Origin of the sequence: Bacteroides sp. 43_46 (assembly GCF_001915455.1) — a bacterium.
GTDB classification, from domain to species: domain Bacteria; phylum Bacteroidota; class Bacteroidia; order Bacteroidales; family Bacteroidaceae; genus Bacteroides; species Bacteroides caccae.
The window spans coordinates 57,672-170,395 of record NZ_MNQN01000141.1; the positions used below are offsets into that span (position 1 = coordinate 57,672).

Below are 112,724 nucleotides of genomic sequence, written 5' to 3' on the forward strand. Positions count from 1 at the left end.
CCGTGATTCTCCTGTTTGCGGTACCGTATCTTCACGATTATATCAGAACAACCGAGTACACGGTTTTCGTTTATCAAGTTCCAATTATCCAGCCACATTTCTGTTTTCTCTAGAGATTGAAGAGGGGCAAGTACTATCTCATTCTTTTCCGGAAATATATCTTTCACAAAAACAGGACGATTCAGATGTATCCCTAGCCCGCGTCTCTGTCCGATGGTATAAAAAGGATATCCTTCATGCCAAGCAATAAAATGCCCCGTTTCATCGACAAACCGCCCGCGTCTGACTATTTCTGACCATTTCTGACCATGTGCGGTAAAAAGCTGATCATGTTTATCCAACCAGTTTTTTAAAAAACTCCGATAATCCATTGGACAGAAACAAACCCCTAAGCTGTCCTTTTTAGTAGCAACTTTCCGGAAGCCACGTTCAGCAGCCAATGCACGGGCTTCCACTTTCGTGATATCCCCCATTGGCAATAACATTCTACGGAGAATATCTTGTTTCAATCCCCATAAAAAGAACGTCTGATCCTTGTCCGAATCAGTCGCAGATGTGATATAATAGGTACCTTCCAACTTAACTTTCCGAACGTAATGCCCTGTGGCAATATAGAATATGCCCATTTCATCGGCAAGTTCCGCTAACAACGGCCATTTCAAATAATTATTGCATAAGGTACAGGGAACCGGCGTACGCCCCGCCATATATTCCTGCACGAAATACTCAATGATCTGCTTATTGAATACTTCACGGGCATCGTACGTTATATGACGGATTCCCAAATGCTCCGCCAAACTACGGGCATCTTCCAGATATTCGGTCGAGCCATTTAATTCATAAAAACGAAAAGTCACCCCGATCACCTCATATCCGGCCTCCAGCAGTCTCATAGCGGCAACGGAACTATCCGTACCGCCACTCATTCCTAACAATACTCGTTTGTTTTCTTCTATCATGCTGCAAAATTAAGGATTTTCCCGTATCTTTGTCAGTTAAAGCCCAAAGAGAATGAGAGAGAAAACAACTAACGGACAAGTCATCATCGTTTATACAGAGCATCCTGTGTTTGGTATACTACTGATCCCTTACATAGCAGAGCGACTGGAAGATGGCACGTTGCAGTTGATTGAACAGGCTTTTCACGCTTCTCCCGAAGCTATTGAACAAATGAATGAAGCAGAAAGACAAGCCATCGACATCGCTTCTCACTATACAGAGAAATATTTAATGGGAGCCTATTCCCGCGAAAAGACAGTATCACGCTTCCTGCATAAGTTATCTCAAGATCCTGAGAAAGTAAAGAATAACATTCGGCCATTTATTGAAGGCAAACTACTCGAGATGCTTACTCTCATACGGGAAAACGGGTTATCTTTTTATCAGAAACAGCCCGGAAGCAAAGTGTTGTACGCCCACCATGCTTATCACGTACATCCACATGACGCCGAAGTCCGCTTTACATTTCATGTCGACAGCACTACTTTCCGCTATCAACTGCAATGTTATTATGAGAAGCAACCATTTTCATTGGACGACCAAAAACCCGTTATCGCATTAACTGCCTCACCGGCTACTCTATTGTTAGGGATGAATTTATACTTCTTTCCACACATAGATAGTGTCCGGCTCTTACCCTTCACCAAGAAAAAGGCAATTAGTGCAAGTGCCGCTCAACTCGAAAAGTATATCGACAATATTGTCATTCCGATTGCACGCTATCACGAAATCATAACCGAAGGGTGGGATATCCCTGAAGAAAGATGTGCCTGCGAAGCATTACTGTCACTTGAAGACATCACTCATAGCGAACAGTTGTTGCAGCTTGGTTTTCGTTATAGAGACCAGCTATTTACATCAGACAACGGAGCAGCAATGAAGAAAATCATTTATCGGAAAGACTCCGGTGAGGTATCCTTCTTCCGGCGGGATATTGTCGCCGAAAAAAAAGCGATTCAGCTTTTAGAAAGCTCCGGTCTGCAACGTATCGGTGATATCCATTTCAAGTTATCAGCCGGTTCTTCTGAGAAAACACTTGTTGAGTGGATCAATAAGCATCGGGAGATGTTACAATCGGACTTTCAACTGACCGGCCATATGGGAAACACTCCTTACTGCCTGGACGAAATACATATCGAGCAGAGCTGTGACGATGAAGTAGTAGACTGGTTTGAGTTACATATCACCGTTGTTGTCGGCAACCTGCGCATTCCTTTCTCACGCTTCCGCAAGCATATCCTCGAAGAAAAGAGAGAATATCTGCTGCCGGACGGACGCATGATCCTTTTACCCGAGGAATGGTTCAGTAAGTATGCGAACTTGTTGGAAATGGGAGTTCAGACAGAGCAGGGAATACGATTGAAGCATACATTTATAGGCGCCGCGCAAGCTGCCTTGGGAGGAACAGGACTTAAAAAGTTCTCTGGCAAAAATCAGATTAAGAATGTTTCCGTCCCTAAAGCACTAAAAGCAACATTACGTCCTTACCAGCAGAAAGGATTCTCATGGATGATGCATCTGCATAAACTAGGATTCGGCGGATGTCTGGCAGACGATATGGGACTGGGGAAAACTCTCCAGACACTTACGTTGTTACAACATATATATAAATCGCCCGCCTCAAGGAAAGCAGCCACTCTCATCGTCGTTCCTACGTCGCTGTTGCACAACTGGCGACGGGAAGCGAAACGCTTTACAACGCTTTCAATGATTGAATATAACAGTAGCATCGTCGTGCCCCCCAATCATCCCGGGAAGTTCTTCGGACGTTTCCAGTTGATATTCACAACGTATGGCATGATGCGCAACAACATCGACCTGCTTTCTTCTTACAAATTCGAATATATCGTACTCGATGAGAGCCAAAATATTAAGAACAGCGAATCGCTCACCTTCCGTTCTGCACTCCAACTGGAAAGCAAGTATCGGCTTGTACTTACGGGCACACCTATCGAAAATTCACTGAAAGATCTGTGGGCACAATTCCGTTTCATCCAACCGGACTTACTGGGAACTGAGAGCGCTTTTCAAAAACAATTCATGATTCCGATCCGCCAAGGCAATACCCGTGTAGAAGCACAGTTACAACAACTGATATCCCCATTTATTCTTCGCAGAAGCAAAAGTGAAGTGGCTCCGGAACTTCCCCCGCTTACCGAAGAAACGATCTATTGTGACATGCCCGAAGAACAAAATACTCTTTACGAACAAGAAAAAAATAGTTTGCGGAATATCCTGCTCCAACATCCTCAAAGTATGGATAAACTTCATTCTTTCAGTATCTTGAACGGCATCCTGCGGCTACGCCAACTTGCCTGTCATCCGCAACTCATCTATCCGGACTTTAACGGTGCATCCGGCAAAGCGATACAAATAATAGAAATATTCGACACACTACGGAGTGAAGGACATAAAGTACTGATTTTCTCATCCTTCGTCAAACATCTGGAAGTCCTCGCCGAAGCGTTTCGCGAACGGGGCTGGAAATATGCACTACTGACAGGAGCAACCAACAACCGGCCGTCCGAAATTGCCCATTTCACCGAGCAGAAAGACGTACAAGCCTTCCTTATCTCTCTGAAAGCCGGAGGCGTAGGACTTAATCTGACGCAAGCCGACTATGTGTTTATTATCGATCCGTGGTGGAATCCCGCCGCCGAATCGCAGGCTATTGCCCGTGCCCACCGCATCGGACAGGACAAGCAGGTTATCGCCTATCGCTTCATTACCCAGAACAGTATTGAAGAAAAGATTCTCTATCTGCAAGATGAAAAACGAAAGTTAGCAGAAACATTTGTTACCGACAGCGAAACATTGCCTGCATTGAGCAATGAACAGTGGGTGGATTTGCTAAAATAAAAACTGCATCTTTATATGGACTGTCTTGCAAGAATACTTTTTTACTTTATCTTTGCACGCAAAATGACACTGCATGAAATACAAGCTTATCGTGCTCGACCTTGACGGCACACTCACCAACTCTAAAAAAGTAATTACTCCCCGCAACCGGGAAATATTGATACGTGTACAAGAACAGGGCGTCCGTCTGGTTCTTGCTTCCGGTCGTCCGACTTATGGCATTGTGCCGTTGGCAAATGAATTGCGCATGAATGAGTTCGGCGGATTTATCTTATCCTACAACGGAGGGGAAATCATCAATTGGGAAACACAGGAAATGATCTATGAGAATGTATTGCCGAACGATGTCGTCCCCGTACTCTATGAGTGCGCCCGCAGCCACCAGTTAAGCATACTGACTTACGACGGAGCAGAAATCGTAACCGAAAACTCTCAGGACCCGTATGTTCAAAAAGAGGCTTTCCTGAATAAAATGGCAGTTCGGGAAACAAACGACTTCCTGACAGACATCACGCTTCCGGTAGCTAAATGCTTGATTGTGGGAGATGCCGACAAGCTTATCCCCTTAGAAGCCGAACTTTGTCTTCGGTTGCAAGGACGTATCAACGTATTCCGTTCAGAGCCTTACTTTCTCGAACTAGTCCCGCAAGGAATCGACAAAGCCCTGTCTCTTGCCGTATTATTAAAAGAAATAGGAGTAGAACGCAAAGAAATGATAGCAATAGGCGACGGCTACAATGACTTGTCCATGATAAAGTTTGCAGGACTAGGCATTGCCATGGGCAACGCACAGGAACCGGTGAAGAAAGCGGCGGACTATATCACTCTGAGCAATGAAGAAGACGGAGTGGCGGAAGCACTGGAACACTTTTACTATAAATTTACGTAGCATCATATGCTCACAATTCCTTTTTCAACCGTACCTTCATAACCTTTGACTGTATGTCTTATACTCTGTTTCAGCAGTATGCAGAGTAGCTATCGTATATCAATCTTACCATTATATAGCTCGTTGCACTAAAGTGAACAGTTCTTTCTACTAAAGTGATGAGATCTTTCCACTCCAGTACACAGGCCTCATCACTCTTGTGGAAAGAAGCGGATGTTTATTACATAACGCAGTGATGTCAGCAAGAGGATCTGCGAATATCGACTACTTAAGTTATCAGAACAGGGCCAGCAACATATAACCAAAGGTCATCCTACTTTACGTTTATCAATATGGTTCATATAAATAAGCAAATGGTTTCATTTCCAACTATCATGAGAACAATGATGAGAAATACCCCCCAAAAAGATGCATTATAGCCATTTTTGAGTTAACGAACGTAAAAGACGAATGAGAAATACCAATTTTGAAAGGCATTTCTCATTCGTCACATATCTGATTATAAAGGAATTGCCCAAAAATATGAGAACAATGAGAACAATATTAAAAAAATCCGTTCTAGGATGGGGATGCAAATTATAGATGTATGCTGTCCATATACTCATGATACGTACAGCAAGAAAAGCTGTACCAATAAGCGAACACACTCTTTACAACTATATAAGAAAGCTGCGTGAAGTATTGTCCAAAGACAAAGAGATCTCAATCACAACACAGAACAATGGCTATGAGTTACATATTTCAACTTGAATTATCGTAATATATCAAAGATTTATTCTAATTTTGTGGTTTTAAATCGAATAAATAGCAAACGTTATGGAACATCAACTGACCATTTACAACACGTTAGATAGAAAAAAAGAGTTATTCGTACCGCTCCACGCACCTCATGTAGGTATGTATGTGTGCGGACCGACTGTTTACGGTGATGCGCATCTGGGACATGCACGCCCGGCCATTACTTTCGACGTACTCTTCCGTTATCTCACTCATCTAGGATATAAAGTACGTTATGTACGCAATATCACTGACGTAGGTCATTTGGAACATGATGCCGATGAAGGAGAAGACAAAATTGCCAAGAAAGCCCGTCTGGAAGAACTGGAACCAATGGAAGTCGTTCAATACTATCTGAACCGCTACCATAAAGCAATGGAAGCCCTCAACGTGCTCTCTCCAAGTATCGAGCCTCATGCTTCGGGCCATATCATCGAACAAATCCAACTGGTACAGAAGATTCTGGACGCCGGATATGCTTACGAAAGTGAAGGCTCCGTCTATTTCGATGTAGCCAAATATAACAAGGATTATCACTACGGAAAACTTTCCGGACGCAATCTGGATGATGTACTGAACACCACCCGCGACCTTGACGGACAAAGTGAAAAGCGTAATCCCGCCGATTTCGCCCTCTGGAAAAAGGCACAGCCGGAACATATCATGCGCTGGCCATCTCCTTGGAGCGACGGTTTCCCCGGCTGGCATGCCGAATGTACCGCTATGGGACGCAAATATCTGGGTGAGCACTTCGACATTCACGGCGGAGGAATGGACCTGATTTTCCCGCATCATGAGTGTGAAATAGCACAATCAGTAGCCTCACAAGGCGACGATATGGTTCACTACTGGATGCATAACAACATGATTACCATTAACGGAACGAAAATGGGTAAATCGCTCGGCAACTTCATCACATTGGATGAGTTCTTCAATGGCACACATAAGTTGCTGACCCAAGCCTATACTCCAATGACAATCCGCTTCTTCATCCTGCAAGCCCACTACCGCAGTACGGTCGATTTCAGCAATGAAGCACTGATTGCTTCCGAAAAGGGATTGCAACGTCTGATAGAAGCTATCGATGGATTGGGAAAGGTTACCCCTGCATCCGCAACTTCAGAAGGTATCAATGTAAAAGAGCTGCGTGCCAAATGCTACGAAGCCATGAATGACGACCTGAATACTCCAATTGTCATCGCACAGCTTTTCGAAGGTGCCCGCATCATTAATAACGTCATTGCCGGCAATGCAACGATCTCCGCTGAAGACTTGAAAGAGCTGAAAGAAACTTTCCACTTGTTCTGCTTTGACATTATGGGATTGAAAGAAGAAAAAGGTTCTTCCGACAGTCGTGAAAATGCCTATGGTAAAGTGGTGGATATGTTGCTGGAACAGCGTATGAAAGCAAAAGCCAACAAAGACTGGGCTACTTCCGACGAAATCCGTAACACATTAACAGCCCTCGGATTCGAAATCAAAGATACAAAAGACGGTTTTGAGTGGAGATTGAATAAATAAATATTAAACATCAGGGAGATAAATCCCTTCTACAGATAAAAAAGACCGGCTCATTACGAACCGGTCTTTCTGTTTCATAGAAACATAGTAACTAATACCCCTCTTAAACTACAAATCTTATCATCTAATCACTTGTTTTCCATTAATACCTCAACAGGTTGTCCGTGCTGGCAGGTTACCGTCAATTGTGTATCATTTCCTTGTCGCTCCAACCGAACATTTTCCATTGAATTCTTTAGCGTCCAACGACCTTTGAGTAGTATTTTCTTATAAATAGGACGGCTAGGTTCTTTCGTCGTATACGCCTTTTCTTTTATATTCAAGTTTGGGTCACAAACACTCAAACGAACTCCTTTACTGGTTTCTTTCGCATACATCACCATTGTTTCAGCAGGAATAGAAGCAATCACCTTATCAGTTACCGGCTGATAAGCCTCAAAAACCGCATACGCCGTAATACCTGTTTTCTTATCATAAACGACATGAGCCGTTTGATCACGTTGCAGGACTTCATACGCAGGAGTTTTCCGAAGGTCGTCCAAGTCCGCTGCAGAAGGCTGTATCAATACCATGTATTCATAAGTTCCGTTCTTCGGAGCTTTACCATGCTCTATCCATGCAGAGGAGAATTTTCCTTTAGTGACCGCACGGGTTTTCTCATGACGTGATTCTTGTTCCGCGATCTGCGAACGAACTGTTCCGTCTACTACATGATAGTAATTGTCATAACCGTCATGTAACCAATAGCCGTCATTACCCACTTTCTGTTCTCCGCCGTTGTATTTCGTCTGGAAAAGAGTCGTTTCCGTAGGATAATCGGCATTACTATTCGTTATGCCGGTTCCCAGACAAATCATCCGGTTGTCGAAGCAGAATACAGATTTACGGGCAACAAAATCAGGAGTGAAGTTTTCCAAATTACGCTCCATTAACTTCATAGCAAACATGCCATTCTTGCCTTCCAAGGAACTGCTACCGGAGAAGTTTTCCTTGGAATGAGCCATGGTAGTACCCTTTAACGGACTATCCAGCAACTCGAAGGGCAAATGAATAGTAGTCGTACCCGGCAGGCGGTTCCAATCCCAACCCTCCTGTACAAAGCCGCTTCCGGTACGGGAAACGGGGTTTCCTTTTCCCATGATCTGCACCGAACCATAACTCTGATAACGTCCGTAACGATTATCTTTTGTATAGATTTCAGCCCCCCAAACATCAGTAGTATATCCTTTTAGCGTCACCATCCAATCTGCACGGCGGAAAATACCTGCCGAACCGTAATTATAAACAAAAAATCCTTGTGGAGCTTGTGCTGGCTTGATGCCTTCTTTCTTAAAGAAACGCGCATTCGGAGTATCCCTATCACGTACTAACCGTAGATAATCTGCTGCCAGACCATGATCGAACGTATTCCCCCGACCGGACAAATCACCGGCTAAAGCTATATTGGCAAATGCTTCCACATCATCATTCCCCATTTTTCCACCGAAAGGATGACGTCCGCTGATACCAATTCCCCATTCATAAAGATTACAATAATTGCGCATGGCAATAAATGCGGATTTTATATGCTGGCGGGCTTCTTCCGTCAGTTCAAAATCCGTATTGTTAGTAAAAGCAATGAATTGCCCTATTACGGCCAGCACTCCAGTCGTATATGCCGGATAGAAACCACCATGGTGAAAAGTTGTGCCATCTATCTTAATACCACCAATTGTTCCCGGTGAATAGTGTAAAGAAGAAGAAACCCAACGGGAGAGGCCCTCCAAAGCCTGCGCCTGCTCTCTTGCATCCGTGAACATCATAGCAGAGATAAATCTCGCCATTAAAAGCGTATGCCAAGTATCCAGCATTTCATCCCGTTCCAAAGGACACGGTTGACGAGTCTCCTGCAAAGCAGACCAGAAACGTAATGTCGACAAATAAGCATCCCTGTGGGGATGTTTATAGATCTCATCTCGCATCAACCATGCCGTCGTATATATCTTACGTATCTGATAACCATAATGATGATTGGTTCCCATACCGCTACCAAAGGCAAATCCCTGGTCAATAGCATAATCAAACACCGTGAAGTAGTTTTTCTTTGATGTCTCGTTTCGATTGCAATAAACGTCATACGCAAAACCGGAAAGCATTGTTTCAATATCATTCCACGACATCTCTCCTATCTTCTTATTCTGTTCGTCCGGAGCTACAATAGGTGTTCCCGTAAATCCCGTACCTGCTGCCGACGGGCGAATATCCGCTCTTTTAAATGTCTCGTAAGCGGCATCAACTTGCTTTTTAGGGGCTTTTTTCACTTCCAGAAAATCTGTCAGACGTTGCTCGATTGTTTTCAGGTCTTTCGCCTGTCGAGCAGTCAACTTGGATGCCAATGGAGTATCATACGACAGTTGCTCCCACTTCCATACCAGGCACCAATGCCAGAGGTCACGGTTAGCCAAGCCATTATTAGTCGGCAACTGCTGATCCGGAGTGGTACGAAGATTCATCTTCTTTTCCGGGAATATCAGACGGTCAAGAAAAATACGTCCTTTGCGTTGGGGGGCAACTAACCTGTAAGCTACAATATCTTTGTCCTTCTTATCGCCTTGCATATATTCGAAAGAAATCCAGCAAGCCCGCCACCCTGCTGCTTGCAGATGATAAGCAAACCAATAAGACACCTCTCCCGCCTTATTCAGGAATTCAAAACGAATAGAATCCTGCTGTGGCTTTTCATTATATATCCACAAGGTAATGCCATACTGTCTCTCCGTTTTTCCTTTTAATGATAAAGGAGGTATCTGTACATTCAAAGTTGAACCGGATTGGAAATCCCACTCCAAGCTACTTTTACCCTCTTTATAGAAAAGAGAAGAAATTTTCGCCTCTCCCTTTCCGGAAGTCTTAAATGCTTCGGGTACCTCACTACTCTCAAATCCTATGAGTTGTGCGAAAGCCGAAGAAGCTGTTACAAACAGAAACAGTAGTATAAAACAAATATCTTTCTTCATTGTGTCATTATTAAATGGTCAAACAGTAACCAACTACTGCTTAATAAGGTATTTTGTCCGATAAAATCTTCTCCGTATACCAAGGATCGTTGATTTCTTTCAACATAGCACCCATTTCACGATAAAGTTGTGCCACTATTTCCTTGTTTTCTTCCAAAGGTAGATTGTTCAACTGATACGGGTCTTTCGCGTCATTGAATAAAAGACTTTTCTTTAACTGTTTTGTCTTACGGTCGATGTACAGAGCCAATGTATAGTCCGCAGTCTTAATACCTCGTGATGAAGGAAAGTAAGTTTTTACCAAGCCGTTTTCGTCCTTTTCACCATCTATATTCTGAATGTACAAAGCACCGGTAGGACGAACAATTTCAGCCTTTTCATCGAAGAAAAGAGGGGCAAAGTTACGTCCCTGCACTTCTGCCGGAATTGAATCACCCAATCCGCACAGTCCGAGCACAGTAGGCATTATGTCAGGAGCGGAAAGCAGCAAGTCATCTACCCGCGGCTGAATCTTATCCGGGAAACGAACCAGAAACGGGATATTCATTGACTCTGAGTAAGGCGAATTCTTCGGATCATCCGTACGTTGGCTACACATCGTTTCACCATGATCGGAGGCAAAAATAACGACTGTATTCTTATCCAGCCCCATCTCTTTCAGTGTTTCCAGAATCTGTCCGAAAGCACGGTCTACCCCGGTCACGGAAGCGAAATAATAACGGGCTGATTCGGCTTTCTTCATTTTCAGGTCAACATTAGGACGAATCAACAGACTGTCTAAAGGTTGGTTTTTATAAAGATCAAAGTCCTGCTCTTCGCAATCATCCAATGAACGATACGGACTATGAGGAGGATTCATCCCTACCATGATAAAAAAAGGCTTCTTTGTATCACGCACATTACCTTCGTTTTTCAAATAAGATACAACTTTTCCAGATTCATGCAGAGGTGACCATTCTTTCGGATCGTGCCTTTTACCGTCCGTATCCCAGTAATGCGGATTCTTATGTTCATCAAACGTGCCATAAGAATACCAGTAGTTGAAACCATGACGACGCTCTTTCGGTGTATAGGCATCCCACACAGGACGTTTGGATTCTACATATTGTCCCGGATGTTCGGGATCATTCGGAGTGGGAAAATCTGCATGAAGTTTACCGAAATAAGCACAATCATAACCAGCTTTGCTAAATACATCACCGATGCACTCCGCATCCTCACGCAAAGAACTGATCGGACGTGTAGAGTTGCAATTTAAAGGCACTCCGCTACGGTTCGGATACATACCGGTCAGCAACATTCCCCGATGAGGGCTACTCAACGGACAGTTGCTTTGCGCGGAGGTCAGAACCATAGACTCCCGTGCAAATGCATCCAGATTGGGGGTATGTACGGGATCTCCCTCAAAATTTACTTTATCCCGGAATCCATCCTGACTCCAGAAGCCCATTGCCTGATTACGGTACTGGTCCGGAAATACATAAATAATATTGGGATGTTCCGATTGTTCGACTACTTGCTTCGGAGCCTTGCAACCCTGTGCCGTAAACAGTGTCAGGCCTCCCACCAAAAGATTTATAGGTTTCATATATATTTAAGTTATAAGATGATAAATAATAAACGATAACCTTATTATTTCTTTTCCAAGTCTCTTTTGCGCATCAGTCCTTCCAAGAAGTAATAGTCGGCATAATTCAAAGGAACATCAATCTCCTGTCCGTGAGGGATACTGCCTACCGAGTGCATCAGGATAAAGTTTCCATTTGTTCCAACTTTAGCACGATAAGCGGGTGAGCCCAAGCTTTCCATGATCTTATCAGCAGTTTCCTTGTAATGATTGCCCGGCAGATAACCGTCCAGTTCGTAAAGGGCGGAAGCCGTACAAGCAGCGGCAGAAGCATCACGCGGTTCATTCGGGATGTTCGGAGCATCATAATCCCAGTAAGGAACGAGATCTTCCGGCAGGTTCTTATTCGTAAAGATGAAGTTATATACTTTTTGCGCCTGGTCGAGATACTTCTTATCTTTAGTGTAGCGGTAACAAGTAGTATATCCGTACAAAGCCCAGGCCTGTCCGCGAGCCCAGGCGGATTCGTCCGCATATCCCTGCGCTGTTTGTCTCTTACGCACTTCGCCTGTTTCGGGATCATAATCCACAACATGATAACAACTGTTGTCCGGACGGAAGTGATGAGCCATGGTCGTATCCGCATGTTTCACTGCAATATTATAGAAAGTAGAGTCACCGGAAAAAGCGGTTGCCTCGAACAGTAATTCGAGATTCATCATATTGTCGATAATCACCGGACATTTCCAACCGCGCGTTCCTTGCCAACCTCTATCGGCATCCCATGACTGAATAACACCTGCATTCGGGCGGAAACGGGTAGAAAGAGATTTTGCCGTTTCAATGATTACATCTTTATATTCTTTCTTGTCTGCCATACGGTATCCGTTCAGATAGCTGCAGCCAATCATGAAGCCTACATCATGGTGCCATTTCAGATGCTTCACAGAATCAAGGGCCTCTGTATACTTTTCAGCCAACGGTAACCATTTCTGATCTCCGGTCAAGTTATAAGTCAGCCACATACTGCCGGGGAAGAAACCGGAACACCAGTCGTCAATAGGTATATAAGATATACTACCGTCTTTATTGATAGTTCTCGGATTTAGGATTTTACCTGATTTCTCGATAATATCCGTTTGAATCGTGTTTTGTGCCACTGCGTTGTCGATGTTGTCCTGGATAAAGTCTACTTCAACTTTTTTCTGTCCACCGCAACTCGTAAAGATCAGAAGGGATAGTCCTAATGCGCTAAGAATTGTTTTCATAATACACGGATTATTTTGTTAAGTGATTAATTATCTGATTGCAAAAATAATGCATTCAACAAGAATAGACCGACCTAAATAATCCAAATGAGGGACAAATTTGGTACATTTGCAAGGAAATATCAAAATTATAAAGACCATGACTCCACAAGAATTCTTCAAAAATGATCTTTTCGCCGAAAACGCAGGTGTAGTGCTGCTGGAAGTACGTGAAGGGTATAGTAAAGCCAAATTAGAAATAAAGCCGGAGCATCTTAATGCAGGCGCACGGACTCAGGGAGGAGCTATCTTTACGCTAGCAGACCTTGCGCTTGCCGCAGCAGCCAACTCACACGGTACACTAGCCTTCTCTCTCTCCTCCAACATCACTTTTCTACGGGCAAGCGGACCGGGCGATACACTTTATGCCGAAGCGCACGAACGCTATATCGGACGAAGTACAGGCTGTTACCAAGTCGACGTGACAAACCAGAACGGGGACTTAATTGCTACTTTTGAATCAAGCGTATTCAGAAAAGAACAGAAAGTACCTTTCGAAATTCAAAAATAAAAAATCGGAGAGCCGGAAGAACCTTTACAGGCAACTTCCGGCTCTCCGACTTTTCTCTTGATTTATTTAACAATAGAGGTCAACGGGTGACGATTGCCGGTTACACTATTCAAGAATGCTTTTGCCGAACCAAAATTCAGGAATAAATCCAAGCGGACAGGAAGGTGATTTAAATCATCAGTCACAAAGAAAGTAATCACCTCTTTTTCTTTTCCTTTCTTGTCATACTCGACTAACGAAAAGATCAGGCAACGATAAGTAACCCCGTTCTCAGCTTTCACATTTTCTTTTCCACGATAGATAAGCGTTTGCTCCTCCACTTTACGTCCGGTAGCCATAGGAAATTTAATTTTATCCCCTACTTTATAATCACTAGGATCATAAGAACGTGCCTGTGCCAAGATGCTCAACATATCGTAGATACAACGGCTGTCACTTTCTTCCGACTCGGTGACGGATCCGTCCCGGTATGTACGCTTCTGATTGGCAAAACAAAGACCATCCTTATAAGAAAACCAAGCCTCATCAACCGTATAACGTTTTCCTTCCTCGGCACCTTTGCGGAAATAATGCGGTTCGAGTTTTTCACCTATTACACAAGTCAGCGTGTCCCGCATTTTAAAGAAGAAATCCGCCCGCTTACTGCCCAAAGCCAGCAGATTGATACGATAGGCAGGCTCCGAGTGGTAAGTAGTTGCGTTCGTTGTCAAACTGGCCAATCCGGCTTTCACCCATACAAACTTCCAGTTAAAGTACAAGTCGTACATCACGTGCTCACCGGATTTGAATGCATCGTTCTTAGCTTCGCACTGGGCACTGGCAGGAAGAACAAAGATTCCCATTAGCAATGTCGCTAATCCAATTATAATTTTTCGTCGAAAATTAGCGACGTCGCTGACTATTCCTATCTCTATCTTTCTTTTTCTTGTCTTCATCCGGTTTTTGTTTTTTAAGTTCGTCCAGTTTCTGCTTATCTAGCGGAATTGCGTGAATATCCCATGATTGCTTATCTAAGTCCCAGTTTGCCTTCGGCTCCAAGATCATATTGTAATAATACACTTCCTCAGGTTGTTCTCCTTTTTCAAAGTTACCAGTATCCCAGATTCCATTTCCATTCCGGTCGTTCACCAGTCGGGCACAATATTTACCAGGATTCAAAAAATAAAAGTCTGCATACCCTCCGTCCGTTAACCTTCTCCGGCGCACCACTTTATCTTGAGCATCCAACAATTCTACAAAAGCAGTAGAGTCTGCTCCTGTCACCAGAAAGGTGATACTGGCATATTCTTCCAGTTTACGTACTTTGAAGCCCTGCTTTATTTTATCGGTGAACAAGCCATATATACCATGGAATGCAGTCGAGTCTACCGAGAACTCATATTCATTACCCGGTTCCCAGTCATAATACAAGTTGAATCTTTTCAGATTCAAAGAATCTTGTTCAAACTCAAATGGTATATCTTTCCAAAGCGTATCCACCTTTTCTTTCAGATGAATCGCCGCACTATCAAAACGGGCAATCGGTTCATCAAAAGTCAGAGATATAGAACCGTACACATCCATTGATGAAGGTGCACCGACATTCACCGGCAAGAATTTGGTTGGTTCCGGCTCATCTTCTTCATCTTTCTTTTTCTTTTTTTTCTTTTTCTCCGGTTCTTCCTTCTTATATTTTTGCTTCGAAACCAGATTCAACGTATCCGTACGTGATACCAATTGATTTAATGTATCCGTATAAAGATAAGTTAGGCTGATAGCAAGTGTATCCTGCTTAAAAAGCAAAGAGTCTTTCACCCAATAATGGATCGTATCGTTCCGCGGATTCTTTTCGATAACAAAAGCATCCCTTTCATCGAAATTCAACCCCTTCAATGTAGGTAAAGTATCTGCCTGACCGGCAAAATAGAACGTAAATTTCTGTGGAACAAGCCGTTCTGATTTAATCAAATATTGTGAGTAGTTGAATTCCTTAAAGGCACGGAGTATAAGATCATCCGGCAGATAATGCATATATTTCCTCTCAACAATCGTATCGTAAGTCAGCGAGTCCACCCAAGCCGTGTCCATACGGATTCTTTCCTCCATACGAGGAATGATCAGTGAATCGTTAAAAGCAATGACTTCACTTTTTTGGTTGAAAGTAAATGTCTGGTCTGCATCCATTAACCCATAAATACGATATTTGCCAGGAGCTACGCCACGGATAGAGAAGCGTCCTCGGCTATCGGTACGTGCCACACGGTCAAATGGCAATTTTGTAAAAGCCGAATCGTTCAGGTTGGAATGTAATCCTACCAGGATTCCTTTTATCGGCTCCAGATTGGAAGCGTCAAGCACCGTTCCGGATACCTCCATTGTATCTATTTGCGTACCGGTAGAAAAGGTGAAAGTAAAGTTACCCAACGGGTTACCTTCGTTATTATCGACTATCGCATCCGAAAAGTCAATTGTATAAGTGGTATTCGCTTTCAATGAATCAAGCAGGTTTACCTGTATCCGCTTTCCTGAAGCTTTAATTTCGGGCTGTTGTACCTGCGGTGGAGAAACAACAACTTTTTCTGTTGCTTTTTCCAACTTTATAAATTCGTCGAACAAGAGAGAAACTTTTGTCCTCTGATTATTTAAAGCGCCGGCAGCAGGTGTACTACCGATGAAACGAGGTGGCGTTTCATCATAAGGGCCACCGTCCGGACGTCCGATACTGGCGCAAGAATATAGCATGACAACCAGCGTTACTACCGGAAATGCCTTGCGAACGATTTGCTTTATCTTTTGATTCTCAAATTGTAACATGCTGCAAAAATAAGTGTTCTTATCCAATAAACACCACACTTTCTAGCTAATTTATTAAAAAACGAAAGGGTAGCTTAAGGTAATAAACAATTCCAACGCGTTTTTTATTTCTTTTTATCGCTGATATAATTAGTTTTCTTACCTAAAGCGACTAGCTTTGTTAGCTAGTCTTTTTCTCTGATTTTTACGAGATGATATCAAGAAGAAGGAGTAAAGAGCAGGTAAACCGGTAGTTGATATGCAGAAAACAGAAGTTGGATAATAAACTGAATAATTTAACGTGAGATACTGTTTGCTGGAAAAGCAGAAACAGTATCTCACGTATTTTATTTACCAGCCTGTATTTTGGCCTAAATTAGGATTCTTATAATATTCTGTCTGTGGTATAGGATACAGATACATCTTATCATCCCAGTTACGTGTTTCAAGCAACTCTTTCTTATAAACAGGTGAACCATTTTCCAGAGTAATCTTGATGCAATAAATGGCTTTGGTTTTATCACCTATCTTCCAACGACGGATGTCCCAGAACCGATGGTCTTCAAACGCCAGTTCCACGCGTCTTTCGCGACGGATACTTTCAGTAAATGCATCGCCATCCGTTGTAACAGCAGGCATATCAGCTGCACTACGTACTTGATTCAGTGCTGCACGTGCAGACAATGGATGATCATTATCCGTATAATCGGCACCCTTCCAGGCATCCATCGCTTCTGCATAGTTCAGAAGAATCTCTGCATAACGGAATATAATGAAATGATGAGGTTTCTTTTTCTCGTTAGAAGGAGTAAGAGAAACGGTCTCGTTCATATACTTCTTCAAATAATAGCCAGTGGTAGTCGCTCCGGCTGTTCCGGCACCATCTTTACCGCCTTCATAAGACTGAATAGTTGAATTCATCCATGTATCTCCGTTGCAAAGTACTGTTTTGTAAAACCGTGGGTCTCTGCCCTCATACGGGTTCTGCCCCGGCGCAAGCTGTTCCCAGTCAAAGTCTTTTCCATTAGTCAGCTGAAAAGCATCCACCAGATTTTGGGTAGGTACATTGCCGGTTTCTCCCTTTTCATAACTGATAGGCAGATTGTTTGCTTCAAAGTCAAAACTTTCTCCATTTCTACGCTCAAAGATTAATTGCGGAGATTTCAAAACATCGTTTCCACCGTTCTTATCATACAGAGGATCGGCATTCGTTTTCGGCAGACTGTACCAATTCTCTTTTATGATAGCATAAGCCGCATCGGCAGCAGCTTTCCACTTATCAGCATCCTGACTGGGATTATGTAACATACTCGCCGCATAAAGAAGGGCACGAGATTTCAATGCCAACGCAGTACCTTTAGTCACACGTCCCGTCTCCGCCCAAAAATCTTGATGACTGACGGGAAGTGTTTTAGCTGCATCATTACATTCATCGCATATATATTTTATCACTTCGCTGAAAGAACTCTTTTCCACGCTATTGATCTCATCCAACGCATACGTACGTGTCAATAATGGAATATCTCCGTATCGTTTGGCCAGTTCGAACAAGTAGAAAGCCCGTAACACCCGCAATTCTTCACGATACATAGTAGCTTTGGCAATATCTTCTTCATACGTATCATTCCAACGGAAACGCTCCAGCCTCTCTTGGGAATAGTTTTCGAGAAATGAATTAACGGAACGGATAGCTCCATAACACTTCGACCACATATTGTCGACTGCATTATTGGGACTCCAGGCATTATTATAAAAGTCGTGAACACTGTTATCACTCCAAATATAAACAGAATTATCCGTTGCAGACTCTCTCAAAGCCCCGTCGAGCACTCCGAGATCTCCGGGCAACTGGCTATAAACATAAGTAGCCAAGCCCTTGACATTGCTAAAGTAGGAATAAGCCTCTTCTCTGTTCAAACCAGTCGATTCGTCCAGTTCGAGCAAGCTACACCCAGAAACGGATAGTAGCAAACCTGTATATAATATGATATATTTTCTCATGGTTATCTCACATTTTAGAAGTTAATATTCAATCCGAAATAAACGGAAGTCATATCCGGATAATTGATTTTCAGATCCTCACAGTTCATATATTTCACATGATCCAGCGAGAAAAGATTATTAGCTCTCGCATATACCTGAATCTTCTCCATCTTCACCTTCTTCGCCCAAGAAGAAGGAAAATTATAATAAACATTCAGGTTACGAAGTTTAAAGTAACTTCCGTTCTCCAACCATTGTGTACTATTTCTGAAATTATTGGCATTATCCAGCGTGGTCAAACGAGGAACATTTGCAATATCTTTCGTATCTTCCGTCCAACGGATTTTGTCGTTCAGATACCAGTTTGAAATATTGGTATTGTTTCTCAACGGCCAGTACACGCTTGCAGTATTCAACATCACGCTATAATGCCCTACCCCTTGGAAGAGAGCGTCTACCCCAAAACCTTTATACTCAAATCCTAGGTTGATACCATAGTAAATCTCCGGTATGGCAGTAGAATATCCTATCGCCTTCTGATCATTACTGTCAATTACTTTATCACCATTTAAATCCCTATATTTGACATCCCCCGGACGTACTTCCGAGAATTTCTGTACAGGGCTGTTCTTAATGTCCTCCTCATCTCTAAAATAACCGATCGCTTCCCAACCGAAACATTGTCCGATAGGATAACCTTTCTTAGACAGATAGCCATACGGTTGATACCCCTCACCATTCTCTATGACTTTACTTTTAGCATAAGAGAAATTAGCACCGATGTAGTAGCTGAAGTTTTTATACTCTTTTTTCCACATAGTAGAGAGTTCTGTTCCTTTTGTTTCCACTTTTCCCGCATTCATCTGGGGAATGGTAACTCCGATTGCAGAAGATATCAACCCGCTTCCGTCAATTAAAATATTAGAGCGCTTGTCATAGAAACCATCAATAGAAAAAGTCAACCCTTTGAGCAAACTCATATCCAAACCGATATTATATTTATCTGCCACTTCCAAGTCGAGTTGCTCCATTGCCAGCACTCCCTCCTTCAAACTGCTTCCGGCAGAGGTATTCCCAGCCTGAAAATAATAGGAACCGCTTCCTATCCAATATTGCTTATCCATGTCATAATCATAGATATCATATCCGGAACGCCCGTAAGAAGCGCGGAGTTTCAAATAATCAAAAGCGGAGATTCCTTTCATGAAATTCTCGTTCGAGAGTATCCAGGCTGCGGATATAGCAGGATATGCACGATACTTATCGTTCTTTCCCAATACGCTACTGCCGAAACAGTTAGCAACAACATCCACCATATAACGATTATCAAAATTATAACCTACGGTTCCGATGATGTACTGACGGTAACGGCTATTATTAGCTCCCGTCAGAGTCATTGATTCCTGGCGGAACATGGCACTGGCAGTAAAATCATGTTTATCCCATGTCCGGTGATAATTGACTTTCGCTTCAAAGTTGGCATGTATATATTGATTAGCCAATCCTTTGTTGCTGATTTCCAATTCATCGTTAGGATTTCCGTAATTCGTATAAACCGGTTCTCCGTCGGTACCTTTCTCAATGGTCTGATACATAAAGCTTTTCTTGGCTGTTTCCTGATAAGTTGCATTATTATCATAGGCAATAGCAAGTTCAGCGCTCAGTCCGCGAGTCAATACAGACAGATCTTGTATCAATCGCAGATCTGCTTGCAGCATTCGCTGATTCAGCTTATAATAGCCTACGTCCGCCAGATTGGCTATCGGGTTTGTTTTCAGCACATTATTACTACCCCAGAGTCCATTCTGAGTCTGTACAGGGAATGCGGCAGATGGAGTATTGAATATCTGTTCAAACAAAGTAGCCTCCGATGTGGTAGGGCGTTTCGTTTCACGCAGCATACCAAGCATATTCAGTTTCAATTTCGTTGCATCTGTGATATCTACATCCAAATTCATGCGAAGATTGAGAAAATACTTTTTCATCTGGGAATTATAACGATCAGTGTAGTCAGTGTACTTGGAATTCAACAGTCCCATATCATTCTTATAGTTCAAGACACTGAAATAGCGCAGCCTCTTACCTCCCCCGCGGAAAGTAATATCCAGTTGATGACTGGTCGTATGATTACGCAACGCTTCCTTCTGCCAATCAACATTCGGATAAAGATCGCTATTACCTCCGGCCAAAAAAGAAGCTTCATCCATATCCGGTTGCAGGCCATCATATCTCAATGCTTCATTCCGGGCTTTTGCATATGTATAAGCATCGGCAAATTCCGGTTGGTTTACGGGCAGACCTAAACCAAACTTATAGTCTACCTTGATCTCTTTTTTACTGTACATACCGCGTTTGGTAGTTATCAGCACCACGCCGTTGGCGCCTCTACCTCCCCAAAGAGCAGTAGCAGCACCGTCTTTCAATACGGATATTGATTCTATTTCCGAAAGATTGATATATTCGATCGGGCGGGCAAAACCGTCTACCACAAATAATGGCGTATCTCCATTCAAGGAGCCACGACCACGTACATTTAAACGTGATTTGTCGGTTCCCCAACTCGTATTTTGCATCACAGTCAGTCCCGGCAACAGGCCATATATTGCATTGTAAGGACTCGTAGTTGCATTTTTATCCAATTCGTCCGAATAAATGGTAGATACCGCCTGTGTCTTCCGTAACTCGGTTGTCGTCTGAGTTCCCAGATCGACTGTCTTATCTTGTCCTTCATTATTTTGAGCTATCCCTGTAGTGGCAAACGCCAACGAGAAAGCTACGATATAAAGTGATTTATTCATAATCATTCTTCTTATTATTCAACGATTTGATTATTACCAACCCGGATTCTGAATCAATCCATATTTCTTGTTTATCTCGTCTACCGGTAGAGGTAACAGGAAATATTTGTCATTCCACTTCTCAGGTTTCGCATACTGGCGTGTTTCCGCCATTGCATGAGATACTTTATAAGAAAAGCCGCTCGGCTCACCGGCCGCTTTTTTAATAATCAGACGTGATAGTTGTCCGGTAAATATATCTGCGCGTTTCCAACGTATCAAATCGAAATAACGTACTTCTTCATAACCGAATTCAATGGCTCTTTCACGTAATATCGCTTCGCGCAACGGTTTTCCGGCCGGAACATCTGCCGCCGAAATCGCAGGCATACCTGCACGTTCCCTGGTTTTGTTCAGATAATCATAGGCCGTATTGCCAAACTCGTCACGAACTTCCGCCTTATTCAACTCATTCATCGCTTCAGCCATATTCAAATAAACTTCGGGAAGACGAATTAACGGACAAGAATAGAATTTACCATTCACTTCGTCATTAAAGTTTCGTATGAATTTTCTCATCGCAAAACCATTGTAGCTCATTCGCCCATCTTTATAAGGTGACTGGGTGGTTCCTTCAAAAATCTGTACTTTCTGGGCACCCTTAAACTTATCTCCATTCACAGCAACCGTTTCATACAAGCGGATATCCCTTCTAGGATTTCCCTCCTTATCAAAGAAAGGGAATTTATTATGATCGGGATTATTCCAGTCGAATTCCGTCCCGTCCTTCATCTGAAACATATCGACATAAGTTAATGTAGGAGAAGCAACTCCGTAGCGTACTTGGGCAAACGGAAGTTTCCCCGTAGCATAAGTGGTAAATCTTCTGGAAGAAATCAGAACCTCTCCATTATGACGATTGAAATATCCTGCCGCAAAATCATCGCGAGGGTTACCTGTATTCACCAGTTGATAAACATTCGAATTCTTTTTATTAGCCCGCATAAATTCCAACCCTGCATCCAGTGCTTTCTGCCACCTGTCTGATGAATAATTACCATACCAGGTAAGGAATTGAGAGGAAGCATCACCTTCCAAATAGGGTTTGTCAGCATTAAACAAAGGACTCGCCACAAACTGAAGCACTCTGGACTTTAATGCTAAAGCAGAGGCCGCCGTCATTCGTCCGTCATTATCCGCATCTACCTGCCAAGGTAATACAGAGGCGGCGGCATCCAGCAACCCGATGATTTTCTGTACGGTTTCTTCTACCGTCATGCGAGGAAATTTCATCGCATCTTCTGCCGTATAAGCATGGTCTATCCACGGCATACCCCCATAATAACGGAGCATTTGAGAATAATGATAGGCAATAATTACTTGTGCTTCCGCTTTTCCTATCGCCTTTTCATCCGCAGTCATATCTGTCACTCTATCCACATTTTCAATATAGATATAAGCTCTCCGGATGCCATAAATCGGACCGACACCAATGGTTCTATTATCAACATCCAACCGATATGGAAGATGTTCCAGATAGGCATTTGTTCCGTCTACCGTTCCTGTATAGAACTTAGGTGCTCCTTTTTTTGTCCAGTCACCCAAATCGGTAAGCATTTCCAGCACTCCATATCCCAGACGTCCTTGCATAGGCAGATAATCCGGCAGTGAATGGTAAGTCTCCGCCAATGCCTGCTCAGCATATACTTTCTTGTTAAAGACAGAATCTATATTCTGCTCATTACTTATCGGCTTATCCAAAAACTTCTCTCCGAACTTAAGGTCTTCGCACCCTATCAATGTCAATGCAAAGAGAGAAAGACAGCCCATATACTTTTTATAGTTTTTCATTGTCAGCACTATTAGAAGGTTAGATTAATACCTAAATTATATATCTTAATGATAGGGTAAGAATCCGCATTATTCGGATTACATTCAGGGTCCATGATGTCAAACTTATCAAAGGTCAGCAGATTATAGCCTGTCAGTTTTATACCTAACTGCTGGATACCCAGTTTTTTCAACATCTTCTTATCTGTAAAGTTATATCCTATTGTCACATTCTTCAGTTTCAAATAGGAACCGTCTCGTACCCAAAGAGAAGAAGAACGCATATTGTAAACTGCGTTTGTCTCGGTAAACCGCGGTGTGGTAGCCGTACCGGCTGTTTCCGGTGTCCAACGTGTATCTGCGTGGAACTGCATCAAGCCACGAATTTTACCATTTCCAAAAGGTTCTCTAAAAGCTCCATCCAACAACAAGGAACGCTGTGCGGCACCAGTCCAGTTCATTGTCAGGAAAAAGCCCTTATAATTAATGCCATAATTCAATCCGAATGTATAGGCCGGACGAGTCGGGTTTCCAATAATAGTCTGGTCGTCCGAAGTAATTTCTTCGTCACCGTTCAAATCCCGGTATTTCACATCACCCGGCTTCACGGATACCCCAGGATCGGGCAAGCCAGCCACAAGTTTGCCGTTCTCTCCGAAATCCTCCTCCGTATAAAAACCGTCCGCCACATATCCGAAAAGAGCTCCTACCGGATTTCCCGTCCGCCACATATAAGGTTCATTAGGTTCTACCTCGTCCTGGAAAATAATCTTATTCTTTGAGTAGGAAACATTTGCCTGAATATTATACTGAACCTGACCGATCCTGTCATTCCACTTCACTTCTACTTCATATCCGTGATTTTTCACTTTACCCATATTTACGGCAGGCAGAATCGAGGAAGTCAGTCCCGTCAATAAAGGTATTGTCTTACGATTGATAAGAATGTCCTTACGTTCCTCGAGGAAATAATCCAAAGAGATCTTCAGACGGCTCTTCAAGAAATGAACGTCCAATCCATAGTTCTGTTTCAGCGCAGTTTCCCAAGTCACGTTAGGATTACCCAGACGTTTTTCCAACGCACCCTGGATTAACGCTTTGCTGTTATAACCAAAATTGAAGCCGTATTTATTGTTATTCCACGCGTCTACTCCGCTCAAATTCACATCATAAGAATCCGGCAGGAACAAGAAACGGTTATTTCCAAGGTTATCATTTCCGACCAGACCAACTGAAGCACGGAATTTCAGATAATCAACAACTTTCTGTTGTTTCATAAATGCTTCCTCCGACAGGATGTAACCGATAGAACCGGCAGGAAATGCGCCGAACCTCTTACCCGGAGCAAAATTCTCGGAACCATTATAACCGAAGTTGACTTCTGCCATATAACGGGATTTATAATCATACGTCAGACGTCCTACAAAACCGATGTAAGCGGACGGTACTCCCACCCATTGAGCAGGATAGTATTTTTTACTCTGATTATATAAGAACAATCCTCCGACATTATGAGAACCAAACTTACGGTTATATCTCAGACTTGCTTCCAGATACCAGTCTCTTGCTCTCGAGGAAGTTTCGTCATATTGCAAGCTCTTATTTTCTCCTTTGATCTTATAAACAATATTCTTGTTGAAATCCGGCGAATCATAACCAAGCGACGGGTCCTCCAAAGAAGACTGATAGAAAGGCATAAATTGCTCCACCTGTCCTTTACGTTTCTTAGTAAAACCATAACTCGTATTATAGGCGCCTTTTATCTCTGCTGACAGTCCTTTAGTAATAAAGTCCAATTTCTGGTTCAACAGAAGATCCAAATTCATTGTATTATTAATAGCTGTTGAATAGCCTGTCCCGTAACATTTAGGCAAAGCACTGTTACCCAAATTAATTTTATTATCAAAACGTTCTTCGGGGGTAACTATCAGCTTCCCGTCAATTACTCCCGGGCTGCTGAACGGAGTCGTCTGATTAATCAATGTCCAGATTGAATTAGTCGCATCATTAATCATCGGTTCATTCCGGTTACCTACAATACCACCGATACCAATCTTTAACGTGGTAGTCTTAGTAGCATCAAAATCCAGATTGGCCCGATAATTATACCTTTTGTATTTATAATTATTATCATATCCCACTCCTTCGAACTGTTTCAACAGGCCATTCTGATATAAGAAACCTAAAGATATAAAGTAACGTATATCCTTTGTTCCTCCGGAAATATTCAGGTTGTGTTGTGTCTGCACAGATGTCTTATTCAGCAGATATCTTCTCCAGTCGATACTGGGATACATGATGGGATCATCATTCAGTCTGAATCGTTCAACTGCATAATTATCAAATACCAAATCATTCTCGGTAGCATTTGGCTTGTCATTTGTTATAATCTCATTTCTCAAAGTTGCATACGTATAACTGTCTGCCATTTCGAGCATACGAGTAGGCATCTGAATACCAACCGAAGAATTCACCGAGATTTTCGCTTTGCCCTCCTTACCACGGCGTGTAGTTACCAAAATTACGCCATTTGCACCTCGAACACCGAATACAGCAGTGGCAGAAGCGTCTTTCAGTACTGTCACACTTTCTATTTCATTCGGATCCATTTGATAAAACGAACGTTCCACACCGTCCACCAGGATCAGAGGAGAAGAAGCACTTTCTGTCAAAGACCCTACACCGCGAATAAACACTTTGGGATCTTCCTGCCCCGGTTGGCCGCTGGTTTGTACAGATGAGAGTCCCGTGATCTGGCCTGCCAACGTGTTAGCTACACTAGCATTAGGCGAACGCACCAACGCATCATTACTTACGGCAGAGATAGCCCCTGTCAAAGTCTCTTTCTTCTGTGTACCATAGGCCACAACCGTAACTTCCTGAAGTTCATTTGCTGTTTCTTTTAGAATAATTTTTAGTTGTTTACGCCCGTTCAACGGGACCTCTTGAGGTTCATATCCCATGAACGAGATTTGCAGAACAGCTTTTTGAAGATTGCTCACTTTTAAATGAAAAACACCATTCATGTCGGTGATGGCACCGTTAGCAGTGCCTTTTTCTTTCACATTCGCACCAATTACTTCCAAATTAGATTCATCCAATACAGTTCCCGTTACTGTATTCTGCGCCCATACTAAGAGCGAACAACACATAAGCATTAACGTACTGATGCACCTTTTGCATCTTTTCAGCCTCGTCAGTTTATTCATAATAATAAATTTAAGAATTAGAAATAGAAATAGAAATAGGTTTATTAAAAACACTCGCTGCAAATTAAGTAAATGATACAGTTTTTAAGATACTGATATCATACCAAAAAGGTACAAAATAGTACATAACAAGAAATAATAAGTATTAAAATTAATTGTATTATCCATAGTATCAAGCTATCCCATCAACAAAAAACATCCAATTCATCGTTTCTTATTGACTTTACATACACGAAAAATAAAACTTCAAAGATCAACTCACCAAGTTCTTCCTTCATCGCAAATCTATGCATAAACAATGCATCTTTATTATACTTCATTTTACAGTTCATAAATAAATTAAAATTGAACCATAGATATACTTATTAGATTCATTATTCTCCTTTACTAATCAAATTATTCCCTATCTTTGACTCCCGAAATTCAAACCTAATACAAAAACCCATGAAGAAACAACTGCTATTTTGCTGCTTGGCCACGTTAGGACTAAACGCCATGCAAGCACAAAACTTCAATGAGTGGAAAGATCCGGAAGTGAATTCCGTAAACCGCTCGACAATGCATACTAATTATTTCGCCTATGCATCGGCTGATGAAGCCAAAGCCGGAATCAAAGAAAACTCAAAGAATTTTATGACCCTGAACGGGCTTTGGAAATTCAATTGGGTGAGAAACGCGGATGCACGTCCGACTGATTTCTTCCAGACTAATTTCAATGACAAGGGCTGGGACAACATTAAGGTGCCCGGAGTATGGGAGTTAAACGGATACGGAGACCCGATCTATGTAAACGTAGGATATGCATGGAGAAGCCAGTTCAAGAACAATCCCCCCTTTGTTCCCGTTGAAAACAATCATGTAGGTTCTTACCGGAAAGAAATCACTCTGCCCGCCGACTGGAAAGGGAAAGAGATTTTTGCCCATTTCGGTTCAGTAACTTCTAATATGTACCTTTGGGTAAACGGACGCTATGTGGGATACAGCGAAGACAGCAAATTGGAAGCTGAATTCAACCTGACAAACTATCTGAAACCAGGAAAAAACATCATCGCTTTCCAAGTATTCCGTTGGTGCGACGGCACTTATCTGGAAGATCAGGATTTCTTTCGCTACTCCGGTGTGGGACGCGACTGTTATCTTTATGCCCGCGATAAGAAATATATCCAGGATATTCGTGTAACTCCCGACCTCGACAGCCAATATAAGGACGGGACATTGAATATCTCTGTAGACTTGAAAGGTAGCGGCACAGTGGCCTTAAACCTGACAGATGCACAAGGGAACAGTGTAGCTACTGCCGATCTGAAAGGTTCCGGCAAGCTGAACACTACTTTGAATATTTCCAATCCTGCCAAATGGACTGCCGAAACACCTAATCTTTACACACTGACTGCCACTCTGAAAAACGGCAATAATACCGTAGAAGTGCTTCCTATCAAAGTAGGTTTCCGCAAGATTGAACTAAAGGGCGGACAAATACTTGTAAACGGCCAGCCGGTACTCTTCAAAGGAGCCGACCGCCACGAAATGGACCCTGACGGTGGTTATGTGGTTTCAGTGGAACGTATGCTCCAAGATATCAAAGTAATGAAAGAACTTAATATCAATGCTGTACGTACCTGCCACTATCCGGACGACAACCGTTGGTATGACCTCTGCGACCAATACGGTCTGTACGTAGTAGCCGAGGCAAATGTGGAATCCCACGGTATGGGTTACGGTGACAAGACACTCGCCAAAAACCCAAGTTACGCCAAAGCTCATTTGGAACGCAACGAACGCAATGTTCAACGCGGTTACAATCACCCTTCTATCATCTTCTGGTCACTCGGTAACGAAGCCGGTATGGGACCGAACTTTGAAAAATGTTATACTTGGATTAAAAACGAAGACAAATCACGTGCCGTACAGTATGAACAGGCGAGGACCAGCGAATTTACAGACATTTTCTGTCCGATGTACTACGGCTACGATGCGTGCGTCAAGTATTCCGAAGGCAATATTCAGAAACCGTTGATTCAATGCGAATACGCTCATGCTATGGGTAATTCTCAAGGCGGATTCAAAGAATACTGGGATATCATCCGCAAATATCCGAAATATCAGGGTGGATTTATATGGGACTTCGTAGACCAGTCCTGCCATTGGAAAAATAAAGACGGAGTGGATATCTACGGCTACGGAGGCGACTTCAACAAATATGACGGCTCGGATAATAACTTCTGCGACAACGGTCTGATTAGTCCCGACCGTGTGCCCAATCCGCACGCTTATGAAGTAGGCTATTTCTATCAGAACATTTGGACAACTGTTGCCGATCTTGCTAAAGGCGAAATTAATATTTTCAACGAGAATTTCTTCCGTGACCTTTCCGCATATTATATGGAATGGAAATTACTGGCAAACGGAGAAGTGGTACAGACAGGCATTGTTTCAGACCTGAAAGTAGCGCCTCAGCAGACGGTTAAAGTCCAATTACCTTTTGACACAAAGAATATCTGCCCTTGCAAGGAGCTGCTGCTCAACGTCAGTTACAAGCTTAAAGCTGCCGAAACTCTCCTGCCTGCCGGAACCACCATTGCTTATGACCAACTAAGCATCCGCGATTACAAAGCACCGGAACTGAAACTGGAAAACCAACAGACTTCCAATGTTGCAGTTATCGTTCCTACTATTCAGGATAACGACAGAAATTATCTGATTGTTAACGGTGAGGACTTCACTCTCGAATTTAACAAGCATAACGGTTATCTCTGCCGCTATGACGTAAACGGAATGCAGCTAATGGAAGACGGCAGTCTCCTGACTCCTAACTTCTGGCGTGCACCAACCGACAATGATTACGGAGCAGGATTACAGAACAGATATGCAGCCTGGAAGAACCCGGTACTGAAACTAACTTCTCTGAAACATGCGATTGAAGACGAACAGGCCGTAGTTCGTGCCGAATATGATATGCAGTCAATAGGTGGAAAATTGTTCTTGACTTATACTATCAATAACTTGGGTGCAGTGAAGGTGAACCAGAAAATGGTAGCTGACAAGAGCAAGAAAGTTTCTGAAATGTTCCGTTTCGGTATGCAGTTCCGTATGCCTCTTGCATTTAACGAAATTGAGTATTACGGACGTGGCCCGGTAGAAAATTATTCGGACCGTAATCACGCCGCTATGCTCGGCAAATACCGCCAGACGGTAAAAGAACAATTCTATCCGTACATCCGTCCGCAGGAAACCGGCACAAAAACAGATATCCGCTGGTGGAGACTGTTAAATATCGGTGGTAACGGATTGCAATTCGTCTCAGACGCTCCGTTCTCTGCTTCCGCACTGAATTACACGATCGAATCTCTGGACGACGGCGCCGGCAAAGACCAGCGTCACTCACCGGAAGTAGAAAAAGCCAATTTCACTAATTTCTGTATTGATAAAGCACAAACAGGACTTGCATGTGTCAACAGTTGGGGAGCTATTCCATTGGAGAAATACAGACTTCCTTACCAAGATTATGAGTTAAGTTTTATTATGACTCCCGTCTATCATAAACTAAAGTAAAAAACATAGTTAAAAAACACGGTATCAGAGAACAAGAATACCGAATTTAAAGTACTTTTGCAGCCGGAAACTGATTCTATCAAATCAGTTTCCGGCCTTTTTTCCTTAAACCATCCCTCTATACAAGAGAATAACACACGTGCAACAAAACGCATCAATTTAAAAACAGATAAATAAGAAGTATGAAAAGTAGAATTGTTTTATTTGCATTTTGCTTAGCCCTTCTGTCCAGTTGCGGCAATAAGGGCAATGACACGGGAAAAGTCCCAGAATATGCAGTACAGGAATTACAAAAATCAACTGCAAATCTAACGACAGCTTATCCGGCTACTATTAAAGGTAAACAAGACGTAGAAATTCGTCCGCAGGTTTCCGGTTTCATCACTAAATTATGTGTTGATGAAGGAGCTACCGTGCGCAAAGGACAAGTACTGTTCATTGTCGATCCTACTCAGTACGAAGCAGCCGTACGCACTGCCAAAGCAGCAGTTGCCACAGCCGAAGCGGCAGTGAGCACTCAACAAATGACGTATGACAACAAAAAAGAGCTGAACAAGAAACAAATCATCAGCGACTATGATCTGGCAATGGCAGAAAACTCTCTGGCACAAACCAAGGCACAACTGGCCCAAGCTAAGGCACAACTGACCACTGCTCAGCAGAATTTATCATTTACACAAGTCAAGAGTCCGTCAGACGGTGTAATCAACAATATTCCTTATCGTGTAGGAGCGCTTGTCAGCCCTTCTATCGCTACGCCCATGACTACCGTATCCGAGATCGATGAAGTGTATGTATACTTCTCCATGACAGAAAAAGAATTACTGGCTATGACTAAATCCGGAAGTACCATCAAAGAAGAAATCAGCAAAATACCAACTATCAAGCTGCAGCTGATTGATGGCTCCACATACGCCATGGAAGGTAAGGTAGACGCTATCACAGGCGTTATCGACCAGTCTACCGGTTCGGTAAGTATCCGTGCTATTTTCCCCAACAAGGAACATGTGTTGCGCAGTGGAGGTACTGCCAATGTTCTGATTCCTTACAACATGGAAAACGTTATCAGCATCCCGCAATCGGCAACAGTGGAAATCCAGGACAAGAAATTCGTTTATGTGTTACAACCGGACAACACGTTAAAATATACGGAAATCGGCATTTTCAACTTGGATAACGGAAAAGAATATCTGGTCACTTCCGGATTGAATGCAGGAGATAAAATCGTAATCGAAGGTGTACAAAACCTGAAAGACGGTCAGAAGATTCAACCGATCACCCCCGCACAAAAAGAAGCGAACTACCAACAACATTTGAAAGACCAACATGACGGTAACCTAGCCACAGCTTTCAATTAATAATCAGATAATCGTATGAAATTAGATAGATTTATTAACCGTCCGGTACTATCAACCGTTATTTCTATCCTGATAGTCATCTTGGGAGCTATCGGATTGGCAACACTGCCTATCACGCAGTATCCGGACATCGCACCTCCTACCGTATCGGTAAGAGCCACATATACGGGTGCGAGTGCATCGACCGTATTGAACTCCGTAATCGCTCCGTTGGAAGAACAGATCAATGGTGTAGAAAACATGATGTATATGACCTCCAACGCCTCTAACACTGGTGCCGGAGATATTTCCATTTACTTCAAACAGGGAACAGATCCGGATATGGCTGCCGTCAATGTGCAGAATCGTGTTTCCATGGCACAAGGACTACTGCCTGCCGAAGTAACCAAAGTCGGCGTGACAACACAGAAACGTCAGACTTCTATGCTGGTGGTATTTTCCCTTTATGACGAAAGCGATACATACACAGAAGCATTTATCGAGAACTACGCAAAAATCAACTTGATTCCGCAAGTTCAACGCGTACCGGGTGTAGGTGACGCCTCTGTAATGGGACAGGACTACTCCATGCGTATCTGGCTACGTCCGGACGTAATGGCGCAATACAAGTTGGTTCCGGGTGATGTGTCCGCAGCGCTGGCAGAACAGAACGTGGAAGCTGCTCCGGGACAATTCGGTGAACGCAGTAACCAGACTTTCCAATATACTATCCGTTACAAAGGTCGTCTGCAACAGCCGGAAGAGTTCGAGAATATCGTCATCAAGTCTTTGCCCGACGGTGAAGTGCTTCGCTTGAACGACATCGCCGAAATCCAGTTAGACCGCTTGGGATACAACTTTACCAACCGTGTAAACGGCCATAAAGCAGTAACCTGTATTGTTTATCAGATGGCAGGGACAAACGCGACACAAACCATCAGTGACATTCAAGCATTACTGGATGAAGCCTCCCAATCACTGCCGGCCGGTTTGAAGATAAACGTTTCCATGAATGCCAACGACTTCTTGTTCGCTTCAATTCATGAGGTATTGAAAACATTGATTGAGGCATTCATCCTGGTATTTATTGTAGTATATATCTTCTTGCAGGATTTACGTTCTACATTGATTCCTACTATTGCCATTCCGGTAGCTCTTATCGGTACATTCTTCATACTGTCTTTAGTGGGATTCAGTTTGAACTTGCTAACGTTATGTGCGCTTGTGCTCGCCATTGCGATTGTGGTCGATGACGCCATTGTGGTTGTCGAGGGTGTACATGCCAAGTTGGACCAGGGATACACTTCCGCCCGTCTGGCTTCTATCGACGCGATGAACGAGTTAGGTGGCGCTATCGTATCCATTACGCTAGTCATGATGGCCGTGTTTGTTCCGGTAAGCTTCATGGGTGGAACGGCAGGAACATTTTACCGCCAGTTTGGTATGACAATGGCTATTGCCATTGGTCTGTCCGCCTTGAATGCTTTGACATTAAGCCCCGCCTTGTGTGCTGTTCTTCTGAAACCGCATAAACAGGAAGATTCCGAAGATATTCCTCCATTGAAGGAGCGTATGAAGACAGCCTATAAAACGGCTCATACAACAATGATCAACAGATACACCGAAGCTATCGGAAAGATGCTGCATCCGGGAATCACACTCACATTCACACTTGTTGCCATACTGGGTATGATCTTCGGCCTTTTCAACATCAATCCGATAATTACTGCCATCTTCATACTTCTTAGTATTTTGGCATTAATCGGAATGAGTACGAATAAATTCAAGAACAGATTCAACGATACCTACGAATCTATTTTGAAACGGTACAAGAAACGCGTATTGTTCTTCATTCAAAAGAAGTGGTTGTCTATGGGACTGGTCGTTGCTTCTATTGTCTTACTTATGTTCTTCATGAACACCACTCCGACAGGTATGGTACCCAATGAAGACACCGGTACATTGATGGGAGCTGTAACCTTGCCGCCGGGTACATCACAAGACCACTCGGAAGAAATCTTGGCACGTGTAGACAGTCTGATTGCCTCTGATCCTGCCGTAGCTTCACGCACATTGATTTCCGGTTTCAGTTTCATCGGTGGACAAGGTCCATCCTACGGTTCTTTCATCATCAAGTTGAAAGACTGGGACGACCGTTCGATGATACAGAACTCTGACGTTGTCGTAGGTTCCTTATATATGCGTGCACAAAAAATCATCAAAGAAGCACAGGTATTGTTCTTCGCTCCGCCGATGATTCCGGGTTACTCGGCATCTACGGATATTGAAGTGAACATGCAGGACAAGACGGGTGGAGACCTGAACAAGTTCTTCGATGTGGTCAACGATTATACCGCTGCGCTGGAAGCCCGTCCTGAAATCAATTCGGCGAAGACAACATTCAACCCGAATTTCCCGCAATACATGATTGATATTGACGCGGCGGCTTGTAAGAAAGCAGGCATCAGCCCGAGTGACATCCTTACTACCATGCAAGGATATTATGGTGGTCTGTATGCATCCAACTTCAACCGTTTCGGTAAGATGTATCGTGTAATGATTCAGTCAGACCCGCTATCACGTAAGAACCTGGAATCCTTGAAAAATATCAAGGTTCGCAACAGTGCCGGCGAAATGGCTCCTATTTCACAATTCATCACTGTTGATAAAGTATATGGTCCGGATATCATCAGCCGTTTCAACCTTTACACTTCCATGAAAGTGATGGTGGCTCCTGCCAGCGGTTATACATCCGGTCAGGCATTGACTGCGTTGGCAGAAGTAGCCGGTCAAAATCTTCCGGCCGGTTATACTTACGAATTGGGTGGTATGGCACGTGAAGAGGCACAGAGCAGTGGAAGTGCTACCGGATTGATTTTCATCCTCTGCTTCGTATTCGTTTACCTGTTGCTGAGTGCACAGTACGAAAGTTATATACTTCCGTTGGCCGTGTTGCTGTCCGTTCCGTTCGGTCTGTTAGGCAGCTTCCTGTTTGTCAACGGAGTGAGCGCTATCGGTAATATCTCGATGTTAAAGATGATTCTCGGTACGATGTCCAACAATATCTATATGCAGATTGCGTTAATCATGTTGATGGGTCTGTTGGCGAAAAATGCAATTCTGATTGTAGAGTTCGCCCTCGATCGTCGTAAGATGGGCATGAGTATCACGTGGGCAGCCGTATTAGGTGCCGGTGCCCGTCTCCGTCCTATCTTAATGACATCATTGGCGATGGTAGTCGGATTACTTCCGTTGATGTTCGCCTTCGGAGTAGGTGCTCACGGTAACCGTACACTAGGTACTGCCTCTATCGGTGGTATGTTAATCGGTATGATTTGCCAGATTTTCATTGTTCCTGTACTGTTCGTAATCTTCCAGTACTTACAAGAGAAGGTGAAACCGATGGAATGGGAGGATATTGACAACACGGATGCCGTAACTGAGATTGAACAATACGCTAAATAATGAAATTCGATATGAAGAAACAGATTCTATATATGGTGTGTGCAACTGCTCTCCTGAGTAGCTGCCACATCTATAAGTCGTATGACAGACCCGAAGACATTACTACTTCCGGGCTGTATCGTGACCCGATTGCGGAGAATGATACACTGGTTTCGGATACAACCAACTTCGGCAATCTGCCGTGGAGAGAAGTCTTCACCGACCCGCAGTTACAGTCTCTCATCGAAGCGGGACTGAAACAAAACACTGACCTCTTGACCGCTGCCCAAAATGTAAAAGCAGCAGAAGCATCTCTGCTGTCGGCACGCCTGGCTTATGCTCCGTCCTTGGGACTGTCTCCGCAAGGAACAATCAGCAGCTTTGACAAGAATGCAGCTACCAAAACCTATTCATTGCCCGTCACTGCCAGCTGGCAAGTCGACTTATTCGGGCAGTTGCTGAACTCCAAACGGAATGCTCAGGTCACTTTAAAGCAGACGAAAGCTTACCGTCAGGCTGTACAAACGCAAGTTATCTCCAACATTGCCAATATGTATTATACACTAATGATGTTGGACCGTCAGTTGGAAATAACCAAGTCTACAGCCGAAATCCTGAAAAAGAATGCCGAAACAATGGAAGCGATGAAAGACGCTGCCATGTACAATATCAATTCAACCGGTGTAGAACAAAGCAAGGCTGCTTATGCCCAAGTGCTTGCCAGCATTCCGGACATCGAGCAGAGTATCCGTGAAACGGAAAATGCTCTGTCTACATTTTTGGGTGAAGCTCCGCACGCTATCAAACGCGGTACACTGGAAGCGCAAGTACTTCCGACAGAGCTTTCTGCCGGTGTACCTATCCAGTTATTATCCAACCGTCCGGACGTAAAAGCTGCAGAAATGGCTTTGGCTAGTTGCTACTATAATACAAACTCCGCACGTGCCGCTTTCTATCCGCAGATTACTCTTAGCGGTTCTGCCGGGTGGACAAACAGTGCCGGAAGTGCGATTATCAATCCGGGCAAGTTACTGGCTTCTGCAGTCGGTTCTCTGACACAACCTCTATTCTATCGGGGACAAAACATCGCTCGTCTGAAAGCTGCAAAAGCACAAGAAGAATCAGCGAAACTATCCTTCCAGCAGGCACTATTGAATGCCGGAAGTGAGGTCAGCAATGCGCTAAGTTTATACCAAAAAACCAGCGAAAAGGTAGAATCTCGCCGGTTACAAGTAGAATCTGCTAAAAAAGCTTCGGAAGATACAAAAGAATTGTTTAACTTAGGGACTTCAACTTATCTGGAAGTACTGTCGGCACAGCAATCTTATCTGAGCGCGCAAATCTCACAGGTTTCCGATTGCTTCGATCAGATGCAGGCCGTAGTCAGCCTTTACCAGGCTCTAGGTGGTGGAAGAGAAGAATAACTTTAAACATATACTATTATGATTAGTCCGTTAGCTTACGTAGACCCCGAAGCAAAACTTGGCAAGAATGTAACTGTCCTGCCGTTTGCCTACATTGAAAAGAATGTGGAAATCGGAGATGACTGCGTCATCATGTCTTATGCCAGTATCCTGCAAGGTACTAAAATGGGAAAAGGAAACAAGATACATCAGAATGCTGTCCTGGGAGCGGAACCGCAAGATTTCCACTACACGGGAGAAGAAAGTAGCCTGATTATCGGTGACAACAACGATATCCGCGAAAATGTGGTAATCAGCCGTGCTACCTTTGGCGGCAATGCTACCAAGATCGGTAACGGAAATTACCTAATGGATAAAGTACACCTCTGCCATGACGTACAAATCAACAATAACTGTGTGGTAGGTATCGGTACGACTATTGCAGGAGAATGCACACTGGATGACTGCGTGATTCTAAGTGGAAATGTCACTCTGCACCAATACTGCCACATCGGTAGCTGGACACTTGTACAGAGTGGTTGCCGTATTTCTAAAGATGTACCTCCGTATGTAATTATGTCCGGAAACCCCGTTGCATACCATGGAGTGAACGCGGTGGTTCTTTCACAACATCACAATACATCCGAAAGGATCCTCCGTCACATCGCCAATGCATACAGACTGATTTATCAAGGTAATTTCAGTATTCAGGATGCTGTACAGAAGATTGTCGACCAGGTCCCGATGAGTGAAGAAATCGAGAATATCGTTAACTTCGTGAAGGCTTCGGAACGAGGAATCGTGAAATAAGCAAAGTTACTTTTCAATATTGAAAGGGTGACGCCTAATAAAAAAGCGTCACCCTTTCTGTTTATAGTAGGGCGACGCTCTGTGAGTTATTATTTCGTTTCCGTTTCGTAATTATTCAAACTCCAACGTACCGAAGAAGTCGGGACGGTGGAAGTCCGGGGTCTCTATTTTTATCGGATTCCATGAAAGGAAGTGGGGGGTCTGCAATTCGTCACCACACTTGTAAAAGTTAGCTTTTATCTCCTTCTCATCGAGTGATTCGATCTGATGCTTAAAGAATACAGCATAGGGAATAATCAAGGCAACTTCCCAATCAGTTTCTTCCACACGTTCTTCAAAAGGTGTATCACCCAAACTTGACCAGCGCTGCACAAGATCAGTCACTTCCTTCGGAGCGTGTTCTCTACCGTTGCGGGCAGGACCGACACCTATCAGGATTGTTCCGATGCAGTTGCACTCTATATTATAATACACCCCGTCACCTGCCGGAATAGAAAAGAATTCCACACAGGAATCAGTCCATACAGAACCGTTGTCCGTTCCGTATCTGGCACGCACACTCGCTTCTTTAACTTTAAAATGTAACAAGATAGAGTTCTTCGTGTGAGCAATGCGAAAGTTTACTTTGGGTTTGTAGGGATATTCAGCCCAATTAACACATTGAACCGGTTGAAAATCTATCTTTTCTTCATCAAATAATCGGGGAAGCGAACAAGCCTCCACGTTAGCCGCACTAATTTTCTTTACTTTCATATTTCTATTGTTTGGATGATACAAATATAGTTACTTTCTTCTAATAAGGTTCACTGAAATGAAATAAAAACAACATATTTTGTATAAATGCTAATTATCAACTACTTAAACAATATTAAGAAAAAGATAATGTTTAACCCTCCCCTCTAACTGGAGACAAAGATAGAAAGTTCTATTAAGCGGTATTTAAGACAGGAATTTCCGGTATTCACTCCGAAGCCGGTTTTGTATGGCGATAATCATATTTTTCTATTCTCCACTGCTTTATACAGTTTTTCATAGGTGATAAAAGAACGTTTCTGTAATGCATCATATTCCTCTGCATGATTTTGTATTTTTATATAGATAAGAAGATGTAATATAAATATATCAGATTCAATCTGAACGGTGCTTCCCTGAACAGGTTACCGGCTTTTTAAACAAATACTTGTAACTTGACAAATGTGGTTAGAGTACATGTATTCATTCCTTTAAATACCAACTGCATCATACCATCTTAATTTATACGCTATTTATAGTCGGATTACAAAGAATTTCCCTACATTTGTTACGTTAATCTATGAGATCTCTCATTAATGTCCTGTCTACTAAAGAACTGCAATATTTCAAAGAACAATTTTTATATTAATAGGACAATAATGTGGTATTATAAGATATAGCTATATTATGAAAAACCTAAAAAGAATAATTTTTATACTACTCATCATCCTTCCTCTCCGTGTTTTTGCCGACTATGAGCATTTTAAACTTTGGGATATGTCGGATGGTCTATCCAATAATACAGTGAAATCTATCACCCAAGATCATTTGGGATTCATTTGGTTGGGAACATTCGACGGATTGTGCAAATTTGACGGAGTCGATTTTACCATCTTCAGACATGACTCCCAAGATAGTTTGTCTATCATCAATAACTATGTGGAAGTCGTAGCTTCGTTGGGAGATGAACTTTGGGTAGGAACCGAACGGGGATTGAATCTTTATTCTTATAAAGAGAATAATTTTCGTTTGTGCGAATGGATTCTTCCGACAGGTGAAAGACAAAAGATAACGGAAAGCATCAAAAATATCGTAGTGAATCAAGAGAGTGTCTTTATATTGACCTTTTCGCATCAACTATTGGTGCGTAAAGAAGGATGTGTCTTTGAACCGTGTGACTATAAAAAGAATATAGAATGGCTGTCTATTTCAGGCTATAAAGAGGGTTTATTGATCGGACATGCCACCGATGGTTTGTATGTCATTGATCCCGATGAAATGAGGATTCGGGCTCATTTCCCGTTTGACTCAAAGATACTGAGCGACTGTCTGTATTACAGTACAAATAAAGATATGATTTTTCTTGGTTTTGGTATAGGCTATCCAAGTCTCGCTTTTAGGATGAACAAAGAGAATAGCCTTGAAAAGTTGGAAGTCAGGATACCGTCAAGCGTAAAGACAATTGTCGATTATAAAGATGAAACATTATTTGGAACAGATGGAAACGGGCTGATGGTTTTTAATGAATCAGGATGTTCCGACATTTCTTCGGGGGAAAGTGATATGAGTAGTGATGCCATTTATTCATTGTTTGTAGATCGGAGACAGAATCTTTGGATTGGTACATACCGGGGAGGGCTGAATGCAAGTTCGGAACATTACGACTGGTTTCAGTCTTTCTGCATACAAAATAAAAAACTCTCGTATGATATGGTAACCGCTGTCGTTTCTCAAAAGGAACGGTTGTATGTGGGACTGGACGGCGGAGGACTGAATATTTATGATGTAAAAAATGACAAGCTACTGAAATATACAACGCATAATAGCGGCATTTCGGGAGACAATCTTTTGTCGTTATCAGTGGATGATGATTTCGCCTGGTTGGGAATATATGGCAAGGGACTCAGTCGCTATTCACTATCCGGTCACACTTTTAAGAATTATGTCTTGCCACCGGTTAAAGATAAAGAGAGTGCAAATAGAATATGGCAGATAAAGGACGATGGTGAGGGTAATATTTGGATTATAGCCGAAGACGTTTATTGTTTCAATAAAAAGAGCGAGACATTCACGGTAATCGACAATCTGAGTAACCTGAATGCTTTGAATATTATATTTGAAAACGATGTCATTTGGCTTTGTACGATGGGATATGGGCTTTATAAATTTGACCGGAAGACGACAGAACCTCTTGAACATTACTTTAAAGAATCAGAAAAAACGCCCATCCCCGGTAATATGGTACGGTATATGTTCATTGATTCCCAGAATCAAGTATGGTTCTCGATAGAATATGCCGGTTTATATAAATTAGACCAAAGTTCCGGGGAAGTCACTCCGTATGGAGTTGAAAGTGGCCTGACGGATACAAATGTAGTGGGGATGTTGGAAGACAAGTCCGGTTATTTATGGGTGAGTACATATAATGGCTTGTTCCGCTATAATCCTGTCAATGGAAAGTTTATTCGTTTTGGTAAGGAAGATAACTTGACTTCTACCCAATTCAATTATAACGCGTGTTTTCAAGAGGGTGATACAATGTATTTTGGAAGTACGGGAGGATTGTTCAGTTTCAAACCGGAAGATATTAAATATGACGGTGAACAGGTCAATCATGTGTATTTTACCAATCTTGAACTGTTGAATCATGAGAATAAAGTTGTGAGTCTCTATGGCATACAACCGGAGGATATACACTTGTCATATGATCAGAACTTCTTTACGATTCATTTCTCAACGCCGGAGTTGATTTCCCCTGACAAGGTACAATTCTCTTGTTATATGGAGAATTTTGAAAACGGCTGGTCTGAAATCTCCCATGCCCGACAGATATCCTATACTAATATTCCCCCCGGAGAATATTATTTTTATGTCAAGGCTTCCGACAATGAAGGGCAATGGACCGATAAGGCATCCTGCCTGAAGATTATTATCACACCCCCTTGGTGGAAAACCACTTGGGCATTGTCGCTTTGGGGCCTGCTAATCCTGGGACTTATCATTTTTATATTCTGGCTATACCGTCATGAATTGAATATAAAACATTTGGTACATTTGAATGAGATAGAGAAGAAAGCGGCTAAGAATATTAACGAAGCAAAGCTAAGCTTTTATACGAATATTACGCATGAACTGCGTACGCCTATTTTTTTGATAACCTCTCCTTTGGAGGAACTTCTAACGAGTAGGGAGGGCAGAGGGCCTGTTTCGGTTCCTAAATCTTTCCTGGTGAGTATGTACAGGAACGCTATGAAACTGAACAAGCTGATTAGCCGAATTATAGACTTCCGTAAACTGGAGTCCGGAAAGTTGAAACTCGAGCCGCAATCACTAAATCTGGTCACTTTCTGTAAAGACTTGACGGTGGATTATGAAGCTCTCTGCCAGCAGAAGAATATTATTTTTCATTTCTTGCCGTCACGGACAATTATTCGTGTCGAGTTTGATCCCGAAAAGATGGAGATTCTTTTGTCCAATCTCATTTCCAATGCTTTTAAATATACCCCGGAAGGAGGGAAAATCGTATTATCTATCGATGAAACGGACGAAAAAGTAACGCTAGTGGTTGAAGACAATGGCATCGGCATTCAAAAAGAATTTCAGGAAGTTATATTCGATCGCTTTTTCCAGATAGAAAATACCGAAATATTCTCTACGGGGGATGGTATCGGGCTTTCCTTTGTAAAGCACTTGGTCGAACTGCATGACGGAACGATACGCGTGGACAGTGAACTGAACAAAGGGGCTAAATTTATAGTTGAGCTTCCCAAAAAAGAAAGAGTGGATGAACCTGTTTCTTCGGAAGAAGAAATCATTATTGTGCCGAAATCTGTAAAAGAGAATATGCTTGTCGTGACAGAGTCGGCCTCTTCCCCGGCAGCCCCCCACACCTTATTAATAATAGATGACGAGAGCGAGATACTCGATATGCTGGAGTGCTTCTTAAGCAGTGATTTTAAGATATTAAAGGCAAGTAATGGTATAGACGGACTTTCTTTGGTGCAAACCACATTACCCGATATCGTAATCTGCGATGTGATGATGCCTAAAATGAATGGGACGGATTTCCTGCAATTGATGAAAGGAGATAAAAAACTGGCCCATATTCCTGTCATTATGTTGACTGCCAAAACCTCGGAGGAGGACCAAATGGTGGCTTTTGATTGTGGCGCAGATGCTTATCTGACCAAACCGATTTCATTGAAATATCTCCGTAAACGGATCGATCAACTGTTGGCGCGTGTAGAATCGGCAGAGATGGTGAACTCATTGACGAAAACGGAAAAGAAATATTCCAAAGAAGAACAGAAGTTCCTGTTGAAGTGTCGGGAGATTATTGATAATAACCTGAATAATTCCAGTTTTGAGATAATGGCTTTTGCGGAACAAATGGGGATGAGTCATTCCACCTTGTACCGTAAAATAAAAGGGATGACCGGACTGACCGTTGTTGAATTTATAAATGAATACCGCCTGTTCAAAGCCGTCCAATATTTTAAGGAAGGCGAGACGAATATCGGTACTGTATGTTCCAAATGCGGATTCAATGATGTGAAACATTTCCGTGATCTTTTCAAACGTAAGATGAATATGACTCCCAAGCAATATGTGTTGAGTTTATAGCTGGATCAGATTATCTGATTCATTTATTCACCACGAATTGCCCCGAATCGCCCAATAGCCGAATTTCACCCTAAAAAAGCCGAATTACTTCCCTTTTAGGCAATGCATCCTGCTTAGTTTTGCGACAAAACGAGGGTGCAATGCCTTGAATAGTTAATTTTAAAATCAGTTTTATGGAAAAACATTTTTTCTTTATTTCGTTAAGGAAGACTTTATTCCTGACAGCGACATTTGTTTTATTAATAGGAAACACGCAACCTTCCTATGCAATGCTAGGAGTAGACGAGGAGTTGCAGGTTATGCAGAACGGCATAGTCAAGGGACGAATCGTCGACACAAACGGAGAAGCGGTGATTGGAGCCAATGTAAAGTTAAAAGGAAGCAATCAAGGAACTATTACTGATGTGGATGGAAACTTTTCTTTGGAAAATGTATCGGAAGATATCCTAATTGTATCTTATATTGGCTTTGAAGAGCAAGAAGTTGCCATTAAAGGGCGGAAGTATGTAAAAGTCATATTGAAAGAGAATTCGCAGCTTCTTGATGAAGTCGTTGTAGTGGGATATGGCGCACAGAAAAAGGTGAACCTGACTGGAGCAGTGGCGAGTCTTGATGTGAAACAACTAGAGAGTCGACCTATTACCAGTGCTTCGCAGAGCTTGGCAGGTAAGATAGCAGGTGTACATATTGCACAATCGTCCGGTATGGCAGGTGCAGACGGTGCGCAGATCACCATTCGCGGACTCGGTACGTTGAATAATACTTCTCCTCTTATCTTGATTGATGGGGTTATTTCTCCGAATATGGATGTAGTAAATCCAGCGGATATTGAAAGTATCTCTGTCTTGAAAGATGCTGCATCGGCTTCTATATACGGTTCGCAAGCTGCGAATGGTGTTGTATTGGTCAGTACAAAGAAAGGAAAAGCAGAAGGGAAGTCAACTTTTAATGTAAGTGCAGGCCTTTCTTGGTCTAAGATGACTGACCAGAGTAAGCCGGACATGGTGACGGATCCAGAAACATTTATGCTCCTGATGAATGAGGCGCGAATCAACTCCGGATTAGAGTCAGCTTTTCCGGATGAAGTAATTGAAAGATACCGTACACCTAAATTCAGGGATGCGTGTTCTACCGATTGGTTTGATCAGATTTTTCGCACGGCTACTACCCAGGAATACAATATGAGTGCAAGCGGCGGAAATAATAAGACCAAATATTACTTTTCTTTAGGCTATATGGACCAGGGATCCATAGCATCCAGTGGTAACTATAAACGGATTACTGCCCGTCTGAACCTGGATACTTATGTACTTCCCAAATTAAAGATCGGAGCATCTATTGGTTATACTTACGGCGATCAGCGCACTCCGAACGGAAGTGTAGATGAGGTCTTTGCGCTTGACCTGATGCGTGCCAATCCTCTGAATCCGGCCTATAACTCAGACGGTACGATTGCGATGCCCGATAATACGACTTTGTCCTATACGGGACAGGTGCAAGGAGAGAATCCATTGACCAAGATGCTTTACAATGAGATTCATCAGAAAAACAATAACATTTACGGTAATGCTTTCTTGAGTTGGGACATTTTTCCTGAACTGAAAGTGTATGCATACTTCAATGCAAATGTGCAATTAAGAGATTATAGTGAGTGGAAGGGCTGTCCGGAGGTTAAAAATTGGCGATATGAGGAACTGCTTGCGGAAGGCGCCGATATGGAAGATGTGATTAGTGACGGTTATTATGGAAACGGAAGTTTGAAGATGTCGTCAGCCAGAGATTACCGGATTAACCCGTATGTTCAGATGGAATATTCCAAGTCAATTGGCCGGCATCATATGAGAGCCATGGTTGCTGCCAGCTATGAAGCGACCAATTACGACTATTTTGATACATCCAGAGGAAAGTACATCTCCAATTATGTGCATATTCTCGATTCAGGAGATCCTTCCACAGTGCAAAATAGCAGCAGTATGACACAATATGCCATTCTTTCCCAATTCGGACGTGTGAACTATGATTTTGCAGACAAGTATCTTTTCGAATTTAATCTGCGTCGTGACGGTTCTTCCAGATTCGGTTCCAATTTCAAGTATGGTATATTCCCTTCTTTCTCTGTGGGATGGGTGTTGACGCAGGAAAATTTCATGAAGAAGATTCCTACGATTAACTTTCTAAAACTGCGTGCTTCCTGGGGACAGCTCGGCAACCAGTATAGCAGCGATAATTTCCCTTATATTGCCAAGATCGGTTATGACGGTAATTATGTGTGGGGGAATGAGGTGGCAACAGGCGTTGTTCCGACTTCTTATGGTAACCCGGATATTCACTGGGAGACTACCAATGTGACGAATGTAGGTTTTAATCTTCATCTGTTCAATTCGGAGCTGGTGCTGGAAGGTGATTACTTTATGCGTAAGACAAAAGACATTTTATTCGATACGCCATTGCCGTACGAGACAGGATTCAAATCGGTGTTAACCAACCTGGCAGAAGTGCAAAACAGCGGTTTTGAATTATCGGCTACTTATCAGAAAAGATTGAAAGACTTCCATTTCTCCATTGGTGGTAATATGTCACATATTCAAAATAAGGTCAATGCCATAGACCCTGGAATGACCGGAGAGACCGACCGTCATATCAGTGGTAATAAAATTACGACTCGCAATAAACCGATGAATTCCTATTATATGTTGAAATGGACTGGCAAGATTTATCAGACTCAGGAAGAAGTGGATAACTCTCCCCATGTGAAAGGAGCAGGACCGGGTGACTTGGTATTTGAAGATATCAGTGGCCCTGAAGGAAAACCGGATGGAGTGATTGATGCCAATGACCGTCAGATATTGGGAACGGAATATCCGGCATGGACATTTGGCGCAAATTTATCATTTGGGTATAAAGGTATAAATATCAGTGCCGATTTTCAGGGGATTGCAGATGCTTATACCTATGGAACATGCGAATATTATACTCCGACATTCCAAGGTTCCAATTTTGGCCAATATTGGACGAAACGTTGGACTCCGGAACATCCGAGTGAGACAGTCCCACGTTTGTGGGTTGAAAGCGGTCCTAATGTTGACTACGCCAACAGCTATTTCCTGATGGATAGAACTTATCTGCGTCTGAAGAATCTGGTTTTGAGCTATGACCTGCCGTTAAACATCATCCGTACGCTGAAGATGGAGAAAATGAGAGTATATGTTTCCGCTTCCAATTTATTCACCTGGACGAAGAAGGATTACCGGGGACTGGATCCGGAACGCTCCAACGGTGCAGGTGAACGAGGTGGTATTCCGCAAGCGATGACAGTGAAAATGGGTATTGATTTAACTTTCTAATAACTGAAACAGTATGAAAAAAATATATGTATTGCTTTTATCCGCTTTCTCGTTTATTATGTTGAGTGGGTGTAATGATTGGATTGAACTGGAGCCGAAAGATACGGTGGCTAATGAGAATTTCTTTAAGACGAAAGATGATTTTGACCAGGCTGTGACCGGTTTGTACTCCATGCTTCGCCCGTTGGACGACGAAGCCAAAGACGGAGCGTATTTTGGGAATCTGTATTGGGAAGTTTGTGCAGACGTATGCATGTATAAGAATAGTTGGACGCAGCCCTGGTTTGATATATCACGGGGTGAATTGAAATCCGTGACCGACAATGTCGCATCTTTATATCAGAAGGTGTATGCGGCTATTTCCTGGTCGAATACGATCATTGAACAGATAGAGGCCAAGCAATCGGAGTTTCCTGAGGACTTTGTGAATTATGTAAAAGGACAGGCGCATTTTGTGAGGGCTATATGTTACATCCGTCTGACAAGTCTTTGGGGGCCGGTTCCAATGATCGACCGTCTTTATCTTCCTTCCGAATCAAAGTTGCCGAGAAGCTCGGTTGATGATATAACGAACCAGCTGATTATCCCAGATCTTAAAATAGCTGTCAGCTGCCTGGAGATGACTCCTTATAATAACAAATGGGGACTTGCCACCAAACAAGCAGCTATGGGGATGAGAGTACGTGCTTATTTGTATAACAAGGATTATGAAAATACGGTGGAAGCTGCAAAGGAATTGATGGAACTTGATAAAACCTTAGAAAATTCCATGTTCTTGGACGATTATAAAAGCATATTCGCCAACTCGAATGAAAATAACCCAGAAATATTGTTCAGCCTGAAGTATGTAGCTAACGGAACCAAACAGGGAAGTACGTTCAATACTCCTTTTGGAAGCAAAATCCCCGGACTGCCGACAGGAAGCATGAATGGTTCATGGGCAACTGTATCTATCTTGCCGGAGTTTATTGATTCTTATCCATTGACTGACGGCAAGACGGTGGCTGAAGGATCTATGGTATATGATTCTCAGAATAAGTGGGCCAACCGTGGTCCCCGATTCGAAAGTACGTTTTATATTGGTGGTTATTCCGTCGTGAACGGTATGCCTTTCACCTCTGAGTATGTGTGCGGCATTGATGCACAGTGTGCGATAGATTATCCGTTAAATATCAACAAAGGATATATGAACGAAGATAAAAAGACAGAATGGTTGCAGGAAGACGAGTCCGATTTCATTATTCTGCGCTATACCGATGTGCTGTTGATGTATGCCGAAGCGAAAACGATGCTCGGGGATATAGACCAGTCTGTATTTGATATATTGGACGCAGTGAGAGACCGTGCCGGAATAGCACATGTGGCTCATACAACAGACCCGAAGGCTATGATGAAAATCATCCAGGATGAACGGAAATGGGAATTTGCTTTTGAAGGGTTGAGATACTTTGACATTCGTCGCTGGGGGATAGCTGCCGATGTGATTAATTCGATCACTTCCGACGAACTGTATAATTTCGGTTCGCACAAAGTCTTTGTTGCACCTGCCAACTATCTATGGCCTTTGCCGCAGGAAGCTACTGATGCCAATCCTAATCTGCTCCCCAATAATGAGGGATATTAATTTGAAACAAGAAGTAAACCAGTAAATAATAAGTAAATAATGAAACATATTATACATATCATAGTTTTGGCTGTTATTACAGTTGTATATATAAGCTGTGAAAAGGAAGATTATGCCCTTCAGCGTTTGAGTGCTCCTGCACAATTGACTGCTAGTCGCGGTGATACCTCAGTTTTCCTAAAATGGACGAAAGTGGAAGATGCTTCTTTTTATACATTGGTCAGAGGATTAAAAGTGATTGCAGATAGTTTGACGGTTGAATCTTATGAAGACGACTCTGCTCCTGATACATTGACTGAATATCGCATTTATGCTGTGGACAACCAAGGATGGCGTTCGGCTACTTACGCGGTGGATTCGGGTTATTTGGGAATCCCTGATGGCATTGAACCTCGTGTTCCTGCCAAGTTAGAAGCATCCGATACTAATATTGAAGGCTGTTTATTATCCTGGAGTGCAGGACGTTTTGCCACTTCGTATAAAGTGTATAAAAATGGCACGTTTTATAAAGAGGTGACAAACAAGGAGTTCCTGGATTATGCAGCTTCGGTGACGGGTGCTGAATATACTGTATATTCGGTCAACCACAATGGTATGTCGAAAGGTATTTCCGTGACCGGCAAAAAGGCTTATCAGTGTCTCGACGATTATGAAACCTACGAGATCGGAAGTGTGATTGAACCTTGGACATTTATTCAAGACCGTATCGGATATTATACAGAGGGGAATCCGCTTGTAACCAATGAAAGGCCTTTCAACGGAACTAAATCATTAAGCATTAAAAAAGGAAAAATAGAGTTGATGTTCGACTGGGGCGGAGTGTGGAATGACGGTTATTATACCATAAGTTTCATGACTTATAAGGCATCCGGCCCATTCAAACTTTATTCAGATTTTGGTATTGATGATACAGTTCAGGGTACAGGCGAATGGGTGCAATATAACTATCGGACCGGTCTGCTGAAAGCCGGAGATAAATTCAAGATGGTGATAGATTCAAGAGAGGATGACGATATTCTCTATGTGGACAATTTGTCGATAGAATACGCAAAAGAATAGTTCTATTTTGATGATACAGACATGAGAATATTATATCATTATTTCTTATTGACCGTTTTCCTTCTATTCAATGTACCGGATGTTGGTGCATCGAGACAACTCTTTGCCATACATCCGGTCATCTACCCTTATCCGGTTGAGCCGATGGAATATCCTGAATATTCCCGGCGTCCTTATCCGGCTCTTTCCTGGAGTGATTTCGATCATCGGACTCAATTCGTAGCCGGGCGGAATGTTCCGTCAAACGAAGCTGAACTGGCTGATGTTCCGGGGTTGGTATATCGTCCTGGCGCTTCATTCTTAAAGAATCAGGAGTTTACGGGAAAGTTGCAATATATAGGAAAGCATGGAATGTATCTTCACAACATAGGTGGGTATGGACCGGGAAGTCCTTTTTATGGAAGTTTTGGTGAATATATCGTGCCGGAGTGGCAAACAGAGCAAATCAGAAAGCACCTGGGACACCGGTTTACCGGATTTGATGTAGGAGAACAGGATGGCCGGTTTAACTTTACCTATAAACAGATAATGGAACCGTACATTCCGGACCGCAGAAGACAGTATCTTGCTTCCCAGCCTTATTTTGACCGTGTCGCTGCAGATTTGGGAAACTGGTGCAGTTCGTTGAGTGTACTGTGGTACTGGCATTACATTCTAAAAGAAGGATATACGATTCTTGCAGGGGCGGAAACACAGAATAAGATTACCAACGGACAGGTGCAATATATGCATCTGCGCGGAGCGGGAAAGCAGTACGGTATCTTGTGGTTCGGTGATGTATCGGTGTTTGATACATGGGGATATAAGAATTACTCCCGAGACGAGAAATACGAGCGTGTGAATAAAGGAGGAAGTTTATCGTTGTTTAAACGCTCTTATTATACACAGTATATGTATAATGCAACGATACTCAGCATGGAGTCGGGATGGTGCGAAGGTCATTTTGCCACTAACAAGGGAGAATTGACTCCTATTGGTAAAATGCATACCGATTGTGCGAACTTTGTAGAGAAGTACGGACAGCCGGGCTGTATGGTTACACAAATCGCTTTACTCAATGATTTCTATTCCGGTTGGATGCCGGCAGACCATATCGCAGGCCGATTTCAGGTTTGGAACGGGATGGATTATGAAGCAGGTGACTTTCTTACGGATGCAATGATAAGTTTATTTTTCCCGAATTATGAACGGAGTGGCTTTTTTCATGATGAAACGGGAGCAATGTGTGCGACTCCTTATGGGGAGAATGCCGATGTTTTACACAGTGATGCACGTGTGGAAGTGATGAAACAGTATCCTGTCATGGTGGCTGCCGGAAACCTTTTCAGTGGTGGAATGGAGTTGGCGGATAAAGTGAAAGAGTATGTTCACAAGGGCGGTACTTTTATAGTTACGGCAGAAAATGCCGCACGTATTTGGCCGGAATGGAAAATCGGTAAAAGTAGAACCGTTCCGGCTGGAGGAATAGTCAGGGTAGGAGAAAATGAACTTGTAGAACGGGGGAACTTTGAACTTTATCGGGCTTCTTTGCCCGATGAGGCTCATGTTCTGGCAATGATTGGCGGAGAGCCGGTAGCCGTTGACATTCCCGTTGGAAAGGGGCAAATTATACTTTCGCTTACAGCTTATGGCCTGAATGCTGCTCCCTTGGAATACAACAAGCCACCTACATGGATGCAAGGTGGTTTCAACACTTTTCTAGGCAGGCCATATAGTTTACTGAATCACTTCCGGTCGATAGTGGATGCAGTATTTAAATCTGTACAATTGTTTGAAGTGGGCGAGGGTCTTGGAGTGATAGTGAATTATCTGGAAGAAGGCAAATATCGGCTGGCGATTTATAACAATACACTGGAGAGCCTGCCTTTTTCAATACGTTCGAAGATTGGAAGGATAAAATCAATAGATGAACTTTCGACAGGAGACAAACTGTTTCAGGCTCAAGGATATTGGCCGAATGGGATACGGGGAGATATGAATGGAAAAGATAATGATTCGTATATTTTTGGAGGGGATATACGTTTGTTCGACGTATCCGTTGATGAAGAGAGAGTAGAATTGGCAGAGAAGATACAGCAGGCGAAATCTGTGAGTCGCCGGCTGTTGGTATTTGACGATATCTTGTTCACCAAAGAAACAATCAGATATATGCCTACCTTTTTCGATTATTTTAGCGGAATATCCGTTGAGGGCGATAAGTTGTTACAGGCAGACAGCTACGCTTTGAAAGAACAGAATAAGTGGTTCTGCTTGCAGAAATTACAGATTACTGCGGATTTGCGGAAAGGATTTGCTTCAGGACGCTGGACGTTCGACAGTAGTCTGCCACAGTATAAGCAAACCTTGATTGAGCTGAAGGAAATAGCAGATAAACTCTCGCTTCTTTATGGAGAAGATGTGCTGTTTATACCGTCAACGCCGATAGGTTTTTCCATTCCCTCTGAATTAGCAGATTTAAATTTTCAACTAGTGAAAAGTCCAGGACAAGGTATGCTCAAGTCAGCTGGCGATGGTTATGAATTGCTTGATACACCGAGTTTGGATTGGGAAACAGTTTATGGACTTCTGAAAAATAAGTTACCTGCCGCACAGCATATATCCGGTGGACAGCAATCGTCTCAACAGCATGTATTGCCCGATAATAGAAATCATATTCTGGCGTTGGACAGATACTCCAAAGGGATTCTTAAAGATATAGATGAAATTGATTGCTTCTATAACGCATTCGGCGGAGTCTGTGTGAGCGCGGAATACTTGGCAAATTATTCATTAGACGCACTTCGTGAAGAGAAGAAGTTACTTGATGAGCGTGGTATATCTATGGTGGTTAGTTTCATAGAAGAGATAAACCATTTCCCGGGCTTGACTTTATGTGATGCCGTTCCCGAATATTATGAGAAAAGCATGGATTATTATAAGAGGATACTGGATAAAATGGGGGAATTACAAATAGGTGTGGCATTATTTACGACGCATGGTCGGGTTGAGAGTGACAAGTATCCTGCGCAAAAGGTATATGTTGGGATGAAAAAGACCTTTCGTTATTTGTCGGAATATGGTGAGAAAAGGGGAGTTCGGTTACTGCTGACTAACACACGGTTCAGGATTGCAGATACAGTAGATAAACAGATAAAAATGATACGCGAGATAGGAGAAAGTAATATCGGGATAGCTTTGAATCTCAACCATCTTTCGGAAAGTGAGTCCGGCTTGTATGTACGGAAATTCCGTAAACAGTTGAGGGAACGATTGGGTGCAGTGATTCTGGGAGGTCCTGTTTCCTATAAACATTCGGAATACTTACCTGTCCCGAATAGTGACAAGTCGGTTCGGGTAGCGAATGATTTGGAGGGGGTATTGTTAATTGATAAGGTTTACCCTCTTGATAGAGAGCGTGTGTATAAGGACTGCCAATATATGGGTTGGATAAAGGAATGAGATAACATCTGTATTTATAATCGGATTTGGATAGAATATTATAATAAGAATTGGATATGAAACAAGAGAAATTAATTCTTCTTTTTTTGCTGTGTTTATTAAGTGATACCCTGTGTGCTAAAGTTCAGACAGACGAACTATGCCGGCAGAGTATCAATTTCAACCGGAATTGGAAGTATATGCAAGGTGATTACACAGGCGCTGAACGGACGGACTATGATGATAGTAGTTGGGAAACAATTGGAATACCTCATTCCTTCAGTATTCCTTATTTTATGTCGAAAGACTTTTATACAGGCTATGGCTGGTACAGGAAGTCTTTTGAATTAACTGCGAAAGATTTGAAACAACAGCTTTTCGTGGAGTTTGACGGAGTATTTCAGGAAGCGGAAGTCTTTGTTAACGGAAAGAAGGCAGGTACACATACCGGTGGTTATACAGGTTTCTATTTTGACATATCTTCAGCAGTCCGCATGGGAAATAATGTGATTGCCGTACGCGTAAATAATATTTGGAAAGCCAATGTAGCGCCCAGGGCGGGTGAACATGTGTTTAGCGGAGGTATATATCGTAATGTCCGGCTGGTGAGAAAGTCGCCTGTACATATTGACTGGTACGGTATATTTGCGACGACACCGGATTTGGCAGCGCATCAAGGCAAATCCTCGGTAGTCAGGGTTTGCACGGATATCTGTAACAAAACGAATAAAACGATGGAATTCAAACTCTTGACGGAAGTAAAAGATGCCGAAGGCCGAATACTTGTTTCTGTGGAGAATGAGGAGAAAGTGGAAGCTAATTCTATGAAGAAGCTTGAACAAATCACTGAAGCGGTCAATCATCCTACCTTATGGCATCCTCGCCATCCTTATCTGTATAAAGTAGTCAGTTCAGTCTATCAGGGGCAAATGTTGATAGACCGAGTAGAAACACCTTTCGGATTTCGTTGGTTTGAGTGGACTGCCGACAAAGGTTTTTTCCTGAACGGAGAACACTTGTTTTTCAAAGGAGTAAATGTACATCAGGATCAGGCAGGCTGGGGAGATGCCGTGACGGAAGCAGCCATGCGGCGAGATATCCTGTTGATGAAAGAGGCTGGCTTTGATCTCATTCGTGGTTCGCATTATCCTCATGCGCCTGCTTTTTCGCAAGCTTGCGATGAGGAAGGTATGTTATTCTGGTCGGAAGCGCCTTTTTGGGGAATCGGAGGTTTCAGACCAGATGGTTACTGGGACTCAAGTGCTTATCCGGTGGACAAGAAAGATGCACAAGCATTCGAAGCAAGCGCTTTGCAGCAGTTGGAGGAGATGATACGTATTCATCGTAATCATCCTTCTATCGTGGCGTGGAGCATGTGTAACGAAGCCTTTTTTTCTGCACCGGAGGCGATGAAAGGGGTACGTCGCCTATTAAAGAGAATGGTTGATTTGACTCATCAGCTCGATCCGTCACGTCCCGCAGCCATTGGAGGAGCGCAACGTCCGTTAGGGGATGAGAGAATAGATAAGATAGGTGATATCGGAGGATACAACGGAGATGGAGCAACGCAACCGGATTTTCAGAATCCGGGTATTCCGAATGTGGTATCCGAATATGGCAGTGTGACTGCCGAACGTCCGGGGGAATATAATCCTGGATGGGGCGATTTGCAAATGAACGATGGGTGGAAAGGAACTCCATGGCGCAGCGGGCAAGCGATATGGTGTGGCTTTGATCATGGAAGTATTGCCGGCAGTCAATTGGGAAAGATGGGAATTGTAGACTATTTCCGTATTCCCAAACGCTCCTGGTATTGGTATCGAAACGAATATACCCGGGTGGCACCACCGGAATGGGCGGGAGAAGGCGTTCCTGCGCAACTGCGATTAGAAGCATCTCGCACTGATAATATCCTTACTGACGGCACGGACGATGTGCAATTAATGGTTACGGTCCTGAATGCAGCGGGAAAACCTGTTAGTAATTCCCCTGCAGTAGAACTGAGATTAGTTTCCGGTCCGGGGGAATTTCCAACGGGAAATATGATTCGTTTTGAACCGGACAGTGATATCCGTATCATGGACGGGAAAGCGGCTATTGCTTTTCGCTCCTATTATGCGGGAACCTCTGTACTCGAAGCCACCTCTCCGGGACTGAAACCGGCACGTATAGAGATTGTTTTTCAGGGAAATGAGGCTTATAAAAAAGGGCTGACTCCTGAAGTGAAAGAGCGTTCTTATGTACGTTTTGTAAGAGAGAAGAAGGAGAAAGCGGTACAGGAGTTCGGTCGGAACAATCCTACTTTTTCCAGTAGCCATCACGAAAATCAAGTAGCGGGATTTGCTGCGGACGGTAATTTGCAAACCTATTGGCAGGCATCCAAAGATGATCCCGCTCCTTTTTGGATATTGGATACGGAGAAGGAGCTTGAATTGAAGAATATTCAGGTTCGATTTCCGAAGGAAAGCATCTATCGCTATGTCCTTGAAGTGTCGGGAGATAAAGTACATTGGACAGTCGTGTCAGACAAACAGGCTAATAGGAGAAAAGAGTCGCATATTGCTGTGGATTTTCCTGATGCCGGGGTTCGTGCACGCTTTGTACGTATCCGGTTTGTGAAGAAGTCACCGGCAGTTATTGCAGAGGTTACAGTAAGGGGAATTGTATGCGAATAAAATAAAATTGTTATAGTAATCGTTATATAGCTTATGTTATTGAGAAGAAATTTTATCAAGAGTATTTGTGTGCTTTTGCTTTTTGCCGGGCCGGTTGCGGGTGTTGAACAAAAGACAGAAACCGTTCCCATGCGACTATGGTATGACCGTCCCGCAACGAACTGGATGACCTCTGCCTTGCCTATTGGTAATGGAGAATTGGGAGCTTTGTTCTTTGGTGGTGTAGAGTCCGAGCAGATACTCTTTAACGAAAAGACTTTGTGGACAGGAAGTACTACCACCCGTGGGGCTTATCAGAAATTTGGTGATGTATGGATTCATTTTGATGGGCAGGAAGATGTCCGGGAATATCGTCGCGAACTTTCTTTGGATGAAGCTATAGGCAAAGTGAGTTATACGTCGGCTGGAACGCATTATTTACGGGAGTATTTCGCCAGTCGTCCCGATGAGGTAATTGTGCTCAGACTAAGTACACCGAAAGCCGGGAAGAAACTTAATTTTTCCGTCAGCCTTGCCGACGGACGTCCGGGCACCCGGCAAGAAATCACCAAAGATGGTATCCTGTTCCGTAGAAAACTGGATTTATTATCTTATGAAGCTCAATTAAAGGTCATTAATGAAGGTGGCACATTGGTGGCGGATAGCAATAAACTATGTGTGAATGCAGCCAATTCCGTCCTTATTCTATTGACAGCAGCGACCAATTATGATTTATCTTCTGCTACCTATGTGGGAGAAACTTCCGGACAACTGCATAAGCGCCTAACAGACCGGCTCGCACGGGCATCTGCAAAAGGTTATGATCAGCTGAAATCCACTCACCTGAATGATTATCAATCTCTTTTCAACCGCGTCCGGTTTGATTTGAGGACAGCAGCAAAGACAGGGGGAAAAATAGGAATGAAAACAGAAATCCCCTCTGTTCCCACGAATGAACTGGTACGCCTGCATAAAGAAGCTCTTTATTTGGATATGTTGTATTTTCAATATGGACGATACCTGATGATCGCTTCGTCTCGTGGAATGAATTTGCCGAATAATCTACAAGGGATATGGAATGGAGATAATGCTCCGCCCTGGGAATGTGATATTCATAGCAACATCAATATACAGATGAATTATTGGCCTGCTGAGGTCTGTAATCTTTCCGAATGTCACGAACCTTTCATCCGGTATATTGCCACTGAAGCTCTTCGCCCGGGTGGTAGCTGGCAACAATTAGCACGAAGTGAAGGACTCAGAGGATGGACTGTAAACACACAAAACAATATATTCGGCTACACGGATTGGAATATCAACCGTCCTGCGAATGCGTGGTACTGCATGCATCTGTGGAAGCATTATGCTTACACACAAGATATCAACTATCTGCGTTCTGTGGCCTATCCGGTCATGCGCAGTACCTGTGAATATTGGTTTGACAGGCTTCAATTAACGGCTGACGGCGTACTGCTTGCTCCGGCAGAGTGGTCGCCTGAACATGGACCTTGGGAAGATGGAGTGGCATATGCCCAACAACTGGTTTGGCAACTTTTCAGCGAAACCATGCAGGCTGTACGTGTCCTGCGAGGAGCAGGCATTCCGTTGGATGCAGATTTTGTAAGGAAGCTGTCGGAGAAGTTGAAACGCTTGGACAATGGTGTCACACTAGGTGCCTGGGGGCAAATACGTGAGTGGCGGGAAGATAGTCAGAAACTTGATACCTTGGGAAATCCCCATCGGCATCTCTCCCAATTGATAGCTCTTTATCCGGGTAATCAGATATCTTACTATAAAGACGCAAAATATGCAGATGCGGCAAAAAGAACGTTAGAATCACGTGGAGACTTGGGGACGGGGTGGAGCCGTGCCTGGAAAATCGCTGCCTGGGCACGCTTGCAGGATGGCGAACATGCTTACCGTTTGCTAAAATCTGCTCTTGACTTTTCTACACTTACAGTTATTAGCATGGATAACGACCAAGGCGGAGTTTATGAAAATCTTTTTGATTCGCATCCACCTTTCCAAATCGACGGTAATTTCGGAGCTACGACAGGCATTGCCGAAATGTTACTGCAGAGTCATCAGGGATTTATCCACCTGTTGCCTGCCTTACCTTCTGTTTGGGCAAATGGCAGTGTGACGGGATTACGTGCGGAAGGAGACTTTACCTTTACAATGGAATGGAATGCCGGACGGCTAACACAATGTGCCGTTACTTCCGGTCATGGTGGAGAATGTCGGATATATTGCCCTGCTGCCCGTTGGTTGAAAGTCAAAAATAGCAAGGGAGAAAAAATTACGGTTTCTTCTATTGATAAAGATGTAATCTCCTTTTCTACTGTAAAAGGGGAGACTTATAACTTTTCCATATTGAAATAATAGTCTCTGCTACCCTCTTTGTTTCACCAGGCTTTGGAACAAAGAGGGTAGCAGAGACTATTTTCGTTTGTAGTAAACTACAACATAGGTTGTAATTGCTTTCTTTGTATCCAAATTGGGCAAGTTAAAATTCAACTCAAATTTAAAAAAATTTGCTCTTGATTCACCTCCATGATTAGTTTTTATGATTAATTATCATGGTTGTTTTTTAGGGTTAAAATTACTCTTTTCTCAAATAGAATACTGATATCCAGTGTCCTTCATAAAACTTCTGACTAATTTTGCCTCTTTCGAATAAAAACAATATATTTGCCAGTAGTAATACCTTAAAAAACGAATTAGTGAGAAAAGTAATCCTTTTATTTCTGCTTTTTTTAAGCGTAGACACCGTCCGTACACAAGGACAGAACATCACTTTCAGCCATTTGACCACTGATGATGGACTTTCTCAGTTTTCTGTCAACAGCATGTATATTGATGAACAGGGAATTATATGGATCGGTACGCGCGAGGGACTAAACCGGTATAACGGTAATGATATCAAGAGTTTCAAACTTAAAAAGAACGACCCGAACAGTCTGTTCAGTAATACCGTACTACGCATCACCGGAAATAGAAATGGTAAAGTGTACCTGCTCTGTACCGATGGTGTGGCGGAATTCGATCTGGCGACTCAAAGGTTTAAAACATTGTTGCAGGGGAATGTAGACGCTATTTATTTTAATGAGAAGTTATATATCGGAAAGAGGGAGGAAGTCTTTGTATACAATGAAAGTACGGGCAACTTCGACCTTTTCTATCATCTCGCAGGCAAAAACATCACTCTATCCTGCCTGCACCTGGATAAAAACAAAAATCTGTGGATGGGGACTACCAGCAATGGTATATACTGCCTGTCGGAAGATAAAAGCCTTTCCCGGCCTGTCACAAAAGGCAATATAACCAGTATTTATGAGGATTCTTCCAACGAACTGTGGATAGGGAGTTGGGAAGAAGGACTTTACCGTGTAAAAACAGACGGCAACATTGAAAATCTTCGCCATAATCCGATGAATACGAACAGTCTATGCTCCAATTTTGTCAGAAGTTGCTGCGAAGATAACTCCGGGGATTTATGGATAGGAACATTCAACGGACTGAACCGATATGACAGAGAAACAGGTAAGTTTCACCTTTACACCGCCAATGGAAACAGTCCCGACGGGCTTACCCATTCTTCTATCTGGTGCATCGTAAAAGACGGGCAGGGAACAATCTGGCTGGGAACTTACTTCGGCGGAGTGAATTACTTCAATCCTGAATATGAAATCTATACCCGCTATAAAGTGGGAGACACGGAGAAAGCAGGTTTGAGCAGCCCGATTGTAGGCAGAATGACGGAGGACAAGGACGGTAATTTATGGATTTGTACCGAAGGCGGTGGTGTAAACGTATACGACCGGATCAATAATACATACCGTTGGTATCGCCATGAGGAAGGGAGAAACAGTATTTCGCACAATAATGTAAAAGCCATCTATTACGACCGTGCTAACGAGATCATGTGGATAGGTACCCATTTGGGAGGATTAAACAAGCTCGACCTGCGTACCAACCGTTTTACAGTCTACCGGATGAAGGCGGGAGATCCGACCTCGTTACCCTCGGATATTGTTCGCGACATTATACCGTATAAGGATAAGCTGGTAGTTGCCACACAGAAAGGTGTCTGCCTGTTCAGTCCGGCAACAGGTAGTTGTGAGCAGCTTTTTCAAGAAACAAAAGAAGGAAGAGGAATTGGCATGGTGGCCAGCCTTTGTATAGACAATGACGGTACCCTATGGGTTGCCGCCACCGGAGAGGGTGTTTACTCTTATCGGTTCGACACTGGCAAGCTGACCAATTATCCGCATAACCCTGCCAATCCGAACAGTCTCAGCAACAACAACATTAACAACATCATGCAGGATAGTAACGGCAACCTGTGGTTCTCCACTTCCGGCAGCGGGCTTGACCGTTACCGCAAGGAAAGCGATGATTTCGAGAACTTTGATATGCAGAAAGACGGTTTATCCAGTGACTGCATTTACGAGGTATTCGAATCATCGATACAAAAAGGACATCTGTTGTTGATTACTAACCAGGGATTTTCAGAATTTGACTATCCGAACCAGAAGTTCTATAATTATGGCACGGAAAACGGATTCCCGTTGACCGCCGTCAATGAGAATGCGCTGTTTGTGACACACGACGGAGAAGTGTTTTTGGGTGGTATCCAGGGAATGATTTCTTTCTGGGAGAAGAAACTGCATTTTTCTCCCAAATCTTACAACATACTTCTTTCCCGTTTGCTGGTCAACGGTAAGGAAGTAACCCCTGGAGATGAAACTGGGATTCTGGAACAGTCAATCTGCCATACACCGGAGATTAAATTGAGGGCGAACCAATCAATGTTCAGCATTGAGTACGCCACTTCCAACTTCATCCCCGCCAACAGGGACGAAATTCTTTATCGTCTGGAAGGCTTCTCCGACGAATGGAATCATACGTATCGCAAACAGACGCTTATCACTTATACGAATCTGAATCCGGGCAAGTACACACTTGTCATCAAATCACAGCGGGACGGGATCAAAGAAGCCAAACTGCTGATTATCGTCCTTCCGTCCTGGTATGAGACATGGTGGGCTTATCTGATTTATACCATCGTCACTATCAGCTTGTTGTGGTATCTTATCCAGAACTATAATTCAAGAATCAAACTCCGCGAGTCATTGAAGTACGAAAAGAAGCATATCGAAGACCTGGAAGCACTGAACCAGTCGAAACTCCGCTTTTTTACGAATATTTCGCACGAGTTCCGTACTCCGTTGACACTAATCGTCGGACAGGTGGAGACGTTGTTGCAGGTACAGACGTTCACACCCAATATATATAATAAGGTATTGGGAATCTACAAGAACAGTCTCCAGTTGCGGGAACTGATTACCGAGTTACTCGATTTCCGGAAGCAGGAACAGGGACACATGAAAATCAAAGTGAGCCGGCACAACTTGGTGAATTTCCTGTATGAGAATTATCTGCTCTTTCTCGAATACGCCAGCAGCAAGCAAATCAACTTCAAGTTCAATAAACAAAAAGACGATATTGAAGTGTGGTATGACCAAAAGCAGATGCAGAAAGTAATCAATAACCTGTTATCGAATGCATTAAAGCATACTAAAGCTGAGGATACTATCTCTATCAATGTATCGCAGGAGGAAGACTATGCCATAATCGAAATAAAAGACACCGGCTCGGGCATTGCCGCCGCGGAGATTGATAAGATATTCGACCGCTTCTACCAGACCGAACACCTCAACTCGTTGAATACCGGAGCCGGTACAGGCATCGGGCTGGCACTGACGAAAGGTATCATTGAGCTTCACCAAGGCACCATCCGCGTAGAAAGTGAACCGGGCAAAGGAAGCAGCTTCATTATCACCCTCAAACTGGACAAAAAGCACTTCACGGAGGAACAGATAGCACAAGAAAGCACAGAATCAACGATCCGGCAAACGGAAACGATTGTTCCTTCAGTGGAGATAATACCTGATTCGGAATGGAAAGAGGAAGAAAATAAACGGATTGAAGGCGCCAAGATGCTGATAGTGGAAGATAATGAATCTATCAAGCAGATGTTGGCAGGTATCTTCGAAACGTTCTATCAAGTCAGTACCGCTTCGGACGGAGAAGAAGCTTTGGAAATGATACAAAAAGAGATGCCGAGCATTATACTGAGCGATGTCGTCATGCCTCGTATGTCCGGTACGGAACTTTGTAAACGGATCAAGACGGATTTCAACACTTGCCATATCCCGGTTGTGCTGTTGACTGCACGCACGGCCATAGAGCACAATATCGAAGGACTGAAGATCGGTGCGGACGATTATATCACCAAACCATTTAATACAAACCTGCTGATTTCGCGTTGTAATAACCTCGTGAACTCCCGCAGACTGCTGCAAGAGAAATTCAGTAAGCAGCCGCAGACTTTTGCACAAATGCTGGCTACCAATCCAATGGATAAAGAGATGCTCGACCGAGCAATGGATATTATCGAACGCCACTTGGATGATACAGATTTCAATGTCAACATCTTTGCCCGTGAAATGGGTATGGCCCGCACCAATCTGTTCACCAAACTGAAAGCGGTGACGGGACAAACGCCGAATGACTTTATTCTGAACATTCGCCTGAAGAAAGGGGCTGTCATGCTACGGAATAACCCCGAACTGAATATTACGGAGATTTCCGACCGGATTGGCTTCTCTTCTTCACGCTACTTTAGTAAGTGTTTCAAGGAGATTTATCATGTCAGCCCGTTGGCTTACCGCAAGGGAGAAGAGAAAGAAGAAGGAGACGGGGAAGAAACGGACAATTTGTATAATGGTGATAATAATTAATTTATGTATTCACCTACCACCTCCCCCTACGGGTACTCCTCCTTCCCGAAGGAGGAGAATTAAAGATACTGCCGATTCGCTCTTGCAGCCATAAAACAGGGCCTTTTGTGCCACAAGTGTGCCACCCTATTGGCACGCTTGTGCCAACGCACTGGCACAGTTGTGCCAAAGGCTTGGCAGGGTCGTGCCAATACGTTGGCACAAGGTCAGCAAGATAACTTCGAAAAACAAGCAAGGTTATTAAGGAGAACAAGCGTAGAATCTTCACACTTCACATCACAGAGTAAAGCCTTTCGTGTACTATTTTGTACTTCACTTGTACATTCCTGCTCCTTCTTTTCCTTTCAATCATTTACCTTTGCTTCCAATAATTCATCCCTTAAAAATCAACTTCATGAGAAACGTATCACGTATACTTCCGCTATTGCCCGGCATCGCAATGTTGTCAGGATGTAATAATGCCGCTCAAAAGAATAACGGGCAAAACGACCAGAAGCCTAACATTATTTACATATTCGCCGACGATCTTGGTATCGGTGATTTAAGCTGCTACGGAGCAACCAAAGTGAGCACACCCAATATCGACCGTCTGGCCGGACAAGGCGTGCAATTCACGAATGCTTACGCAACTTCCGCCACCAGCACTCCTTCCCGTTTCGGGCTCCTCACGGGTATGTATCCCTGGCGTCAAAAGAACACAGGTATCGCTCCCGGCAACTCGGAACTTATCATTGATACTGCCTGTGTCACTATGGCGGATATGCTGAAAGATGCAGGATACGCCACCGGTGCCGTTGGCAAGTGGCATTTGGGACTGGGACCGAAAGGAGGGACAGATTTCAACAAACAGATCACTCCGAATGCACAAAGTATCGGCTTCGATTATGAATTTATCATTCCGGCAACCGTAGACCGTGTGCCATGCGTGTTTGTGGAGAACGGCCGCGTAGTGGGTCTCGATCCTAATGACCCAATCACCGTCAACTATGAGCATAAAGTAGGCGACTGGCCCACCGGAGAAGAAAACCCGGAACTCGTAACGTTAAAACCCAGCCAAGGGCATAACAATACCATTATCAACGGTATCCCCCGCATCGGTTGGATGACAGGCGGCAAGTCCGCTCTCTGGAAAGACGAGGATATAGCCGACATCATCACCCATAAAGCGAAGAAGTTCATCACTTCCCATAAAGAAGAACCTTTCTTCTTGTATATGGGTACGCAGGATGTACACGTGCCACGTATCCCCCACCCGCGTTTTGCAGGAAAAAGCGGACTCGGCACCCGTGGTGACGTTATCCTCCAACTGGACTGGACCATCGGTGAAATTATGAACACGTTGGATAGCCTCAACATCGCCGACAATACCATTCTGGTCTTTACCAGCGACAACGGTCCCGTCATCGACGACGGCTATCAGGACCATGCCTACGAGCTTCTCAACGGCCATACCCCAATGGGAATCTACCGGGGAGGGAAATACAGCGCTTATGAAGCGGGCACACGTATCCCGTTCATTGTCCGCTGGCCTGCCAAAGTAAAACCGAGCAAGCAACAGTCTCTTTTCTCACAGATTGATGTATACGCCTCACTCGCCTCACTGCTGAATCAGCCTTTGCGCAAAGGTGCAGCCCCCGACAGCCAGGAACACCTGAACACGTTCTTAGGCAGGAACAATACCGGTCGCGAATACATCGTCCAACAGAATCTTAATAATACGCTTGCCATTGTAAAAGGGCAGTGGAAATATATCGAGCCCAGCGATGCTCCCGCCATTGAGTTCTGGACGAAAATGGAACTTGGCAACGACCAACAGCCTCAGCTCTACGATTTATCGTCCGATCCTTCGGAGAAAACGAATGTGGCGAAACAGCATCCTGACATCGTAAAAGAATTAGCTGAATTATTGGAATCTGTAAAAGAGAAATAAATATACCGGAATAACAGAATTGTATGATTTTATACCAATCCTGAATCATTCTATCCACAGGAGAGAGCGTAAATTGCATACATTTGTAACAGAGAAACGATAAAGTCACATTACAACCAAAGTAATATACTGCACAATTCTTCTAACCTTTATCAACAGATTTATATAAAAATCAGACTTTGATCAATTTACCCCCAAAAGAGAGAGGCCCTTCGAGCCCCTCTCTTTCTTTAGTTGATATTTCTCGTATCCTCTTATTTCAATGCCTTCAACCAGGCAGGCACAAAGCCCAGGCGTTTCTCCAGCTGTGCTTCGTAAAGAGACTGCGGCTCTACCGGAGTTCCATTACTTTCGTCCAGTTTTACTTGCTCCTGCACAAAATTCAACGGTTCGCCATGAAAACCGACAATAACGGGCGGAAGGAACTTCCAACCTTTAAAGCCGATACGCCACCAGTCGAATACACCGGCAGGAGCCGAATTACCGCTTGCCGTGCGCGATCTTTCCGAATACATATTCCAAATAGTGAGGTCATCGAGGTGATTGGGAAGTTGGTTGTAATCACCTCCCTGACGATACTGCATGAATCCACCCGTACAATTATCAATCAGCGTAGCACGCGGCTGCGTGGCATGAGACTCAAAGCAGGCATCCAATCCCCAATGTACCCGCCAAATGACAGCACCCATACTCGGTTTTGAGACTCCGCAAGCATGATATTGTCCTGCCCCCTGCTGTATGACGCCTCTATTATCTATTAGAGGTCCGTTGGTACGATCGGTCACTTTGCCGATAAACACCCGCGACGACCCTTGCGACCGAATGGCGGCATGGCCACGATTACCGTCTATCTTAATATCGTAGGCGGACACGTTAGCGGAAGACGTAATCGAGTTGGCCTCACTAACACTTATAAAGTTCACCCGGCGCATCCACGAGTTTGTCAGGCGTGTCATCTTTATCGGTTTATAAGCACCGTCATGCGCCCAGTTTCTGTGATGCTGAAAATCATCGGTGGCATGTCCTACGAAAGTCACGTCTTCTATACCGACTTCCTCATAATGCGGATATTTGTGGATCGCCCAACCCCAACGAGAATCAACTTCGTGCATTATAGGTTCTTTAAAAGTGATTACATTCCCGCTTTTTGCCACAATTTGGTGGAAGTCCTGCACCTGCACACCTACATTTATAATATTCTCCATTGTCGGCTCGGGTGCATAGGGAGACAACTCGTTGCGTACCAGTTCCGGGTCATTGTTCTGTAAATACAGGCATACCCAGTCACCTTTACTCAGCGAGGCCGCATCAGATACTTCCACGCTAAAAGTACCTTTAGCTGCGTTACCCGTAACATCACAGAGTTTCGACAACCCGGAGTTATGTTTAATATCAATCATTACCGGCGACGAATACATGGTAGTAATATCATCCGGCAAGTTCGGAGTATCCATTATCAGCTTTGTTCTTCCTGCGCCATCTCCCTTAATTACAAAATGGCCTGCGAATATATAGATACTGGAACTTTTATTATTTCCTTTACTATCCAAAGAATATGCTTCATCACCTTCCTTTCCCAATACCGGCTTGCCCGGCTCTATTGTATTGTCATCGTCATTATGCAATACGTATTCTCCTTCCGGGAAATAAATGACAATCCGGGCATTTGCATTGTTGTAATTCTTACCGTCCTTACGGGTCATGTTATTCTCCTGCAATATGCTTATCAAGGCTTCACGGGCAGTCATACCACGGGTTTCCATACGTTCTTTCACATTGAAAACTTTATATCCTAATGAGAAAGCCTCCGGAGGTGTCACTTCTCCATGTTTATATCCGGCATACGAATAATCCAACAATACATTGTCATCACTATTCATCAGGAACTTTTTCCACGCTTGTGCTGTGCCGTTATTGCGGGTATCCAGTTTAAGCACACTCCCGCTTGTACGGGATTCCAAAGTGATTGTATTCGTCTGTTCATCTAAAACAGCCGAACGGTAAAGAGAGAAATCAACAGCCGTTTTTCCTTCCAATGACGGAGCCGGAGTGTCACTCAAACGTTGCCACTGATAGCCATTGTAAGAAACTTGCCAACAGCCGTCCTCCCCCAATGCAATTTGAGGAGTAAGAATGCCTTTTCCTGTCTTGTTTAAAGCAGGAGCCGGATTGCCATGCGTATCTGTCAGAATGCGTGAAGTACCTTCCAATTGATAATTCCAGTAACCTTCTTTATCAATTCCAAGAAGGGGAATATCTTTATCGTCGGCAGTTTGAATATAAACATCCGCTATCTGTCGGTTACTCAATTGAAGTTTGTAATTACCCTTCTCGTCAGAGGTGTAGTCTACAATCTCGGCTTTGCCATTCATCATGGCCTGATAAGCCGCGATATTAGTATTGTATTGCGCAGTGAGTTCTGTTAATTGTTCCGGTTGCTCGGGAATAGTTGGGTTATTTATTACTTCATCGTCCGAACAGGAAGTGAAAACTATAACAGCAACCAACATACAAGTTGTCGCTATACTATGTAAATCAAGTTTCATGTTTTTCATATTTCTAAAGTCTAATAATGTTATAAAGGCGAAGAATCCGTTAAACCCAATATTAGCATTAATAGATTCTTCGCCTTTATCAAATTTAATTGCAGCAACTATTCGATAACTGCACCTATACCTTGATATTCCGGTTTAAGAGTATATTTTCCTTCAATGTCAACCAACGTTTCAAAAGGAGTCTCTTTTTCTATGGTTATTACATTATCCTTAAAACCTACCGGCGCGGTTCTAAAATACTGCCAAGTCATCTGAGTATTTTCAAGAGAGGTAAATATTCTATTATTAGAAAAGTCTGTTTCATTGAAAGTAGCTGCACCAATCATTAAAGTAGATAACATTGGGAAAGTCCCACTAGCTGCACAATCCGTATCATACCAGAATAGATTATTTTTCATCGTCCATCCTTCTTCAGCGGTTACTTTAAAAAAGCCGGAGCTATTTCCATGATTACTTAGAATATTAATAACCGTGTTATTTTCAATACTCACATTATCAGAGAACTTTGCATTCGTTCCTTTCAGTAATGCCACAAATAGAACAGAGCGATCCTGTGTAGAGCAATAGAAAACATTATTATGAATCATTATATCTCCATAATTCCCATTATTAAAATTCAAGAAATTAATAACTTTAGTAGTTGCCGATGGAGCCGGCACTGCAATATAACAAGACTCAACCAACAATTTTGATATACCTGACGATGCATTATTAAAATAAGAGAACATCTTGTCCGCCATCATCTCAATCTTACAATGATCTAAATACAGTCTTTCTATTACATCTTTACTTGAACTAGGAAAGTTAAACCAATAATTTGCGGTTAACTCATCAGGAGATAAAGTAATCTCCTTACATAACATTCCAATTTTCGACTCCACATTTTCCAAAGAGACAATCCCTTTGGTCATTACTTTTGAAGAATAATTACTATTCTTTTTCTCTCCTATCAGAATCAGGTCACTCACTGCACCAGTCCAATAAGCCGTAGCACCTTCGGCAATAAAGTAAATACCGCTTTCGGAGATTGATTCACCTTCTTTTACCAATACTCCATTCGGGTTATCATATTTATTAAGTACTACATCACCGATCCTGATATCAAATCCAGCCTGATATTCAGCCCAGTAACTATCACTGGAAGTTTTTGCCTTTATCTGATCTGTTGCTGAATTTACTCCATGAGTCACTTCTACAATAATCGTACACTCGCTCGGAGTTGCAGGAGGTGTCACAGTCACTGTTACTTCCGTTGTTCCAGCCACATATTCCGACAGTTTTGCATTCCAATCAGCAGGTGCTTTTACTCTTACTAAATCACCTTCAGCCAAATTTACTTTCACAGTAAAGGAAGACGCACCTCCTCCGGCTACCAACCAAAGATCATCTGTTACACCTTCGGGAACATTAATTGCACATTCCAATCCTTTCACAATAGGAATCAGATACTCCTTTCCGCCAAAAGTAACTTTAAAATTATCTCCGTCAACAGTTGCGTTGCTGATAGGATTCGAACCTGTATTTATACCTTCAGCCAGACCGTTTTCCAATACTTTCCAGGTTGAACCGTTGTCATAACTCACATACCAATACTTTTTATCTCCATCGGCCGGATTGGGTGCAATCTTAAATTCGGGAGTAATGGTAGCATCTTCCCCATTCTCCGCTTGAGCACGCCAGCCTGTATCTGTACCGCCAATAAACCAATTACCATTTGCACCGATCTCAATAGAAGGATAGTTGCCTCCGGTCACTCCCGGAGTCAAAGTCAATGTTTCGCCATTGCTTAAGGTCAAGGTATAAGTATCACCATTGATAGAGTAATCGGTAATAGTCTTGTTGCCGTCCAACAGCACACGGATAATGTTCATCTCATCGTTCAACTGCTGTACCTGTGCCTCAACATTCGTCACACGATCTTTCAAGGCATCAATGTCTCTTTCCAAATCGTCTGTATTACATGACACAAAAGCCAATGCAAACAAACTGAATAATATGAATGATTTATAGTATTTCATAATGATTTCTTCGCTTAATTATTAATTCAACTTATTCAGCAACCGTCACCTCTAATGATTTAATCAGACGATATCCTTCCTTAGAGAATATCTGGAAATAAACAGTATATTTGCCGGAAGCTAGTCCTTTTGTTTTAATCGTCAGATTATCGGAAGCGTCATCAGTCAAGACTACCTGTACAGGTGTGGGATCTATAATCACTCTGGCTACATTCGTCTGTTTTGCCGTCAATACCGCTGAACCTCCCTTCGCTACATTTACAGAAGTAATATTCGATGAACCACCTTGAGAAAAAGTCATATCCAATCCTCCCAATAAAGGGATCTCGGTTTTCGAGCCGTCTGTAAATTCAAAGGTCACGATATTACCGTTCACCGTTACATCGGCAAATATACCTCCCGGAATCTCTCCAATATTGGCAATGTTGTAACGCCCGTCTATACGTTGAGGTTCTCCACCGCCAACGGCATAACACCAGTAACCGTCCGCATCAATCGAGATGGTTGGAGTTTGTCCGTCGGAACCGTCTACGGGAACAGCAGGACAAGGATTGCCTTCTTTATCTTTCAATTCAACGGTTCTACCGTCAAGGGTATATGTCCAATTTCCGGCTTCATTAATGCCAAGTGTAGGAATATCTCCCGCAGGCTGTCCGCCATAAACAACCAATTCCGTACCGTCACTCAGTGAAAGTGTATAGTTACCCTTTTCATCCATTGTATATCCGGTTACAAGAACAAGTCCTTTCACTGCATCTTGGAAAGATTTGATGCTCGTATTCAAATTTTCGAGATCATCTGTCAAAGCATCCAAACGAGCATTCAGATCGTCGATGTCTTTACGTATATCATCCTTATCATCACAGGAGGTAAAGGTGATGACAGGCAATAAGCAAACTAATAGTATCAATATCTTTTTCATAATTCTTAGTTTTAGCGTTGTGCACCATATTGAGTGTAACCTTCTTTGGGAATGAATGTCCCTGTAGATTTGTTAAAAGTAGCCGGATCAGTGGTATCATAAAGATCAACATCATTACTTGTAAAACCAACTGAAGTATCACCTATCTTATTTTGGAAAACATTCAGATTCAATCCGGTTTCAAAAAGATAAGCATAATTGTTCTCGGCTATTGTTACCTTAGATTCTGCCGCAGATGCCACTCTTATAAGGAATGCCGGATATTCACGATAAGTAAAATAATAAATGTTCTTATTGACTGTGATATCACCAATTTTCGAAGGATAAACAATAGCGGAAGTTTTCCCATTTGAATACCCTGATTCAATATCAATAAAGGTATTGGAAGTTAATGTTAGTTTATTCACACTATAACTTGGCCCTTGGAACACCTTAAAATTCTCCACGTTAGAAGTGGCTTCCGGAACTCCTGAATAATATACAATATTATTTTCAAATCGAAGTTCATTACAGTTCATATTAGTAACCAAGTACAAATTAGTTCCAGTATTTTCAACCTTTATATTAGTATCAGTCATTCCAAAATAGCCAATACTAGCCTTATCTTTCACCTCCGGCATAGCAAAACCCGATCCAAATAATAAGCCGCTTATTGTACACCGGTCGATTATAATACTAGCTTCCTTAGATTGAACACGTACAGGATAAGTTGCTGTTGCTGTATACTTTATATTTGTATTTTTACAAATCAAGGCATTACCAAGATAAATAGACTTATCTATGTTCAGGTTTATTGAAGTAACCTCATCTGAATTAGGAATAATAATTAGATTTTCCACAACTGAGGTTCCTTGGTTATATGTCAATGTCAAATCGTTTGCAGACACGAAATAAACACCACCGGCTATCGCCCCATTAGTAGTAATCTCTTGTGCTTCACCATACTTTTCTTTTGTAATCTCCAGCCCGCCTACAATAACAGCCTGTCCTTCATTATACATATCCAGATTAGAAGCAAGTCCTTTCGGATTCTTCACTTTTATCTTGTCAACTGCCCAGAACAAGCCTTCCTGTACCTGAACAGTTACATCGGCAGTATTATCCGCCGCGGCTCTCGTTAACGTTTTATTCTCAGCAGCCGGAGCAAAGATCAACAACTGATAATTATTTCCTTTTTCATCGGCAACATCCAGTTTGTTCAAAGTAGCTCTCCAACCTTGCGGATAAGTAACCTGCGGATTCTCACCTTCAATCTTAGCAGGAATCACCACTCTTTCTCCTTTATTGATAATCAGGAAGTCCTCATCATCAAATGCAAGACCTGTTCTATCAATAGCACAAACCAAAGTTGCCACGATAGGAAGTGTATGCACAGTCCCATCTTTAAGAGTCACAACAAAGTTGCTACCGTCTACTTTGGCAGATTCAAAGATCTGGTCGCCTAAAGAACTGCCACCGGCAATCCCCTCTCCACCGGGAACATTCGCCCACTCACCGTCACCGAAACGTATCTGCCAATTTCCATTCTGTACACGAAATTCGGGATAGCCCTCCCCATTCTTACCGTTCTCTCCTACGGCTACTACGCCGGTAGAAATACCGTTGATATACCATTTCCCATCATCTCCTATCGTAATCTCCGGTTCGTTGACTGTTCCTTCCTTACCGATAGTCAATGTCAGCTGGGTATTATCACTTAAAGTTATGACATATTTCGCAGCAACCCCATTCTCTTTAACAGTCTCCACTTTACTGACTGTCTTATTCTGAGGATCAAGGATGTAGCCGATCACAGCCAGATTATCATTCAACAGTTTCACCTGCTGCTCGATAAGCGTCACCCTATCTTTCAGGTCGTTTACATCGTCTTTCAGGTCGTCTATAGTACACCCCGCAACCGCAAAGCCCATGATAACGAAAAGTATATACGATTTTATGTACTTCATAATCTATTAGTATTTAAAGTTATTCTGTTACATTGATTATCAATTCACAAGTCTTGGACGCCACATGTGAATAATTTGCGTTATTTATCAGAAACGTAGCAGTATATGTACCCACCTGATTATAAGTATAAGAGTAAGACTCCAGATCCAGAGAAATGTCTTTTACCTTCACTCCCGAATCCGGTTCGGGACATTCCGCCAGATTCAGATAATCGGAAACAAGCCAATTATACTTCCAAGGATTATTGGCAGCCGTACCGTTAATAGTAAATCCGCCGCTTTTTATACTACTCAAGTTCCACATGCCAGTCACTCCCGTTGAAACAGAACCATATTCAAGATCTTTAGGCATATTTTCCGGAGCCTGTTCTTCATACTTCGTCTTATTCTTCATGTTCAATGGAGTAAAGCCGAAAGAACTTGCATAAGCAGTAGTGACACGTCCGTTCTTCCATTTGGTTTCCACACACATATTCAGAATATTGAATGTAGACTGAACAATAGTAGCCTCCGGATCTTCCGGATTATTGGCACTTATTGCTTCTTTCTGATCTCTGTTCAGCACTAAAGCCAGCGTCAGTTTCTTTCCAATATATTCTTTGACCGATTTACTGAAACTCAAAGCTCCGGCTGCACTGGTCACAGGTGCTTGCGGCAGTTGCGCACGTGTGATAAGTTCCTTCCAGGGAGTATTCTTCTCCACAAGTACAGAATCAGCCTCGAAATTATTCTTGCTCATTCCCGGGAAAAAGATCGTATTTCCCGGATTATCAGGATCTTCTTCTTCCGCCAGATACAACACATCAAACTGGTCTTTGCATGAATTGGCTACCCCGTATTGAGCCCAAATCGAAAACTTAAAGTCGCATGACACAATATCTTCTACCGAAATCTCCTTCCGGTCACGATAAATATACTGATGACCGATTTCGCCACTGAAGAAAGAAATGTAATCAGGATCACCGTGAAAGAGAAACTCGACAGGAGTCCCCTTCTTTACAGTCAGGATATTGCCTTCGTACCGTACATTCTCATTGGTAGCCACAGTTACACTGACATCAGTCAGATCCCGGTCCAACTCTTTTTCGCATGAAGCAAACAAGAGAGTTCCCAGAGTTAGTATTAAGAATTTATATGTTTTCATCGTTGTATTCTCTTCAAAAATTATTAATTGGATTAAAGCGGATTACCAACCGGGGTTATTGCCCGTAATCAGTTTGTTGACAGCTTTCTCGGCATCCGGAATCGGGAAGTACTGATAAGCGGAAGATACCCGGAAGAAAGGTGCAGCCTGCCCTCCCTGAGTCCAGTTGTTTCCACTCTGTGCCAGCACTGCCTGCTCGTTCATCTTATCTACAAAGTCTCCCCAACGAATCAGGTCGAAACGACGGAGATATTCAAAACAAAGCTCCATTGCACGCTCATCCTTTATAATAGTAAGAAAGTCCTCACCTGAAGTAATCTGACCTGTAAGATCTGAGATTCCGGCACGGTCACGTACCTCTTTCAGGCATTCTTCGGCCAAGGGCGTCGGGGCACCGTTATATTCATTCTCCGCTTCCGCAATCATCAGCAACACATCCGAGTAACGAAGTATAGGGAAATTGATAGAAGTACGGTTCTTGTCCTTCTTTGCAGCAGGCTCATATTCCCGGCGGAACTTGGCACAACACAAATCTTTCCTTTCCTTACCGGCAGCAACCGCTTTTTTGTAAACATCTCCAATCTGCTCCACCTTACTGTTATATTCTTCACCCTCATTGGCTCCCTCATAATTATACGATCTGTCTCCGTACCAACCGGCACCTTTCACCAGATCATACAACGCCTTGTTTTCAAAAGTTCTTCCTACAATTCCCAAGTCAGTACGGTCCGCAATTCTACGATATGTAAAAGGGGCAATGTTCCAGGTGAAACGTTCATTATCACCATTCGCCACATACAAATCATAAAGTTTCGGAGTTGCCCAAATAAAGCCATAAGAATATCCCGGGTCAGCCTTGCCTACAACATTAGATAAAGAAGAAAAGTCCGAACACTGAAGCCCGATCGTATTTCCGATACGGCCTTCCGAACGCACGTCTCCCGTTCCGTCTCCGGCAAACTCAACTTCCCAGATACTTTCATTGGCAGTCGTATTGTATTTGTCGGAACACATATCAATAAACGGGTCCCAGTAATTAGCGGCAAGCGTATGCCCCTGTGTCCGCACTTTCTGGCCGAAATAGCTGGCACGCTCGAAATACGACTTGTTTTCCGCATCGGCCGGTTTACCGTCGCGCTTATGTTCACCGGCCCAGAATAAATAGACACGTGCCAACATACCCCATGCCGTCGACTTGGAGATACGTCCCGGCTTATAGCTTAACTCTCTGGCAGAGAGCAGCCCTCCGGTTTCTTCATCGGCAGCCTCTTCCATTTCTTTCACGATAAACTTATAAATCACGTTCTTATCCGTACGTGCTATATCCTTATTAGTCACCGTTCCGGACGAATAGGTAGACTCCGTCTTGAACGGCACATCTCCCCAGCACTGCACCAACGTAAAGTAATAAAACGCACGTAAGAAACGAGCTTCCGATTTGTATTGCAAACGGCTCTTATCACTCATTCCGGGGACATTGTCTATCTGTTCCAGAAACATATTGGCACGCTCGATGCCGTTATACAAATTGAGCCAGAGGTTGGTAACCGCCGCATCACTGGTGGTAGTGTTATTACAAATCAATCCTGTATTGGAAATACGTCCGGTAGACCCTCCATAAAACTCCAAGTCGTCACCGCCTGCAAGAACCATGTAATCACCTCCGTAGAAAGTTGACTGTCCTAAGTTCGAATAGATACCGGTCAGGAATGATTGTGCTTCCGCCTCATTCTGGAAATAGTTTTCCGGTACTATTTTATATGGTTCCTTCTCCAAAAAGTCACATGACGCTATCGTACATGTAGCCAACAAAGAAAGGAATGCTATTTTTATCTTTTTCATATCTTCTCTATTTTTATATGATTTCAACTAAATACTAAAACCCAAGATTAATTCCGAAGTTGACAGCATAAGCCCTCGGATAAGCGGAATAGTCAAGTCCCGGTGTCAGGGCACTGTTACGGATAGACACTTCAGGATCATAGCCGGAATAGCCGGATATTGTCCAGAGATTCTGTCCTGCTACGTAAACACGGGCAGTAGAGATTCCCCATTTCCTAAGCGCTTTCTTCGGCAAAGTATAACCCAGCGTCAATGTCTTCAGACGCAGGAAAGAACCATCTTCGATCACACGTGAAGATACAACCTTGTTGGAACTTGAGTTCTTGGCTACCGGTATATTGCTTGTCGGGTTTTCCGGTGTCCAACGGTCGGCATAAGTCGCATACTGGTTCAGGTTACGTGAATTGTTGACGTTTTCAAAGAACAAGCGGTTCGCATTCAACACATCATTTCCGTAAGACCATTGGAAGAAGATACTCAAATCAAATCCTTTATATTCAAAATCATTCGTGAAACCACCTGTATGGATAGGCAAGCCACGTCCGATCATCGTGCGGTCGTTCGTGTCGATTATACCGTCGCCATTCAGGTCTTTATATTTAGGCATACCCGGCTGAGTGTTGTTCTCGCTGGAGAAGTAAGGAACTCCCGGACGCAACACATACGTATCACCGGACTTATAAAAATCTTCGTATTTGTAAGTACCTTCATACATATAGCCGTACATCATACCCATTGAATAGCCTTTCTTCGCAATGTAAGTAGGCTGTGAATTGTACGTCTGGTCGAAATAAGCGGAGGTCAACAAGGAAGTCTGATTCTCCGCCAACTCCAATACCTTATTCTTATTAAAGGCAATATTGAAATTTGTGCTCCAACGGAAACCGTTTCTATTTATATTTATTGTATTCAGGGTAAATTCCAAACCGGAGTTACGCACTTTACCTACATTCTTCATTGCGCTATAATAACCGGTAGAATAAGGCAAGCTTGCATCAAGAAGCAGATCGCGGGTCGTTTTCATGTACCAGTCTACATTAATGCCAATTCGTTCGTCAAAGAAGCCCAGGTCAAGACCGACGTTCCACTGTTCCGTCGTTTCCCACTTCAAATCTTTATTCGCTAGCGAGATAGGTACCATACCGATGCTGTTCTGATTGTTCTCGAACGGATAAACTCCCGAAGGAAGATTGTTCGATGCCGCTTTCGCCATTTTCAACAAAGCATAGGCTTCATATTCACCTACACGGTTGTTACCAGTCAACCCCCAACTGGCACGCAACTTACCATTGGAAAGAATGGACTTATATTCCTTCATGAAGTCTTCTTCGCTGAAGTTCCACGCCAGAGAAGCCGAAGGGAATAACCCATACCGATTCTTTTTGGCAAACTTGGAAGAACCGTCGACACGGAAAGAAGCCGTTGCATAGTACTTTGACATATAATTATAGTTCACACGTCCGAGATAAGACATCATAGACCATGAGGACTTTTCAGAGCTTGTCGTACTTGGGATACCTTCGCTCATGCCGGCCATGCCCAAAGATTCATTGGGGATATTGGTGGTCTTGAAAGAATAATATTCATAGTCGGAATTCTGCAAAGTAATACCAAGCAACGAATTAAAGAAATGCTTCTTGTTAATGTTAACCTGATAGGTCAATACATTTTCGTTCAACCAGGTCAGACGTTGCTGGCGGACTACCTGTGCATTCACCTTATCCGTTGAGATCGGGCTACCATAACGGGTCTTTGAGTTATTAAACGTATCATTGCTACGGGCATCGTACGTGTAACCGCCGGATACCTTCAGTTTCAATCCCTTGATAAATTCATATTCTACAAAACCGTTCAACTGAAGGTTATTCGTATAGTTCTTACGATATTCGTTCTTCAATGACATAATCGGGTTGAAACGATAGTCATTAGTCGGTTCTACTGATGAATCCAGCGCATTGTCCATTAAGGTGCTCAACGGAACATCCGGTTCGGTAACAGGGCGGTAACCCCATACACTATAAAATAAGTTATTCATACCGCTGGATGAATATAAAGAGGTAGAGCTACCGGTCTGAATGGCACGTGCATAGTTGGCAGTAACACTCATATTCAGTTTGCCACGGCGGACAACGGTATTCATACGAGTCTGGAAACGTTTGTAGTTGGAGTTGAGCACGATACCGTCCTGATCGAAATAAGAAGCCGACGCATTGTAACGTACCCCTTCCGTTCCGCCCATCAGGCTGACGTTATGGCTTTGCTGCCAAGCTGTGCGGAAAATCTCGTCCTGCCAGTCATACTGCGGAACACCCCGGTAATCTTCCACCGTCCACTGCTTGCCTTCATGCTCAATCAGGTAGTTCTTTTGGGTATCTGCCGGAAACAGTTCATTCTGCAACTTCACAAACTCATACGCATCCAGCATTGGAATTGTATTGGTGACCTGCTGAAATCCGAAACTTCCGTCATACTTGAGTTGAGGCTTTCCAACCTTTCCTTTCTTGGTCGTGATAATAACGACACCGTTAGCACCACGGGCACCATAAATGGCAGTGGCCGAAGCATCTTTCAACACTTCAACGGATTCAGCGTCGGAAGGGTTAATGGTAGCCGCAATAGCAGGATCTTCTACCGGAAACCCGTCAATAACATATAAAGGTGAATTATCCTGGGTCAGAGAGTTGTTACCACGGATAACGATATTCATCGTTCCGCCCGGCATACCCTCGCCCGAACTTACGTTTACTCCGGCAATACGTCCACCCAAAGTCTGGTCGAATGAAGAAGCAGGCGTTTTCAGCAAATCTTCCATATTTACTTTCGCCACTGCACCGGTCAGGTCTTTCTTCTTCACCTCCTGATAGCCTACGATAACGACTTCGTCCAATGTCTTCGTATCTTCCTTCAAGATGATAGACATGGGCTTGGCCGTCTCGACCGGCAATTCCTGGGTTACATAACCGATAAAAGAGACTATAAGAATAGACTTCTTATTAGGAGCATTCAACGAGAACTTACCATCAAGATCTGTTATCGTACCCTGAGTACCGCCCTTGATCTGAATACTGGCACCTGGGACCGACTCCCCGGTTTGATCAACGACTGTACCCCGTACAAGTACTTGGGCTACTGCCACAGAGAAAGAAAATAAGGTTAACAGCATCATACTGAAGCCTCTCTTCCATGAAAAATTTGTTCGGAATCCGGTTTGCATACTATTAGTTTTACATTTTTAATTAGATTTGTCAATGCGCAAAATTAAGTACTGATACCCTAATTTACAGGGCAAAATTATTCAATTATGATACAAAAACATACATATACCAAAGTATATTCGATGTATCTTTGCACAAAAATAACGTAATGCAAGACATTCTACCCATTCACTTCGCTCCATTGCAAGGCTATACGGAGGCTTTTTACCGTAATGCACACGCTGCCTGTTTCGGTGGCATAGACAGTTATTATACTCCGTTCGTACGACTGGAAAAAGACGGTTTCCGGAATAAAGATGTCCGTGAGATCGCTCCGGAAAGTAATCAGGTGCCTCATTTAGTTCCTCAACTCATAGCTCCGTCCATAGAAAAGGCGGAGACAATCTTATCCCTTTTTATAGAAAAAGGATATAAGGAGGCGGATATTAATCTGGGCTGCCCGTTTCCGCTTCTGGCTAAACGGCACAACGGTTCCGGCATTCTGCCTTATCCGGACGAAGTGAAAACATTATTGGGACTGACTCTGAAATATCCGCAAATCAGTTTTTCCGTAAAGATGAGACTGGGCTGGGAGAATCCCGACGAATGCCTGCAACTCGCTCCTATATTAAATGACCTGCCGCTACGCCACATCACGATGCATCCCCGTCTGGGAAAACAGCAATATAAAGGAAGTGTAGACCTCAATGGGTTCGACGCTTTCCTGAATGTCTGCCAACATCCGCTCATATATAATGGCGACATTAATTGCCCAGATGACGTTCACCGCATCCGGCAACAATTCCCCGCATTGGCAGGAGTGATGATCGGACGCGGACTGCTCGCAAACCCGGCATTAGCTTTGGAGTATAAGGAAAACCGTACGCTGACACCCGACGAGATGAAAGAGAAACTGCATATCATGCATACTTCCGTCTACAATCAGTACGCCGCACAACTGGAAGGAGGCGACGGGCAGCTTCTGAACAAGATGAAAACGTTTTGGGAATATCTCGCACCGAATGCGGACAGAAAACTAATGAAAGCAATCCATAAAAGCACAAGCCTCAGCAAATATAATCAGGCTATCCAAGCCTTTTTTAGTCAACGATAAACTGATTACCAGTTATTTTGTGTAATTTTGCGCCCGTTTATAAACAAGCACATTATGAAAAAATACATTTTAATCTCGCTTTGCCTGCTAACGGCCGCAGGCAGCTTCGCACAGAACAAGGATTTCAAGTTTAAATTCTATGGGCAGATCCGTACCGACTTCTATTATAATAGTCGTGCTAACGAAGAAACCGTAGACGGATTATTTTATATGTACCCCAAAGATAAGGTACGCGATGAGGACGGAAACGACTTGAACTCAACGCCGAACAGCAACTTTTATACCTTGTATTCACGCTTGGGCGTAGATGTGGCCGGTCCGAAACTGGGAACCGCCAAAACTTCCGCCAAAGTAGAATTTGATTTTCGCGGTACAGGTACCTCATACTCGGTAATCCGCCTCCGCCATGCTTATTTGAATCTGGATTGGGGCAAGTCCGCCTTATTGCTGGGACAGACATGGCATCCGCTGTTCGGAAATGTCTCCCCTCAGATTCTGAACCTTTCCGTGGGAGCGCCTTTCCAACCGTTCAGCCGTGCGCCGCAAATCCGCTATCGCTACACTGAAAAGAACTTCCAACTTACGGGAGCTGCCGTATGGCAGTCGCAATATCTGTCGCAAGGTCCTGCCGGAAAGAGCCAAGAATACATAAAGAAAGGCTGTATTCCCGAAATCTACATCGGTGCCGATTATAAGAACGGAGGTTTATTGGCTGGTGTAGGAATCGAAATGTTATCATTGAAGCCACGGACAGAAGCTACCGGAGAAAACAATAAGAAATTTCAAGTAGACGAGCGTATCACCACTCTTTCCTATGAAGCTCACGTTAAATATACCAATAAAGACTGGTTTGTTGGAGCAAAAAGTGTTCTGGGTTCCAATCTCACACAGGCTTCCGGTCTGGGCGGATTCGGAGTGAAGTCTGTCAACGAACGTACCGGAGAACAAAAGTATACCCCGATACGCTTTTCCAGTTCTTGGCTGAACGTTGTTTATGGACAGAAATGGAAACCGGGCGTTTTTGTCGGTTATGCTAAAAACTTGGGGACAAGTGACGAATTATATGCCCCTGACGGAAAAGCACAATTATATGGTACAGGTACAAATCTCGACCAACTTGTCACTGCCGGAGCAGAACTTACTTATAATGTCCCTCATTGGAAATTCGGTTTAGAATATACGCTAAGCTCTGCATGGTATGGTTCTCTTAATACATCCAGCGGTAAAATCAAAGATACTCATGCCGTATGCAACAACCGCATTGTTGCAGTTGCCATGTTTATGTTCTAATCTCTCCCACTAATTTATTTTAATCATATAGCTGCCACCTGTCACCGATTGCAGTTTAACGTTTTGGTTATAAACGGATAAGGCTGTGACGGCAACAGGTGACAGCATTGTGAAGGCAATTTTGCTGTCACCGGAGCTAAAAGACAACAGAAGTAATGAGATTAAAAGTTTCGCGCCTTGAAACTTTTGGTTTACCCATGCGAAACTATAGTTTCATCAGCTTGAAACTAAATTTTCAAAGGCTTGGAACCATTGGTTTCTTACCGATGAAACCAAAGTTTCTCTATGGGGAAACTGTAGTTTCAAGCAGGTGGAACCATCTAAAACCGTCAATACAAGAATAAAATATGCAGCGGCTTATTCGCTTCTTACCTCCTTAACTCCACTTCAAAACTAGCTCCGTCCTTACAAGTAAAGCAAAGTACAGTCTGCTTTTTATCTGCTGAAACCACTTTACAGAAAGGAGTCTCCTTAATCTTCCAATATCCTTTCACAGTTACCGTCACCGGAATCTCTTTACTTTCGTCATTAATCCACGGACGGGAATAAATGCTGCGTTCCACTCGTTTTCCGTCTTCATCAAAGGCTTCGTCACTCGGTCCGCGATATAGTGCCAAGTCCGGTTGAGCTACGGTAAGCAACAACTTGTCGGACGATTCTTTACGAATCATCACCAGACAGGAAGTATCCGCACGCTGCAACAAATCACCGGGAAGTAACGTTTGTGGGGTTTCAAAAAGTACATAAGAATATAAGTTGTCAGTTAACGACTGCACAATATGAGCATTACGGTCCTGCTTCAAAACCTTATATCCCGGTTTCTTGGCAAAGGCCTTCATGGCAGATTCAGTTGTCTGCGGCAACACAGCGTATTCATAGCTGCCGTTCTTGGGGGCTTTGCCATGATCGACTACCAATGAGACCCAGTCCCCTTTCGTTTCTTTGCCCGTATCCTGCAAACGGGAATACTGCGGGAAGTTCTTCTCAAATCTGGCGGAAACGGGTACATAATAACCGGTATTCAAATGATCGATCCATATCTTACCTTCGCCACGGTAGTCGTTCCAATAATCATGTCCCGCCTTATCCGTTACTGCCAACTGGAAAATCGTTGTTTCCGTCGGGTAAGCGGTATTGGTATTTTCAATATCGGAGCCCAGGCAAACAATCATTCCATCGATGAAATGGAAGGATTTTCGCGCCCGGTGAGAACCGTTATATTTATCATGCTCATGCAGTTTCATTCCAAAATTGCCGTTTTCTCTCTTTTGTGACAATCCGCCGGCAAATGCTTCATCGGAGTAAAGCATTTCTTCCATGCCGGAGAATGTATCTACATTCATGACTTTAGCTTTCAACTGTTCCAACGGAAGATGTATGGAAGTTACACCCGGGATACGGTTCCAATCGAAGCCTTCCTGTTGCCAGCCGCTTGTTGCGGGAGTCACCATTTGCCCCGGAGCAGCCGTCAGAATCTGTAAACTGCCATGCGCCAGATAACGGCCATAAAGGTTATGTCCCAAATAATGTTCCGCCGCCCAAAGATAGCGGGAGTGACCGCGGGCCACCGCCGACCAGTTGCCACGACGCTGAACGGATGCACAGCCATAGCCCAATGACAGATTTCCCTGTGGGTCAGGTTCGGCACGGAATCCTTTCTCCACAAGCCGTTTTGCCATCTTCCGCTCCTGTGCATTCGATACTTTCGGCATATATTCCGGTTCCTGCCCATCAGCGGAAGTGTCTGAAACAAGACGCAGGTAAGCGGACGCCATTTCCTTGTCAAACTCCGATTTTCCGTCCGGAGTTCCCGCCATAGCCATCACTGCATAATGCATCGGGACTAATTTCCCCTTTCCATCGGGATGACGGCCGGACATCGACAACGGGAAGTTCAACTTATTACAATAGAAACGCATGGCAAGTAATGCATTTTTCACTGTTTCGTGCGCCAACTCGGATACGGCAAACTCTGTATGATTAAAGAGGTAGATCATATTTGTTGCTCCGTCCAAACCGCCGACAGCATAAGCCGGGTAGTGATTGCGGTGATGAAAAACACCGCCATCGCTCTTGAACGACCCAAACAATCCGGGAGCCGGACGGCAACCGTAATCAATCCAACGGGAGAAGGATTTCAGATATTGCAGCTTCTCCGGGGTATCTTCCATCATCAGGATACTTGCAATGCGACCGGTAGTTTGCGTGTTAAAGGAATCCATATCAATTCCGTTGCCCTCAGGTTTGGGATACACCTCGTTGGTTATCGCATACCAACGCAATGTCTGTTCGGCTTCCGGCAACTTTCCGGCTTCCCGAAGTACGTCTTTCATCAGGAAATAAGCCAGGTATAACCCGCGAACACTATATCCGTAATGGTGAATATTCCCCCAACAGCTACCATAAGCCACTCCCTGATCGGTTATATGGTCATACATCGCCAGAAACTTCTGCTTCATTTCTTCCCGGATTTCCGACTTTGCAGCACTATTATTATAGGCTACGGCAATCCGCCGCATCAAATCAAAGTAAGCACGCATTTCTATGCCGAGTTTAGTCAGCATATCTTTATTCCAATTCGGAATAATCCGTTCATAGGCCTCGGCAGCACGTACCATATAAATAGGTACGCCCGATACTTGCCCGTTCTTGTAAGTAATCTGGTAGAAATCATATTTCTTGCGGATAGTCTCCACTTCCTTGCCCGAGAGCTTGCCTTTTGTATAATTCATGTCGCGGAAACGTTTCTCCAACAGTTGCATTTCTTCTTTTTGCTTGTCGCTGACAGGAGTCAATTCGATATCCGGCTTCAGAAGAGAGTGCTTATAAATAACCAGCCAGTGATTTTTTGTTTCGGGATTAACAAAAGGTACTTGCAAATCGGCTGTCTGCTGACGTGCATCAACCTTCGTTGCAGTAATCAAATGATCGATGAAAAGGCGTCCTTTTGCATTTGGGGCGACAATACGGAGTTCATTCATACCTTCTTCCGGTGTGCCTTGCATATCACGCTCATAACAAACCCATGCGGCACGCCAACCTTTAAAGTTGATTCCGAAAGGGAAGGAGGTGCATTTCTTTCCGTCTTTCAAAAATTCAAATTCAATGGTTGCCTTCTGCGGTTCTTCATTGTATATCCACACGATAAATGCCGAAAGATACAAGTCCTTGCCCGTAGGGTCTTTCTTTTCAAACTTCAGATCTTTCTTGAGTTCCAATACGGCACCGGGATTAAACGCCCATTCCATCGAATGTTTTCCGTCTTTATAATGTGTATCGGAGATAGATAATTGAGACTGGGTGGCGGAAATACATTCCGGTACTTGCAGATCTTCAAAAGAGAACATCCGCTCGTCCGTCACGACTTGCGCATAAAGAAATGCCGGACATAAGAGAGATAGCAGAGTGAATACTCCTAATTTCGTAAAAGCTTGTTTCATCATGGATTTATGGTCTTAGTTAGATTTATTTCTATTAATTCGGTTTTAAAATATCGTCACCTTGAAATCTGTAAACAACACATGATTCTGTAAAAGGCGCAAACCAAAATGCCCGTCTCCCTCACTGCCGGTAATAGAATAACGGAACAGTTCTTCACCGTTAACGGAATAAGTGGTCACTCCCTTTTGTACACGAATACTAATCTGATACCATTGATTCGGAACAAGTAAATGCGGGGTATCCGTATATTCTCGAAGTAATGGTTTCACTTTATTATCCGCTACTCCGTAGTACTTGCCGTTATACCGGCGGAAACGGGTGGTGGAATTATCATTTCCCCCGTATCCAACGTAAAAAAGATCTAATGTATTATAGTTTTTAAAGACACCATTACGCCACTCGCTACGGGCAAAAAGATTATCAGGGTTTTTAGGATCATTGGCAGCCCAAAAGCAGTTTAAATCACTCAGGCGGTCATATTCCCCGCCTTTCATCACCATACAAATGCGATAGTTTATCTCATAATCACCCGTCAGGCGTTGCTGATACCACATCGTTAGCCCACCGGGCACGATTAGTTCTACTGTATCCGCACGCTCTATCATCTGCAAGGCACGGGATTCATCTTCAATCTTCCACTGTTGCACAGAGGTGTTTTCATGTTGTGCATACAGCATGACACTATTCAAAAGAAAAAAAGTAATCAGACAGCAGCTTGTAGAGAATCGTTTCATCATCAATGGCATTAGTTTAAAGACATTCTTTTCGGATACAAAGAAACCCCTCTTTTTTCAAAAAGAGGGGTTCAAATTGTACAAAATATCTCAAATAATGTATTGACAGAGAATTTGTATTACCAGTATCTTATCGTTTTTTCAGCATCGGGTTCCAAATACCAGCCTTTGTTGAGTGTACCATTATTCTTTGCCCATTCGCTAAACTTCGGGTATGCTTCTTCGAAAGCTTTATGCTCAACAGCATGTCTTGTGCCGGCAGGAACTTTGATACCCCAGACAAAACCGTTCTTATTGCAATAGGGGATATTTTCATTGATAGCCTCATCGCCACTTACAAGCGCTGCATCTTTTGCATAACTTTCTTTATAAGCAGAAGTCGGCTGATATCCTCTCATGTGTATTTCTTTTCCCTCATGAGTATAAATGAAGAAGTTCTGTCTCTGAGTATCCAGGATAAGATCTCTGAACACTTTAAGCTGAGCAGTCCTATCCGCTCCTTCCAAATTATCCTTACCGATCAATCGAACCTCTGCACGCAACATAGGCAATCCTTCACGTACTTTTCCCGGCGTTGTCTGGAACAAATCGTCATTGTTATCTTTTAAACTACTCAGGCCGTCCAATGTGATAACCGTTCCTTCAGTCGGTTTTGTATCTACATCCAATTTAGCAAATCGGCTTACAGTTGCTACATCACTGTCCCATCTCCAACCTGAAGCACTAACTGACACACTAGGTTGTGCAGAAAGTTCTACGCCGTTCCCCAAGTCTCTCATTGTTCCCTGACCACCTTTCAACACCAGTTTTGCAGTAATCCGGTCAATATACTTGTTATCCAGGTTTTCTAATATAACGCCCAATCTGGTCGGGTATGTTCCTCCTACGGCGCGGACATCCAAAGTAAGCAGCAACTCTTCTTTACTACCTTGCTTTGCCATTTGTTCTTCGTCCTGACATTCAGTTACCTTTATGTCATATTCAAAAACAACATCGTTGAAATCCTTGTCATACCAGGTCGATTGTTTAGGCCAGCCGTCTTCAAACATAGCGACACCCGTACTGTGATAGAAAAGATAGCCTGCATCCGTCTCGTCTGTCGGTTTCACCGCATCTTCCGGAAGCGAAAGCTTAACCGCTGCTATACGGCTAGTCTCATAAGCAAATTCACCGGTCGGATAAGTTTCACTACGAGTAGCAGGAGATAAAGTAAAAGCAGTCTTTTTCACTGCGCCCGATACTGTGTTGTACTCCATATATACCTTTTCAGTATGAATAGGGACATTCAAGGTAATTGTACGCGGAGCCCCCTCTTTTACAAGTATATTGCCTGCGAGCAGGTGCTCTCCCTTTTCATCAGCATACACTTTAACCAAAGGAGAACTTGCTGCCGGTTCTGTCCCCGTCCCTTCTTTTCCATTCCCAAACTCTGTGTCGGAGCAAGAAGAAGCCACGACTAATGTCCCCACAAGGACATAAATTAACTTTTTAATCTTCATCATTATTCCAGTTTTTAAATTATTGTTTGTTTTTGTTTCCCACGAAACCATAGCTTTCGCAAGCGTAAATCAGGCCCCATTAGTTAACTTATCAAAAATATATTTAACGCTTTATAGTCTTTTTGCTCATCTCACTAACTTTTTCTTGCCTTTTCACCGAAGATTATCCGGAAGTCTCGAAATATACTCCTTAGTGCCTATTCACGGACGATGGATAATATATACAACTTATTTGTTATCTTTGCGAGTAACAGAACATTCAATACAACAAACATAACGTATTTGTTTGAAATATACAAGTTTTCAACTAAATATCTTGAGGGGAAATGGATCAAGTATTGTACGGTATAGATTATATAGAATATTATTTCTATTGGATATATTATAAGTTTATTGGCTATCCTTTAATTATAAGAATATGCTCAATCGCTGTAATGTTCTGTATCATTATGTACCTCTTCTTGTTATTTCATATCACATACGGCATATTCAAGAGAAGGAAAGAAAAGAAGAAATATAATAAGGCTTTCGATAAGTACTATGAAGAAATGAAAGCCATCTCGCTAGACCCGAATGCACTGCCGGAAGAAGAAATAGCCGACAGATTGAAATATGATACGAGAAAACGGCCCAGACCTAACGAACTGCGTATCATCACCCAACTGCTGACAGAAATCAAGAGTGTCCATGAAGATGAAATTAATGAACTCAATTACCAAACCATACAAACCGTATTCCAGATAACCCGCTTCCTGGAACGTGAACTTCAATTCGGTTCCAAAAGATCAAAGATTCAAGCATTGAAACTGATTCAGTCTATCAACGGATACGCTTCCGAGGCTGTATTGGTACGTTTCCTCTATCACCGCGAATTAGAGTTGAGGAACTCTGCACGATATACTTATATGTGGTTAAGCCAGGGAAACCCGTTCCGTTTCTTCGACGAAGATATTGCCATGAAGTTGAGACAATGGGACATGATGGAGTTGCACGCTATTCTGGAGCACCGTAAGAAAGTGGGATATAATACCCCAAGTTTCATCAAATGGGTGAACACGTCAGCTGAGGAGAATGTTAAGATATTCTTTATTAATGAAATCAGGCTATATAATGAAACCGAAAGCGCCCCTATCTTAGCCAAACAGATTAATGCACGTTCCACAGATATCCGTGGAGAAGCCATTAAAACACTGGGCAAATTAAAATACAAAGAAATTGAACCTAAACTGATAGAAATGTATCATGTACAACCAGAAGAGGTCAAACGAAATATAATCGAAGCTATCTCAGACCTAAAGACCGACAAAGCCTTGGGATTTCTTTACAATGCATACGATGAAGCTGATAACTGGGGAACGAAACGAGCTATCCTCAAAGCCCTCTATGCATATAGCGCCATGGGACGGAAAACATTCGATCAATTGGAGAGAAAAGCAGATTCGCATACAGCGATACTATTCGCTCATACCAAGCATCCATTAATCAATCAGTTAAGCTAAAGAATATGAGAGATATATTATTTACATTCTTCAATTATTTCGTATTCTTTTATACGAGTATGCTGGCAATATTCTTTGTGATGTTTGCCTTCCTCTCCTTTATTTCACTGAAACGGAGAAAGGATTATTACGTAGAAAGCTATGTCCGGAAGACCATCAAAGAATCTCCTTATACACCCGGAATCTCGGTAATTGCTCCCGCCTTCAACGAAGAGAAAACCATTATCGACAATGTAAGTTCCATGCTTGCACTGGAGTATCCGCTATTTGAAGTAATTATCGTGAATGACGGAAGTACGGACAGTACGTTGCAGAAAATGATAGAGTACTATGAATTGGTGGAAGTACCCTATGCTTATATCGAACGAATCAAAACCAAGCCTTTCAAAAGACTTTTAAAATCAACCAATCCTCAATATAGCCGCCTTATCGTTGTTGACAAAGAAAATGGAGGAACCAAAGCGGATGCTTCCAATGCAGGTATCAACGCCTCTTCCTATCCTTACTTTATCTGTACGGATGTGGACTGTATATTGGAAAAGTATGCTCTTTACCGTTGTATCTCTCCCATTATCTCCTCCGATAAACAGGTTATCGCCGTCAGCGGTACAATGCTCATGGCCAATGGATGTGAGGTAAAAGACGGCCAGATCGTTGTGGTCAGAACTCCCCATACCCCGATCCCGCTTTTCCAGAATCTGGAATATATGCGTTCTTACCTGATTGGAAAAATGGGCTGGTCGGCTATCAACGGAATGCCGAATGTTTCCGGTGGATTCGGACTTTTTGACCGTGACGTGGCCATTGCCGCCGGAGGATATGACAGTACTTCTTTTGCAGAAGACATGGATTTGATTACACGTATGGTAGGATATATGTGTGACTTCTCCCGCCCTTACAAGATTGTACAAATTCCCGACACTTGCTGCTGGACGGAAGGACCTTCTAACCTGGCTATGCTCTATCGCCAACGTACCCGCTGGGCACGCGGACTGTTCCAAACGCTCAGTATCCACCACAAGATGATCTTTAAAAAGACATATAAACAAATGGGTATGTTGACATTGCCTTATATGTTCATCTTCGAGTTTCTGGCCCCCATCATCGAGCTTACAGGTTTTATCGTATTCCTCTACCTGGCCTTCACGGGAGCCGTCAACTGGAACACGGCCTGGATGATCTATCTGACAATCTACACGTTCTGCCAGTTCTTGTCCATTGTCGTTATCACTTACGACTATTACGTCGGAATGCTTTATAAAAGAGGATATGAGTATCTATGGATTATCATCGCCTCCATATTGGAACCTATTTTCTATCATCCGATCATCACTTTCTGCTCATTGAGAGGATATCTAAGTTATCTGACCAACAGAGACTTCAAATGGAAGAAAATGGAACGGACAGGATTCAATAAGAAAAGAGAAAAGGCGGATGATACTAACAGCCCCGTTACGCCCGAACCGGCAACTGTTTAATTTAGAAAGAATAATAAAGACAAGATATATTATTAAAGCAAAATATAATGAACAGAGAGTTTCTCCATAAAATCACCCTATTAGGCTGTCTGCTTTTGCTGATTACCTCATCAGTAGGTAGCGACAAAGGATTCCAGACACCGGAGCAATATGCCCAGATTGTACAAGAGCATTTTGCGAATGAAGAATGGGATGCGGGGAAAGCATTGCTGGACGAAGGACTTCAGAAATATCCCGGTGTCTCCGATCTGGAATGGCTCATGGGTAAATACTGGTTTCACGAAAAGAACTATGACGAGTCACGCTATCATCTTGTCAAGGCAATTGAGGATAATTACAACAATGTCAATGCCAAGCATCTGCTGGTGGATGTAGAAGATATTACTGAGAACTATTCCAGCGCTATCTGTTACGTTAACGAACTTCTGGAAGTAAACCCATATTGGAGAGGCCTGTGGCGCAGGAAGATCGAACTGTACCGTAAACAAAACAATAACGTCGAAGCCGACCGCCTGCTGAAACGTATCAACCAAATTTATCCGAATGACACCATTCTGCGAAAGGATTATATTTACAGTATGGAAGTAGGTTACCAACAAATGAAAAAAGACGGCAACCGAAAGGAAGCGATCGAAAAGCTGACCGAACTGATTAAAGTATCTCCGCAAAATGAAGAATATTACCTGGACATTATTAATCTGCACCTGCAGGAAGGTAACCGGGAAGCCGCTTTAGGCTGGTCTTCCAATGGGTTGGCGGCAATCCCCGGAAGTCACGCTCTGATTACCAAAAGGGCCAGTATCCTCGCTGAATTAGCGCGTTATCCGGAAACACTAGTCTTTATACGCGAGCAAATGAGGAAATACGACAGTCCGGCTATACGGCGTATGTACAACGACTTGCTAATGGAAGCGGCGCGGGCAGAAAAGCAACGCGACCCTTATGTACTATATGGCATGGCCTACGAAGGCGGCAACAAGAACAAAGAAGCATTAGACTATCTGCTCAATACTTCCGTCACCAGAGGATATACCGATGATGCGCTTTTCTATATCAGGGAAGCCAAGAAGCAATATGGCAACACGGACAAGGGAATCATGTACAAGGAGTATATGCTTTACCGGCAAATGAACGAGGATGATCTCGCCTATTCTACTTTGAAGAAGATGTATGAGATGTATCCCGACGATTACGATATCACGCTGGCCATGAGTGCACAGCACATGAAGAAAGCCGAGAAGTTAATGGAACTGGGGTTATATTCGGAAGCATTGCCTCACGTACTGTTCGTTTCCCAAAAGCATATCGACAATGAAGTGAACGGTGCCGCATGGGAAAAGACATTGAGTTGTTACATCAACATGAAGCGTTACAACGAGGCACTCGCTACACTGGATACGATCACACTCCACTTCCCGGACTATGAGAACGGAACACTGAAAAGAGCGTTTATTCTCGATAAAATGGACAAAACCGAAGAAGCACTGCAACTATACCAGTCTGCTATCGAGCAGAGTGATGAGGATATGCGTATCTTCTATGTCATCGGTTACGAGGAACTGGCAGTGCCTTATATCAAGAAGTGCATGGAAGCGGGAGCCACACGAAAGGCTTACGAAGAAGCGGTCAAATTAGTGAACCTGAATCCTTCAAGTGACCTCGGATTACGGTATGCCATCAATTCATCCGGTTTACTTGGAAAGTTCGATGAATTCGAGAAATATACGGAGCAAGGAATCAATTATTATCCGGAAGAACCGTTCTATCAGGCCAAGAGGGCTACCGTGCTGGAACGCAGCAAGAGATATGAAGCCTCACTCGAATTCCTGAAACCGATACTCAACAAGTATCCGAGCAACAAAGAGATTATCGGCGCATTCTCACAAAGCAGCGAATACCGCGCCTTGCAATTGACGAAAGCGAAAGATCCGAAACAAGCCCTTGCTGTGCTCGATACGGCCCTGCTTTATGACAGCCAGAACAAATCTTTAAAATACACCAAAGGAGTAGTATACGAAGCGAACAGACAAGCTGACTCAGCCTATTATTATCAGAAGTTCTATGAACCTTCAATCATGGAATATCGCTCTTTTCAACGGCACTTATCGGGCCTTAGAAGCATGATGCTCAAGAATGAGATAGCCCTGACTTATCTGCGTGCCCGTTACGGGGAAGAAGATATCATCACATCCGTCGCCACAGCCGAATATACCCGCAAGACGCAAAAGAATACCTATACCGGACGCTTCAACTATGCCGGACGAAGCGGTTCGGCAAGCGACAGCATGGAAGCTGAAGAACAGACACCGGGAGGGGTTGGTATCCAAGTACAAGGCGAATGGACACATCATTTCTCACCGAAGTGGAGCACTACAGTGAATGCCGCCCTTGCTACGAAATATTTCCCGGACATCACTGCCGATGTTGCTGTACGGCATTACATGAAGAATGATTGGGAATTGGGAGCACATATAGGATACAGACGTGTGGCTGCCTACAACAAACGTTATGAATGGAATGATGAGTTCTTTACAGGCAGTAACGGCGAAAACGGTTTCATATTCACCGGTTGGGACGAGTCAAAGACCAATCTGTTCACCGTCGGCGCAGAGCTGGCGAAGACAATTGAGATCGTCCGCCTCAACACGAAGCTGGATATGCATTTCTTCAACTCAAACTTCTATTACAACGCACAAATCGGTGCCAAATATTTCCCTGCCGGTGACGGCAAGACGAATATCAACGCCATGGCAAGTATCGGATCAGCACCGGAAACGGCCGTACTGGACTATGCGTTACCCGGTTCATTCTCACACACCAATACCATGGTGGGCCTGGGAGGGCAATATATGGTTAGTCCAAACATCACCATAGGCTTAATGGGTACATGGAACACCTATTATAACCAGACCAATACCGTGAAAGGAACTACTCAGTTCGACCGGATAGAAACCGTATCGACACGCTATAAAAACTTATATAACATCTATGCACAAATTTACATTTCATTCTAATGGGTTTTGTCCCCTATTGGCAGGAATGATATGCATTTGCTACCTTATATCCGGCTGCCGTATGCAGGCGCGCACAGATATGTTTCCCTCCAAGGAAGGTTATCTCGTCACTATCGGCGAAGACCCGACCGATAAAGATACACGGTGGGCCAAATACCTGTACGAGCACCTTAAGAAGCGTGCTAACGACGATGAAATGGTCGCTTTCGGAATATCTGAGAAAGAGATGTGGCGCATCATCATACAAATAGACCCTACGTTGCAAAACGGATTTAAAATAGCCTGCAAAGGTTCCGACATACGATTAACAGCCTCGGACAACAAACAAATGTTATGGCTTCAATACCAACTGATAAAGAAAATCAGCAAGGAAGATCCCCGAATAGACGGTTCCGACCTTCCGCCAGCCATTATCCATTTAAAAGATACCTGCGGCTCTTTTGCTTTCGACTATCAGAGTATCTATTCTCCCGCCGGCCTGAACCCCGACAACACAGGAGTGATCGGGCTGGACGACTTCGACAACAGTTGGGGAATATGGGGGCATAACCTACGGAAAGTATTAGGAGCCAATACAGAGAAAGTATACGCCACCATAAACGGAAAGGCGAATGATTCGCAGCTCTGTTTTTCTTCCGGCGAAATGTTCCGGCTCATTGAAAGTTATATTACCGATAATTTCGGTGAAAAGGGAAAGTTTCGTTTTGTGATTGCCCCGGATGATACTCCGTACGCTTGCACGTGCCCTTCGTGCACAGCTATCGGAAACACTGAAAAGAATGCGACGCCTGCCGTCACAGAGCTAATCCTCCGTTTATCCCAACGATTTCCCAGGCATTTCTTCTTTACAACTTCTTATCTGACTACGCAGCAGGTCACAGACAAACAATTGCCTCCCAATGCAGGAGTAATTGTCAGCGCCATAAACTTCCCTCTCCGCCGGATAGACGGTAAAGATGCAAAAGAAAAGGCATTTGCCGGACAACTGGAACAATGGAAAAATGTAACGAAGAACATCTATATATGGGACTATATCAATAATTTTGATGATTACCTTACTCCCATGCCTATATTGAAGATAGCCCGGCAGAGGCTCCAATTCTTCAAGCAACATGGAGCGAGTAGTATATTCTTTAACGGAAGCGGATACAGTTATTCCTCATTCGATGAAATGAGGACATTTGTGTTATCGGCGCTTCTTATTAATCCGGAGCTTTCTGTTGACAACTTAACCGCAAGTTTCTTTAATCAGGAATATCCGGCAGCAAAGAAGTGGTTGTATGACTACTATACCGATTTAGAAAACGGCACACAGTCCGGGAAACGGTTAGGCATTTATGCCGGCATACGGGAATCGGAAAAAGCATATCTTACTCCGGAGAAATTTATCAAGTTCTATGATGAAATGAACGATTTTGTATCCAATGCCAAAGGAAAGGAACGTAAAAAGCTCCATGAACTCCAGACAGCTCTCTCTTATACACGTATGGAAATGGGACGTGAACATAGTTTCGATGCTTACGGATATGCAAAACGAAACGGAAAAAGTCTTCAACCTATTCCCCAAGTACAGGAATGGCTCACCCAGCTCAAAGAGCACAAAGCATTCACCGGAATGGAATATTACAATGAATCTTCCGATGAAATCGGTAATTATATAAAGGAATGGGAAGAATACATATTTGCTTCCGACCTAAAAAAGAATCTGTTTTTAGGGGTTACTCCTTCAGTTATCCCGCAAGCATACAAGAGCCATATAAAGAAGCTGACCGACGGCACTCACGGCTTACCCGGAAACTATCATTGCGGCTGGGTAATCATTCCGGAAGAAGAATGCACAATTAACCTCCCCGTGAAAGGAATAAATACATCCGGAACGATTTATATCAGCTTCCTTAACCTTCCCAGGCATCGTTTCTATACTCCGCAACAAATTGAACTGTTGAAAGACGGAATAATTTATAAGAAAATTGACCTGGAACCGGGGCCCCCTGCCGAAAAAGGAGAAATGGTTAAAACAAGTATCCCGGCAGATTTGAACGGAACAGAGCAATTAAGTATAAGAATTACGTGCTCGAAAAAGCCCGGAGCACAAATTGGCATAGATGAAATAGCATTCATCCCACTAAAGGCTGATATAAATGTAGCATTATAAAAATAAATTAGCAACTATGAATAAGTCTATATCCTATATTATTTTATTAATCGCATTCCCTTTCTACTTTACAGGGTGTAAAAAGGAAGTGCGTCCTACAAGTATGACCATCAAGGATTCGATCAGGCACTATTATCCTATCAAGCAAGGTCAACAACTTGAACTCATGTTTACTATAACCAACACAGGAGACGCTCCATTAATCATTTCAGAGATACAACCTTCCTGCGGATGCATCATACTCGACAAAAGTTCGCACATCATTATACCGGAAGACGGCATCCGACAATTCAAAGCCACCTACAACAGTATTAAGAACGTAGGTGAAGTTGTCCACCGCATCCGTATTTTCGGGAATATGCTTCCACACGGAAAAGCAGAACTGAAATTTGATGTGAATATAGTTCCTGACGCTGATTACACGCGCGACTACGAAGAACTCTACCAAGACTTTAACACCAAGAATGGTATCGTCAGAGAAATGGTAGATGGAAAAGAGTCAGAACTAGGATACTATGTAGGAGAACCTTAAGAGAGTAGTAAGCTTTTTCAAGGATGTATCTCTTTGAAAGCTGCATTTTCCTCTTTTACTTGCTGAATGGTCTGCTTCAATTCCCCGATCGGCAAATCATATCCATACCAGCCTGTATAACAGTCCACTACATACCATTTCCCATCGGCAGCCTGTTCAAATTCGACACGCAAGTCGATTTCTGATTCCTCATAACCTGCTTCGAACACTTTATGAACCGGCTCATTGAGAGTGAACTTAGAAACATAAATACCACCTTCTTCCTGCTCAATGCGTTCCTCCTTCATCGTTTCACTATCCAGCAACGGCCATTTTTCTTTGGTGAACGGAAACGTTTTCTCAGTTTCTCCGTCATCGGCCAATAAAGTAATCGGTGTCTTTAATGGAAACTTGATACGGGTATATTGGAATGCTGCACTGGACGTAAACTTATCAAGGAATGATTTAAAATCCTCGCCGGACTGTGCTATCTCATTCTTCGCTTTGGCCCTGGAACTATTACCGCAAGAAATCAAAGACACTCCCAACAGCAACACACTGGCTAACAGACAACATACAAACCTTTTCACGTTCATAAATATATAATATTAGTGATTCATTCCCATAATACAAATGCTATCATTCAAGGCACAAAGATAATCACAAGTTCAACATCTTCATACACGAGAGCCGCGAAATAGAAAAATTACCGTTAAACAACTATAAATTACATATATTAGATGTGGGGATGACTATCTTTAGGGGGTATTTACTGTAACTAGTATCACTTTAAATCAGACATACTTATGACACACATTCATCCATTCCGTCTTTTCGTCTTTTTATTACTATGCTGTACACGAGTTATCACATTCGCCCAATCCGACAGTTACCAGACAATACCCGAATCTTTGCGGGGTTATTGGCAATACAAAACAGAGAACGTATCCGACTGGAACGGGCCTCTCATTGGAGAGAATTTTGTAGAAGCTCTCTATACCGTTTTTCAGGTCGAACAAATGGAAAAGAAAACCGATGGAAGCTATCTCTTCCACCTGCGGAACCAAAATGGAAATAAAATGGATTTCCGTTTCACCCCTATCAGCGAAGATAGTGCTATCATCTTCTATCAAGGCTGGAAAGAACCTAAACACTGTGTCCGCAAGCAAATTCCCGACCACACGGAAATGCTCACTCCCACTACACTGCCTGACATCATTTACAAGAAATGGGTGGAAGGATTGTCCGGCAATGTTATATACGAATTTACACGCGATGGTAAATTTATATATGACGGAAAAACATGGGATATCGTATCTGCCGGACATTTCCTTAATAAAGAGTATCGTCTGCTCGCCAAAAACGGAGAACGGTACAAACTGCTTTACCTTAGCTTTCCTTTTCCCAACTCAATGAAGGTTGCAGCCGAATTACAGAATAAGACAGTATTTCCCATCGCAACTTCCCGCCCTGAAGTATATACCATCACCGGATGTTGGGTGAATCAGGCAACCGGCGAATGGACTATTGGTTTCTTTGAAAACTTCGCCGTATACCAATGCCGGTTCTGGGACTACGAATCCATACAAATTAAAAAGGATGAAACCGTCGTCAAACTAAAAAACAATACAACCCGCCTGACTCTATCTCTGAAACATAAGAACAGAGCTTCTTGCAACATTGCATTCGGAAAAGATAATCCACAAAAATATATCCTCTGTAACGGCAAACATCTACCGGACTACCCGTTAACCGATACTACACCGTTCATCGACAACGGGTACCGGACAGACAGCGTCACCCTCACCGGATACCTGCGCAATCCTCCTTCTTCACGCCCTTTCGACGTTAGCATACCTGACATGATTACAGGCAAAGAAAAAAAATACCAGACTGACATCGACTCGCTAGGACGGTTTACCCTGCGATTTCCCGTACTGAACAGTCATAATGTCTTTATCGACTGGGGACGTACGACCATCTGGTCGGCGGTAGAACCCGGAGAAACTTATTTCTTATACGTAGATTATGCCCAACAACAAAAGTTATTCATGGGAAAGAAAGCACGTGTACTCAACGAACTTCTCTCCCATGAAGGACTGAGGGAATCACTCGATTATAATGAAGAACAAAAAAGAAGTAATCTGGAGTGTCTGCACAAGACACAGGAAAGGCTTCATCGCCAACTGGAGTTCCGGAAGAAAACACTCCAAGAACATCCGTTACTTTCTGACAAATACCGCTACTACACCGAACAGGAACTACGATACGATGCGGCATCTACCCTGATGCAACGACGTTTCTCAGTAGACCGTAACAAACAGGAACATTTGGAAGACGAATTCATGAACTATATAGATTCTGCTTTTTACCCACATCCAGTACATCCTTATACTCTTCTCAGAGGGTATAATTCATTCATGAGAGATTACATTGGTTATATCGACGACACAACTCCATCATCCAACAGCCTAACCTTAACACCTCAAAATATGGAGAGACTTTACTTTGCCTTTGAAGCCGAAGGTAAAGTCCGGCTATCCGAAGAAGAAAAGAACGCACTACGCAGTTTCAGCAAATATCAAGAAGAAATTGAAAAGTTGCAGACTGCCAAAGCCGATTCAGCAACCATTAAGGCTTACACCAAGGAACAGGAAACTGTCATCAAACCCCAGATAGAAATAATAGAGCAACTCATTGCCAGAGACGGTCTTCTCAATGAATATATGACAGGACAGATGTACGTTAATGCAATCAACAACAGCATGGCAATTATCGACTCCCTTCAAATGGATAAGGACCTGAGAGAGATTCTAAAAACAAAGTGCTATTATGAAATGCTTCAATATACCCATAAAGAATTGCCCGACAGCCTTATCAGTAAATTTAAAAAGGAAGTTACGAATCCTTCTTTGCAATCTTATGTTTTGGTCCAGCAACAGAAATATGATAAAGTATCACATAAAACCATCGAGCATCCGGAAAGCCTGATGCCGAATGCCCCTCTGGAAGGAATAACGGACGGCGAACAGTTATTCCGCAAAATCATTGAGCCATACAAAGGGAAAGTGATTTATCTGGATATTTGGGGGACTTGGTGCGGTCCGTGCAAGGATATGATGCAATATGCGGGAAACATTAAGAATCTATTTGCAGGAAAAGAAGTCGTGTTCCTTTACCTTTGCAATCATTCGACAGACAAGTCATGGAAAAACATTATCAAAGAGTACGGTCTGACAAGCAAAAGTTCAGTCCATTACAATTTGCCCGACAAGCAACAGTCTGCCATTGAAAAATATCTTGGAGTCCATTCCTTCCCTACCTATATGTTAATAGATAAGGAAGGAAACATTGTAAACCGCAAAGCTCCCAGACCTACAATGGAAAACCAACTTCTAAATGCAGTCTATAAGGAACTGGAGAAGTAAGAGGAACTTACTTCTTCCGCAAATATTCATATCCGAAACGACAATACAAACATTTACGTTTATCACAATATTCTTTTTGCAACTGTATCAGCGCCTGACTATCCGCAGCAGAAGCTACCGGTAGTCCGGCGTCGCTCCAGGAGCGAATAATATGGTTATTCTCCGCTTTCAGTTTTTCCAGAAAGCGTCCGGCACGTTCGCACATTCCTTCATCGGCCTTGTGCAAACCATACGTATACAAGAAAGGGACAACGGTATTGATGATAATCAGGTCTTTCGACTGTTCTCCTAACAATTTTTCCCTTTGTGGAGAAGTACGACCGAATATATAATGATTCTCCCAATAAACAGAAGTACGGGTGGAGAGCAAAATTCTCACTTCCGCCAATGTCTTCGCCTCCAATAAACGGGAAAACAACTTGTCCCCTTTCTGATAAAGATAAGCCAGTTGTGCCAGCCGGATATGAGGAAAATTATCCGGGCGAAGCCGGAGAAAACGCCAGAGAGTAGCGTCCATTACCCGAAATATCTCAAACTTCCGTTGCAAATAATGAAATTCTTTGCTAAGACGCAGGCAGTATTCATCCTTTTGTTCTTCTTTCAGAAATGTATCTTCAAACAGTCCCGCCATACCATAGAAAAGAGCTTCTATCTGAAACAGATCGTTCCGGTGCTTGTCCAACGCACGAAACGGAAGCAGCTCCGCCCATGCCTCAAAAGCATCACCGTTCAAGCCAAAACCATAATTACGGGCAAGAGTGATGAAGAAAACATCTTCCCAGTTATTGTTACAATGTTCGAGACGTGCTCCTATCAGTTTCGCCTTTTGTTCCAGCCGTTCCGTTTGCAAGGCAGACAACCACGAATGAACCGTAAGCTTCGGTAAAGAACGGAGGATCGGATAACAAGCCGGATAACAGTCGGACACGCAAAGTTCATAATAATGCATTTTTATCCGTTCGGGACAGCTCACTATCATTTGCGGAATGACTTCCCCGTTGGTACGGGTCACTTCTCCGTCCGCTTCACCCACTATATGCAGGATCACCGAGTCATAGACTTTATCACCATCGTGCCCGTGACGGAACCAATCCGAAGAACGGGTATGGATTTCCACGTTTCCTACCCATAAAGTATTGTTTATCTTTAATTTGGCATTGAAGAAATCAGGACCGGAATTCGGATTCCGGAGACCGGGATCAATAACCTCTACCGGTAAGCCTTTGGTGGTTTGCAGGATTTCAAGGGAGAATAATTTATGTTTCCACACGTAGTGGAGAAGGTGTTCCATGTTAACAAGACGTTAATGTACACTGCAAATGTAATAAAAATCTTATCTTTGCGACTATTATTTTGAATATAAGTCAGAAAACAATGAAAATAGCATTGATCGGTTACGGAAAAATGGGCAAAGAGTTAGAAAAGGTTGCCCTGAGTCGCGGACACGAAATTGTCTGCATTATTGATATCAATAACCAGGAAGACTTCGAGTCGGAAGCATTCAAATCGGCTGATGTTGCCATAGAATTTACAAATCCGACAGTGGCTTACAGCAACTATATGAAAGCCTTTAAAGCCGGAGTCAAACTCGTATCAGGCAGTACCGGATGGATGTCCGAACATGGCGAAGAAATCAAGAAGCTCTGTACGGAAGGCGGAAAAACGCTGTTCTGGTCGTCCAACTTCAGCTTGGGAGTAGCCATTTTCTCTGCTGTAAACAAGTATTTGGCCAAGATAATGAATCAATTCCCCGCGTATGACGTCACCATGAGCGAAACACACCATATCCACAAACTCGACGCTCCCAGCGGAACTGCCATTACGCTGGCAGAAGGTATTCTAGAGAATATAGACCGTAAGGATAAATGGGTGGAAGGGACATTTACGGCACCAGACGGAACAATCAGCGGAACAACAGACTGCGCTCCGGACGAACTTCCGATCAGTTCTATCCGCGAAGGTGAAGTTTTCGGTATTCATACTGTTCGTTATGAGTCTGATATTGACAGCATTTCAATCACTCACGATGCCAAGAACCGGGGCGGTTTCGTACTCGGAGCTATATTGGCCGCCGAATACACCGCGCATCACGAAGGTTTCCTGGGAATGAAAAACTTATTTCCGTTCTTAAACGAATAAAGGTTCTAATATAAATATACCACTATGAGACAAGCCACACGTGCACAATGGATTAAATGTGCTATTGCTATTCTTCTCTATCTTGTTTTCCTCATCTGGGTGCGAAGCTGGTGGGGATTAATCGTCATACCTTTCATTTTCGATATCTATATCACAAAGAAAATACCCTGGTCGTTCTGGAAAAGGTCAAAGAATCCGGCAGTTCGGAGTGTCATGAGCTGGGTAGATGCTATTATCTTTGCATTGGTAGCCGTTTACTTTGTCAATATCTATATCTTCCAAAACTACCAGATTCCTTCTTCTTCTCTAGAGAAATCATTGCTGGTAGGCGACTTTCTATATGTCAGCAAAATGAGTTACGGCCCCCGCGTGCCGAACACACCGCTTTCTATGCCGCTGGCGCAACATACATTACCAATTGTAGGTACTAAATCATATATCGAATGGCCACAATGGAAATATAAAAGAGTGCCGGGATTCGGCAATGTGAAATTGAATGACATCGTAGTGTTCAACTTCCCTGCAGGAGATACGGTAGCCGTCAATTACCAACAGACGACAGACTTTTATACATTGGCATACGGCGAAGGCCAACGCATATATTCCAAACAGATAGATATGGATAGCCTGACACGCGAACAACAGCGTGCCGTGTATGACTTATATTACGCCGCAGGACGCAAACAGATCCTAAATAACCCGCGAACCTACGGAGAAGTGCTCTGGCGTCCGGTAGACCGCCGCGAGAATTATGTAAAACGCTGTGTAGGACTGCCGGGTGACACGCTCCAGATCGTAGACGGACAAGTCATGATTGACGGTAAGGCAATCCAGAATCCGGAGAATCTGCAATTCAACTATTTCGTGCAAACAACCGGTCCATATATCCCGGAAGAAATGTTCCGCGAACTGGGAATCAGCAATGCCGACAGGACACTAATGGAAGACTCCGGTTATGAAATCGGACTACTGGAAATGGGGCTCGACAGCCGGAATGCGCAAGGAAAACTGAATCCTGTATATCATCTCCCGCTGACTAAAAAGATGTATGACACTCTTCTGGGCAACAAGAAGCTAATCAGCAAAATAATCATGGAACCGGAAGCCTATGCCGGACAAATGTATCCGCTGAATCTTTACACCAAGTGGGACCGCAACAACTACGGCCCAATCTGGATTCCGGCCAAGGGAGCTACCATTACGCTGACTTCGGACAACCTGCCTATCTACGAACGTTGCATCGTGGCATACGAAGGCAACAAGCTGGAAGTGAAGTCGGACGGTATCTATATCAACGGTGAAAAGACCAATGAATATACCTTCAAAATGGATTACTACTGGATGATGGGTGACAACCGCCATAATTCTGCCGACTCCCGTTATTGGGGCTTTGTACCCGAAGACCACGTTGTGGGCAAACCGATCGTTGTATGGCTGTCGCTCGATAAAGACCGTGGCTGGTTTGACGGAAAAATCCGTTGGAACCGCCTCTTTAAGTGGGTGGATTAAAAAAGGAAGCTATTAAGTGAACATTCGTAAATTCAAATGGATACTAGTATTTGCCGGAGCAATAGTCATTGTGCTTCTGCTCCGGGGATTTGCTTTTACGTCTTGTTTTATCCCTTCCACCGGCATGGAAAACTCTATTTTCCAAGGCGAACGTATTCTGGTGAATAAATGGAGTTACGGCCTGCGGGTTCCTTTCATGTCGATATTCTCCTATCACCGTTGGCGCGAACGTCCGGTACGAGAACAAGATATTGTTGTGTTTAACAATCCTGCCGGAATCCGGCAACCGGTTATCGACCGCCGCGAGATCTACATCGGCCGTTGTATCGGTGTTCCGGGTGATACTCTATTTATCGATTCCCTTTTTTCTGTGATTTCTCCCGAGGTACAATTCAATCCGGACAAGAAGCGGCTTTATGCTTATCCCGTAGACAAAGAGAATCTGATAACTTCACTCATGCACACCCTTTCCATTGACGATGACGGTTTAATGGGTAGCAGTGACAGTACCCATGTACGCAGTTTCAACCGTTATGAATATTACCTGTTGGAACAAGCCATAAACGGGAATAACTGGATTCAGCCTTTGGCGGGGAAGAAAGACACCGAGCTGCGACCGCTTATCGTCCCCGGTAAAGGGAAGTTCGTCCGGGTACATCCTTGGAATATTACACTACTGCGAAACACCCTCGTGATGCACGAAGGTAAACAGGCGGAAATCAAGAATGACACTCTTTATGTGGACGGCAAACCAACACAACACTGTTATTTCACCAAAGATTATTATTGGGTGGGAGCCAACAACACCATTAACCTGACTGATTCGCGCTTGTTCGGATTCGTTCCGCAAGACCATCTGATCGGCAAAGCCTCTCTTGTCTGGTTCTCCAAAGAAAAAGACACCGGAGTGTTTGACGGCTACCGTTGGAATCGTTTTTTCCGGACGGTGAAATGATCTTCCGGGCAGCACGACAATCCCCCGAACAGTAACATAAACGACTCTCAAAACGTATAAAATGAAAGAAATGAAAACAGCTTATTTATCTTCAGCCTACCTCGCTCCTGTCGAGTACTACACCAAACTATTGGCATACGACAAGATTTTTATAGAACAGCACGACCACTATATGAAGCAAACCTACCGTAACCGATGCACAATTACCGGACCGGACGGCGAACTGGCTCTCTCTATCCCCACCGTAAAGCCCGATACACCGAAATGCCCAATGAAAGATATCCGGATTTCCGACCACGGCAACTGGAGACACCTGCATTGGAACGCTATTGAGTCGGCCTATAACAATACTCCTTTCTTCGAATACTACAAAGACGATTTCCGTCCCTTCTACGAAAAGAAATACGAGTTTCTGTTCGATTTCAACGAAGAACTCTGCCGACTGGTCTGCGAACTGATAGATATTCATCCGGTTATAGAACGTACCGCCGAATATAAAATGGAGTTTACCGCCGACGAAGCCGACTTTCGTGAAATCATTCATCCCAAAAAGGACTTCCGGACGGCCGATACAGCGTTCGTTCCGCAGCCTTATTACCAGGTTTTTGAATCCAAACTAGGCTTCCTGCCTAATTTAAGTATTATAGACCTACTTTTTAATATGGGGCCTGAAAGTTTGCTAATACTAAGCAAACATTAATCATATTCTGTCCAGCCACTGTAAAACAAAACACAAAATATAGAAGAGAAATCATCCTTCACCTCCTCCACATCGTATAACACTGTCTCACAACGTTTATTGGACATATAGATCCAATGTGGTGGGCATATAGCTCCAGTGTGGTGGATATATAGATCCAGCGCCTTGGGTATATAGATCCGATAACTCAGGTATTAATGCCCTGAAAAAGGGACGTTAATACCTGATAATTAAAGAATTCACACCTGGCAAAACATTAACAATTAGCATATTGCAAATTGCCATAACAGACATCCTCCCAACAATCCATTCTTACCAATCAAACACCTATTTTAATTCAAAAGGGACAATTCCCTTTATATCTCTTGACGAGCTTCCGATAATGGCCTCAAACCTACCCGGTTCGGCTACCCATTCGTGTTTTGCATCATCAAAGAAGCTCAATGCTTTTTTATCAATCGTCAGCGTTACCGCTTTTTCTTCACCCGGAGCCAGTCGCACCTTTTGAAAAGCTTTCAATTCTTTCACCGGACGGGGCAGAGAGAACTTCTTATCACTGATATAAAGTTGAACGACTTCCTGACCCTCGCGGGTTCCTGTATTCTTCACATTGACAGTGAACGAAATCGTATCATCGGCGGTCATTGTTTTTTTATCTGCGGAAGGTTTGCTATAAGCAAAAGTCGTGTAGCTTAGTCCGTGGCCGAATGGGAACAACGGTTTGATATTCTCTTTATCCGCCCAACGGTACCCAACAAAGATATCTTCATGATAGGTTGTATTAATGGTATCCCCGCTATGTTTGGACTTTGCCAGTTCTTCCTTATTCCCCGGATATTCACCCAGTTTATGAGCACCTACATCTTCCAACCTTACCGGAAAAGTGAAAGGTAATTTCCCCGAAGGATTGACGTCTCCTACCAATACCGAAGCAAGAGCCGTTCCGGCTTCCGAACCCAAGTACCAACCTTGAACAATGGCGGGCACTTCGTTTACCCAAGGCATAGCAACCGCATTACCGGAGATATTAACAAATATCAGGTTTTTATTTACTTTTGCCAGGTCACTAATTACTCTATCCTGCGCATACGGCAAACCTAAAGCAGAGCGGTCCGAATCCTCACAATCCTGGTGATTACTCTTGTTCAATCCACCGAAGAAGATAACATAATCCGCATCCTTAGCCACTTTTAGAGCCTCAGCAAGCAGTTCATCCGCCGAACGGTCATCCTTCAGGTTCTGCCCGGTTTTCACGCCACTATATTCACTGGTAGGATCACCTACATACCCACGGGCATACACTATTTCAGCCTGTAAACCAATACGTTTTTTTAAACCTGCCAATGGAGATACCTCATATTTTGTCTTCAAAGAAGAACTACCACCTCCTACTGTCATCATCTTAATGGCATTTTCACCGATGACAGCTATCTTTTTCACTTTATCCAAGTCGACCGGTAATACATTATTCTTATTCTGTAAAAGTACAATGCCTTCTTCACCAATTCTGCGCGCGGCTTGTCCGTGTTCGGGAGACCCTAATGAGCCGAACGGTTTATTAGAGTTCATGGAAGTACGGAAAATCAGACGAAGAATGTTACTGACTTTCGCATCCAGCTCTTTCGTCCCGGCTTTACCTTCCTTTATCAACTTCAGATAAGGATAGGCCTGGTAATAGTTATCATAAGCATTGCGGGTTCCGGTAGAAAGACCGTTTGTCCAAGAACCAAATTCCATATCCAAACCATTATAAATAGCCTGACCGGTATTATGTACACCTCCCCAATCGGATACCACTACCCCATTAAATCCCCATTCATCACGGAGAATGTCTTTGAGCAAGCGTTTGTTATGACAGGCATGTTCACCTTGATAAAGGTTATAGGCACCCATAATTGCCCACGCTCCCCCTTCTTGAACAGCCGCTTTGAAAGCCGGGAGATATATTTCATAAAGGGCACGGTCAGTCAAATGTACATTGGTAGTATGGCGTTTAAATTCCTGATTATTCAGAGCGTAGTGTTTTACGCAGGCTGCCACTCCGTTCTCCTGTACCCCCTTAATATAAGGGACTACCATTATAGAGGATAAATACGGGTCCTCCCCCATATATTCAAAGTTACGTCCGTTTAAAGGAGTACGACAGATATTTACCCCGGGACCCAAAAGAATGTCTTTTTTGCGGTAACGCGCTTCCTCACCAATACTCTTTCCATAAAGATACGACATTTCGGGATTCCATGTAGCCGAAAGACAAGTCAATGCAGGAAAAGCGATACAGGAATCGTTTGTCCACCCGGCCTGATTCCATTTATCCCACAAAACCTCGGGACGGATACCATGAGGACCATCTGTTGTCCATACTTCAGGAATACCTAGACGGGGTACTCCGGGAGAACTGAATTTGGACTGAGCGTGAATCATCGCCACCTTTTCTTCAAGCGTCATGCGAGTTAATGCATCTTTCACCCGTTCTTCAACAGACTTATTTGTATCCAGATATACTGGTGTCTGTGCCAAAGCAGGCAATGCAGCCGCCATGAACAAGCTCAATAAAGTTAATTTGAATTTCATGTTTGTTACTTACATTAAAGGCCACACAATTAGGCTATATTATTTTTAATCCTATCAATGACCGCAAAGATAGAATGCCCTTAACTCCATAAGAGGAGAAATCGTCCTTTCCATGATACATTTATGTCCTCTCCATTAAAAAGCTCATTTTTAACATCTCATTCTCGGCTAAAAGCTTTACTTTTGTATGGTAATCATAAACACGCTTAATCTCAAAATCCCCGCTATGAAAAGGAAATCGTTACTATGCCTATTTCTTATCATATCTGTTGCCATTTACGGAAATATCTATTTTAAGCATTTAGGCAAATCAGATGGTCTGTCACAAATATCTGTACTTTCTATCTGCCAGGACGAACTGGACAGAATGTGGTTTGGTACACTCGAAGGCTTGAACTGCTACGATGGGAACCAAATGAAAACCTATAAACCTTCTCCGGACAATAAAGATTATTTTGGCGGTAATGAAATATCACACATAGTAAGTGACAAACAAGGTAATCTATTCTTTACTTCTGATGGGAAACTGATCCGTTATGATCTACATAAAGATCGTTTTTTATCTCTACCACTACGCACACAAACTCTATTCGCACACAACCATACAATATGGACAGCTGTTAATGATAGTGTCTTCCAATGGGACCGGGAACAAGAAACATTCAGATTCGTCTACCAAGCCCCTTTCCATAAAACAATCATCCGCCTTTATGTAGATGCCAATAACAGTCTCTGGCTGGGTACCCGAAACGGACTTTACAGAACCGATAATATCCATAATCCTTCATCCCCCGTCTGCGTGATTCCAAATATCAACGTGCTTTCATTATACCGGGACAGCCGTGGAACGATGTGGGTGGCCACTTTCCGCAACGGCATGTACAAGATAGAGAACGGAATCAGCCAGCAATTTACCATCCAAAAGGAATTCGGTATCTCCAGCAATGATGTGCGTTGCTTTGTGGAAGACAACGAGGGAAGTATTTGGCTGGGTACCTTCAACGGACTGAACAAGATAGATACCTTAGGGCATATTTCTTACTATCAAAGAGGAAGCAAACCCGGAAGTCTATGCCACTCTTCTATTTTTTCACTTCACAAAGACCGGCAAGGTACTATCTGGGTGGGTACCTACTATGGTGGTGTCAACTACTTCAACCCCGAAGTGGATATCTTTCACCACTATACCGAAAGTATCGGCAACGAAAACGGATTAAGCTTTCCTTTCGTCGGAAACATGGTGGAAGACAAGCGTGGAGACGTATGGATTTGTACCGAAGGAGGTGGTCTGAACTGCCTGGAACGGGAAACCGGACGTTTCACTCACTACCTAATGGACGCAAAATCAGCCCACGGACCTTTCTACAACCTAAAATGCATTACCTACGATGCCGCAAACGACCAACTCTACATAGGTACTCACAAACAGGGCGGCTTGTGCTTCGACATTCCAAGCAAAAAAGTTGTCTTCCACTCCAAAGCATTTGGAAATACCTGGACAAAGGTAACGTTCAGAAATGAGAAAATCTATCTCCTTACGGGAGAAGGGATGTTTGTCAAAGAAGGAAAAGGGAACTTCCAAAAACTATTCCCTCAAATCCCGGAAGCAAATACAGAAGGAAGCAATTTTCTGATAGATTCTCAAAACTACCTTTGGATAACCCATTGGAGGAGAATTGTACGTATCAACATGAACAATCCGCAAGAAAAATATATCTATCAATACGGTGAAAAAGGATTGGGAAACTATTATGTGCAGAGCATGGCGGAAAGTCACGATGGTACCCTTTATTTCGGTACCTCCGGAAGCGGCATCTATCGGTTCGACGGAAAAAAAGAGCAATTTACAGCTTGCACAGATATTGATGCTGACTATTGCTACAATATGGATATCACCACCAAAGGTTATCTGGCAATCAGTAACGACCATGGTCTTCTCATTTATCATCCACAGACCAAGGAGAAGCAGCTAATTGATGTGGAGAGTTTGCACCTCTCTGCTATCAACGAAGGTTGCGGACTTCTGATTTGCCGTAACGGAGAAACCTTTGTAGGTGGTATAGAAGGTATGAGTTCGTTCATGAACTCCTCGTTGCAGAAAATAGCCCCCAATTACAACCTTTATTTTTCTTCTTTAGTAGTAAACAATCGGGTTATCTCCGTCGGAACGGACGATGGTATTCTGAAAAGTGCTTTACCCTTTGTCCGACAAATAGAGTTGAACCACAAAGAGAATAACTTCTCCATCAGTTTTTCTTCGAACAATTACGTTAATAATACTGACAGAAAAATATATGAATACAAGTTGGAAGGATTCAGCAAAGAGTGGAGCAAAACCAACGGTAATACTGTGGTATTCACCAATATCCCCCCCGGAAAGTATAAACTGGTAATACGTGAACAACAACAGAGTCTACTCGACGAAATACATGCTATCGAACTCCCCATCCTTATTCATCATCCCTGGTGGAACACCTGGTGGATGTGGATTCTTTATCTCTGCACAATCACTGTCATTGGCTGGAATATTTTCAGTGAAGCACGTTCCAAGATGCAACTCCGCGCCTCACTGGCACAAGAAAAACTGGAAAAAGAGAAGAATGAAGAACTGATACAAGCCAAGTTGCAGTTCTTTGCCAATATCTCTCACGAGTTTCGTACACCGCTAACACTCATTATCGCACAAATTGAAGCACTGTTACAAGTCAATAGCCTCTCTCCTTTTCTGCGCAGTCGCCTGACAAAAATCTACAGAAACACATTCCAGTTCAAAGAGCTGATCTCAGAGCTACTGGATTTCCGGAAGATGGAACGCGGGAAACTGCATCTAAACGTTTGCCAAATGGACCTCATCCCCTACTTGAGACAAATTCATCAAGATTTCATAGACCAAGCGAACTTACAGAATATACAGTTCATATTCCATACAGAAACAGAAAACTTGTTGTGCTGGTTCGATGGACGACAATTGAGGAAAGTCCTCACCAATCTACTTTCCAATGCCTTTAAACATACGCCCGAAAAAGGAAAAATAGAATTGTCAATCACTGATAAAGGAGATTCTATTTATATTAAGGTGATAGACTCCGGCAAAGGTATTCCCCCAAAGGCCCTACCGTTCATCTTCGACCGCTTCTACCAGGCGGACGAAAACTTTTCTTCACCCGGTAGTGGTATCGGCCTGGCTCTTTCAAAGGGTATTGTAGAACTACACCACGGTCAAATCGAAGTGCAAAGTGCAATAGATTATGGAAGTATCTTCACAGTAATACTACCCAAAGAAAATCTCTTTAAAGATGACAACGATGTCACCTTCATAGAGGCAACAAAAGCGGAATCTGCAACAATACTCGCACCATTCACAGAAACGACAGAAACAGAAGAATGTGCAGAAACACCGGAACCTATTTCCATTGGAAGGACGGACAAGGACTGCGTACTCATTGTAGAGGATAACGAAGAACTGCTCCAACTGCTCACCGATCTACTCTCGCCACTCTACCGGATAGTTATTGCGATGAACGGCAAGGACGGACTACAAAAAGCAATGGAAGAACGTCCCGACCTTATACTAAGCGATGTCATGATGCCGGAAATGGACGGTATTGAGATGTGTTCCAAGATAAAAACCGACTTCGACCTCTGCCACACCCCCGTAGTACTGCTCACAGCCCTCACTTCGAACGACAAAAAGTTGGAAGGACTGCAATGCGGTGCCGACGAATACATTGGGAAACCTTTCAACAACAAAATGCTGCAAGCTCGCATTGCCAATATACTGCGTAACCGAAAACTGCTAAAACAGAAATTCAGCCAGAAAATGACAACTAGTGAATCTCCTGCTGAAATTGAGATACAAGCACTAGCGCTTAACCCTATTGATGCCAAGTTTCTGGAACAGTTAGAGGAAACGGTCAAAGCCCATCTCTCAGACTCAGAATTCGACGTCGGTGCCCTAGCCAAGGAAATGGCTTTAAGCCGTAGCGCATTCTACAATAAACTGAAAGCCTTGAGCTGTATGTCTCCTAACGAGTTCATTATGAATGCCCGCCTGAAATACGCAGCAGAACTGTTGAGAAATCATCCCGAGCTACAAATCACGGAAATAGCCTATCAGGCAGGATTCAGTTCTCTACGTTACTTCCGGCATTGCTTCAAAGCCTGTTTCAATCAGTCACCACAAGAGTACAGAGGAAAGTGAAAAATCCCGTTCTGCTATTGTTGCTGAACGGGATTCACTCTTTGATACCCTGAGCCTATTGATTACATGTTTTTTAAATTTTATTTTATTCTTCGGTTGCTGCCCATTCTTTGGCGCCTTGTTCTTTCAATTTGCTAGTGAAAGCCTTCGCTTTTTCCATCGCTGCTTCCTCGTCAGCAGGAGCAGCATAAGCGTGTCTGTAGCCTTTCACCTTATTCCATTCACCACGGGTAAAGTCAGGAAATGCAACAGAGGCGCAACCATTGTCCATAGAGAGTTCACCCAATTCTGCCAAGCAACACCATTCTGCCAAATCATAAACGTCCATATCCAACGGAAGACCATTCTGCAAGCAGTAAACCAAACGGCTGTCCATGATGAAATCCATACCACCATGGCCGCCTACCTCTTTCGCCATCTCACCATACTTTTTCAGGATAGGATGTTGATACTTCTCTACTAAAGCTACCATCTCCTCTCTCGGCATGAAGCCATGTGAATTCAAGTCGTCCACCTTAGGCTGAACGCCGGAAGCCTTCAACTGCTCTGCATCAAGGGCGTACCCTTGAGTAGGATATTTATTGGCAAAACCCTTAGTACCCGTCAGTTGATAAAGGCGGTTGTAGGGTTGCGGAGTCATCACGTTATGCTGGATTTCGATGACCTTACCATTAGCGGTACGAATCAAAGTAGTAGTGTGGTCACCATTACGGAAACTATTACAAACAGAATCGGCATTTTCTTTCACCAAGTCCTTACCTACGACCGATTTGGTATCCATTGCTACTAAAGTCTCCATACGGTCACCACGATGAATATTGAGGGCCTGCGCCACCGGACCAAGACCATGAGTAGCATATACATCGCCACGATGACGCATATTATAATCCAAACGCCAGCCCAATTTGTCATCCTCACCTTTCTTCCAATAATGCTTCCAGAAAGGAGCAAGATTATGAATATAGGCACCCTGCGCGCGAATTACCTCACCAAACACTCCATGTTGTGCCATATTTAAGGTATTCATCTCAAACCAGTCATAACAACAGTTCTCCAAAATCATGCAGTGCTTACGGTTCTTCTCACTAAGATCAACCAGTTCCCAACATTCTTTCAGGTTCATAGCCGAAGGAACTTCAATCGCTACGTTTTTGCCATTCTCCAATGCGCATTTCGCCACAGGAAAATGATGCAACCAGTCGGTTGCAATATAAACCAGATCAATATCATCGCGTTTACACAATTCTTCGTAACCTTTATCACCCGAGTAAACAGCCGCTTTTGGTAAAGAAGCTTCTTTCAGATACTTTTGACACTTCTCAGCACGCTCCTTTTCATAGTCGCACAGTGCTACAATCTGTGTGCCAGGAATGTAAGTGAAACGTGACACAGCACCCGGCCCACGCATACCTAACCCTACAAATCCCACACGAACTACTTCCATCTTAGGAAGAGCCAGCCCGATGACACTCTCTTGTCCGGCAGGTCGTTCGGGAGTTTTCACTACAATTGTTCCTTTATTCCACTCCCATTCCGTACCCTTGTCGTTAACTTGTACAGTAGATTTCTGCATTGTACATGAACCAAACAAGAGGCATATGCCCAATGCTAAAAAATTTGTTATTTTCATACGTAATTATTAATTAAATTATTCTTAGTAGGCTATCTCATATTTCTTTTACTGCTCATACGCACCACAACCTTTCCTTTACCACCTTCCAATCCACATTCTGCCTCCAACATATTGTAACCTTCAATGGGATATTCACCCTTATAGGTATTCTTTGCCGGATAAGTTTTAAAGGTAGCTCCTGCCGGAGCGATGATTTCCATATAAAAATGTTTGCCTTCATGCGTCAAGCGTACCCGGTTCTCTTTTACTTCCACTTGTGCCTTGGTGGAAGCTATCCATGAGACTATAGACTGCGGGCTGAGTAAGTCCACTTCATCCGTTATCTCTATTGTGTAATCATTTAACAATTTGAACGTGCGGAATACAGAAGAAGCCTGATCTTTGTATAGAGTAGTCATATCCAGCTTTACAGAAGGCTGCTTCGCATCTGTATGCTCTTCGCAAACAAATGCCTCGCCATTGGCATACTGAATCTTATGGTCGATACTCAACGTATTATGGGAAAAATTGTTATTACGGAAATACTTCCAACGTTGTCCGTCAGGACGTCCGTCCCAAAATCCCGGTAGGGCATAATCATCAGCTCCCAGATCCTCTGTCCAACAAACCCCATTGCTTTCAACAATGAATGTACCTCCATCCAAATGTTGATGCGCTTGACGAGGTTCTCCACCCTTGGCTATCAAAAATAGAGAACCTTTCTTATTTCTATTCCCATTGAAAACTATTATATCATTAATTGTGTTGTGGTATATTTCTAAAGCAGGTATTTTCTCCACTTTTTTAGGTGAAGCATTGTCAAACCAAGGAAGTGACAGAAAGAAAAGCTGATGTAGAAGTAAATTATCCTGCATGGTCAATTTTAACTTCTCCCGATACCATTCAGCCACTTCAGGTTGGTTATACATACGGCTGAATAAGAAAAATGCCGGAGAATTTTGAGCATCAGCCCCCGCATTACCGAAATTAAAAAGACGACCGGACGGAGTAAGTGTCCGTTTTTGATAAAGCGCCGTGCGCTCCAAGCCGGGTAGTTGTGCTATACCTCCCTTTCCATTGTCATTATCAGCCACCGCCTTTAGGTAGAGAGTTAAATAACTGGTAGTATATCCCCAATAAGCAGGGCCCTCATAGCATACGCCATCCGGAGCAAAATGTTTCAGGCAGTTGGGCATATACTTGGCAGCATTATCAAGAATGACAGCGGCCTCTTTCGGATAATCTTCTGCAATACCCAAAGCGGCCAGCACCATACCAGTGTTACATACCACGTTCCAATTGGTTTCTCGTTTCGCCCAACTTCCCAAGCTACCCTTTTCGTATTCACGTAACACACGAACAATGGCACGTTCGTACAAACATTTCTTTACCAAGTCTTTAGTCGAAGTAGGCAGCGCATCATACAACCAGTCATAAGCAATAGCTACGGCAGTTGCCATTTCCGCAGTATCCAAATAGTGAGGTGGATCCCAGTCGGGATAGTTACACACCCACAATACAGCCTCGTTGGCGGCATCCAAGTATTTCCGCTCACCGTAGAGACGGTAAGCTAATGCAAGCGTACCCAAGCGGTTCACATAAGATCGGGATGTCCACAATATATTACCATATTTATCCTTTAGATAAGGTTTCTGCGGAGTAATCACCAATGTATCCGCTTTCGCTTTCAAGAACTCCGCCAACTCACTGGCAAGCTGATTGTTTTGTATCAACTGCTTCACAGCAGCTTCTTCTGCACCAGTGAACAGCAAGCGAGGGTGATTGGAAAGAAAGCGTTGCTGACCATACATATTGCAAACAAAAAGCAACATGAATACAACAACAGTGCATCTGCCCATATTTGCAATCGAATTAAAAAATAGATTTCTCATATTGAAAGAATTAAATACAACTCCCGTGAATTGTTTTTTATATCATGTAAAAACTAATCTGTCAATTTTGTCACATCCATACTCGGTTTCGGATAGTTTTTAGAAGCAATGTAGTGCTTTGTTTCCTCAATCATCTTGGGAGTGACCTCAAAATCATAGTTACCATAATCGCCTACATGAAATTTTCCGGTCTGAAAGAACCCCCACGCATCGAAGAAGTCCGTAAGATCTGTTTTCAGGAAATCACAGCAAAGCTTAATATACTCATACATATTATGAATAGATGCATTACCCGCCCCTTTATGAGGTTGGTTACGTAAATGCTCCATCAGGTCGGCATAGAAATCCTTATAACCAATCTTATCGGCATAGATTTGAATTTGCCAGAAGGGTATCAACTTATGGAAAGGATCCTTCACACACATGATAAACTGCTTTTCTGGCGCATCAAGTACTTTACTAAAAGCAACCTCATAAATATGACGCTTACTCAAACGACTGGAATCACCCAAACTCATAGTGCCATACATGGAGAAAAGATTATTGCTCACTTCTGTCATTCCTCCCCAAGTAAGCCAAGGACGCATCTGCATCACGTGTCCTATCTCATGATGAATACCCCAGTT

General features: G+C 43.2%; 58 protein-coding genes (1 of these 58 only partly in view). 31 read left to right on the plus strand and 27 right to left on the minus strand.

Annotation, left to right across the window (positions count from 1 at the left end):
* A protein-coding gene (gene mnmA / locus BHV72_RS18070) for a tRNA 2-thiouridine(34) synthase MnmA (protein WP_195414368.1) crosses the window boundary here: on the minus strand, positions 1-959 show its 5' portion. 139 nt of this gene lie to the left of the window's left edge; 959 of the gene's 1,098 nt are visible here — the first part of the coding sequence; the start codon lies at positions 957-959; its stop codon lies beyond the left edge, outside the window.
* 52 nt (positions 960-1,011) lie between these two features.
* Here mnmA and BHV72_RS18075 point away from each other — a divergent pair, with 52 nt between their 5' ends.
* From BHV72_RS18075 to cysS, 3 genes are all read left to right on the plus strand, one after another.
* A complete protein-coding gene (locus BHV72_RS18075) occupies positions 1,012-3,858 on the plus strand; it encodes a DEAD/DEAH box helicase (RefSeq protein ID WP_122295042.1) in 2,847 nt (948 codons plus the stop codon).
* Positions 3,859-3,931: 73 nt separating this feature from the next.
* On the plus strand, positions 3,932-4,747 hold the full coding sequence (locus tag BHV72_RS18080) for a Cof-type HAD-IIB family hydrolase (RefSeq protein ID WP_122134472.1): 816 nt from the start codon (positions 3,932-3,934) through the stop codon (positions 4,745-4,747).
* Between the two features lie 816 nt (positions 4,748-5,563).
* Entirely contained in the window at positions 5,564-7,045 is a 1,482-nt protein-coding gene (gene cysS, locus BHV72_RS18085; protein ID WP_022043122.1) for a cysteine--tRNA ligase, read from the plus strand.
* A gap of 128 nt (positions 7,046-7,173) precedes the next feature.
* Here cysS and BHV72_RS18090 read toward each other — a convergent pair whose 3' ends face one another.
* Genes BHV72_RS18090 through BHV72_RS18100 form a run of 3 tightly spaced genes read right to left on the minus strand, consistent with a single transcriptional unit; the run spans position 7,174 to position 12,876 of the window.
* Positions 7,174-10,041 carry a chondroitinase family polysaccharide lyase gene (locus BHV72_RS18090; protein ID WP_286857302.1) on the minus strand — a complete coding sequence of 956 codons (2,868 nt, stop codon included), beginning with the start codon at positions 10,039-10,041 and terminating at the stop codon, positions 7,174-7,176.
* Positions 10,042-10,081: 40 nt separating this feature from the next.
* Positions 10,082-11,629 carry a sulfatase family protein gene (locus tag BHV72_RS18095; protein ID WP_005676969.1) on the minus strand — a complete coding sequence of 516 codons (1,548 nt, stop codon included), beginning with the start codon at positions 11,627-11,629 and terminating at the stop codon, positions 10,082-10,084.
* A 44-nt stretch (positions 11,630-11,673) separates the two neighbouring features.
* The gene (locus BHV72_RS18100; RefSeq protein ID WP_005676968.1) at positions 11,674-12,876 is read right to left on the minus strand and encodes a glycoside hydrolase family 88 protein; all 1,203 of its coding nucleotides are present in this window, start codon (positions 12,874-12,876) and stop codon (positions 11,674-11,676) included.
* Between the two features lie 139 nt (positions 12,877-13,015).
* On the opposite strand from BHV72_RS18100, the gene BHV72_RS18105 reads away from it, so the two are divergent.
* Positions 13,016-13,426, plus strand: coding sequence for a PaaI family thioesterase (locus tag BHV72_RS18105; protein ID WP_005676967.1), 411 nt, complete (start codon positions 13,016-13,018; stop codon positions 13,424-13,426).
* Between the two features lie 62 nt (positions 13,427-13,488).
* On the opposite strand, the gene BHV72_RS18110 is transcribed toward BHV72_RS18105, so the two are convergent.
* From BHV72_RS18110 to BHV72_RS18135, 6 genes are all read right to left on the minus strand, one after another.
* The gene (locus tag BHV72_RS18110; RefSeq protein WP_005676966.1) at positions 13,489-14,361 is read right to left on the minus strand and encodes a DUF3108 domain-containing protein; all 873 of its coding nucleotides are present in this window, start codon (positions 14,359-14,361) and stop codon (positions 13,489-13,491) included.
* Entirely contained in the window at positions 14,309-16,219 is a 1,911-nt protein-coding gene (locus tag BHV72_RS18115) for an Ig-like domain-containing protein (protein WP_149882409.1), read from the minus strand. The genes BHV72_RS18110 and BHV72_RS18115 overlap by 53 nt, the downstream gene beginning before the upstream one ends.
* Before the next feature lie 330 nt (positions 16,220-16,549).
* Positions 16,550-18,199, minus strand: coding sequence for a RagB/SusD family nutrient uptake outer membrane protein (locus BHV72_RS18120; protein WP_172681083.1), 1,650 nt, complete (start codon positions 18,197-18,199; stop codon positions 16,550-16,552).
* 14 nt (positions 18,200-18,213) lie between these two features.
* Entirely contained in the window at positions 18,214-20,985 is a 2,772-nt protein-coding gene (locus BHV72_RS18125; RefSeq protein ID WP_286857306.1) for a SusC/RagA family TonB-linked outer membrane protein, read from the minus strand.
* Between the two features lie 27 nt (positions 20,986-21,012).
* Positions 21,013-22,809 (minus strand): RagB/SusD family nutrient uptake outer membrane protein, encoded by a 1,797-nt coding sequence (locus tag BHV72_RS18130; protein WP_286857307.1) that lies wholly within the window; start codon positions 22,807-22,809, stop codon positions 21,013-21,015.
* Between the two features lie 11 nt (positions 22,810-22,820).
* Positions 22,821-25,946: a SusC/RagA family TonB-linked outer membrane protein gene (locus tag BHV72_RS18135; protein ID WP_138332798.1), complete on the minus strand. Its 3,126-nt coding sequence runs from the start codon at positions 25,944-25,946 to the stop codon at positions 22,821-22,823.
* A gap of 495 nt (positions 25,947-26,441) precedes the next feature.
* Between BHV72_RS18135 and lacZ the strand changes: the two genes are divergently transcribed.
* The 5 genes from lacZ to lpxA all read left to right on the plus strand — a co-directional run bounded on the left by lacZ (position 26,442) and on the right by lpxA (position 36,543).
* On the plus strand, positions 26,442-29,549 hold the full coding sequence (gene lacZ, locus BHV72_RS18140) for a beta-galactosidase, LacZ type (RefSeq protein ID WP_122295046.1): 3,108 nt from the start codon (positions 26,442-26,444) through the stop codon (positions 29,547-29,549).
* A gap of 182 nt (positions 29,550-29,731) precedes the next feature.
* Entirely contained in the window at positions 29,732-30,907 is a 1,176-nt protein-coding gene (locus BHV72_RS18145) for an efflux RND transporter periplasmic adaptor subunit (protein ID WP_005676955.1), read from the plus strand.
* 15 nt (positions 30,908-30,922) lie between these two features.
* Entirely contained in the window at positions 30,923-34,351 is a 3,429-nt protein-coding gene (locus BHV72_RS18150; protein ID WP_286857311.1) for an efflux RND transporter permease subunit, read from the plus strand.
* Between the two features lie 11 nt (positions 34,352-34,362).
* Positions 34,363-35,754, plus strand: coding sequence for a TolC family protein (locus tag BHV72_RS18155; protein WP_005682455.1), 1,392 nt, complete (start codon positions 34,363-34,365; stop codon positions 35,752-35,754).
* An 18-nt stretch (positions 35,755-35,772) separates the two neighbouring features.
* Complete coding sequence (lpxA, locus tag BHV72_RS18160; RefSeq protein ID WP_022043132.1) at positions 35,773-36,543, plus strand: acyl-ACP--UDP-N-acetylglucosamine O-acyltransferase; 771 nt, start codon at positions 35,773-35,775, stop codon at positions 36,541-36,543.
* A 111-nt stretch (positions 36,544-36,654) separates the two neighbouring features.
* Here the strand turns inward: lpxA and BHV72_RS18165 are convergent, their stop codons facing one another.
* The gene (locus BHV72_RS18165) at positions 36,655-37,296 is read right to left on the minus strand and encodes a carbohydrate-binding family 9-like protein (RefSeq protein ID WP_286857315.1); all 642 of its coding nucleotides are present in this window, start codon (positions 37,294-37,296) and stop codon (positions 36,655-36,657) included.
* A gap of 666 nt (positions 37,297-37,962) precedes the next feature.
* Between BHV72_RS18165 and BHV72_RS18170 the strand changes: the two genes are divergently transcribed.
* From BHV72_RS18170 to BHV72_RS18210, 9 genes are all read left to right on the plus strand, one after another.
* Positions 37,963-41,898, plus strand: coding sequence for a hybrid sensor histidine kinase/response regulator transcription factor (locus BHV72_RS18170; RefSeq protein ID WP_286857317.1), 3,936 nt, complete (start codon positions 37,963-37,965; stop codon positions 41,896-41,898).
* Between the two features lie 173 nt (positions 41,899-42,071).
* A complete protein-coding gene (locus BHV72_RS18175) occupies positions 42,072-45,242 on the plus strand; it encodes a SusC/RagA family TonB-linked outer membrane protein (protein ID WP_122264025.1) in 3,171 nt (1,056 codons plus the stop codon).
* A gap of 13 nt (positions 45,243-45,255) precedes the next feature.
* Positions 45,256-46,866 (plus strand): RagB/SusD family nutrient uptake outer membrane protein, encoded by a 1,611-nt coding sequence (locus BHV72_RS18180; protein ID WP_005682459.1) that lies wholly within the window; start codon positions 45,256-45,258, stop codon positions 46,864-46,866.
* Between the two features lie 39 nt (positions 46,867-46,905).
* Positions 46,906-47,925, plus strand: coding sequence for a fibronectin type III domain-containing protein (locus BHV72_RS18185; protein ID WP_122118669.1), 1,020 nt, complete (start codon positions 46,906-46,908; stop codon positions 47,923-47,925).
* A 21-nt stretch (positions 47,926-47,946) separates the two neighbouring features.
* The gene (locus BHV72_RS18190) at positions 47,947-51,363 is read left to right on the plus strand and encodes a sugar phosphate isomerase/epimerase family protein (RefSeq protein ID WP_286857324.1); all 3,417 of its coding nucleotides are present in this window, start codon (positions 47,947-47,949) and stop codon (positions 51,361-51,363) included.
* Between the two features lie 56 nt (positions 51,364-51,419).
* Complete coding sequence (locus tag BHV72_RS18195; protein ID WP_005682462.1) at positions 51,420-54,017, plus strand: glycoside hydrolase family 2 protein; 2,598 nt, start codon at positions 51,420-51,422, stop codon at positions 54,015-54,017.
* A gap of 33 nt (positions 54,018-54,050) precedes the next feature.
* Positions 54,051-56,378 carry a glycoside hydrolase family 95 protein gene (locus BHV72_RS18200; protein ID WP_122264027.1) on the plus strand — a complete coding sequence of 776 codons (2,328 nt, stop codon included), beginning with the start codon at positions 54,051-54,053 and terminating at the stop codon, positions 56,376-56,378.
* A gap of 341 nt (positions 56,379-56,719) precedes the next feature.
* Positions 56,720-60,802 (plus strand): hybrid sensor histidine kinase/response regulator transcription factor, encoded by a 4,083-nt coding sequence (locus tag BHV72_RS18205; protein ID WP_055169953.1) that lies wholly within the window; start codon positions 56,720-56,722, stop codon positions 60,800-60,802.
* Between the two features lie 394 nt (positions 60,803-61,196).
* Positions 61,197-62,732: a sulfatase family protein gene (locus tag BHV72_RS18210; RefSeq protein WP_149928144.1), complete on the plus strand. Its 1,536-nt coding sequence runs from the start codon at positions 61,197-61,199 to the stop codon at positions 62,730-62,732.
* Between the two features lie 254 nt (positions 62,733-62,986).
* Here BHV72_RS18210 and BHV72_RS18215 read toward each other — a convergent pair whose 3' ends face one another.
* The 7 genes from BHV72_RS18215 to BHV72_RS18245 all read right to left on the minus strand — a co-directional run bounded on the left by BHV72_RS18215 (position 62,987) and on the right by BHV72_RS18245 (position 76,373).
* Positions 62,987-65,278: a DUF4955 domain-containing protein gene (locus tag BHV72_RS18215; protein WP_286857327.1), complete on the minus strand. Its 2,292-nt coding sequence runs from the start codon at positions 65,276-65,278 to the stop codon at positions 62,987-62,989.
* Positions 65,279-65,385: 107 nt separating this feature from the next.
* The gene (locus BHV72_RS18220) at positions 65,386-67,305 is read right to left on the minus strand and encodes a PL29 family lyase N-terminal domain-containing protein (RefSeq protein ID WP_005676945.1); all 1,920 of its coding nucleotides are present in this window, start codon (positions 67,303-67,305) and stop codon (positions 65,386-65,388) included.
* 31 nt (positions 67,306-67,336) lie between these two features.
* Positions 67,337-68,227 (minus strand): PL29 family lyase N-terminal domain-containing protein, encoded by an 891-nt coding sequence (locus BHV72_RS18225; protein ID WP_005676943.1) that lies wholly within the window; start codon positions 68,225-68,227, stop codon positions 67,337-67,339.
* An 11-nt stretch (positions 68,228-68,238) separates the two neighbouring features.
* Positions 68,239-70,173, minus strand: a complete 1,935-nt coding sequence (locus BHV72_RS18230; protein WP_055169941.1) for a PL29 family lyase N-terminal domain-containing protein — start codon at positions 70,171-70,173, stop codon at positions 68,239-68,241.
* A 19-nt stretch (positions 70,174-70,192) separates the two neighbouring features.
* Positions 70,193-71,317 (minus strand): DUF5017 domain-containing protein, encoded by a 1,125-nt coding sequence (locus BHV72_RS18235; protein WP_286857331.1) that lies wholly within the window; start codon positions 71,315-71,317, stop codon positions 70,193-70,195.
* 42 nt (positions 71,318-71,359) lie between these two features.
* Complete coding sequence (locus tag BHV72_RS18240; protein ID WP_022043147.1) at positions 71,360-73,159, minus strand: RagB/SusD family nutrient uptake outer membrane protein; 1,800 nt, start codon at positions 73,157-73,159, stop codon at positions 71,360-71,362.
* A gap of 34 nt (positions 73,160-73,193) precedes the next feature.
* Positions 73,194-76,373 carry a SusC/RagA family TonB-linked outer membrane protein gene (locus BHV72_RS18245; RefSeq protein WP_022043148.1) on the minus strand — a complete coding sequence of 1,060 codons (3,180 nt, stop codon included), beginning with the start codon at positions 76,371-76,373 and terminating at the stop codon, positions 73,194-73,196.
* A gap of 149 nt (positions 76,374-76,522) precedes the next feature.
* On the opposite strand from BHV72_RS18245, the gene BHV72_RS18250 reads away from it, so the two are divergent.
* Entirely contained in the window at positions 76,523-77,467 is a 945-nt protein-coding gene (locus tag BHV72_RS18250) for a tRNA-dihydrouridine synthase family protein (RefSeq protein WP_269096597.1), read from the plus strand.
* Positions 77,468-77,521: 54 nt separating this feature from the next.
* Entirely contained in the window at positions 77,522-78,757 is a 1,236-nt protein-coding gene (locus tag BHV72_RS18255; RefSeq protein WP_286857335.1) for a DcaP family trimeric outer membrane transporter, read from the plus strand.
* Positions 78,758-79,125: 368 nt separating this feature from the next.
* Here the strand turns inward: BHV72_RS18255 and BHV72_RS18260 are convergent, their stop codons facing one another.
* The 3 genes from BHV72_RS18260 to BHV72_RS18270 form a co-directional block, all read right to left on the minus strand.
* Positions 79,126-82,200: a chondroitinase family polysaccharide lyase gene (locus tag BHV72_RS18260; RefSeq protein ID WP_286857337.1), complete on the minus strand. Its 3,075-nt coding sequence runs from the start codon at positions 82,198-82,200 to the stop codon at positions 79,126-79,128.
* 42 nt (positions 82,201-82,242) lie between these two features.
* Complete coding sequence (locus BHV72_RS18265) at positions 82,243-82,935, minus strand: DUF6250 domain-containing protein (RefSeq protein WP_286857339.1); 693 nt, start codon at positions 82,933-82,935, stop codon at positions 82,243-82,245.
* A 116-nt stretch (positions 82,936-83,051) separates the two neighbouring features.
* Positions 83,052-84,431 (minus strand): LruC domain-containing protein, encoded by a 1,380-nt coding sequence (locus BHV72_RS18270; protein WP_286857374.1) that lies wholly within the window; start codon positions 84,429-84,431, stop codon positions 83,052-83,054.
* 326 nt (positions 84,432-84,757) lie between these two features.
* Here BHV72_RS18270 and BHV72_RS18275 point away from each other — a divergent pair, with 326 nt between their 5' ends.
* Genes BHV72_RS18275 through BHV72_RS18295 form a run of 5 tightly spaced genes read left to right on the plus strand, consistent with a single transcriptional unit; the run spans position 84,758 to position 93,109 of the window.
* A complete protein-coding gene (locus tag BHV72_RS18275) occupies positions 84,758-85,930 on the plus strand; it encodes a HEAT repeat domain-containing protein (protein ID WP_022043153.1) in 1,173 nt (390 codons plus the stop codon).
* Between the two features lie 5 nt (positions 85,931-85,935).
* Entirely contained in the window at positions 85,936-87,408 is a 1,473-nt protein-coding gene (locus BHV72_RS18280) for a glycosyltransferase family 2 protein (RefSeq protein WP_022043154.1), read from the plus strand.
* Positions 87,409-87,455: 47 nt separating this feature from the next.
* A complete protein-coding gene (locus tag BHV72_RS18285; protein ID WP_286857344.1) occupies positions 87,456-90,422 on the plus strand; it encodes a hypothetical protein in 2,967 nt (988 codons plus the stop codon).
* Positions 90,397-92,577 (plus strand): DUF4838 domain-containing protein, encoded by a 2,181-nt coding sequence (locus tag BHV72_RS18290; protein WP_286857347.1) that lies wholly within the window; start codon positions 90,397-90,399, stop codon positions 92,575-92,577. The genes BHV72_RS18285 and BHV72_RS18290 overlap by 26 nt, the downstream gene beginning before the upstream one ends.
* A 16-nt stretch (positions 92,578-92,593) precedes the next feature.
* A complete protein-coding gene (locus BHV72_RS18295; protein ID WP_122295055.1) occupies positions 92,594-93,109 on the plus strand; it encodes a DUF1573 domain-containing protein in 516 nt (171 codons plus the stop codon).
* A gap of 17 nt (positions 93,110-93,126) precedes the next feature.
* Here the strand turns inward: BHV72_RS18295 and BHV72_RS18300 are convergent, their stop codons facing one another.
* A complete protein-coding gene (locus BHV72_RS18300) occupies positions 93,127-93,684 on the minus strand; it encodes a hypothetical protein (RefSeq protein WP_005676932.1) in 558 nt (185 codons plus the stop codon).
* Between the two features lie 210 nt (positions 93,685-93,894).
* Between BHV72_RS18300 and BHV72_RS18305 the strand changes: the two genes are divergently transcribed.
* On the plus strand, positions 93,895-96,516 hold the full coding sequence (locus tag BHV72_RS18305) for a TlpA family protein disulfide reductase (protein WP_286857351.1): 2,622 nt from the start codon (positions 93,895-93,897) through the stop codon (positions 96,514-96,516).
* Positions 96,517-96,523: 7 nt separating this feature from the next.
* Here BHV72_RS18305 and BHV72_RS18310 read toward each other — a convergent pair whose 3' ends face one another.
* Positions 96,524-97,807 (minus strand): DUF2851 family protein, encoded by a 1,284-nt coding sequence (locus tag BHV72_RS18310; RefSeq protein WP_055256115.1) that lies wholly within the window; start codon positions 97,805-97,807, stop codon positions 96,524-96,526.
* A gap of 83 nt (positions 97,808-97,890) precedes the next feature.
* On the opposite strand from BHV72_RS18310, the gene dapB reads away from it, so the two are divergent.
* From dapB to BHV72_RS18330, 4 genes are all read left to right on the plus strand, one after another.
* Positions 97,891-98,655, plus strand: a complete 765-nt coding sequence (gene dapB, locus BHV72_RS18315; RefSeq protein WP_005676927.1) for a 4-hydroxy-tetrahydrodipicolinate reductase — start codon at positions 97,891-97,893, stop codon at positions 98,653-98,655.
* Between the two features lie 24 nt (positions 98,656-98,679).
* On the plus strand, positions 98,680-100,164 hold the full coding sequence (gene lepB, locus BHV72_RS18320) for a signal peptidase I (RefSeq protein ID WP_286857354.1): 1,485 nt from the start codon (positions 98,680-98,682) through the stop codon (positions 100,162-100,164).
* A 16-nt stretch (positions 100,165-100,180) separates the two neighbouring features.
* Positions 100,181-101,119: a signal peptidase I gene (gene lepB / locus BHV72_RS18325; protein WP_286857356.1), complete on the plus strand. Its 939-nt coding sequence runs from the start codon at positions 100,181-100,183 to the stop codon at positions 101,117-101,119.
* A gap of 61 nt (positions 101,120-101,180) precedes the next feature.
* Positions 101,181-101,819, plus strand: coding sequence for a WbqC family protein (locus BHV72_RS18330; RefSeq protein WP_005676923.1), 639 nt, complete (start codon positions 101,181-101,183; stop codon positions 101,817-101,819).
* 327 nt (positions 101,820-102,146) lie between these two features.
* Here the strand turns inward: BHV72_RS18330 and BHV72_RS18335 are convergent, their stop codons facing one another.
* Complete coding sequence (locus BHV72_RS18335; RefSeq protein ID WP_286857361.1) at positions 102,147-104,393, minus strand: glycoside hydrolase family 3 C-terminal domain-containing protein; 2,247 nt, start codon at positions 104,391-104,393, stop codon at positions 102,147-102,149.
* A gap of 226 nt (positions 104,394-104,619) precedes the next feature.
* On the opposite strand from BHV72_RS18335, the gene BHV72_RS18340 reads away from it, so the two are divergent.
* Positions 104,620-108,594 (plus strand): two-component regulator propeller domain-containing protein, encoded by a 3,975-nt coding sequence (locus tag BHV72_RS18340; protein ID WP_286857363.1) that lies wholly within the window; start codon positions 104,620-104,622, stop codon positions 108,592-108,594.
* Between the two features lie 85 nt (positions 108,595-108,679).
* On the opposite strand, the gene BHV72_RS18345 is transcribed toward BHV72_RS18340, so the two are convergent.
* From BHV72_RS18345 to BHV72_RS18355, 3 genes are all read right to left on the minus strand, one after another.
* Positions 108,680-110,224, minus strand: coding sequence for a Gfo/Idh/MocA family protein (locus tag BHV72_RS18345; protein ID WP_055169901.1), 1,545 nt, complete (start codon positions 110,222-110,224; stop codon positions 108,680-108,682).
* A gap of 32 nt (positions 110,225-110,256) precedes the next feature.
* The gene (locus BHV72_RS18350) at positions 110,257-112,098 is read right to left on the minus strand and encodes a heparinase II/III domain-containing protein (RefSeq protein WP_286857366.1); all 1,842 of its coding nucleotides are present in this window, start codon (positions 112,096-112,098) and stop codon (positions 110,257-110,259) included.
* 53 nt (positions 112,099-112,151) lie between these two features.
* Positions 112,152-112,724: M60 family metallopeptidase (locus BHV72_RS18355; protein ID WP_286857369.1), on the minus strand; the 573-nt coding region annotated here is incomplete at its 5' end.

Bases quoted from the DNA above. Each gene is read 5' to 3' on its own strand.
- BHV72_RS18075 (WP_122295042.1), top strand. From the start codon at position 1,012: ATGAGAGAGAAAACAACTAACGGACAAGTCATCATCGTTTATACAGAG.
- BHV72_RS18080 (WP_122134472.1), top strand. From the start codon at position 3,932: ATGAAATACAAGCTTATCGTGCTCGACCTTGACGGCACACTCACCAAC.
- cysS (WP_022043122.1), top strand. From the start codon at position 5,564: ATGGAACATCAACTGACCATTTACAACACGTTAGATAGAAAAAAAGAG.
- BHV72_RS18090 (WP_286857302.1), bottom strand. From the start codon at position 10,041: ATGAAGAAAGATATTTGTTTTATACTACTGTTTCTGTTTGTAACAGCT.
- BHV72_RS18095 (WP_005676969.1), bottom strand. From the start codon at position 11,629: ATGAAACCTATAAATCTTTTGGTGGGAGGCCTGACACTGTTTACGGCA.
- BHV72_RS18100 (WP_005676968.1), bottom strand. From the start codon at position 12,876: ATGAAAACAATTCTTAGCGCATTAGGACTATCCCTTCTGATCTTTACG.
- BHV72_RS18105 (WP_005676967.1), top strand. From the start codon at position 13,016: ATGACTCCACAAGAATTCTTCAAAAATGATCTTTTCGCCGAAAACGCA.
- BHV72_RS18110 (WP_005676966.1), bottom strand. From the start codon at position 14,361: ATGAAGACAAGAAAAAGAAAGATAGAGATAGGAATAGTCAGCGACGTC.
- BHV72_RS18115 (WP_149882409.1), bottom strand. From the start codon at position 16,219: ATGTTACAATTTGAGAATCAAAAGATAAAGCAAATCGTTCGCAAGGCA.
- BHV72_RS18120 (WP_172681083.1), bottom strand. From the start codon at position 18,199: ATGAGAAAATATATCATATTATATACAGGTTTGCTACTATCCGTTTCT.
- BHV72_RS18125 (WP_286857306.1), bottom strand. From the start codon at position 20,985: ATGATTATGAATAAATCACTTTATATCGTAGCTTTCTCGTTGGCGTTT.
- BHV72_RS18130 (WP_286857307.1), bottom strand. From the start codon at position 22,809: ATGAAAAACTATAAAAAGTATATGGGCTGTCTTTCTCTCTTTGCATTG.
- BHV72_RS18135 (WP_138332798.1), bottom strand. From the start codon at position 25,946: ATGCTTATGTGTTGTTCGCTCTTAGTATGGGCGCAGAATACAGTAACG.
- lacZ (WP_122295046.1), top strand. From the start codon at position 26,442: ATGAAGAAACAACTGCTATTTTGCTGCTTGGCCACGTTAGGACTAAAC.
- BHV72_RS18145 (WP_005676955.1), top strand. From the start codon at position 29,732: ATGAAAAGTAGAATTGTTTTATTTGCATTTTGCTTAGCCCTTCTGTCC.
- BHV72_RS18150 (WP_286857311.1), top strand. From the start codon at position 30,923: ATGAAATTAGATAGATTTATTAACCGTCCGGTACTATCAACCGTTATT.
- BHV72_RS18155 (WP_005682455.1), top strand. From the start codon at position 34,363: ATGAAGAAACAGATTCTATATATGGTGTGTGCAACTGCTCTCCTGAGT.
- lpxA (WP_022043132.1), top strand. From the start codon at position 35,773: ATGATTAGTCCGTTAGCTTACGTAGACCCCGAAGCAAAACTTGGCAAG.
- BHV72_RS18165 (WP_286857315.1), bottom strand. From the start codon at position 37,296: ATGAAAGTAAAGAAAATTAGTGCGGCTAACGTGGAGGCTTGTTCGCTT.
- BHV72_RS18170 (WP_286857317.1), top strand. From the start codon at position 37,963: ATGAAAAACCTAAAAAGAATAATTTTTATACTACTCATCATCCTTCCT.
- BHV72_RS18175 (WP_122264025.1), top strand. From the start codon at position 42,072: ATGGAAAAACATTTTTTCTTTATTTCGTTAAGGAAGACTTTATTCCTG.
- BHV72_RS18180 (WP_005682459.1), top strand. From the start codon at position 45,256: ATGAAAAAAATATATGTATTGCTTTTATCCGCTTTCTCGTTTATTATG.
- BHV72_RS18185 (WP_122118669.1), top strand. From the start codon at position 46,906: ATGAAACATATTATACATATCATAGTTTTGGCTGTTATTACAGTTGTA.
- BHV72_RS18190 (WP_286857324.1), top strand. From the start codon at position 47,947: ATGAGAATATTATATCATTATTTCTTATTGACCGTTTTCCTTCTATTC.
- BHV72_RS18195 (WP_005682462.1), top strand. From the start codon at position 51,420: ATGAAACAAGAGAAATTAATTCTTCTTTTTTTGCTGTGTTTATTAAGT.
- BHV72_RS18200 (WP_122264027.1), top strand. From the start codon at position 54,051: ATGTTATTGAGAAGAAATTTTATCAAGAGTATTTGTGTGCTTTTGCTT.
- BHV72_RS18210 (WP_149928144.1), top strand. From the start codon at position 61,197: ATGAGAAACGTATCACGTATACTTCCGCTATTGCCCGGCATCGCAATG.
- BHV72_RS18215 (WP_286857327.1), bottom strand. From the start codon at position 65,278: ATGAAACTTGATTTACATAGTATAGCGACAACTTGTATGTTGGTTGCT.
- BHV72_RS18220 (WP_005676945.1), bottom strand. From the start codon at position 67,305: ATGAAATACTATAAATCATTCATATTATTCAGTTTGTTTGCATTGGCT.
- BHV72_RS18225 (WP_005676943.1), bottom strand. From the start codon at position 68,227: ATGAAAAAGATATTGATACTATTAGTTTGCTTATTGCCTGTCATCACC.
- BHV72_RS18230 (WP_055169941.1), bottom strand. From the start codon at position 70,173: ATGAAGTACATAAAATCGTATATACTTTTCGTTATCATGGGCTTTGCG.
- BHV72_RS18235 (WP_286857331.1), bottom strand. From the start codon at position 71,317: ATGAAAACATATAAATTCTTAATACTAACTCTGGGAACTCTCTTGTTT.
- BHV72_RS18240 (WP_022043147.1), bottom strand. From the start codon at position 73,159: ATGAAAAAGATAAAAATAGCATTCCTTTCTTTGTTGGCTACATGTACG.
- BHV72_RS18245 (WP_022043148.1), bottom strand. From the start codon at position 76,373: ATGCAAACCGGATTCCGAACAAATTTTTCATGGAAGAGAGGCTTCAGT.
- BHV72_RS18250 (WP_269096597.1), top strand. From the start codon at position 76,523: ATGCAAGACATTCTACCCATTCACTTCGCTCCATTGCAAGGCTATACG.
- BHV72_RS18255 (WP_286857335.1), top strand. From the start codon at position 77,522: ATGAAAAAATACATTTTAATCTCGCTTTGCCTGCTAACGGCCGCAGGC.
- BHV72_RS18260 (WP_286857337.1), bottom strand. From the start codon at position 82,200: ATGATGAAACAAGCTTTTACGAAATTAGGAGTATTCACTCTGCTATCT.
- BHV72_RS18265 (WP_286857339.1), bottom strand. From the start codon at position 82,935: ATGATGAAACGATTCTCTACAAGCTGCTGTCTGATTACTTTTTTTCTT.
- BHV72_RS18270 (WP_286857374.1), bottom strand. From the start codon at position 84,431: ATGAAGATTAAAAAGTTAATTTATGTCCTTGTGGGGACATTAGTCGTG.
- BHV72_RS18275 (WP_022043153.1), top strand. From the start codon at position 84,758: ATGGATCAAGTATTGTACGGTATAGATTATATAGAATATTATTTCTAT.
- BHV72_RS18280 (WP_022043154.1), top strand. From the start codon at position 85,936: ATGAGAGATATATTATTTACATTCTTCAATTATTTCGTATTCTTTTAT.
- BHV72_RS18285 (WP_286857344.1), top strand. From the start codon at position 87,456: ATGAACAGAGAGTTTCTCCATAAAATCACCCTATTAGGCTGTCTGCTT.
- BHV72_RS18290 (WP_286857347.1), top strand. From the start codon at position 90,397: ATGCACAAATTTACATTTCATTCTAATGGGTTTTGTCCCCTATTGGCA.
- BHV72_RS18295 (WP_122295055.1), top strand. From the start codon at position 92,594: ATGAATAAGTCTATATCCTATATTATTTTATTAATCGCATTCCCTTTC.
- BHV72_RS18300 (WP_005676932.1), bottom strand. From the start codon at position 93,684: ATGAACGTGAAAAGGTTTGTATGTTGTCTGTTAGCCAGTGTGTTGCTG.
- BHV72_RS18305 (WP_286857351.1), top strand. From the start codon at position 93,895: ATGACACACATTCATCCATTCCGTCTTTTCGTCTTTTTATTACTATGC.
- BHV72_RS18310 (WP_055256115.1), bottom strand. From the start codon at position 97,807: ATGGAACACCTTCTCCACTACGTGTGGAAACATAAATTATTCTCCCTT.
- dapB (WP_005676927.1), top strand. From the start codon at position 97,891: ATGAAAATAGCATTGATCGGTTACGGAAAAATGGGCAAAGAGTTAGAA.
- lepB (WP_286857354.1), top strand. From the start codon at position 98,680: ATGAGACAAGCCACACGTGCACAATGGATTAAATGTGCTATTGCTATT.
- BHV72_RS18330 (WP_005676923.1), top strand. From the start codon at position 101,181: ATGAAAGAAATGAAAACAGCTTATTTATCTTCAGCCTACCTCGCTCCT.
- BHV72_RS18335 (WP_286857361.1), bottom strand. From the start codon at position 104,393: ATGAAATTCAAATTAACTTTATTGAGCTTGTTCATGGCGGCTGCATTG.
- BHV72_RS18340 (WP_286857363.1), top strand. From the start codon at position 104,620: ATGAAAAGGAAATCGTTACTATGCCTATTTCTTATCATATCTGTTGCC.
- BHV72_RS18345 (WP_055169901.1), bottom strand. From the start codon at position 110,224: ATGAAAATAACAAATTTTTTAGCATTGGGCATATGCCTCTTGTTTGGT.
- BHV72_RS18350 (WP_286857366.1), bottom strand. From the start codon at position 112,098: ATGAGAAATCTATTTTTTAATTCGATTGCAAATATGGGCAGATGCACT.